Genomic DNA, 111,605 nt, shown 5'->3' with positions numbered 1-111,605 from the left:
CCGCCCGAACAGGGCCGGCCGCTCGCGTCTTTCGTTTGTCGTGTGGGGATAACCGGCCTCCACTACCCCTTGACAAACGCTAATCGTCGGCGGACCGCCCCCGACATGCGCCGCACTCGCCCTCGACTTCGAGGATCCGGCTCGTCGGCTTGAAGCCGACCTTGGCCAGGGTGCGCCCGAGCTGATCCTCGACCTCCGGCGACGTGGTCTCGTCGATGGTTCCGCAGTTGCGGCAGATCAGGAAGACGAGGCCAGCCCCGTCCGTGTGCGCGTGGCCGCAGGACACGAAGGCGTTCCGGCTGGCGATCCGGTGGACCAGTCCGTGCTCCGTCAGGAAGTCGAGGGCGCGATAGACCGAGACCGCCGCCACGCGCCGGCCGGGCTCGCTCAAGGCCTCGGCGATGTCGTAGGCTCCCATCGGCCGGGTCTGGCCTGCCACCGCCGCCAGCACGTCGCGACGCAGGCGCGTAAACTGGAGGTCGCGCTCGCGACACAGGCGCTCCGCCCGTGCGATCGCCTCCTGCGCGCCGCCGCAACCGTGGTCATGCGTCGCCGCATGGTCGTGCATGGTCTGCCCCGCGAACCCGGACCGTTGAACTGGCCGAGTGTTACAGTGTATCATCACCAACATAAGCCGACGCTTCCGTTCGTGCAAATGATCCCTCCGTGACCCGACCCCCGCGTCCTCCCGTGTCCCTTCGCTCTCCCGCGCCCCTGCGCCGCTCGCTGTTCCAGGCCGGGGCATCCCTGCGCTTCGCGGTGGCCTTCGCCCTGAGCCTGCTGCTCTGGGGCGCCATCCTGTGGGCTTCGCGATGAGGTGCCGATGAGCTGCGACGTTCCCGGCGCCATCGCGCTCCGCGGGTTGACCCTCGGCTACGACCGTCACCCCGCCGTCCACCACCTCGAGGGAATCATCCCGCCCGGCGCCCTCCTGGCGCTGGTCGGGCCGAACGGTGCCGGCAAGTCTACGCTCCTGAAGGGCATAGCCGGCGAGATCCCGTGCCTGGAGGGCCGGATCGAACGGCCAGGGCTGGATGAGGCCATCGCCTACCTGCCGCAGGCCGCCGAGATCGATCGCAGCTTTCCGCTCAGCGTCCTCGATCTCGTGGCGATGGGATTGTGGCGTCGTCTCGGACCCTGGCGCAGCGCGCGGCGCCACCAGTCGACCCTGCTGGAGGCGCTCGCCACCGTGGGCCTCGCGGGTTTCGAGAAGCGCCTGATCGGCACCCTGTCGGGTGGCCAGTTCCAGCGCGCCCTGTTCGCCCGCCTGATCGTGCAGGAGGCCCGCGTGCTCCTCCTCGACGAGCCCTTCACCGGCGTCGACGGGCGTACCACCGCCGACCTCCTCGGCCTCATCGGCATCTGGCACGGACAGGGCAGGACCATCGTGGCGGCCCTGCACGATCTCGGACAGGTGCGGAGCCACTTTCCGCACAGCCTGCTGCTCGCGCGCGAGGCTGTCGCCTGGGGACCGACCGAACGGGTGCTGACGGCCCCGAACCTCGCGCGCGCCCAGAGCCTGTCGGAGGCCTGGGACGAGGATGCGGCGGTGTGCGCCGGGCACGATGCGGGCGGGACCGAACCGGCCCATCGACACGACCATGCTCACGTACACGATCATTCCGCGCAGGATCATTCCGCGCAGGATCATTCCGCGCAGGATCATTCCGCGCACGATTCTGCCGCGCACGACTCTGCCGCGCACGATCATTCCGCGCACGACCACCACGGGCACGCCGCGTGATCGACCTGCTGTTCGGCCCCTTCCTCGAATTCGGCTTCATGCGCCGGGCGCTCGTCGGCTGCCTCGCGCTGTCGCTCTCGGCCCCGCCGGTCGGCGTCTTCCTGATGCTGCGGCGCATGAGCCTGATGAGCGACGCCATGAGCCATGCCATCCTGCCCGGGGCGGCCGTGGGCTTTCTCGTGGCCGGACTGTCCCTGCCGGCCATGACCCTGGGCGGCCTCGCGGCCGGCCTCGCGGTGGCGCTGATGGCCGGCTTCGTGACCCGCTCCACGGTGATCAAGGAGGATGCGAGCCTCGCGGCCTTCTACCTGATGTCGCTCGCGGGCGGCGTCCTCCTGGTGTCGTTGCGGGGATCGCAGATCGACCTCCTGCACATCCTGTTCGGCAGCGTCCTGGCCCTGGACGATCCGGCCCTGTGGCTGCTCGGGGGCATCGCGACCGTGACCCTGTTCGGCCTAGCGGCCCTCTACCGGCCGCTGGTGATGGAATGCGTCGACCCGCTGTTCCTGCGCACGGTCAGCCGGGCCGGCGGGCCGGTGCATTACGCCTTCCTCGGCCTCGTGGTGATGAACCTCGTCGGTGGATTCCAGGCCCTGGGGACCCTGCTGGCCGTGGGGCTGATGCTGCTCCCCGCCATCGCGGCCCGGTTCTGGGCGGCCGACCTGTCCGGGATGATCCCGGTGTCGGTGCTGATGGCGATCCTGTCGAGCGTGATCGGGCTCAACGTCTCCTACCAGGCCGACGTGCCCACCGGACCGGCGATCGTGCTGGCGGCCGGGGCGCTCTATCTGGGGTCGATGCTGGTGGGACGCCGCGGCGGCCTGGTCTGGCGGCTGTTCCGCGCCCGGCACCTCGAAGCCTGACGGCGCGAGGCGCCACGGAGGGCCCCCTGGTGTGGGAAGCTCCCCCGGCGGGGGCAGGCGCGGCTCAGAGGTTGAGCAGGCTCATGATGCCGGAGATGATGGCGTAGACGAAGCCGGCATTGAGGAGGACGCCGACCGCCCCGATGGCGAGGCCCCCCATCACCACGACGCCGTCGCGCTCGACGAGTCCGAGGCCAACAAGACAGATGGCGAGGCCGAGGGGAATCTGCCCGACGATCGGCGCGGCCACGATCAGCGCCAGCGACAGGGTGAGGAGCAGGAGGCCGACGCCCCGCATGCCGAGGCCGGTTTCGAACAGGCTCATGCGCGGACGCGACCAGTGCTCGAGCCGGCGCAGGAGCGGCACGGCGCGGCTCGCCGCGCGCTCGACGTCCCGGCGGGCGACAGACCGGCGCAGCAGCGCCCGCGGCAGCCAGGGCGAGGCCATGCCGGCCGTGATCTGGATCGCCACCAGCAGCAGCAGCAGCCCGCAGACCAGCGGGATCGGCGGCGGCATCGGCAGGCAGTTCGGCAGTCCGAGAATGACGATGAGGAGCGCGAAGGCACGATCCTTCAGGACGGCGACGATGTCACCGACGGTCAGCCGTTCACCCTCCTGCTCGGCGAGCACGGTGAGAACCTCGGAAGTTCTGGCAGCGGGTGACAAGAATGCTCGGCCATTGGCGACTGTCCTGGGCCGGGCTGTAGCCGAGTTGGGGGCCGAGGCCAAGCGGCGCATCCGCGCGCCGCGCGATGACCCTCGGGCGATTCGCCGAAACGTGATGCCGCGCCGCCAAGAGCAATACAATCTCAGATTGAATTACCGAAAATCCATTTCCGTGAGGTATGAAGATTGGGCAGAAAGCGACCGGGCCTGTTTCGAATCGTCACGATACTTTATTATAACCTGAAAATTCCGAGCCTGTTCTTGATTTCCATTAGATTGAGTCAAACACTACCGGCTTCGTATACCATGAAGCAGGCAGGCAGGCGGTGCGTGTGCGCGCGGGGCTTTTGGGCGGAGCCAACCGCTGGATGGGACCCGTCGCGGGCCTCGCCGGTCTGGTTGCATCCGCGCCGACCGCGCCGGTTCGCGGAGCGGAGTTCGCCGGTCCGTCCCCGGTATCGGTTCTTCTCTTCGGGAGCCTGGAGGCCGGGCCCTCCGTCTTCGTCACGACGGGCGCCAAGGCGGCGCTGGATCGGATCGACCGGGAGGGGTTCGTCGCCCTGGCCAGTGTGGGCGGTGGTCAGCGTCGGGAAACGGCAGGCATCCGCGCCACCACCATCGGAGCGGTCGTGTTCGGCTATCAATGGTTCGCCGATTGGGGCGTGGTCGCACTCTACGCGGGAGCGGAAGGCACGGCGGACGTGATCTATGGCTGCGGCTGCCTGCGGGCGCTGCCGCCCCGCTTCGGCCTGCGCCTGCACGGGGAGATCTGGGCGCGGCCCAGCGACGAAACCCTGTTCGTCGCCACCCTGATCCTCGGTAGTACGCGCGCCAGTGCCTGGGGCCGGGCCGCCTGGGGGTATCGGGCCTTGGGCGACTGGGTTTGGGGCGCCTATCTCGGACCGGAGGTGTCGTTCTACGGAGACGAGACCGGATACCAGAAATGGGGCGCGGGCCTTCACGCCACCGATGTAGATCTCGGCCGGGTTCACCTCAGGTTCTCGGCCGGGCTGCAATTCGCCAGCGAGCGGCAGGATATCGGCCCCTATGTCGGGCTCACCGTCTGGTCGCCCTGGTGACGGGCGCCTCGGCGCGCCGTCGGAGGTTCGGGGAACGCGGGACCGCGAGGTCGAGGGTGCCCTGCTCGGTGGATGTCGGGCCGACCGGGGCACCGTCACCGAGGCGATCGAGAAACCGGGACGCCTCCGCGACGATCGCCGCCCGCCGGGCCGCGTCCATGCGCTCGATCGCGCGGTAGGGCATCGCCAGGCGGGGGTTGTCGCCCAGGCGGTCCGCGTGCCGGATGAGGAAGGCCCAGTACAGATAGTTGAATGGACAGGCCTTCGGACCGGACTTCTGGGCGACGTCGTAGGCGCAGGATCGGCAGTAATCCGACATGCGGTTGATATAGGCACCGGAGGCCGCGTAGGGCTTCGAGCCCATCACGCCGCCATCGGCCCACAGCACCATGCCGTGGACGTTGGGCAACTCGACCCACTCGTAGGCATCCGCGTAGACCACGAGGTACCATTCCTCGATCTGGGCCGGCGCGATCCCGGCGAGGAGGGCGAAGTTGCCCGTCACCATCAGGCGCTGGATGTGGTGGGCATAGGCGTGGGTCCGGGTGGCGTCGATGCACTGCGACAGGCAGTTCATGTCGGTTTCGCCGGACCAGTAGAACCACGGCAGATCGCGGCTCGCCGCGAGGGCGTTCGAGGTCGCGTAATCCGGCATCCGCGCCCAGTAGAGCCCGCGCACGTATTCGCGCCAGCCGAGGATCTGCCGGATGAAGCCCTCGACGCAGTGAAGCGGCGCCGCACCCGTCCGATAGGCACGCTCCGCCGCCCGGCAGACTTCGCCCGGCGTGAGCAGGCCGGCATTGAGCGCCGCTCCGATCAGCGCGTGATACAGGAAGGGCGCGCCGCTGCGCATCGCATCCTGATAGTCGCCGAAGCTGGGAAGACAGACAGCGAGGAAGTGCTTGAAGGCCGTGAGGGCCTCGCCGCGCGTGACCGGCCAGGCGAAGGCGTCGGTTGTGCCGAAATGATCCGGGAATTCGGCCTCTACCAGGGCGATCACCTCCCGGGTCACGGCATCGGGCGGGAAGCCGAGGCGTTCCGGCAGGATGTGGTCCTTCGGCAGCCCCTTGCGGTTTTCCGGGTCGAAGTTCCAGCGCCCCCCGACAGGCTCGGCCCCATCCATGAGCAGGCCGGTACGCCGGCGCATGCCGCGGTAGAACGTCTCCATGCGCAGGCTGCGGCGATCGCCCGCCCAGGCGGCGAACTCCGCCCGGGGACACAGGAAACGGTTGTCGTCGCGGATCTCCACCGGCAGGCCGAGATCGTCGCGCCAGGCCTGCATCATCTCCCAGACCCGCCACTCCCCCGGTTCGGTCACGACGATCCGGTCCGGGGCGTGGCGTGCGATCGCCCGTTCCAGTTCCCCGGTGAAGCTGCCGGTGTTGCCGGGCGCATCGAGCCGGACGTAGTCGACGGCGATCCCCTCCCCGTCCAACTCCGCCGCGAAGTGGCGCATGGCCGAGAACAGGAAGGCGATCTTCTGCTTGTGGTGGCGCACATAGGTCGCCTCCGCGCGGACCTCGACCATCAGGACGATGTCGTGGTCCGGGTCGAGATCCGTCAGGGTGGCGATGCGACGGGTGAGCTGGTCGCCGAGCAGGAGCCTGAGAGTGCGGATGGCGATCAGCCCTCGCCGCGCGCGGCCGGGCGCACGGCGACCGGATTCGACATCCCGACCGGCGCCGTGTCACCCGTCGCGTCGGCGACCTGGTCCCGCCGCAGAGGCGCTTCCAGCCTGGCTACTCTCAACTTCGACGCTCCCAATTCGCCGCCGATCGGGTAGGTATGGCGAAAGCCGGTGACGGGGAGCCGTCGTCGCGCGTGATCGACCGATCCGTGACGTCGCAGGACCGCCGAGGGGCCCATGAAGTTCGCCTTTGCCGGCATCGATTTCCTCGGCGGCGTGTTCGAGGCCCTGATCGGGGCCGGCTGGACGCCGATCAAGCTGTTCACCCGCCCCTGCGACGGGCTCTACGACCACAACGAGGCGGTCGTGGCGAGCGCTCGCCGCCACCGCATTCCGATACAGCTCTCGCGGTTGAAGCCCGAAGATCTTGCCGCGCTGGCGGACGCGCAGGGGCGCGACTGGGCGCTGGTGGTCGCCGGCTATCCCTGGATGATCCGGGGCTGGCGGGGTTCTGCCGCCTACGGGCTCAACTTTCATCCGTCGCCGCTTCCGATGGGCCGGGGACCCTATCCGCTGTTCAAGGCGATCAGCGACGCCCAGCCCGAATGGGGCGTCACCGCCCACTTGCTCGCCGAGGAGGGTTTCGACACGGGCGACATCCTGGCCCAGGAACGCTTTCCCCTCGGCCCCCTGGAATCGCACGAGACCCTGCTGGCCAAGTGCCAGATGGCGGCGAGCCGCATCGCCGCCGGTCCCATCGCGCGCGATCTGCCGGCCCTCTGGAAGGCGCCCGTGCCCCAGGGCACCGGCTCGTACTGGCCGCGAGTGACGGATGCGGACCGGACCCTGGATTTTCGCACCGAGGTCGACGCGATCCTACGCCGGGTGCGGGCCTTCGGCACCATCGAGACGATCGCGCGGATCGGCGACAGCCGGGTCTACGTGGCGGCGGCGGAGGGCTGGCGCGAGGCGCACCGCCACCCGCCGGGAACCGTGGTGCAGCGCTATCGCCGCCACGTCGTCGTCGCCGCCCGCGACGGCTTCATCCAGCTCAATCGCTGGAGCCCCGTCACGGCGACGGAGGTCGGGCATCTCGGGAGATAGGCATGCGACACCGGCTCTTCAGAGCGCAAGGCCGCGCACGCTCCGCCCATGGACCAGTGCAAGGATCAGCACACCGTCTGGGATTTCCTCATAGAGGATGACATGGCTCTCGAACTCATGTCGCCGTACGCCTTCCGCGAGCCGATGGGCGGGACGTCCAAGGCCGGGATTGTCGGCGAGGAGGCGAAAGCAGCGATCAAGGCCTGTTCGATAGCGCTGGGCCTGAACGTCCCCGAAATTTTGAAGCCCGAAGACGAAGAGGTCGAGAAGATCGTCATCTGCCCTTTGCGTCAGGCGATACTCACCCACGCCTCGATCCGCGCGCCAGATCCTGTGCCTGCGCGAAGATCGCGTCGACGTCACGCGGACTGGAGCCGCTGGCCCGAGCCTCGGCGACGCTCTGGCGGAGATCATCCATCGTCATGGCCATTCCGCGCCGCTCCCGATCACGCCGGATCAGATCGGCAAGATAGGCGCTTGAACTGGCGTAGGCGCCGGTCCGGACCTGAGCGTCAACCCAATCCGTGATCGGATCGGGAAGGGAAACGGTCATGGTGGCCATCAAGCCCCCTTTTCGATCGATGCGCTGCACCCGACGATATCACGATGAAGCCGGTTGCGGCGCGAAGAATGGACCTGATCCTCATGGCGCGCATGCGCAAGAAAGCCGACCTGCCCACCAAGATCTGCGTCCAGTGCGGCAAGCCGTTCGCGTGGCGCAAGAAGTGGGAGCGCGTCTGGGACGAGGTCCGCTACTGCTCCGACCGGTGCCGGGCGGAGGCCAAGCGCGGCGCCCGCGCGGGGGAAGCCCAAAGCTGAATCCGAGAGTCATTCGTTTTCGTTTGTCGTGTCGGGATGACCGGCTTCCGCTTGTCCCTGACACACTTCTAGCGAAGCGCGTCGAGGCCGGCGGGGGTGTCGACGTCCTGGGTCACGCCGACATCCATCGCGATCTCCAGCACGTCGGTGCGTCCGGCCAGCAGGCGCCCGGCGCCCTGATCGCCCGTGAGGGTCGCGAGGGTAGGACCGAGCCGAGAGCGGTTGAGCAGGACCGGGTTGCCCCGCTGTCCGCCATGGACCGGCACCACGGCGGAGGGCGCCGGGTCCGCCTCGCGAAACGCCTCGGCGAGACGCGTCAGGTGTTGGGGCGTGACGCGCGGCATGTCCCCGAGAAGCACCAGGACCGCCGCGACCTCGGCCGGGAACGCGGCGAGGCCGGCCCGGAGCGAGGTCGAGAGACCCTGCGCGTAGTCCTGGTTCGTGACCCGGACGAGATCGAGCCCGTCGAGGGCGGCGCCGACCCGGTCGGCATGGGCACCGAGCACCGCAACCACCGGGCCGAGCCCCGAGCCGAGGGCAGCCTCGGCCACATGGCGCACGAGGGGCTGCCCCCCGAGGGCCTGCAGCAGCTTCGGCTCCGTCCCGAAGCGGGTCCCGCGCCCGGCGGCGAGGAGGATGAGGCCGAGGTCAGGCATCGTCCTCGGCCGGGCTGCCGCCGGAGCGGGGCTGGGGCCGGGACACGATCTCCATGAGGAGCCCGCCGACGCCGAGGCCGACGATATCCGCGCGGGTCACCGCGAGGCCGGCCAGCAGCCGGTGCAGCACCCAGTCGAAGCCGTTCTCCTTGGGCGAGCGGGCACAGCCCGGTGCGCCGATCACCGGCACCTCGGCCACCGCCCCGACCAACAGGAGGTTGCCCGGGTCGACCGGCATCCCGAGATGCTCGACCCGCCCGCCCGCCGCCTCGATCCCGGCGGGAATGACGTCGCGCCGGTCGGCGATGGCGGAGGCGCCGAACACCACGACGAGTTCGGCCCGATCCTCCGCCACCGCCGCCCGGATCGCGTCCGCCACCGCTTCGCGGCGATGCGGGACGCGGGCCTCGGCGACGAGATCCGCCCCCGTCGGGGCGAGCCGGTGGCGCAGATTGTCCAGCGTCTTGTCGATGGTCGTGGGCTTGAGCCCCGGCAGCAGCGTCGAGACCACGGCGACCCGGCGCAGGCGATAGGGCGTGACCCCTAGGGCACCTCCGGGCGCGGCCCGGCAGGCCCGCGCGAGAGCCTCGCCCGAGACCGCGTACGGAATGATCTTGACCGTGGCGACCATCTCGCCGGCCACCACCGGCTTGTGGGGAGCCAGGGTCGCCACCGTGATCGCCTCGTCGACCCCGTTCACGGCGTCGATGGCAGCCCGGTCGATGCGCAGCAATCCGGCGCTCGCCGCGTGCAGGTTGCAGCGCCCGGTGAAGGGCGGCGCGCGGTCGAGATGCGGGCCGGCGAGATGCGTCGCGAGGCGCTCGGCCGCCGCATCCTCGGCCACGTCGCCGGGTTCCAGGGTGACGGCGACGAGCTCCGACAACCCCGCCGCGTCGAGACGCGCCGCATCCTCCGCGGGAATCACCCGGCCCTTCCGGAGGGTGACGTCGTGCGCCCGCACCGTGTGGGCGGCGATCAGCCCGGCGGCCTCCCGGGTGGGAACGGCGCCGAACTTCACGGGGCGTCCCCGAGGCGCGGTGCCCGCAGCGCGGCAATGATCTGGGCCAGGATGGACACCGCGATTTCGGCCGGGCTGACGGCGCCGATGTTGAGCCCGATCGGCGCCGCGATCCGGCCGATCTCGGCTTCCGAGAACCCGGCCTCGGTCAGGCGGGTGACGCGGGCCGCGTGGGTTTTGCGCGAGCCGAGGGCGCCGACGTAGAAGCAATGCGCCCGCAGGGCCGCGACCAGCGCTGGATCGTCGATTTTCGGATCGTGGGTCAGGGCCGCCACCGCGCAGTAGCGATCGAGGGGTGGGACCGGCCCCGCGAAGGCATCGTCCGGCCATTGCGCCACGAGGTCGACGCTGGGAAAGCGCTCCGGGGTCGCGAAGGCGGTGCGCGGATCGATGACCGTCACCGCGAGGTCGAGGGCCTGGGCCATCGGGACCAGGGCCTGGCTGATATGCACCGCGCCGATCACCACCAGCCGCACCGGCGGGGCCTGCACGGTGAGGAAGACGCGGCGCCCCTCGGCCTCCGCGAGGCCGCTCTTGCCGGAGGCGAGATGCCGGGCGAGCAAGTCTGCGAGCGGGTCGCCGGCGATCTCGGCCTCCCGCACCACGCGCTGGACGCCGCCGTCGAGGTCGGTCACCAGGATGGCGGCGCGGCGGGCGGCCCGTTCGGCATTGAGAATCGCGAGGGTTTCGAGCTGCATGGCCGCGCCTCAGGCCACGGGCTCGACGAAGACGCGGATGCGCCCGCCGCAGGACAAGCCGACCCGCCAGGCGGTCTCGTCGGCAACGCCGAATTCGATCACCCGCGCCCGCCCGTCGGCAATCGCCTCAAGACCTTCGGTGATCACCGCCCCCTCGACGCAGCCGCCGGAAACCGATCCTAGGAAGTTGCCCTCGCCATCGACCACGAGATGGCTGCCCACCGGGCGCGGCGCCGACCCCCAGGTCTCGATGACGGTGGCGAGCGCCACGGCGCGGCCCTCGCGCCGCCAGGCTTCGGCGGCGCCCAGGATATCGTTGAGGAAGATATCGTTGAGGGCGATATCGTTGAGGCGGTCGGTCTCGGTGGAGAGCATGGTCCTGACGAACTCCGGCGCGCGATCGGACCCGGCAACGGGACCCCTGACCCACGAATTAAGCGCCCGCGCGGCGGGGACAATGCGGCCTTGCGAGCGATCGCGCCAGGGCGTGACTTCCCGCACCGACCCGCCGGCCCTATCCTGAGTGCCGGATTCTCACCGTCACGGACCTGCCCTCCCGATGCTCAGCCCGCGCGCCCAGGTCATTTCGCGAGCGTTCGCCTTCGGGCTCGCGGCCTGGTCTGTGACAATGGCCGGGCGCGCCGAGGCCCAGGTGCGGATCGGCGTGTCGGCTCCCCTGTCCGGCCCGGATGCGGCCTTCGGCCAGGGGGTGCGGCTCGGGGCCGAGCAGGCGGTTGCCGATCTCAACAAGGCGGGAGGCGTCAACGGCCAGCGCCTCGTCCTGGTGGTCGCGGACGATGCGGGCGAGGGCAAGCAAGCCCTGGCGGTGGCCCGGCGATTCGCGACCGACCGGGTCGGCCTCGTGGTGGGTCCTTTCGGTGCCGGAGCCGCCGGTCTCGCCATGCCGGCCTATGCGGAGGCGGGCATTGTCGCGGTGACGCCCGGGTCGACCGATCCAGGACTGACCGGCAAGGGTCTGTGGAACGTCTTCCGCACGGTGCCGAACGAGTCCGAGCAGGGCACCGTCGCCGGGGCCTATCTGGTCGGCCACCATTCCGGGCAGCGCATCGGCATCGTTCACGACAAGAGCCTGTTCGGACGCGGCCTCGCGGAGATCGTCAGCCGGGCCTTGAAGGCGGCCGGACAGCCGGAGGTGGCCTTCGAAACCCTGAACCGGGGCGAGCGCGACGTCTCCACCCTGGTCGCCCGCCTCAAGCGGGCGCGGGTGGAGGTGGTGTATTTCGGCGGGCTCGCGCCGGACGCGGCCGTGCTCCTGCGGGCTTTGCGCGACGCCGGGGTGAGCGCGCCCCTCGTCGGAAGTGACGGGCTCCTCGATCCGGCCTTTCCGCAGGGCGCCGGGCTGGCCGCCGAGGGCACGGTGATGACCCTGGCACCCGAGCCGCGCCGCCTGCCCGAGCCAAAGGGAGCCAAGGCACCGCGGACGGCCGAGGCGAATGCCGTTGCGGCCCAGGCCTACGCCTCCGTCGAGGTTCTGCGCCAGGGCGTCGAGGGCGCCGGCTCCGCGGACGGACAGGCGGTTGCCGCGTTCCTGCACCAGGGCCGCCCCATCCGCACGATCCTCGGCGACCTCGCCTACGATGCCAAGGGCGACCTCAAGGCCGATCCGCGCCGGCCGACCACCCTGCTGCAGGTCTGGAAGCGGACGCCCGACGGCCGGATCGACTACGCCGGAAACACCGTCACGCCGTGAGACGTCGCCTCCCTGGACCGGTGCCGGCGCGATCCGCCGTCAAGCCACCCTGAAGGATTCATCCGACCGGCCATCCGCCCCGCGTCCCCAGCCCAATTCTGAAGCGACATCTTCCGGTCGTACCGAACCTTCGACCACAGCATGCCGCTTTCGTCGGCCCTCGCCTCGGGAAAAGCTTGCTTCGGAGCGGTCCGGACATTATGTCGGGGCAACGCTCGCCGGTGTTGCGCATCCGATGGGATCGGACCCGCCGCCCGCCGCGTTTTGCCGAACGGCTTCGTTTTGTGTCCCGGGTCGCCCCTTTTCAGGCCGTCCGGCTGGAGAGTGTGGATGGCGAAAGAAGAGTTGATGCAGTTCGACGGTCTCGTGATCGAGATCCTGCCGGACGCGCGCTATCGCGTGCAGCTCGACCAGGGGCACGAGATCGTGGCCTACACGGCCGGCAAGATGAAGAAGAACCGCATCAAGACTCTGGCCGGCGACCGCGTCACCGTCGAGATGTCGCCCTACGACCTGGAAAAGGGCCGTCTCGTGTTCCGGCACAAGGACGAGCGCTCCTCCGGCCCCCGTCCGCCGATGCGCGGCCAGTTCCGCCGCCGCTGATCCGACGCATCCGCGATGCCTCTCCGTTTCGAGAGGCATCGATCGACGAACGCGTATGCGTCCAGGGGCTCCGAGGCGGTGTCGAGAGCGTGCGGCTCGCCCGCTTCACGCACCGATGAACTTGATGAAGGCGGTGCCCACCCCGAACAGGGCCGCACCGACCGCCATCCTGGACAGGGCAATCCGCCAGGGTGCGAGCATCCTGTCCCACTCGCGCGTCATGGCCTCGTCCATCAGCTTTTTCGGCTCGGCGACGAATTTTTCGCTTTCCTCGCGTGCGCGCCGGATGCGTCCGATCCGCTCCTCGAGGTCAGGCGTCAACGGTGTTGCACCGTCGCCCATCGGGATCGTCTTTCGTCGCGTGGAATCGCGTAGCTGATCTTGCCCTCCTCCCGTGAGGGATCCAGCGCGCGCGCGTGATGCGCGCGCTGGATGTTCTCCTACTTCCCGAACCGCTCGAACTTCGGGAAGCTCCGGGTCATCAGGGTGCCGGCATCGGAGCGGTGCCCCATCCATTTCTCCAGGATTCCCGCCTGGGCGAGCCGGGCCTCACCGCCGGTCTCGCGCCAGGGCAGGCCCTCCGCGAGGGTGAAGATGTGAGCGTCGGTCAGGGCGGTCTGGCGGCAGCGCTGCAGGCGTACGCCCTTGCCGCGCACCATCTCGGGCAGTTCGCTCAGCGGAAAGACGAGCATCAGGCGGTCGGCGCTGCACACCGCGATGTGGTCACCGGCAGCCGGCACCAGCACGGCGGCGGTGGCCGGCGCGTCGAGGCCCATGATGCCCTTGCCCTTGCGGGTGTTGGCCACGAGCGCATCGGCCGGGGCCAGGAAGCCGCGCCCGTCGGTCGCCGCCACCAGGACCTTCCCGCCCGGTTGGTAGGGGATGGCGGCGACGATCTCGGTGCCGTCGTCGAAATCCACCATCAGGCGGATCGGATCGCCGAAACCGCGCCCGCCCGGCAGCTTGGCCGCCTCCAGGGTGAACACCTTGCCGTTCGAGGCCAGCACCAGGATCTTGGCCGTGGTCTCGCTCGGAAAGGCCAGCTTCAGGCCGTCATCGCCCTTGAAGGCGACGCCCGAGAGATCGGCGACGTGGCCCTTGAGCGCCCGGATCCAGCCCTTGTTCGAGACGATGACGGTGATCGGTTCGCGCTCCACCATGGCGGCGGTGAAGTCGATGCCGGCGGTGTCCGGCGGGTTCTCCAGGGTGGTGCGCCGGGCGCCGATCTTGGTCTCGGGTCCGAAGGTCTTCTTCACCGCGCGGATCTGCTTGGTGATGTCGGCCCATTGCAGCTTGTCGGAGCCGAGCAGCCCCTCGATCCCCTCCTTCTCCAGGGTCAGAGCGTCGAGTTCGCGCTTCATCTCCATTTCTTCGAGCTTGCGCAGGGAGCGCAAGCGCGTGTCGAGGATGGCGTTGGCCTGGATCTCGGTCAGCGCGAAGCGTTTCATCAGGGCGGGCTTCGGCTCGTCCTCCTCGCGGATGATGCGGATCACCTCGTCGAGGTCGAGATAGACGATGAGCAGGCCGCCGAGGATTTCCAGGCGGCGGTCGATCTGACCGAGACGATGGCGCGAGCGGCGCTGGAGCACGACGCGGCGGTGGTCGAGCCACTCGCGCAGCGCCTCGGCCAGGCCGATGACGCGGGGGACGAGCCCGCCCACCAGCACGTTCATGTTGAGCGAGATGCGCGATTCGAGCTCGGTGAGCCGGAACAGCGATTCCATCAGGATCACCGGATCGACGTTGCGGGCGCGCGGCTCCAGCACGATGCGGACATCCTCGGCCGATTCGTCGCGCACGTCGGCCAGCAGCGGCAGCTTGCGCTCCTGCAGCAGCTCGGCGAGCTTCTCGATCAGGCGCGCCTTCTGCACGCCGTAGGGGATCTCCGTGACCACGATGGTCCAGGTTCCGCGTCCCAGATCCTCCTTGGCCCAGCGGGCGCGCACGCGAAAACCGCCGCGCCCGGTGCGGTAGGCCTCGGTGATCGATTCGGCGCTGTCGATCAGGATGCCGCCGGTGGGGAAGTCCGGTCCCTTCACGAAGGTGAGGAGTTGGGCCGAGGTCGCCTCGGGATGACCGATCAGGTAGAGCGCCGCGTCGCACAGCTCGGCGGCGTTGTGGGGCGGGATCGAGGTCGCCATGCCGACCGCGATGCCTTGGCTGCCATTGGCCAGCAGGTTCGGGAAGGCGGCGGGGAGCACCACCGGCTCCTCCTCCTGCCCGTCGTAGTTCGGGCGGAAATCCACCGAATCGTCGTCGAGGCCTTCGAGGAGGAGGCGCGCCACCTCCGTCATCCGGGCTTCGGTGTAGCGCTGGGCGGCGGCGTTATCGCCGTCGATGTTGCCGAAATTGCCCTGTCCGTCGACCAGCGGGTAGCGCTGTGCGAAGTCCTGCGCCATGCGCACCAGGGCGTCGTAGGCCGCCGTATCGCCGTGCGGATGGTATTTGCCGATGACGTCTCCGACGATGCGGGCGCATTTCTTGAAGGCCGAGGTCGGATCAAGCTTCAGGAGCCGCATGGCGAACAGGATGCGACGGTGGACGGGTTTGAGCCCGTCGCGGGCATCGGGCAGCGCCCGGTGCATGATCGTCGACAGCGCGTAGGCGAGGTAGCGATCCTCCAGCGCGGTCTTCAGCTCGACGCTCTCGATGCCATCGGGACTCGATGGCGGCTCGAAGGGCTGGCCCATCACGAACTCCCGGGCCTCAGACGACCCAAATCAGAACAAAACACGAACGGAATTTAGGCGTTCCGCGTGCCCAATGCAACGAAGCGCGCGCGCTCCTCCGGAGCTGGGATCGCGCGCGGCCCCCAGATGTGCTGGTCGAGGAAGTACCCCGTCAAGGTAAACCCCTCCGTAACGGCACGGGAATCGGGGGTCATCGGCGCCAGGCCCCCCGGATCGCGGGCGCGCAGGAAGTCGGGCAGCGCCAGGAGCTTGTCGCGATAGGGCTCGCCGGCCGAGGCGCTGACGGCCCGGCCGCTGCGGGGCGAGACGTAGATCAGGGCATCGTTGCCCCCCGTCGCCGCGCAGGCCGCGAGATCGAGGCCGAAGCCCAGTTCCGCCAGGAGCGCCAGTTCGAAGCGCACCATCAGGGGCGGGGCGATGTCGGGATCGTGCAGGTGGCCGATCAGGAGCCAGGCGGCCTCGAACAGTTCGGGATGCGGATCGCGCTCCGGCAGCAGCCGGAGCAGGCCGGCCAGGTGGCTGACGCCGTAGAGCGCCAGGGCCGAGCCCATCAGCCGGGCGGCGACCGACTGGACCGGCTCGATCGCGAAGGCTCCGAGGCTCCCGTCGAGGCGCGCCCGCCAGGTGGCGCGGACCCGGTTGCCGGGCTGCAGCACCGGCTGCATCCGGCGTGAGCGTCCGCCATGCACCAGCCCGAGATGGCGGCCGTGGTCGCGGGTCATCAGTTCGAGGATGACGCTGGTCTCGCCCTGTCGGCGCAGGCCGAGCACCAAGCCGTCGTCGGTCCATTGCATGGGCTGTCTTACGGCGGCGATCGCCCATTGCAAACGCGACGGGATGGCACCGATTGCAAGCCTGACATTGTTCGCGCTTTGCGGGAATGTCACTACGCTCGGCGACACCCGAATCGAGGCCCCCGCCATGCCATATCCCTGTCGACCGCCGAGCCTCGGGCCGACCCTGCTGGCGGTCCTCACCATCGTGGCTCTGGCGGGCTGCACCGCGCGCGGATCGATCCCGGTGCCCGCCGCCACCGCGCCGATACGCGAGCGCCTCGCCGCCCTGGCGCTGAGCCAGACGGAATTCGGCTCACTCTCGCTGATCCCGGTCCGGTTCATTCACAGCCGGGTCTCCGGCCCCTTCCTCGACGAGGGCCGCACCCTCTACTGCGTGTCGAGCCGGATGCGGGGCCGCAGCTTCGGCCGGTCAGAACGGCCCAAGATCGTCATCCAGGAGAAGGCAGGCGTGCTCACCGTCATCAACGAGGACAAGGAGGCCTGCGACTTCCAACGCACCGAGCCGTTACCCGAACTCGAGACGATGGCGGCCAACACGGGTTGAGCCAACATGGGGTGAGACGGCAACGGTTGAGCCGGCGCGTCTTGCCCTGCGGAGCGCCCGATGATTCGGTGGGGCCATGCCGGACCAGCCCCTCGCCCTGAGCCTCGACCTGATCGCCCGCGCCCACCCGCTGCCGGTGGCCGACGACGTCACCGCCCTGGCCCTGATGACCGACGCCGAGTTGGCGCCGGGCCTCGCCGCCGCCCTGGCGGCCCACCCCGCCCCGTCGGAGGGGCTCTGGGTGTTCGGCTACGGCTCCCTGATCTGGCAGCCGGAATTCGCCTATGCCGAGCGCCGCGTCGGCACCCTGCATGGCTATCACCGGCGGTTCTGCCTGTTGCAACGCCGGTTTCGCGGCAGCCCCGGCAATCCCGGCCTCGTCCTGGCCCTCGAGACCGGTGGCACATGCGAGGGCGTCGCCTTCCGACTCACCGGGGCGACGGCCGCCGAGACGCTGCTGCCGGTCTGGCGCCGGGAGATGCGGGGCAACGGCTATCTCGGATGCTGGGTGCCGGTCGCGACGGCGGCGGGGACGATCCAGGCCCTCACCTTCGTGGTCAACCGCGAGAGCGACCGCTACACCGGCCCGATCTCCGACGCGGCCATTGCCGAGCGGATCGCCGACGGAGCCGGACATCTCGGCCCCAGCGCCGAGTATCTGTTCCGCACCGTGGACGCCTGCGTGGCGGAGGGCATCCGGTGTCCGCACCTGCTGACCCTTCAGGCCCTGGTGGCCGAGCGCCTGCAGGCACGCTTGGCGTCGCACGGGCCGAACGTCTGAGGAGACGTCGAGGCACCACAACGCCTCATTGAAATTACAACCATAAGTATCAGTTCGCCCGCTGTCGTTCCTCTACGTGCGATGAGCTTTATTGGCTCAGCAAGACATCTGTATGGTGAAACGATTTGGATCAATACTTGCTGTTCAGACTTCTTTATTTGTTTCCGACTACGTCGATTGATCAGAGAAATTATTATTCTGGAATACGTCGTCATGCTCGGAATTCGTTCGCGCCTCTATGCCGGCTTCGGCAGCCTGATGATCATCACCGGCGGGCTCGGGCTCACCGCCCAGTATCAGCTCGCCTCGGTGGTCGACGATTACGGGCTGAGCGCGCGGCTGGAAGAGGGCGCGCGCAACGTCTTTTCGGTCAATGGCCAGGGTGAGCGCCTGTCCGGTCTGGCCATGGAGTTCCAGGCGAACCCGAGCCCCGAGCGGGTGATCGAGATGGAGCAGGCCCGCGACGCCATGGCGGGCCTGCTGAAGCGTCAGGTCGACATCGCCCTGTCGGCCGAGCGGAAGGCCCTGTACGCCGACATGTTCGACCAGACGTCGGCCCTCAAGGACGACATCCGGAACCTCGGGCGGGCGGGGGAGCCGGTGGCGCAGAGCAAGGCGACGCTGTTCAAGACCGGCGACGAACTCACCCGGGTCAGCGGCCTCCTCATGGCGGAGGTCCGCAAGACGGGCACCGCCGCACAGATCAGCCAGGTTGCGACCCTGGAGAGCGCCGTCCTGCTGATGCGGGTCAGCAACTGGCGCTTCCTGGCCACGCGCGACCCGAACGGCCCTGCGACCTTCGCCACCAACAGCCAGAAGGTCGATCTCGCGATGAAGGCCCTCCGGGCCCTCGATCCGGACGGCGTGTTCACCCGCTCGACGAAGGCGCTCGACGAGACCGTGTCGGCCTATGTGGGCGCCTTCAACGGCGCGGTCGCCGCGCTGGAGGCGACACGAGCCGCCTATGACGACGCCTTGAAGCCGCACCTGGCGGCTTTGGGCCGGTCCGGTCTGACCGTGCGCACCAAGATCGAGGCGGCGGTGGCCGAGATCCGGGCCGCCACGGAGGCGAGCGTGAGCCGGGCGCGCCTGATCCAAATCGCGCTGATCGCCCTCGCGCTCGCCCTCGGCGGCGCGCTGGCGTTCCTGATCGCCCGCAGCATCATCGGGCCGATCGTCGGGATGACGCGGGCGATGAGCCGCCTCGCCGCGGGCGAGACCGAGGTGGCGGTGCCCTCGCAGGAAGCCGTGGACGAGATGGGCCAGATGGCCAAGGCCGTGGACGTGTTCCGTCTGAACGCGATCGCCCGCATCGCCCTGGAAGAGCAGCAGGTCGCCGAGCAATCCGCCCGCCAGCGCCGGGCCGACCGGGTCGACGCGCTCGTACAGGGCTTCGAGCAGACCATCGCGGGGGCGATCGGCATCGTCACCTCGGCCGCGACCGAACTCGACGCGACGGCGCAGTCGATGACCCAGGTGGCCGAGAGCACCAGCGGCCAGGCCGCCGCCTCCAGCGCCGCCGCGGCGGAAACCTCCGCCAACGTGCAGACCGTGGCGGCGGCCGCCGAGGAGATGGTGGCCTCCCTGCACGAGATCGAGCGGCAGGTGCAACAATCCAGCGCCGCGGCCGGCGTCGCGGCCCGCGAGGCCGAGGCGACGGATGCCACCATGGGAACCCTGACGCAGGCCGCCGACCGGATCGGCGAGGCGGTGACGATGATCTCCAGCATCGCCGGCCAGACCAACCTGCTGGCGCTGAACGCCACCATCGAGGCGGCCCGCGCCGGTGAGGCGGGACGTGGTTTCGCCGTGGTCGCCGCGGAGGTGAAGGAACTCGCCGGCCAGACGGCTCGGGCCACGGATCAGATCAGCGGTCAGATCACCGCGATCCAGCACGCGACGGCTCAGGCCGTCGCGGCGATCCGGCAGATCGGGCAGACCATCGTGTCGGTCAACACCATCGCGGAGAACATCGCCATGACGGTGGTGGAGCAGACGGCGGCGACCGGCGAGATCTCGCGCAACGCGGCGGAGGCGGCGCGCGGCACCCACGACGTCTCGATGAACGTGTCCCGGGTCCTCGCCTCGTCCGGCGAAACCGGCACGGCCGCCCAGCAGGTCCTGATGGCGGCCGGCGAGCTCGCGACCCAATCGGTGAACGTGAAGCAGGAAGTCGAGGGATTCCTGTTGGCCATCCGGGCGGCGTGAGAAGCGCATTCGAATGATCCCCGCGCGTCCCCCTCCCCCTTGTGGGAAAAGGGTAGGCGTGGGGGCGGGTAGGTGACCCTCAAGCTACGGAGCCAGCGGAACCACCCCCACCTTCAACGCCTCCCCACAAGCTCGACGGATCGTGGGCTGGCCCGAGATCCGCTGGGGAGGAGGGCCGCGTCGCGCTGAGATGACGGAATACGGTCGCTGACAGAATCGGATTTACGACGTCACGGAACGGCTTCGCGCAACCGCATGCTTTTACGCAGACGATGGCTCGGCTCGAACCGAACCGGCCGCTGTTTGACGAAATGCCTCGTCAATTGACCTCGACCTGAACCACCCCCGGGACAGCCCGCAGGGCGCCGGCGATCTGCGGGGTGGCCTGGTAGCGGCCCGGCAGCTTGACCTCGACCTCGCGCTCGCCGTCGAGGAGGAGGATGAGAGAGACCTCGCCCTCCCCGCGGACCTGGAGGCGCTGCTGCACGGAGGCGATCGGGCGCTCGTCCTTGAGATAGACGCGCATGCCCTTCTGGTGGCGGGCGACCGCCGCGTCGAGGGGTTCGGCGGTCATGATGCGGGCGCGCACGTCCTCGCCCTCGAGGTTGGCCTGGAGCTGGAGCACCAGCGGACGGCCCGGCTCCAGGATCTCGCGGTACTGGCCGAGCCCTTCCGAGAAGATGATCGCCTCGAAATGCCCGGTCTGGTCGGACAGGATGACGATGCCGAGCTTGTTGCCGGTCTTGGTCCGGCGCTCCGAGCGATCGAGCACGGAGGCCGCCACGCGGCCCACGCTGGTGGTGCCGGCCCGGACGGCGCGGCAGAACTCGGCCCAGGTCTGGACCCTGAGCTTGCCCAGGAGGTCGCCGTACTCGTCGAGGGGATGGCCCGACAGGAAGAAGCCGACCGCCTCGTATTCCTTCTTCAGCTTGTCGGCCATCGGCCAGGGATCGTAGGGGGGCACCCGCAGGGTGACGTCGGCGGCGGTGATGCCGCCGAACATGTCCTCGATGCCGGTGCTGGCCGCTTCGGCCGCGCCCTGAGCGAGCTTCATCATGGGCTCGATGGCGGCGCAGGCCCGGGCCCGATCCGGCTCGATGGTGTCCATGGCGCCGGCCGCCACCAGGTTTTCCAGGGTGCGCTTGTTGAGCATGCGCGGGTTGAGCCGGCGGGCGAGGCAGGCGAGGTCGCGGAAGGGCTTGTCGCCCCGCGCCTCGATCAGGGCCTCGACCGCCCCGCGGCCCACGCCCTTGATCGCCGCGAGGGCGTAGTGGATGCGCCCCTCGCGCACCTCGAAGCCGACGCCGGAGGTGTTGATCGAGGGCGGCTCGACGGTGATCTTCAGGCGCTGGGCGTCCTGGCGAAATTCGGCGAGCTTGTCGGTGACGTCGATGTCGAGCTGCATCGCGGCGGCCAGGAACTCCACCGGATGGTTCGCCTTGAGATAGGCGGTCTGGTAGGTCAGCAGGGCGTAGGCGGCGGCGTGCGACTTGTTGAAGCCGTAATCGGCGAACTTGGCCAGCAGGTCGAAGATCTCGTCGGCCTTGGCCTTGGTGAGGTCGCGCTCCATGCAGCCCTTCACGAAGCGGTCGCGCTGGGCGTCCATCTCGGCCTTGATCTTCTTACCCATGGCGCGGCGGAGCATGTCGGCCTCGCCCAGCGAGTAGCCGGCCAGGACCTTGGCCACCTCCATCACCTGTTCCTGGTAGACGATGATGCCGAACGTCTCCTTCAGGATCGGCTCCAGCTTGGCGTGCGGGTACCAGCTCGCCTCGTTGCCGGCGTCGCGCCCGAGCTTGCGCTCGCAATAGACCGGGATGTTAGCCATCGGACCCGGGCGATACAAAGCCACCAGCGCGATGATGTCCTCGAAGCGGTCCGCCTGCATCTCGACCAGGGCCTTGCGCATGCCGGCCGATTCCACCTGGAACACGCCCACGGTCTCGCCGCGCTTCATCGGCTCGTAGGTGGCCTTGTTGTCGAGGGGCAGCGAGGCGAGGTCGACGATGATGCCGCGCTGGGCCAGGAAGTCGGTGCAGCAGCGCAGCAGCGTCAGGGTCTTCAGGCCGAGGAAGTCGAACTTCACCAGGCCGGCGGCCTCGACCCACTTCATGTTGAACTGGGTCACCCGCATCCCGGTCTTCGGATCGCGGTAGAGCGGCACCAGCTGTTCCAGCGGCCGGTCGCCGATGACCACGCCGGCGGCGTGGGTCGAGGCGTGACGGTGCAGGCCTTCGAGCTTCTTCGAAATTTCCATGAGGCGGGCCACGATCGGCTCCTCCTCGATCGCCTGCTGCAGCTTCGGCTCGCCCTCGATGGCCTGGACCAGGGTGACGGGGTTGGCCGGGTTCTGCGGCACGAGCTTGGTCAGCTTGTCGACCTGCCCGTAGGGCATTTCCAGCACGCGGCCGACGTCGCGCAGCACGCCGCGGGCGAGCAGGGTGCCGAAGGTGATGATCTGCGCCACCTGCCGCTCGCCGTAGCGCTGCTGCACGTACTGGATCACGCGCTCGCGGCCCTCGACGCAGAAGTCGATGTCGAAATCCGGCATCGAGACGCGCTCGGGGTTGAGGAAGCGCTCGAACAGGAGGCCGAAGCGGAGCGGGTCGAGATCGGTGATGAGGAGCGACCACGCCACCAGGGAGCCGGCGCCCGAACCGCGGCCCGGCCCCACCGGAATGTCGTGGTCCTTGGCCCACTTGATGAAGTCCGACACGATGAGGAAGTAGCCGGGAAACTTCATGCCCACGATGACGTCGAGCTCGAAGGCCAGGCGATCGCGGTAGACCTGCTCAGACATGCCCGGCGCGGTGCCGTGCTGAGCGAGGCGCAGTTCGAGGCCGGCTTCCGCCTGCCGGCGTAGCTCGGCCGGCTCGTCGAGGGGCGGGGCCGCCGCGATCTCGGAGGCGGCTGCGTCGGGTGCCGCGGCGGCGACCACGCCGAAATTCGGCAGGATGGGCTTGCGGGTGCGCACGCGGTAGGCGCAGCGCATGGCGATCTCGACGGTGGCGTTGAGCGCATCCGGCAGGTCGGAGAACAGCGCGCCCATCTCGGCGCGGGTCTTGAAGCCGTGGCGCGGCGTGAGCTTGCGGCGGCGGTCGTCCGAGACGAGGCGCCCGTCCGCGATGGCGAGCAGCGCGTCGTGGGCGTCGTAGTCGCCTTCCTTGGCGAAGAAGGGCTCGTTGGCCGCCACCACCGAGAGGCCGTGGCTGTCGGCGAGGCGCAGCAATTCCCGCTCGACCATGCGCTCGTCGGGCAGCCCGTGACGCAAGATCTCGACGTAGAGGCCGTCCTCGCCGAAGGCGGAGCGCAGCTGTGCGAGGCGCCCCGAGGCGAGTTCGGCCCGGCCCATCCGCAGGGCGCTGTCGAGGGGGCCGGTGGAGCCGCCCGTGAGCGCGATCAGGCCGGCGCTCGATTCGGCCAAAGCCGCCACGCTGACGCGGGGGGCATCGCCGAGGGCGCCGTCGAAATAGGCCCGGCTCGCCAGCCGCAGCAGGTTGCCGTAGCCGGTCTCGTCCTGGGCCAGCACCACGATGTTGGCGCAGCCCGATTGCGCCAGCCCCACCCGCGCCATCGGATCGGGCGCCTCGAACGCCACGGTGAGTTGCAGGCCCGGGATCGGCTGGATGCCGGCGCCGGACGCCTTCTCGGAAAATTCGAGCGCGCCGAACAGGTTGTTGGTGTCGGTGAGCGCCAGGGCCGGCTGCCGGTCGGCCAGCGCCGCCTTGACGATGTCGCCGACCTTCAGAGCCCCCTCGAGCAGGGAGAACGAAGAGTGGACGTGGAGGTGGACGTAAGCGGGGTCTTTCAGGATGCGCGCCATGAGACCACCAGCCCGAGTCGGGGTTTCCAATCCATGACAAACCGATGCCGCGGCCCGTTTCGCTGTGGACCGCTCAGCCTCTGTGCCCCGGGTGCAACGCTATCGCAACGGCGCCAGTGCGACAGCCCAGGCAGCGACCGACACCGCCAGCAGCCCGAAGGCCATGAACTCGACCGCACCCGTCAGGATCATCCGCTTGAACATCGGCATCGCCTCTCGTTGACGTCCTGAGTTTTGTTCTTGTTTTGTTCTTTGTAAAGCGGTTTCGGATATCCCTGTGCAGCAAGGTTAGCGGCTCGTTAATTAAGAGGCGAACCCTCGGAGCCCTCGCACGTGTCAGGCGTCGTAATGCCAGCGGCAGTGGAGGATTTCGAGGGTCTGATCCGGTCCCTGCCCGGCGACCCGATAGACAAGGCGGTGCTCCCCGGTCATCCGTCGCGACCACCAGCCCTTGAGATGGCCTTCAGGGGCTCGGGCTTGCCAACGCTCTGGAACGGATGCCGCCGGGCCTCACCGATCAACACGGTGATGCGCTGGAGGGTCGTTCGATCGGCCGCCTGCCGGTGACGGTAATCGTCCCAGGCATGGTCAGACCAGACCAGCTTCACGGCTGGATCAGGTCCCGCTCCGTCCCCCCGGCACCGTCGCGTTGCGCCATCGCTTCGGGCAGGCGCCGGGCATTCGCCGGTGTCCCGAGCAGGTGAAGGGTCTCACGCAGGCTCTCGAACTCGGCAAGCGGCAGGATGACGAGATCTTCGTGGTTCTGCCGCGTCACCACCAGTTCGGTGCGATCCGTCTCGACCCGGTCGAAATGGGTCGCCAGGTTCTTCCGCAACTCGGTGAAACCGACATGGGTCATGGCTCTGAGCCTCATGTACACACCCATGGACGTGTTCTGACGACTCTGCGGATGCAAGGCGGTGCCGCGATCAGGCCGCCCAGCCCGGTCACGCCACCTCTTCGATCAGCCCGTCCCGGATCGTCACCCGCCGGTCCATGCGGGCGGCCAGGTCCATGTTGTGGGTCGCGATGAGGGCGGCGAGGCCGGAGGCGCGCACCAGCGCCACCAGGATGCCGAAGACGTGGGCCGCGGTGTGCGGATCGAGATTGCCGGTCGGCTCGTCGGCGAGCAGCAGGCGCGGGCCGTTGGCGACGGCGCGCGCGATGGCGACGCGCTGCTGCTCCCCGCCGGACAGTTCGGCTGGCCGATGGACGAGCCGGTCCTTCAGCCCGAGGAAGCTCAGGAGCTCCGTCGCGCGCGCCTTGGCCTCGCGGTTCGACAATCCCCGGATGAGCTGGGGCATGACCACGTTCTCCAGGGCCGAGAACTCCGGCAGGAGATGGTGGAACTGGTAGACGAAGCCCATCTCCTCGCGGCGCAGGCGAGTGCGCTCGGCATCGGCCATCGCCGCCGTGGGCGTGCCCCCGAGGTAGATCTCGCCGCCATCCGGGCGCTCCAGCAGGCCGGCGAGATGCAGCAGCGTGCTCTTGCCGGCGCCCGAGGGCGCCACCAGGGCGACGAGCTCGCCGGGCCAGATCGCGAGGTCGGCCTGCCGCAGGATCTCGAGGGCACCGGTCCCCTGCGGGTAGCGCCGCTCCACCTTGGCGAGGAACAGGGCCGGGACCGGCTGCGCGCCGGGCGCCTCGGCTTTCGTGGTCATGGAGGTTCGGGCCTTCAGCCGTAGCGCAGGGCCTGCACCGGATCGAGCCGGGCGGCGCGCCACGAGGGGTACAGCGTCGCGATCAGCGACAGGGCGATGGAGGTGACCACCACGACGGTGATCTCGTTGGCGTTCATCTCGGCCGGGATCTCGGCGAGGAAGCGCACGGTCGGGTCCCAGGCGGAGGGGAACAGCACCCGCTGGATGCCCTTGATGTTGACCGTGATCAGGATGCCGAGCGCCAGCCCGCTCAAGGTCCCGACCACGCCGATCAGCGCGCCGTTGATCAGGAACACCCGCATGATGGTGCCGGGGGTCGCCCCCATGGTGCGCAGGATGGCGATGTCGCTCGACTTGTCGCGCACCAGCAGGATCAGCCCCGAGATGATGTTGAGGGTCGCCACCACGACGATCAGGCTGAGGATCAGGAACATCACGTTCCGCTCCACCTCCAGGGCGCCGAAGAAGGTTCGGTTGCGCTGGCGCCAGTCGGTCAGCAGCACAGGGCGCTCGGCCGCCATCTCCAGATCGGGTCGCATCGCCGCCACCGATTCGGCGTTGTCGAGATAGACCTCGATCAGGCTGACGTCGGAATCCCGGTTGAAGAAGGCCTGCGCCTCGGTGAGCGGCATGAACACGAAGGTCGAGTCGAACTCGGTCATGCCGATCTCGAAGATCGCCTTGATCGAATAGCCCTTGGTGCGGGGCGCCGTCCCGAACGGGGTCGAGGCCCCTTTCGGCGTCAACAGGTTGATCTGGTCGCCCGCCTGGACCCCGAGGGATTCGGCGAGCCGGCGTCCGATGGCGACGCCCGAGCCGTCGTCGAAGCCTTCGAGGCTGCCGCTTTTGACGTTGCTCGCGATGGCGCCGATCTTGTCGAGATCCTCGCCCCGGATGCCGCGTACCAGCACGCCGCTGCCGGCGCCGCCATAGGGCGAGGAGGCGAAGGCCTGCCCCTCCACCAGGGGAATCGCGGCCCGGACGCCGGCCACCTTAGACAGGCGTTCGGACAGGTCGGCATAGTCGGTGAAGAGCTTGTCGATCGGCGAGACGAAGACGTGCCCGTTGATGCCGATGATCTTCGACAGGAGTTCCGTGCGGAAGCCGTTCATCACCGAGAGCACGATGATCAGCGTGGCCACGCCGAGCGCGATGCCCAGCAACGAGAAGAAGGCCACCACCGAGACGCCGCCGCCCCGGCGCCGCGCCCGCAGGTAGCGCCCGGCGATGATCCACTCGAATCCGGCGAAGGGCGGCGTACTCCCGCGCTGGAACCGCGTACGAAGACCCGCGAGCCTGTCCGTCAGGGCCCCCGCCATGATGCGCCTCAGACCCGCTTCAGACGGGCGAGCAGATCGATCGGGGCGATGCTCTCGCGTTCGGCCCCGGCGCGCCGCTTCAGCTCGACCTTGCCCTCTGCGAGGCCGCGCGGGCCGACGATGACCTGCCAGGGCAGGCCGATGAGATCGGCGGTGGCGAACTTCGCGCCCGGGCGCTCGTCGCGGTCGTCGTACAGCACGCTGAGCCCGGCGGCCTCCAGGGTCGTCTGGATCTCCGCGCAGGCCGCGTCGGTGGCAGCGTCGCCGGTCTTCAGGTTGATCAGGGCGACGTCGAAGGGCGCGACGGAATCGGGCCAGATGATCCCGGCCTCGTCGTGCGACGCCTCGATGATCGCCGCCACGAGGCGGCTCGGGCCGATGCCGTAGGAGCCCATGTGGACCGGGCGATCGACCCCGTCGGGACCGGTGACCTTTGCGCCCATCGGCTCGGAATACTTGGTACCGAAATAGAAGATGTGCCCGACCTCGATGCCGCGCGCGGCCATCTGCTTGTCGCCCTGCACCTCGGCGAAGGCCGCCGGCTCGTGCATCTCGGAGGTCGCGGCGTAGAGCGAGGTCCAGCGGTCGACGGTGCCCTGGAGCGCGGCGACGTCCTCGAAATCGGTGGTCACCGGCGGGATCTCGAAGTCGAGATACTGGCTGTCGCAGTAGACCTCGCTCTCGCCGGTCTGGGCCAGGATGATGAATTCGTGGCTGAGATCGCCGCCGATCGGCCCGGTATCGGCCCGCATCGGGATCGCCTTGAGACCGAGCCCCGCGAAGGTGCGCAGATACGCCACGAACATCCGGTTGTAGGCATGGCGGGCGGCGGCCTGGTCGATGTCGAACGAGTAGGCATCCTTCATCAGGAACTCGCGCGAGCGCATGGTGCCGAAGCGTGGCCGCACTTCGTCGCGGAACTTCCACGAAATCTGATAGAGGTTCTTCGGCAGGTCCTTGTAGGAGCGCACGCTGCCGCGGAAGATCTCCGTGACGACCTCTTCGGCGGTGGGCCCGAACAGCATCTCGCGGTCGTGGCGATCGGAGATCCGAAGCATCTCCTTGCCATAGGCCTCGTAGCGGCCGGATTCGCGCCAGAGCTCGGCCGACTGGATCGCCGGCATCAGGATCTCGATGGCGCCCGCCCGGTCCTGCTCTTCGCGGATCACCGCGCAGACCTTGTTCAGCACGCGCAGGCCGAGCGGCAGCCAAGCATAGATGCCGGCGGCCTCCTGGCGTACGAGGCCGGCCCGCAGCATCAGGCGGTGGGAGACGATCTCGGCTTCCTTGGGCGTCTCGCGCAAGGTCGGCAGGAAATAGCGGGAGAGACGCATGGAAGGCCCTGGAAACAGCGTGCCAGTGGGTCAACGGCACGCCCCGGCACACAACACATTGCATCAGGAAAAGACAAGCGCGGCCAGGTGACACCGATCCGCTCAATCGCCGTTCCGGTGCGGTCACGCGGACAAATGCGCAGAACCGACACGCATTCCGGTAGAAAAGCGCAAGAATGTGTCACGAAGGACGTGACAATGAGAATTGTTGTTCCTATAAGCGCCCCGTGATGGTTGCACCGCCCAAGCAGCGGCGCCGCACGGTCCGAGTCTCGGGAGGAATTTCAGCCGCCACGCCGTCAGCAATGCGTGAGACAATCGAGGCTGAGCGCACTACCATCTTTACAAAGCAAGGCTTAGGCCTTGCTTTTTTTATGCCTAGACGCTTGCGCGGGGCTGGCATCGCCTCTTCGGCGTCTGCGTCGCTTGGGTGCCCTCGTCCAAAAGCGGTTCGATCGGAGATTCCATCCCCGGTGTCATTCCGGGGCGCCACAGGCGAGCTCGGACCCGAAGGGGCGCGCCGGCGGTGTGCAATTCAGAGCCGCTGACGGCGTAAGTTCCTGAACGACTTGCGTTTCTGGACTCCGGGCTCCGCTGCGCGGCCCCGGGATGACGGGGTGCTGCGTCTGGACTTCGCCCCCGATGCGAGCTTATGCGGTGACTCTGTCCCGGCGTCGACGGGGATGCGGCCCGACCGCTAAGAGACAGCTGCGTAAACCCGGTCGCGCCGTCGCCTCAGAGCCCCGCCAGCTCGAACACCTGGATCGTCACCAGGAAGACCACGCTCGCCAGGAGCGAGGTCAGGATCGCCTTCTCGCGCAGGCGCGGGCTGGCCGGCGCCCCCGGGTCCTGGCCGGGCACCATCCGTGCCGGGTCGCTCTCCACCTGGTTGCGCAGGGGCAGGATGACGAAGAGCAGCGTCCACCAGACCACGAAGTAGAGGGCGAGCGCACCGAACACCGAGAGCTTGAACAGGCTCACCGCGACGGCGACTGCCGTGGCAAGCACCACCACCATCACCCCGAGGGTGCGGAGGGTGGAGGCGGCCAGGGCCTGGAGGACTGCGCCCATTCGGCTCAAACCTGTTCCAGCTCGACGAGGGTGCCGAGGAAGTCCTTCGGATGCAGGAAGAGCACGGGCTTGCCGTGGGCGCCGATCTTCGGCTCGCCGGTGCCGAGAACGCGCGCGCCCTGGGCCTTCAGCTGGTCGCGCGCAGCCAGGATGTCGTCGACCTCGTAGCAAACGTGGTGCACGCCACCGTTGGGATTGCGCTCGACGAAGCTCTCGATCGGCGAGCCCTCGCCGAGCGGCGCCATCAGCTCGACCTTGCTGTTGGGCAGGTTCACGAACACCACCGTGACGCCATGCTCGGGCTGCGGCAGCGGCTCCGTGACGGTGGCGCCCAGGGTGTCGCGATAGATGGCGCAGGCGGCGTCGAGATCGCGCACCGCGATGGCGACATGGTTCAGGCGTCCGATCATGATGGGCTCCCCCCGTTATGCTTGCCCCGCGAAATGCCCCTCTCCCCTCTGCGGGAGAGGGTGGCCCGCGAAGCGGGACGGGAGAGGGGAGCACCCGTTCCGGAGAGGTCCACCCCTCTCCAACCTTGCTCCGCAGGCCCCCTCCCCCGCCGAGGGGGGAGGGTCGATGCCCTAGACCTCGACCACCTGCACGTGGCAGGCGGGCTTCTTGCCCCAGACCTCGTTCACGGCCGAACGGATACCCCGGTCGACCGCCTTCTCGACGGCCTCGGCGTCCTTGCGCTTCGGCTTGGACAGGCCCGACAGGGTCCGCGAGACGGACTCGACCACCACGTCCAGCATCGCCTGGCCGTTGCGGCCGCGATTGGGCAGGCCGATGATGTCGATGGCGGGCTCGCCCAGGATCTCGCCCTGGACGTCGATCGCGATGGCCACGGAGACCAGACCGGCCTGCGAGAGCTTGCGCCGCTCGGGGATGGCCCGGTCCTTGGCGTCGATCAGGACGTTGCCGTCCTTGAACAGGCGCCCGGCCTTGACGTGGTCGACGATCTCCGGCGTGCCGGGCGCGAGGCGCACGACGCTGCCGTTGCGGGCCTTGACGATGTTGGGAACGCCCTGGGCCCGGGCGAAACGCGCGTGCTCGTCCAGGTGCAGGGCCTCGCCATGGACCGGGATCGCGGTCTGCGGCCGGGTCCAGGCATACATCTCCGCCATCTCGTCGCGGCGGGGATGGCCGGAGACGTGGACCAGCTTGGTGCGGTCGGTGACCACCTCGATGCCGGCATTGATGAGGTCGTTGATGATCGCGCCGACCGCCCGCTCGTTGCCGGGAATGGCGCGTGAGGAGAAGATCACGCGGTCACCGGCGGCGAGCGTGATGTCCGGATGGTCGTCGCGCGAGACCCGGGCGAGCGCGGCCCGCTCCTCGCCCTGCGAACCGGTGAGCAGGGCCACGACCTTGTCGCGCGGCAGGTAGCCGTAGCTGTCCGACGACCGGAATTCCGGCAGGCCGTCGAGGAAGCCGCATTCGCGCGCGACCCCGATGACCCGGTCCATGGCGCGGCCGACCGCGATCACCTCGCGGCCGCAGGCCTGGGCGGCCTCGGCCACGGCCCGCATGCGGGCGACGTTGGAGGCGAAGGTGGTGACCGCCACGCGGTGCGGCGCCTCGGCGATCAGCTCGCGCAGGGTGGCGGCGACCTCGGCCTCGCTCGGGGACCGGCCCTCGCGCACGACGTTGGTCGAGTCACTGATCATCGCCAGGATGCCCTCGTCGCCGAGCGCCCGGAAGGCGGCCTCCGAGGTCACGTCGCCGAGGATCGGGGTCGGGTCGAGCTTCCAGTCGCCGGTGTGGAGCAGCAGGCCGTGCGGCGTGCGGATCGCGACCGCGTTGGATTCGGGGATCGAGTGCGAGACCGGCACGTACTCGATCTCGAAGGGACCGATCTGCACCCGGCGCCCGGCCTGGATCTCCTTCAGGATGACCTTGGGGGCACCCGGCTCGCTCAACCGGCGGGCTTCCAGCAGGTTCTTGGCGAACCGCGTCGCGTAGACCGGCGCCTTGAGCTTGGGCCACAGCTCACCGATGGCGCCGATATGGTCTTCGTGCGCGTGGGTGATGAAGATGGCGAGGAGGTCGTCCTTGCGCTCCTCAATGAAGCTCAGGTCGGGGAACATCAGGTCGATGCCGGGGAAACCCTCCTCGCCGGCGAAGCCCATGCCGCAATCGACCATGATCCATTTGCGCCGCTTCGGGGGGCCGAAGCCGTAGAGCGCCGCGTTCATGCCGATCTCGCCCACGCCGCCGAGCGGCACGAAGACGAGTTCGTCTTGCCCTGTCGTCATTGTCCGTCAAACCTCAAGCCGCCGTCGCGGCCGTTCCCAGATGCACCTCGCCCGCCGTCACGGTCCGTCGCGTTCCATCCTCCGAGCGGACGACGAGGCGTCCCGCTCCGTCGATCGTCTCGAAAATTCCGTGTACGAGGGTGTCGCCTGTCCGCACCGAAACCGGCGCGCCGATCCCGGCCGCGTCAGCGATCCAGCGCTCGCGGATTCTCTCGAACCCGCGGCCACGGTCCCATTGTCGCGCTGCGTCGATGACGGCGTCCGTCAGGTGGACGAACAGATCCTCGGCGCGCGTGTCGTACCGCATCTGCCTGAGGCAGGTTGCGGGATAAGGCAAGCCCTGTGGCGCCGCAGCGACGTTGACGCCGAAGCCCATCACGACCGCGCGACGCCCGCCGGGGCGGCTGTCGGCCTCCAGCAGGAGGCCCGCGAGCTTGGCGCCGGAGGCCAGAACGTCGTTCGGCCACTTCAGGCGGCACCCCTCGACGCCGGCGGCGGCGAGGGCGGCGGACAGGGCGACACCGGCGACGAAGCCGAGGGTCGGCACCTGGCCGGGCTCCACGTCGTCCACCGGCCACAGCAGGCTCGCGGTCAGGTTGCCGGGCTCGGAGGCCCAGGCATTGCCGCGCCGGCCCCGGCCCGCGTCCTGCCGATGGGCCACGATCCAGAGCGGACCGGTCTCGCCGGCCCGGAAACACGCCATCGCCTCGGTATTGGTGGAATCGAGGCGCTCGTGGACGTGGAGGCGATGTCCCGCGACCCGCGCCTGCGGGCCGAGGCCGTATCCGCTCAAGGGGCTAGAACAGCGACTTGGCGGCGGCACCCGCGGCGTCCACCAGCGGGGCCGGCACGATCCCGAACAGCACCACCACCAGACTCGCCAACGCGAGGACGATGCGGGTGCCGGGCGCCATCGGCTCGTAGGCGGCCACCGGCTCGTCGAAATACATCACCTTGACGAGGCGCAGATAATAGAACGCCCCGATCACGCTGGTGACCACGCCGATGATCGCCAGGGCCACGAGGTCGGCTTTGATGGCGGCGGCGAAGACGTAGTACTTGGCGAAGAACCCGGCCAGCGGCGGGATGCCCGCGAGGGAGAACATCATCGCGGCGAGGCAGAAGGCCAGGACCGGATGGGTCCGCGACAGGCCGGAGAGATCGTCGACGGTCTCGAACATCTGGCCGCCGCGCCGCAGCGACAGCAGCACCGCGAAGGCGCCCAGCGTCATCGCGAGGTAGATGATCATGTAGACGACGACGCCCCGGATGCCTTCCGGCGAACCGGCGGCGAGGCCGACCAGGGCGTAGCCGACATTGCCGATCGACGAATAGGCCATGAGCCGCTTGAGCGAGCGCTGGCCGATGGCGGCGAACGAGCCGAGCGCCATCGAGGCGATCGCCACGAACACGATGATCTGCTGCCACACCGCCGTCACGTCCGGGAAGGCGCCGATGAAGAGCCGCACCGTCATCGCCATGGCGGCCATCTTGGGCGCCGAGGCGAAAAACGCCGTCACCGGCGTCGGCGAGCCCTCGTAGACGTCGGGGGTCCACATGTGGAACGGCACGGCCGCGAGCTTGAAGGCGACGCCGGCGGCCACGAAGACGATGCCGAGCACGATGCCGAAGCCCGCCGTGCCGTCGAGCGCCGCGACGATGCCCGGAAAGGAGACGGTGCCGGTGAAGCCGTAGACCAGGGAGGCGCCGTAGAGCAGCATGCCCGAGGAGAGCGCGCCGAGGACGAAGTACTTCAGCCCGGCTTCCGTGGACTTCAGGTTGTCGCGATGGAACGCCGCGATGACGTAGGCTGCGAGCGACTGCAGCTCGAGTCCGAGATAGAGCGAGATCAGGTCGTTGGCCGAGGCCATCACCATCATGCCGACGGTGCACAGGATCAGCAGGATCGGGAACTCGAACCGGTCGATGCGCTCGCGCTGGAAGTAGTCGCGCGAGAGCAGGATCGTGGCGGCCGAGCCGAGCAGGATCAGCGCCTTCATCACCTTGGAGAAGTTGTCGATGATGAACGAGCCGTTCAACGTGGTGATCTTGGCGCCCGACTGGGACATGACCGCGAACAGCGCGAGCACCAGCAGGATCAGGGCGCCGACATTGACGCCCTCGGCGGAGCGCTCGCCCCGGAACGCCCCGTAGAGGATCAGCACCAGCACGCCGATGCTGAGGATCAGCTCCGGCAGGGCAGGCCCGAGCGCGGGCAGGACGATCTGAGCGGCGTTCATCGGATCAAGCCTTCAGCGCGACACGGACGGCAGGGTGGCCGCGGCGGTCTGCGTGTTCGAGAGCGCGGTCCGCATGCTCTGCATCAACGCTTCCGTCGAGGGCGCGAAGGTGTCGAGCACGGGGGCCGGGTGGACGCCGTAATAGATCGTCAGGGCGACGAGCGGCGCGATGATGATCTTTTCGCGGAGATCCAGGTCGAGGATGCCCTGCAGGTTGGGCTTCTCGAGCTTGCCGTAGATCACGCGGGCGTAGAGCCAGAGGGCGTAGCCGGCCGACAGGATGATGCCGAACACCGAGAAGAACGCCACCGTCGGGTTGGCCCGGAAAGCCCCCATCATGGCCAGGAACTCGCCGACGAAGCCCGACGTCCCGGGCAGGCCGACATTGGCCATCGTGAACACCATCATGGCCGCCGCGTAGAGCGGCATCCGCTTCACCAGCCCGCCATAGGCGGCGATCTCGCGGGTGTGCATCCGGTCGTAGACGACGCCGACGCAGAGGAAGAGCGCGCCCGACACGATGCCGTGCGAGATCATCAGGAACAGCGCGCCCTGGATGCCCTGCTCGTTCATGGTGAACAGGCCGAGCGTCACGAAACCCATATGCGCCACCGACGAGTAGGCGATGAGCTTCTTGATGTCGGTCTGCATCAGGGCGATCAGCGAGGTGAAGATGATGGCGATCACCGAGAGGGCGAACACCATCGGGGCGAAGGCTTGGCTCGCATCCGGGAACATCGGCAGCGAAATCCGGATGAAGCCGTAGCCGCCCATCTTCAGCAGGATGCCCGCCAGGATCACCGAGCCGGCGGTCGGCGCCTCCACGTGCGCGTCGGGCAGCCAGGTATGGACCGGCCACATCGGCATCTTCACCGCGAAGGAGGCGAAGAAGGCGAGCCACAGCCACGTCTGCATATGCACCGGGAAGCGGGTGTGCAGCAGGGTCGGGATGTCGGTGGTGCCGGCATGCCAATACATCGCCATGATGGCGAGCAGCATCAGCACCGAGCCGAGCAGGGTGTAGAGGAAGAACTTGAAGCTGGCGTAGATGCGCCGCTTGCCGCCCCAGATGCCGATGATGAGGAACATCGGGATCAGGCCAGCCTCGAAGAACAGGTAGAACAGCACCAGATCGAGGGCGCAGAACACACCGATCATCGTCGTCTCGAGGACGAGGAAGGCGACGAAGTATTCCTTCACCCGGGTGTTCACCGAGAGCCACGAGGCGCCGATGCAGAACGGCATCAGGAACGTGGTCAACAGGATCAGCGGCATCGAGAAGCCGTCGACGCCGATCTTGAACCGCGTGGTTTCGCTCAGCCAGGCATGGGTCTCGACCAGCTGGAAATTCGCGGTCGTCGCGTCGTAGCGGCCCCAGGCCACCAGCGAGAGCAGGAAGGTGGCGAGGGTCGTGATGAGCGCAGCCCAGCGGGCATTGCGCTTCGAAGCCTCGGTCTCCTCCCCGAGGGTGAGGATGAAGGCCGCGCCGCAGAGCGGCACGATGAGGAGGCCGGAGAGGATTCCGAGGCCTAACATGAGCGGGCGCTCCGATACGTGACGGCGGCCATCAATGGGCGACCTTGGGCAGGCCGGTCAGCATGTACCAGCTGATGAGTGCGGCGACGCCGACGAGCATGACGAAGGCGTAGTGGTAGACGTAGCCGGTCTGGAGACGGACGACGCCGCGGGTCACGTCGAGGACGCGGGTGGCGATCCCGTCCGGACCCATGCCGTCGATGACCCGGCCATCGGCCTCCTTCCAGAGGAACTTGCCGAAATCCTTGGCCGGTCGGACGAAGATCCGGTCGTAGAGTTCGTCGAAGTACCACTTGTTGAGCAGGAACCGGTACAGGCTCGGCTGCTGGGCAGCGAGCTGGCCCGGCAGTTCCGGCCGGCGGATATACATCCAATAGGCCAGCACGAAGCCGATCAGCATCATGATGAAGGGCGAGTAGGCCACCAGCGCCGGCACCGCGTGGATGTCGTGCATGATGTGGTTGTCCGGGCCGTGCCCCAGGGCGTGGCCCCAGAATGTCTCCATGCCCTCGCCGATGAAGCGGTTCTTGAAGATCAGCCCGGCGAAGAGCGCCCCGAAGGCCAGGATGCCGAGGGGGATCGTCATCACCAGTGGGCTCTCATGCGGCGTATGCGCATGATCGTGGTGCTCGATGGCGCTGTGCGAGGCCGGCTCGACGTCGTGGCCCTTGTCGTCGTGGGCGACGCCCTCATGGTGGCCCGGGGCGCCGTCGGCCTCAGCCGACGAACCCACATGCGCGGCCTGGGCGGAGGCGCCGGCCTGGACAGCCGCATGCCCGGCGGCATGGTGATCGTCGTGATGCGCGGCGCCATGGCCGGCCCAGCGCGCCGGTCCCTCGAAGGTCATGAAGAACAGGCGCCAGGAATAGAACGAGGTCATCAGCGCGGCGACGACGGTGCAGATGAAGGCCAGGGTGTGACCGGGCCGCGTCGACGCATAGGCCGCCTCAATGATGGCGTCCTTCGAGTAATAGCCGGCGGTGAAGGGGAAGCCGATCAACGCCAGGGTGCCGATGGTCATCATCGCCGAGGTGAAGGGAATGTAGCGGCGGAGATTGCCCATGTTCCGCATGTCCTGCTCGTGGTGCATCGCGTGGATGACGGAGCCGGCGCCGAGGAACAGCAGCGCCTTGAAGAAGGCGTGGGTGAAGAGGTGGAACACGGCGGCCGAATAGGCGCCCACGCCGAGCGCCACGAACATGTAGCCGAGCTGCGAGCAGGTCGAGTAGGCGATCACCCGCTTGATGTCGTTCTGCACGAGGCCGATCGTGGCGGCGAAGAACGCCGTGATGCCTCCGATCACCGTGACCACGATGAGGGCGTTGGGAGCGAGTTCGAACAGCGGCGACAGGCGCGCCACCATGAACACGCCGGCCGTCACCATGGTGGCGGCGTGGATCAGCGCCGAGACGGGGGTCGGCCCCTCCATCGCGTCGGGCAGCCAGGTGTGCAGCAGGAACTGGGCCGACTTGCCCATGGCACCCATGAACAGCAGCAGGCATGCGAGCGTCAGGGCGTTCCAGTCGTAGCCGAGGAAGTGGAAGGTCGCGTCCTTGATCTCGGGCGCGCGAGCGAAGATGCCATCGAAGGCGATCGATCCCGTCAGCACGAAGACCAGGAAGATGCCGAGCGAGAACCCGAAATCGCCGACGCGGTTGACGATGAAGGCCTTCATGGCGGCGGCGTTGGCCGAGGGCTTCTCGTACCAGAACCCGATCAGCAGGTAGGAGGCGAGGCCGACGCCCTCCCAGCCGAAGAACATCTGCACCAGGTTGTCAGCCGTCACCAGCATCAGCATGGCGAAGGTGAAGAGCGACAGGTAGGCGAAGAAGCGCGGACGGTGCGGATCCTCCTCCATGTAGCCGATGGAGTAGAGGTGCACGAGGGTCGAGACCGAGGTGACCACCACCAGCATGATCACCGTCAGGGTGTCGATGCGGAAGGCCCAGTCGACCACGAGGTCGCCGGCGGTGAACCAGGTCGCCACCTGCACGCGGGTGGCGTGCTCGGTGCCGGGCACCTCGAGGAAGGCGCCCCAGGACAGCAGCGCCGAGAAGGCGAGGAGGCCGGTGGTGATGCCCTCGCTGAGCTTCGGGCCGAGCTGGCGGCCGAACAGGCCGGCGAGCAGCGCACCGACGAGCGGGAGGAAGACGATCGCGTGATACATAACGTCAGTTCGTCCCCAGCAAGTTCACTCGCATCATCTTAAAACATCCGACCAATCGCGCGTTCGATGAAGTTAGAAGCGAGAGTGACCACAAAATAGGAAGGAAGAGACTACCTCACCGGATGGTAGAAGGTAGCAAATCCTGCATGGGCCACACGCAATCTGCCGGGATGCTTCAAGCATTTGCTCCGCTCGCCACCCTTGTGGAACGGACGACTCCAGGGCCAGGGCTTGGCCCACGCCAGCGACGCTGGCCCCGATCAACACAGCAGCCAAGCCGCGCGATAGGGGGATCGATGGCGCGGTCGGGGCCATGTTCACCCCTTCATCATGTTGACGTCCTCGACCGCGATCGAACCGCGGTTTCGGAAGAACACGACGAGGATGGCGAGGCCGATGGCCGCTTCCGCCGCCGCCACGGTCAGCACGAACAGGGCGAAGACCTGTCCGGTGATGTCGTTGAGGTGGGTCGAGAAGGCGACGAGGTTGATGTTGACCGCGAGCAGGATCAGCTCGACGGACATCAGGATGACGATGACGTTCTTGCGGTTCACGAAGATGCCGAGCACGCCCAGCGTGAACAGGATCGCGGCGACCGTCAGGTAGTGGCTCAGGCCGATCATCGGATGTGGCTCCCGGTCTCTGCCGTTCGAGGTCCGCAGGCCATCAGACTTCCACGCCCTGGCGCGAGGGTACCTTGCGGGTCTCCACCGCCATGGCCTGCGTGCGCGCGTTCTGGACGGAGATGTTCTGACGCTTGACACCCGGACGGTCGCGCAGGGTCAGCACGATGGCGCCGATCATCGCCACCAGCAGGATCAGGCCGGCGAGCTGAAAGAAGAAGACATAGTCGGTGTAGAGCACCCGGCCGAGGGCCTGGGTGTTGGTGATCGCCTCGGCGCTGGCGACCGGGCCGAGGGGCGCCTGGATCAATCCGGGATCGATGGTCCACGACCCGACCACCAGCAGCAGCTCGATCAGGAACACCGCGCCGATCAGGGCGCCGATGGGCAGGTATTGCTGGAAGCCCTGACGCAGCTGGGCGAAATCCACGTCCAGCATCATCACGACGAACAGGAACAGCACCGCGACGGCGCCGACATAGACGACGACCAGGATCATCGCCAGGAACTCGGCGCCCATCATCACGAACAGCCCGGCGGCGTTCACGAAGGCCAGGATGAGGAAGAGCACGGAGGCCACGGGATTGCGCGAGGCGATCACCATGAAGCCCGAGGCGATGGTCACACCTGCGAACAGGTAGAAGAAGGCAGCGGCTGCGCTCATGCGATTCTAGAGATCAGCCGTCCCGAGGACGGCCCCTTCTGCCGAAACTGTGCCACGGCCCACCGGCCGCCCGTCTATAGAACCCGCCCCTGCGGTGCACAACCGCCTCGGCGCGCCTGGGCCGGTTTCGCGGAGGCAGAACCGGCGCTCTGTTTCATCCGCCCGGAGTCGGGCCGCATTCCGGTCGTTCAGCGGTAGGGCGCGTCCACCGAAAGATTGCGGGCGATCTCGCGCTCCCAGCGGTCACCGTTCAGCAGGAGCTTCTCCTTGTCGTAGAGAAGCTCCTCGCGGGTCTCGACCGAGAACTCGAAGTTCGGCCCCTCGACGATCGCGTCGACCGGGCAGGCCTCCTGACACATGCCGCAATAGATGCATTTCACCATGTCGAGGTCGTAGCGCGTCGTGCGGCGGGTGCCGTCGTTGCGGCGGGGGCCGGCCTCGATGGTGATGGCCTGGGCGGGGCAGATCGCCTCGCACAGCTTGCAGGCGATGCAGCGTTCCTCGCCGTTGGGGTAGCGACGCAGGGCGTGCTCGCCCCGGAAGCGCGGGCCGCGATGGCCCATCTCGAAGGGGTAGTTGATCGTGGCCTTCGGCTTGAAGAAGTACTTCATCGCCAGGACGAACCCGGACGCGAACTCCTTCAGCAGCAGACCCTTAGCGACCTGATCGAGCTTCATGGCTCGGATCTCCGTGAGGGGTTGTCAGGCGCCCGGCGCGAGGCCGGTGAGCTTGAGGACAAAGGCGACGACGATGACCGAGACGAGCGAGAGCGGCAGGAACACCTTCCAGCCGAGGCGCATGAGCTGGTCATAGCGGTAGCGCGGCACCATGGCCTTCACCATGGCGATCATGAAGAACAGGAAGCTGGCCTTCAGGGCGAACCAGATCAGGCCCGGCACCCAGGTGAAGGGCGCGAACGGGATCGGCGAGAGCCAGCCGCCGAGGAACAGCACCGTACCCAGCGCGCACATGGTCATGATGGCCACGTACTCACCCAGCATGAACAGCAGGTACGGCGTCGAGGAATACTCGACCATGTAGCCAGCCACGAGTTCCGATTCCGCCTCCGGCAGATCGAAGGGCGGGCGGTTCGTCTCGGCCAGCGCCGAGATGAAGAACACCACGAACATCGGGAACAGCCAGAGCCAGTACCAGCCCAGTATGCCCAGCGAGGTGTCCTGCGCCATGACGATGCGCGACAGGTTGAGCGACCCGGCGCAGAGCAGGACGCAGATGATGACGAAGCCGAGGGAGACCTCGTAGGAAATCATCTGCGCCGCCGAGCGAAGCGCGCCCAGGAAGGCGTATTTCGAGTTCGACGCCCAACCGCCCATCAGCACGCCGTACACTCCGAGCGAAGAGATCGCGAAGATGTAGGTGATGCCGACGTTGAGGTCGGCGATGGCCCAGCCCTCGGCCAGCGGGATCACCGCCCAGGCGGCGAGCGCCAGGGTGGCGAAGACCAGGGGCGCCAGCAGGAACAGCGCCTTGTTGGCGCCAGCCGGGATGATCGGCTCCTTCAGGACGAATTTCAGCAGATCGGCGAAGGACTGGAACAAACCCCAGGGCCCGACCACGTTGGGTCCGCGCCGGAGCTGGACCGCCGCCCAGATCTTGCGATCGGCCAGCAGGGCGTAGGCGATGAAGACGAGGAGCAGCGCCAGCAGGACGAAGCTCTTGAGCACCAGGAGCAGGACGGTGCCGAGAATTTCCCAGGAGGTCATGGCAGGAAATCCTTATTCGGCCGCTTCGAGGCCGCGCACCCGGGCGAGGCTCGAACACTCGGCGAGCACCCGCGAGGCGCGGGCGATCGCGTTGCTGAGATAGAAGTCCGGGATCGCCGAGGCGAAGGCGGTGCGGCTCGGCTCGCCGCTCAAGGCCGACAACGTCTCGACCGTGGCCACGGCGTCGCTCGGGGCGATCGCATCGAGGGCGGCGAAGTGCGGATGCTCGGCATAGAGGGCACGCCGAAGCGCCGCCAGCGAATCGAACGGCAGGCGCCGGCCGAGCACGTCCGACAGGGCGCGCAGGATCGCCCAATCCTCTCGGGCATCGCCCGGCGGGAAGCCGGCCCGATTGGTGGTCTGCACCCGACCCTCGAGGTTGACGTAGGTGGCGCTTTTTTCGGTATACGCGGCACCCGGCAGGACGACGTCGGCGCGGGTGGCACCGCGATCGCCATGCGTACCCTGGTAGATCACGAAGGCGCCGGGTTCGATTGTGACCTCGTCGGCACCTAGGTTGTATACCACATCGAGCGAACCCGCTCCCGCGATCCCGGCGAAGTCCAGCCCGCCCTCCCCCGGCACGAAGCGGAGATCGAGGGCGCCGACCCGCGCAGCAGCCGTCTGGAGCACGCCGAAGCCGTTCCACTCGGGCGTCACCGCGCCGATATCCTTCGCAAGCTTCGCCGCGTCGGCCAGAATGGCGGCGCCGTCGGGTCGGGCGAGCGCCCCCGTGCCGACGATGATGAGCGGACGGCTGGCGGCCTTCAGGGCCTCGGCGAAGCTGTGCTGGCCGGAGGCGAGGTTCGCCAGCGTCTCGGGGCCGGCACCCAGATAGGTGTGCGGATAGGTGAGGTCGACGGGCTCGCCGATGAGGCCGACGGCCAAAGGTCCCATGCGCCAGCGCTTGCGGATGCGCACGTTGAGCAGCGAGGCTTCGAGACGGGGATTGGTTCCGACGAGCAGGATCGCGTCCGCGTCTTCGATCCCGGCAATGCCGGTGCCAAGGGTGTAGGCAGCCCGGCCCCAGGACGGATCGATCGCTTCGCCGGCCTGCCGGCAATCGAGATTCGTCACACCAAGCGACGTCATCAGTGCCTTCAGCGCGTAGATCTCCTCCACAGCGGCCAGATCGCCGACCACCGCGCCCATGCGCTTCGGGTCGGTGCTCTTCACCTTCGCGGCGATAGCGCCGAATGCCTCACCCCAGGACGCAGGACGCAGCCGGCCATTTTCGCGTAGATACGGCCGGTCCAGGCGCTGGGTCCGCAGGCCGTCCACAGCGTGGCGGGTCTTATCGGAGATCCATTCCTCGTTGATCCCCTCGTGAACCCGCGGCTCGATCTGCATGACCTCGCGACCGCGGGCATCGACCCGGATGGCGCAGCCAACCGCGTCCATCACATCGACGGATTCAGTTTTCGACAGCTCCCAAGGCCGAACCTCGTAGCTCTGCGGCTTGTGGACCAAGGCGCCGACGGGGCAGAGGTCGGCGACGTTGCCCTGAAGCTCGGAGCCCATCGCGGATTCGAGGTAGCTGGTGATCTCCATGTCCTCGCCGCGCCCGATGGCGCCGAGATCCGGCACGCCAGCGACTTCGGCCAGGAAGCGGACGCAACGGGTGCAGTGAATGCACCGATTCATGGCGGTCCGCACCAGCGGACCGATGTATTTCTCCTCGACCGCGCGCTTATTCTCGCCGTAGCGGGTCGAGTCGACGCCGTAGGCCATCGCCTGGTCTTGGAGATCGCAGTGGCCGCCCTGGTCGCAGATCGGGCAATCGAGCGGGTGGTTGATGAGGAGGAATTCCATCACCCCCTCGCGAGCCTTCTTCGTCTGGCCCGAGCGGGTCAGCACTTCCGGCGGTTCGCCGTTGGGACCTGGCCGGCAATCCTTCACCGCGTAGGCGCAGGAGGCCACCGGCTTCGGCGCGCCCTTCAGCTCGACAAGACACATCCGGCAATTGCCCGCGATGGACAGCCGTTCATGGAAGCAAAAACGCGGAATCTCCGCGCCCGCGATCTCGCACGCCTGGAGCAGCGTGTAATCCGCCGGAACATCGACCTCGGTGCCGTCAACGACGATCTTGGTCATCTCAGTACCCTTACTCGGACCGTCTTCATCGCCCGACTATACCTTCGCGACATATTGCGCGTAAAAAGCTTCGTCCGACTTCGTCAGGTAAACAATGGCCTCGACGAGACAGACGATTGCTAGAATTCCCGGAATTATGCCCAGAGTGACCCAGCCGACAGTTCCCATCAGCAGGTAGGCAATTCCCCAGCCCGTCTGGCCGAGATAAAACTTGTGCGCGCCGAGAAGGCCCAGAAAAAAGGCCAGCAAAGCAGCAACCAGCTTGTTTCGATCGCCTAAGCTATTCGACTTCAGCACAAAGATATTCAGCGCAGCACCGTTCTCAGAAACGAAGTCAACGTCTTGTCCAGGGAGCAAAATGCGCTGACTGCCCTGTAATGCGCCACGAACAAACTGGTATCGGAGGCCATCATCTCCGCTGATGATGCCCTGCCCGGCGGCATCATCGTATCCCAGAACTTTCCCACGCATCAGAGTCTCTTTTTCTCTCTATCAGCCAGACATTTGAATCATTTTTACTAAGTTCAAACTTGCTCGCAGCAGGATTAGTGAGCCGTGCCCACGGTTAAGCTCTAGGATCTAAAAATCGGATCGTCACTCGGCCGCCATCGGCACCGGGTCGGAATGCGGATTGGCGCTGTAGCGGTCGATGCGCTTCTCGATCTCGGGACGGAAGTGGCGGATCAGCCCCTGGATCGGCCAGGCCGCCGCGTCACCGAGTGCACAGATGGTGTGACCCTCGATCTGCTTCGTCACGTCGAGGAGCATGTCGATCTCGCGGCGCTGGGCCCGGCCCTCGGCCATGCGCAGCATCACGCGCCACATCCAGCCTGTGCCCTCGCGGCAGGGCGTGCACTGGCCGCAGGATTCGTGCTTGTAGAAGTAGGCGATGCGGGCGATGGCCGAGACGATGTCGGTGGAGCGGTCCAGCACGATGACCGCCGCAGTACCAAGGCCGGAGCCGAGGTTCTTCAGAGTATCGAAGTCCATCTTGGCGTCGATGATCTGCTCGGCCGGCACCAGGGGCACCGAGGAGCCGCCAGGAATGGAGCAGAGCAGGTTGTCCCAACCGCCGCGCATGCCGCCGCAATGCTTGTCGATGAGTTCGCGGAAGGTGATTCCGAGCTCCTCTTCGACATTGCAGGGCTTGTTGACGTGGCCCGAGACACAGAACAGCTTGGTGCCGGTGTTGTTCTTCCCGCCAAGGCCAGCGAACCAGGCACCACCGCGACGCAGGATGGTGCCTGCCACCGCGATCGACTCGACATTGTTGACCGTCGTCGGGCAGCCGTAGAGGCCCATATTGGCCGGGAACGGGGGCTTCAGGCGCGGCATGCCCTTCTTGCCCTCGAGGCTCTCCAGAAGTGCCGTTTCCTCGCCGCAGATATAGGCGCCGGCGCCGTGATGGACGTAGATGTCGAAGGGGTAGCCGTGGATGTTGTCCTTGCCGACGAGCCGCGCTTCGTAGGCCTCGTCCACGGCCCGCTGGAGGGCGTGCTTCTCGGCGACGTACTCGCCGCGGATATAGATGTAGCAGGCATGGGCGGCCATCGCGAACGAGGCCAGCAGGCAGCCCTCGATCAGGAGGTGCGGATCATGCCGCATGATCTCCCGGTCCTTGCAGGTGCCCGGCTCGGACTCGTCGGCGTTGACCACGAGATAATGGGGGCGCCCGTCGGACTTCTTGGGCATGAACGACCATTTAAGGCCGGTCGGAAATCCAGCGCCACCACGCCCGCGCAGGCCCGACTGCTTCATCTCGTCGATGATCCAGTCGCGTCCCATCTCGAGGAGGAACTTAGTACCGTCCCAGGCGCCGCGCTGCTTGGCCGCTTCCAGCCCCGGTGCGTGCAGGCCATAGAGGTTCGTGAAGATGCGATCCTGATCGGCGAGCATGTCAGTTCCCCTTCTTGGGGGCGGGAGACCGAGGGGTGGACGGCTTCGCGCTGGAGGCTTTCGCCGTCGACGGCTTCCTGTCGACCGGCGGAGCCTCCGCAATGTCCGCGCTGGCACCCGATGCGGCCGGCTGGGGCGGCGGCTCGTTGCGTGGCAGATCCGATTGTGTCCCGGCTTCCGCGCCGGCGGCTTCGGCCTTCGCGATCGTTTCAGGAGCAGGCATCGGTGCGGCCTGAGTTGGCGACGTCGCGGTCGACTCCTTGGGGTCGGCGGCGTCTGCCGTATCGCCGGCCTTCACAGGTATCTCCCCCGCTGCGGCACGCTGAGCCGGCGCGTCCGTCACCGGCTTCTCAACGGCACGGCCCGCATCGGGGCGAGCCGGCTTCGGCTCGGAAGCGGCACGCTGCTCAGACGAGGCGGCCTCGGCCTTGCCCTGCTCGCTGCCGTCCTCGGCTTCTTTGTCCTCGAAACGCTTGCGCCAAGCACCAACGCGCGATCCGTCGAACAGGGTTGCGTCGATAAGGGTGTCGGCACCACCGAGGGGCTCCGAGGAGGTTCGCCCGACCTGCGAGCCAACCTTCACCGGCCGCCCTGCAGCCAGATCGTCCATCAGCTTGCCGAGGAGGTCAGGTGTCAGGTCCTCGTAGTAATCCTGATTGATCTGCGCCATTGGCGCGTTGCAGCAGGCGCCCAGACACTCGACTTCGAGCCAGGAGAAGTTGCCGTCGGCGCTGACATGACCCGGAGCACCGAGACGGTGCTGCAGGTAGTCTTTCAACTCACGCGCGCCGCAGGAATCACATGGAACGGTCCCGCAAAGCTGGATCCAGAATCTACCCACTGGCTCCAGGGCGAACATCGTATAGAACGTCGCCACTTCGAGCACGCGGATATGCGGCATCCCGAGTTCGTCAGCCACCGCTTCGATGGCCTTCTGCGGCAACCAACCGCCATTCTGCTCCTGCGCCTTCCACAGGAGCGGAATCACCGCCGAGGCCTGGCGCCCCTCCGGATACTTCTCGATCTGGCCCTTCGCCCACTCGGCGTTCTCGGACGAAAACGCGAAGGCGGCGGGTTGCTCGGATGCGGGGGCGAGTCTGCGGTTGGCCATCAGTTCTGAACCTTGATCGTCACCGGTCCACCTCGCCGAACACGATGTCCAGGGTGCCGAGCACACAGGACACGTCGGCCAGCATGTGGCCACGGCACATCCAGTCCATCGCCTGGAGATGGGCGAAGCCTGGAGCGCGGATCTTGCAGCGATATGGCTTGTTGGTGCCGTCGGCGACGAGATAGACGCCGAACTCACCCTTCGGCGCTTCGACGGCGGCATAGACTTCGCCGGCCGGCACGTGGAAGCCCTCGGTGTAGAGCTTGAAATGGTGAATCAGCGCCTCCATCGAGCGCTTCATCTCGCGGCGCGGCGGCGGTGCGATCTTGCCGTCGGTGGCGGAAATCGGCCCCTGACCGGCTGGCTCGCGCAGCTTGATGCAGCACTGCTTCATGATCTTGGCTGATTCGCGCATCTCTTCCATGCGGATGACCTGGCGATCATAGGTGTCGCCGTTCTTCCCCACGGGGATGTCGAATTCCATTTCCTCGTAGGCTTCGTAGGGCTGCGATTTGCGCAGATCCCAGGGAATCCCTGAGCCGCGCACCATCACGCCAGAAAAGCCCCAGGCCATCGCCTCATCGACCGTGACGATGCCGATATCGACGTTGCGCTGCTTGAAGATACGGTTTCCCATGACAAGGTTGTCGAGGTCGTCGACCACCTGCAGGAAGGGATCAATGAACGCCTCGATGTCGTCGATGAGTGCGGGCGGCAGGTCCTGATGGACGCCACCGGGACGGAAGTAGTTGGCATGCAGGCGAGCGCCCGACGCGCGCTCGTAGAAGATCATCAGCTTCTCACGCTCCTCGAAGCCCCAGAGCGGCGGCGTCAGGGCACCGACGTCCATCGCCTGCGTGGTGACGTTAAGCAGATGGGAGAGGATGCGGCCGATCTCGCAGAACAGGGTGCGGATGAGTTGGGCGCGCCGAGGCACCTGCAACCCGAGCAACTTCTCGATGCCGAGGCAGAAGGCATGCTCCTGGTTCATCGGGGAGACGTAGTCGAGCCGATCGAAATAGGGCGTCGCCTGCAGGTAGGTCTTGTGCTCGATCAGCTTCTCGGTGCCGCGATGCAGCAGGCCGATATGCGGGTCGACCCGCTCGACGATCTCGCCGTCGAGTTCCAGCACCAAGCGCAGCACCCCGTGCGCGGCCGGATGCTGGGGCCCGAAATTGATCGCGAAATTGCGGATGTTGTGCTCGGTCATGGCCTCGCTCCGCCGCTCAAGCCGACGTCTTCTCGTCGCCCGGAAGCACGTATTCCGTGCCCTCCCACGGCGAGAGGAAGTCGAAGTTCCGAAATTCCTGGGTGAGCTTTACGGGCTCGTAGACCACGCGCGCCTCATCCTGGTCGTAGCGGACCTCGACGAAGCCCGTAAGGGGAAAGTCCTTCCGCAGCGGGTGCCCTTCGAAGCCGTAATCGGTGAGCAGACGCCGTAAATCCGGATGGCCCGAGAACAGAATGCCGTAGAGGTCGTAAGTCTCCCGCTCGAACCAATTCGCCGCCGGGAAAACCTCGATGACGGAGGGTACTGGCGTCTGGTCGTCGGTCTGAACCTTCACGCGGATGCGGGTGTTATGGCGCAACGAGAGCAGGTGATAGACCACATCGAACCGCTTCTCACGGGCCGGATAGTCCGCGCCGCAAATGTCAATGAAGCAGCGGAAGGCACAGGCTGGATCATCGCGCAGATAGGTCAGTGCATAGACGATATCGCTTGCCTGGACCACGAGGGTCAACTCGCCGAACGCGATGGCACGCGAGACGATCGCGGGGCCAAGGGCACCGGCGACGTGATCGCCGATTCGCTCAAGCGCCGTCATGCCCGAATCGGGACTCGTGTGAGCAAGGATGCTGATGCCGTTGGTCATGCCGGAGCGTCCTTATTCCTAGCGCTCGATCGTGCCAATGCGGCGGATCTTCTTCTGGAGCAGGAGTACGCCGTAAAGCAGCGCCTCGGCGGTCGGGGGGCAACCCGGAACATAGATATCGACCGGCACCACCCGGTCGCATCCGCGCACCACCGAGTAGGAATAGTGATAATAGCCGCCGCCATTGGCACACGAGCCCATGGAGATCACGTAGCGCGGTTCCGGCATCTGATCGTAGACTTTGCGGAGGGCGGGCGCCATCTTGTTGGTCAGGGTGCCGGCAACGATCATGACATCGGATTGCCGGGGCGATCCGCGTGGCGCGAAACCGAAGCGCTCGCAATCGTAGCGCGGCATCGACATCTGCATCATCTCGACGGCGCAGCAGGCGAGGCCGAAGGTCATCCACATGAGCGAGCCGGTCCGCGCCCAATTGATGAGGTCGTCCGTAGAGGTGACCAGGAAACCGCGATCAGCGAGTTCATTGTTGATCGACAGGAAGGTCGCATCGTTCGCGCCGATCGGCAGCCCCGTGTTGGGATCAATGATCCCTTTCGGAGCCGGCGCGATCGCCGGAGCGCGGGACAGGTCGGGGCTGAAGGCCATCGGTTTCTCGGGATCAGGCTTCGGGCAGGCTGAGTTCGGATAGACGGAGCTCGAACAGGCAGGCGTAGAGCGAGCTGTGATTCGTGAGCGCTAGTCCCACTCGAGCGCGCCCTTGCGCCACTCATAGACGAACCCCACGGTCAGAACCCCGAGAAACGCCATCATCGACCACATGCCGAACCAACCGAGCTCACCGAAGGTAATCGCCCACGGGAAAAGAAAGGCGACCTCGAGGTCGAAGATGATAAACAGGATTGCAACGAGATAGAAGCGAACGTCGAACTTCATCCGCGCGTCATCAAAGGCGTTGAAGCCACATTCGTAAGCTGAAAGCTTCTCGGGATCGGGGCTGTTATAAGCAACCAGGAAGGGGGCGACGAGCAGAGCTACGGCGATGAATCCCGAAACGCCGATAAAGACGATGAGCGGCAGATAGTCTGCCATCAGGCCGGTCATGCAGGACCCCTCGTGTTCGCGGGCGATTGCGACGCCCTGAGCGCCGTCGGCCACGTGGAATTGCTCCAATGCCAGACTGCGCAGGCGCGAGGCTTAGACGACCCCCTGGAGTGAAACAAGGGCATCGTGCGTCGCACAAAATCTCGCATGCATCCCAGGTAGTTCTTCACCCGATCCACACAACACGACGGATGCGCGCAGGGTGGCCTCAGGCGGCCTCCTGGTGGGCACGAGCGAAGACTGATTCACCATACCGGACGGTGACCAGCGCAAGGATATCGGGGACATCCTGGGCCATTTGTCAGGGAGATCTGGCGGCAGGCGCGGATGGGGAACCATAACCTTGGCCGTCCGTTTCGTTCATGTCCCACTCAGGCCGGATCGCGTTAGGTCGGCGCAACATTCGACCTCACAGGAGACGCTTCGTGCGCATTGCCCAGATTGCTCCGCTGTCGGAGGCCGTACCCCCGAAGTTCTATGGTGGGACCGAGCGCGTGGTCTCGTGGATCACGGAAGAGCTGGTTCGTCAGGGCCACGACGTAACCTTGTTCGCGAGCGGCGACTCCGAGACGTCCGCCAAGCTCGCGGCCTGCACGCCGGAAGGCCTGAGGTTGCTGGGCTATCGCGACCACACCGCAAGCCATCTCGCGATGCTTCACCATGTGCACAAACGGGCACATGAGTTCGATATCCTGCACTTTCATATCGACCTCTTGCAGTATCCGATGTTCGAGGACCTGAACCACAAGTGCCTCACCACGATGCACGGTCGCCTCGATGTGCCGGATTTCATGCCGGTCTATCGGACCTTCACGGGCATGCCCTTGGTGTCGATCTCAGACAACCAACGTGATCCGATGCCGGAGAACGTGAATTGGCTCTCGACGATTCATCACGGCCTGCCAGCACAGAACTGCCCGTTCTATCCGGAGGCCAAGGGCGGCTATCTCGCCTTCCTCGGCCGCATCTCGCCGGAAAAGCGGCCCGACCGGGCCATCGAGATGGCCATCCGCTCGGGCGTGCCGCTCAAAATCGCCGCCAAAGTCGACAAGGCTGACCAGGACTATTGGGACGAGGTCATCGAGCCGATGATTCATCATCCCCTCATCGAGTTCATCGGCGAGATCAACGAGGAGCAGAAGAAGGACTTCCTCGGAAACGCACTCGCCCTCGCCTTCCCGATCGACTGGCCGGAGCCCTTCGGCCTCGTCATGATTGAGGCGATGTCGGCTGGAACCCCCGTAATCGCATTCCGCAACGGCTCCGTGCCGGAGGTCATTGCCGACGGCATCTCGGGCGTCTTGTGCGATTCGATGGATGATGCGGTCGCGGCAGTCGATAAAGTCAAGTCTATGAGCCGAGCCGGTGTGCGCAAGCACTTTGAGGGAAATTTCACCGCTGAGTGCATGGTGCGCAAGTACGTGTCTGCCTACGAGCAATTGCTTGCTGGCACTAATTCGGTGATCAAGCTTCCGCATGCGGGATCTTTCACGTCCCACTACGGCGAGTTGAATGGCTCCGCGCTGCCGCAGATCTCGGTCGCCGCCATGCCGGCCTAATTCGGCCAAGCCACGGCCTCTGCGAATCCGATTCTGCTCGCTTCCGGAGCGGGCTGGCGCCGCAAGATTGCCGCACTACCTCTGCCACTGAGGGCCGCCGCGCCGCACTTTGCGACCGGCGGCTCTTTCGATTCGACCCCCCTTTTCGGAGATGCGCAGGCATGGCAGCGGATACACTGAAGGCGACCTCCGAGCCCGCAAGCGAGACGCGGATTTCTCAAGGCTTCCAGGATGCCGATGAAGTTCTGCCGCAGTACCATATCGAAGCGCAGACATCCCTGGTCGAACGCCCACTCCGATCGCTGAAATACGGCGAAGCCTTTGCGGTTCTCGACAGCTACGGCGACATTGGAGTGCTGCCGGGTCCGGAAGGACTCTACTTCCAGGACACGCGCTATCTCTCCCGCATGCACGTCACCATTGAGGACCAGCGCCCCCTACTGCTCTCCTCTGTGATGCAGGACGACAACGGCGCGCTCAGCGTCGACATGACGACGCCCGACATCCGCATCGACGCTCACGACGAGACCACGATCCCGCGTGAGTTGATCGCGATCGAGCGCACCAAGTTCCTTTTCAAGGGTGCGTGCTACGACCGGATCGGTCTACGCAATTACGATTCCCGCCATTGGCACCTCAAGGTCGCCGTCACCTTCGACGCGGATTTCCGCGACCTGTTCGAAGTTCGCGGCATGGATCGCCCGGTACGCGGCAAGCGAAGCGTGCAGGTGGCGAGCGATGCCGAGGTCCAGTTCCGTTACGCCGGCCTCGACGAGGTGGTACGGACCACAAGTCTCCACTTCGGTCCGAAGCCGAAGCATATCGAGCCGGGCCGGGCCGAGTTCGTCGTTTCCCTGCCGCCCGGGGGGCGCGCCTCGCTGTTCCTCCGCGTCGTCTTTGAATCGCACCGCGCCTTCACCAGCGCGCCTGCCGCGGAGCGCGTCGGTGAAGATGCTGCCGCCGGGCTATCCCATGCCGCCGGCAGCACGGCCTCCGCGCGCCATCCGAAGGGCCTTGCCGAGGGTGTGATCTTCGCGCGGGCATATCGCGACTCGCGCCGTGATCTGCGGCAGCTCACCGCCGGCATCACCACGATCATTTCGTCGAACGACCAGTTCAACGAGGCAGCCTGTCGCGCAACCGCCGATCTTTATATGCTGGCGAGCCGGACGCCGGAGGGCATCTATCCGTTTGCTGGGATCCCCTGGTACTCGACGGTGTTCGGGCGCGACGGCATCATCACCGCCATGATGGCGCTTTGGATCGATCCAAACTTCGGAAAGGGTGTTCTGCGTTACCTCGCGTCGACGCAGGCCAAGGCGATCGACCCGGCCGCGGATGCGCAGCCCGGCAAGGTGCTGCACGAGACCCGTCGCGGCGAGATGGCCATGCTCGGCGAGGTGCCCTTCCGCCACTACTACGGCACCATCGACGGTACGCCACTCTTCGTGATGCTGGCCTGGGAATACTACGCGGTCACGGGCGACCTGGAGACCATCTCGGCGATCTGGCCGGCGCTCGAATTGGCGCTCGAATGGATGAACAAGTACGGCGACCGCGACGGCGACGGCTTCGTCGAATACGCTCGGGACACGGACAAGGGCCTCGAAAATCAGGGCTGGAAGGACAGCCACGATTCGATCTTCCATACCGATGGGAACCTCGCCAAGGGCCCGATCGCCCTCTGTGAGGTCCAGGGTTACGTGTATGCGGCGAAGAATGGGGCGGCTAAGCTCGCCTCACTTCTCGGCCGGGACGACCTTGCCCAGCGTCTCGGCGAGGAAGCCAAGGCGCTCCGGCAGAATTTCGACAAGGCGTTCTGGTGCGAGGCGATCGGCACGTACGCCCTCGCGCTCGATGGCGAAAAGCGCCAATGCGCAGTCCGCTCCTCGAACGCCGGCCACGCGCTCTTCACCGGCATCGCTTTGCCGGAGCGTGCGGCCAGTGTCGCGGCCAACCTGCTGTCGAAGGACGGCTTCAACGGCTGGGGCGTGCGTACGATCGCCCGCGGCGAGGCTCGGTACAACCCGATGTCCTACCACAACGGTTCGATCTGGCCGCACGACAACGCCCTGATCGCCTTGGGGCTGGCGCGCTATGATCTCAAGCCCGAAGCCTCGCGCATCTTCCAGGGCATGTTCGATACGGCTTTGTACCAGGATCAGAAGCGGTTGCCGGAGCTGTTCTGCGGCTTCATGCGGCGCCACCAGCGAGGACCAGTTTCCTACCCGGTGGCCTGCTCACCGCAGGCCTGGGCTGCTGCGGCGCCCTTCGCCTTCCTGGCGGCTTGCCTGGGTCTGGAAATCGACCATGATCGCAACCGGGTCCGCTTCCGCAACCCGACCCTGCCGCCCTTCCTCGATGGTGTCTCGATCTTCAACCTGAAGATCGGCACCTCGCGGGTGGATCTGCGCCTGCAACGCTATGGCGAGGACGTCACCGTGAACGTTCTGCGCCGCACGGGGGATGCGCAGATCTCCTTGCTCAAGTGATTCGATCGGGCGGCGCCTGAAACGTCGGTCTCCGGCGTCGTCCCTTCGATTTCGCACCCGATGCCAGCGAATACCTTCCGGTCAGACATACGAATTTCGGCACGCGCTTACACAGAAGACTGTGGCACGCACCCGCGCTGAGGATCGGCCTACAGCAGCTTTGAAGCGGGAAAGGCTCAAGCCGAGACTGATATCGAGCATGCTTGTCGTGCTCTGTAGCCTCGTCCTGGCCGCTGCACGGGCCGACGCGAGGGCCGATGACATCCGCGAGGCGAGCAGATGGCACATCCCGCGGCTGCATCGGACAGCTGTTCCTATCTGCTGTTCGTACCTCACGGCTACCCAGCGATGCCGCGCAAGGAATGGCCACTCGTGATTTATCTCCACCGCGCGGGCAGCCTCGGCGACGATCTGGATCTCGTGAAGCTATGGGGATCGCCCAAAGCCCTCGCTTCGCACCCGGGCGCACCGTTCTTCGTTCTCTCGCCCGAGGCCAAGGGCAGCCTCCAGATCGGTGGACGGTGGAAAACGGAGCGGATCGAGCGGTTGCTCGCCGACCTGCGCGGCATCTACAGAATCGATGCGAGCCGCATTTCTCTGACAGGTTGGTCCATCGGCGGAAACGAGACTTGGCGCTGGGCAATCAAGCAGCCCCATCTCTTTGCGGCCGCAGTGCCGATCGGAGGACATGGTAACTTCAACCGGGATGCCAATTTGCTGACGGTCTGCGCGTTAAAGGATATGCCGCTCTCGGCCTTTGACGGGGATCACGATGAGATCACGCCGCCAGACAGAGCAACCAAAGTCGTCGAGGCTCTCTACCGATGTCGCGGGGGCACACAGTAGCCTCGCCTGACCATCCTGCCCGCGACCGGCCGTCACGCCGCCGATCCGGCCTAAGCAGTCCGGCCTTGTGGCTGCGGATGCTTGAACGGCGGCGGTCGACCGTGCCTCCGCTGGTCGCTCCTTCAGTCAACCAAAAAGGCGCCGTTCCGGAGGGAACGACGCCTTGAGCCATTCTTACCTCAGACGGCTGCTTTAGCGCGGTGCCAGGATCATGATCATCTGGCGTCCCTCGAGCATCGGCTCGCTCTCGACCTTGGCAATCTCCTGGGTTTCGTTCTTGACCCGCTCGAGCAGGCGCAACCCGATATCCTGGTGCGCCATCTCACGGCCGCGGAAGCGCAGGGTCACCTTGACCTTATCACCTTCCTCGAAGAATCGAATCACGGCCTTCATCTTGGTGTCGTAATCGTGCTTGTCGATGCCGGGACGGAGCTTGATCTCCTTGACCTCGACCGTCTTCTGCTTCTTGCGCGCTTCGTTCTGCTTCTTCTGCTCGTTGAAGCGGAAGCGGCCGTAATCGAGAAGCTTACAGACGGGAGGAACGGAGTTCGGAGCGATCTCGACGAGATCGAGGCCTGCCTCCTCGGCCAAGGCGATGGCGTCGAAGAAGGCGACGACGCCACGGTTCTGCCCGGTGTCGTCGATGAGCTGCACTTCGCGAACGCCACGGATATCCCGGTTGGCGCGCGGCCCGTCCTTCTGCGGGGCCGGCATAGCTCTCATAGGTCTACGAATGGCTTTGTTCTCCTAGTGAAACGACGAAACGGCAGCCCGCGAACCCAAGCCCCGTTTGGGGTCGATCCTGGCCACCCATCGCTCGCGAAATTCGTTGCGACACCTTGGCGAAAGTCTCGTGCAAGTCAACACGGTCGTCGCCGTTTGGTTCATCGGGTCCGACGCGGTCATCGGTGCGTGGCAAGCGCCTGCTTCGCAAGGAGGTCTGCGTAGACCGCGAGCGTATCGCCCACCATCCCCTCCAACGAAAAATGGGCTTCCACATGCATCCGTCCGCGGCGGGTCATGGCATCACGGGCACTCGCACCGAGCGAGAGCGCTTCGCAGAGGGCATCGGCCAAAGCCGCCGCATCACCGGGAGGAACCCGCCATCCCGTCCGCTGCGAAGTCGGCACCTCCGGCGGCGACAGCACCGTCTCCGGCACGGCACCGAGATCCGACACGATCACGGGCGTCCCGAGCGCCTGCGCCTCGACCGCGGAGCGCCCGAAAGCTTCCGGCTCCACCGATGGGACCGCAACGACGGAGGCTGCCCGGAACGCTGCGGGCATGTCGGCGCAATGCCCGACCCGATGCACGATGCCCCGCAGGCCGCGGGCGGCGACAAGGGCGTCGAGCTCGCGCTCGTAGGCGACGCGCCCCTGCGGATCGCCGGCCAGCACGATCGCGACGTCGGTGACGCCCCGGTCCCGCATCAGGGCTGCTGCCTCGATGAGGACGCGCTGTCCCTTCCACGCGGTCAAGCGCGCGGCCAACAACACGACGCGCTCGTGAGGGGCGACACCCCAGGCCCGTCGCAGAGCCTCGACCCGGGCCGGGAGGACCGCGGCAGGCGTAAACAGGGAGAGATCGGTTCCGCGATGGATGACCCGGATCCGGTCGCCTGCCTGCTCCGGATGCAGAGAGCGGATCAGGGCCGCGGTATAATGCGAGTTGGCGATGACGACATCGCCGCGCGCCATCACGGAGTTGTACAGGACCTTGACGCCCGTTCGGCCGGAATAACTCCCGTGATAAGTGGTGACGAAGGGAAGCTTCATGCGGCGAGCGGCACCGAGCGCCACCCAGGCCGGCGCCCGCGAACGAGCGTGGACAATCTGCACCCCCTCACGCCGGCAAAGCCGCGCGAGCCGCCCGACATTCAACGCCATGGCGAATGGGTTCTTCGAAGCCGCCGGGAAGGGAAGCCAGACCCCTCCTTTCGCCTGCAACTCGCCCACCAGGCGCCCGCCCTCGGTGGCCACCAGGGCTCGGGCACCGGCGGCTGCGAGAGCTGCGGCGACATCGACGGTCGTACGCTCGGCACCGCCTGCGTCCAGTTCGGGGATGATCTGCAGGATGGTGGCACCGGAGAGCGGCGCGCGCTCGCTCGGAAATCCGCCGCGGACCTCGCCGTTCATAATACGCGCGCCGAGACGGCCCGAAGTTCGAGAGACGATTTCGGGTAGTCTTCCCGAAAGTGGCAGCGTCCGTCCGGCGTATCGGTCATGGACGCAGCTTGAACGCTGCGCTTTACGGCTCGGTAAACGAAATGCGAAAGCGATGCATTCAGTTCGAGGCACCGTCGAGTCAAGGTTGAGAAATGACGTCTGCGCAGGGCGAAGCTCCGGAATTCATCGTCGTCGGCGAAGGGGGAAAGGCACGACGAATCGCGGTGCGATGCCGGGCCGGCGATGGCTCCCCGATCGTCTGGCTCGGAGGCTTCCGCTCCGATATGGGCGCGACGAAGGCGATGGCGCTCGATGCTTGGGCCGAACGGAATGGACGTGCATTCCTCCGATTCGATTATACTGGGCACGGTGAATCGGACGGTGTTTTTGCCGAGTCTACCCTTTCGACGTGGCTTGCGGACGCCCAAGCGGTAATCGCAACCTTCGCGCCGAAGCGCCCGCTGCTGGTCGGATCATCGATGGGTGGGTGGATCGCCTGCCTTGTCGCGCAGGCACTCACGCAACAGCAGAGGCCGCCATCGGGGCTCGTTCTCATAGCCCCGGCGCTGGATTTCACACAGGACCTGCTCTGGGAGCGTTTCAGCCCGGATATCCGCGCCACGATCGAACGAGACGGGGCTTGGTTCAGGCCCAGCGCCTATGATCCGTCCCCGGTGCCGATTACCAAAGCCCTCATCGCGGACGGACGAAGGCACCGCTTGCTTGGCAATGCCTTCGATCCAGGCTGTCCGGTTCACATCCTGCAGGGCATGGACGATCCCGATGTTCCCTATACGCACGCCTTGAAGGTGGTCCAATCCCTGCCGAAGGCCGGCACGCTGCTCACCCTCATCGCCGACGGAGACCACCGGCTGTCCCGACCGCAAGATCTCGCACGGCTGGTTAGGGCAGTGACCGACATGTCAGCCTAGTGAAGACTGACCGTGTACAGATCGTTGGCTGCGGCATTGGCCACGATCGCATCGCGCGAATCGGCCAACAGGATCGGCGCGCCGCTGGCGGACAGGAGAGCGAACAGGTCGAGACCAGGCGTGAGATCGGGAGCCTGCGGGAAGATGCGCTTCACCTCATCGGATCGGATAGCGCGCACATAGGCAATGTGCCCCTCACCCAAAGCCGCCAGATCGGCCGCGTTGAACTCGGCCGGGTCGAGATCGGCCTCGGTGATCGGATTGGTGTTGAACTCGGTCATGGACTGCCCTCCTTCTTGGCAGAGCGGTACACCGGGATCGCTTCCCGGTGGTCTATATGCGTTGAAGCCCCCGACATCACACCTCGTCGCGGGATGCGATGGCGATCTTGCGCACGATCCGGTCCGGCTCAGGCCGGGTCAGGTCGATGGAAAGCAGGCCGTTGGATAGATCGGCACCCATCACCTCCATGCCGTCGGCAAGCAGGAAGGCCCGCTGAAACTGTCGCGCTGCGATGCCGCGATGGAGGAACTGCCGGGTCTTGTCGTCCACCTGCCGACCCCGCACCACGAGTTGGCTCTCCTCGAGCATCACATCGAGTTGATCGCGGGTGAAGCCTGCGACTGCGAGGGTGATGCGAAGACGCTCTGGCTGTTGCTCGGTGCGTGGCAGCCGCTCGATGTTATAGGGCGGATAGCCGTCATTAGCCGCCTTCGACACGCGGTCGAGGGCCTGCTCGATTTCGTCGAAACCGAGAAGAAAGGGATGTCCGAACGGAGAGGGCCGAGTCGTCACAAACGCATGTCCTTCCAGCGAAGCCCGAAACATTGTTTCATGAGGCACTTCGGTGATCGGGGCCCGCCTGCGCAGCACCCCTCCCGGAGATCGCTCACCGGTCACAGCGATATGGAGGTGGCTGCTGGGTGCATCAAGGGTCTGATGCATCAAGGGCTTGATGCATCCCGGGTCTGGCCGGGATGCGTCATCTGCCTGACTTGGCAGAGGGTTGGGTATTCTCGGCATCTTGCTTCAGGATATTGTGGCACAGCGTAAGCTTGGACATTGGAAGGCCGACGAGTAACAGTTTGGAATTCCTCTGATATTCGGCCCTGACCTTGATCTACGGTCACGATCTCGGATATGCCGGCCTCGCACGACGAGCGCCCCGAACGCGGTCTTTCGACCTCGTTCTATGGCGCATGTCGAATCGAACCCGTGCCATTCCGGTCTGTCACGACTGATTGTCGAGCCGGAACCGCGTGCAGGCGTCGGGAGCGTCGCGGAGGGCGACGGGCCCCTTGAATGGAGTGCACGGCGTGATCGGAGAACGGCCTTTGCAAACTATCAAGACATGTGCAGCGCGGCACCTCGTGTCAGGCCTCGCCTCCCTGACGATGCTCGCCGGCTTCGGCGGCGCGGCGATGGCTCAGGACAAGGCCGCAGCACAGGACAGCAAGGGACCTGTTCTGAAGCTGGAATTGAACCGCCTGGAACCGGCGGGTGAGTCGTGCCGGACCTACCTCCTGGTCGATAACAGCCGAGGCCAGGCACTGAAATCCTTGAAGGTCGATCTCTTCGCGTTCGACAATGACGGGATCGCTCAAAAGCGCTTGGCCGTGGAACTCGGCCCCGTTCAGGACCGCAAGACGATGGTTCGCCTGTTCGACTTCCCTGCGATTGCCTGCCCGAAGATCAGCCGGGTCCTTCTCAACGATGTGCTCTCCTGTGAGGGCGGCGACGCCAGTCGCGAAACCTGCCTCGAGCGGATCGAGACCGAGAGCAAAACGGCAGCGACGTTCACGCGCTGAGCGGCGCCCTTCTTCCTATCGTCAGCAACCCGCACGCACCGAGAGAGCCCGCCATGGACCCGACAGCCGCGCCGGCCGGAGTCGCCCACGACTTATCCTTCTTCGGACTGTTCCTGCAGGCCGATCCGATCGTGAAGGGCGTCATGCTCCTGCTCGTGGTCGCCTCGATCGCGTGCTGGACCGTCGTGTTCGAGAAGATCGTACGGGTTGCGGCCGCCAAGCGTCAGGCTCGCGCCTTCGATGCCCTGGTGCGCTCCGGAGGCGCGCTGGAAGCCTCCGGTGGTGGCATCGACGCCCAGATCACGGGAGCTGCCGTCGAGGCTTGGCGCGATCAGGATGCCACCGAGACCCGTGCCGAGCGGCGCGATCGTATCGAGCGCGCGATGCGGGCCGCCCTGACTTCACGCATCAAGCACTTGCAGACCGGGCTACCGTTGCTGGCCACCGCCGGCTCGACGGCGCCGTTCATCGGTCTGTTCGGCACGGTGTGGGGCATCATGAATTCGTTCTCGTCGATCGCGAAGAGCCAGGATACCTCCCTCGCCGTCGTAGCCCCCGGCATCGCCGAGGCACTGTTCGCAACGGCCATCGGCCTCATCGTCGCCATCCCGGCGGTCATGGCCTACAACAAGCTCATCAACGATGTCGGCCGGGTTCAGTCGAGCTTCATTTCGACCATCGGAATTCTCGGCAACCGACTCGCCCGCGACCGGACTGTCCACGGACGCGCCGCCGCAGCGGAATGACGGTGCGGATTGCAGCGGTGATCTCTCGGGCCTGATCGGGTTCCAGGTCAATTCAGAGCCGTTTCGGTACCACGACAGCGCCGATTCAGACACAGCAATCTCTGCGATGGGCCGGCTTACGGTCGTCCACCCTGGCCCCGGAGGGCCGCTTCACGATGGCAATGGGTTCGATCCGCGCCGGCGGCGGCGATGACGAGGATGGCCTCGACGCGGCGCCGATGTCCGAGATCAACGTCACCCCGATGGTCGACGTCATGCTCGTGCTGCTCATCATCTTCATGGTAGCCGCGCCCCTGATGACGACGGGCGTGCCGGTACAGCTCCCGAAAACGACCGCTCAGAAGGTAGCGCAGGCCCAGAAACCGCTCGAGATCTCCATCGATAAAGATGGCAAGCCTTATCTCGCCAAGGAAGAACTGTTCCCGGATACGATCCTGCCACGTCTGCGGACATTGGCAGCGCAGGATCCCAACCAGGTCATGCTGGTGCGCGGGGATCGCGACGTCCCCTATGGTCGGGTCATGGAAGTGATGGGGCTCGTCGGACAGGCGGGATTCTCCAAGGTCTCGCTGATCGCGCAATCACCCGGCGGCGCGCTGCCCTCGGCACCGGCGGCCCCTGCCCCTGCCGCCGCCAGCGGAACGCCACGCTGATCTCATGAGTGTCCTTCAACCCCCGAGCGCCTTCGCAACGACACGCGTCCCGGAGCGGCAAGGCCCATCCGGCCTCGCCTATGCCTTCCTGGTCGCTCTCGCGCTGCACATCGCGGCTCTCGTCGGCATGATGGTGTTCGGCGCCGCGCCAACGGCACCTCCTGGCGAAAACATCGTCACGATCGATCTCGCCCCGCAGATGACGGAGGCAGATACACAGTCGCCAGCCGAGCAAGCCGCGTCGAGCCCGGCTCCGCCCGAAGCGAACCCCGTCGAAACACCGGAAGCCGAGCCGGTGGTGAAGCCGATGGAGACGACGGAGGTCGCCCCACCGGAAGCCACCACGCCGCCGCCACCGGACGCGACACCCGTCGCCCCGGAAGCCACCACGATGGCCGAGCCGACGGATGCGCCGGTGCAGCCACCGGTGGAGGCGGTGGCGGAGCCGCCGCCGGAGGATCAGGTCATCACCTCGTCGGCGCCGGAAGCGCCCGCGCTGGCTCCGCCGCCACCCACCGTCGCTGTCGCTCCCAAGCCAACGGAAATCGAGAAGCCTAAGCCCGACCAGGCCAAGATCCTCGAAGCCAAGCGGGAGGCGAAGCGCAAGGCCGACCGTGAGGCTCGCCTGAAGGCAGAGCAAGAGGAGCGGCGCGAAGCAATTGCCGACGCGCGGCGCGAAGCCGCCAAAGAGGCGAAGGCCAAGGCCGCAAAGGAAGCGGCCCGCCGTGCGGCCGCGACCGCTAGCCAGGGGCGTGCGCAGCAGAACTCCGCGTCCGCGTCCCGTCAGAGCAGTGCCGGCGCTGCCGCTGGTGGCAACGACCCGAACGCCCTACGCGCTTGGCAGGGTATGCTGAGCTCCGCCATTCGCGGCCGGATGAACGCCAATGCGGCGGCGGGGACCAGCGGTGGCGTCGCTGTGGTGCGATTCACCGTGTCCCGCTCCGGGCAGGTTCTGAGTGCGGGCCTCGCCAGCAGCAGCGGCATCGGTGCGATCGACAGCGCAGCCCTGGCGACCGTACGCGGCTCGCTTCCGCCCGCCCCCGCCGGCATCACTCTGAGCAGCTTGGCCGTGACCGTCCCGCTGCGCTTCAGCCCAGGGCGGTAATCAAGGTGTCCGGTAATAGGCGCTGATCATGCCGGTGTGGTTCACCAGCGACACACATTTCGGAGATTCGCGGGTCCTGCGGATCGACAAGCGTCCCTATCCGGACCTTGCGGCTCACGACGCAGCCTTGATCGCCGCCTGGAGTGCCGTGGTGAAGCCGGAGGATGAGGTCTGGCATCTCGGCGACTTCGCTCTCGGCCCTTCGGACACCCGCATCGCCGAGATCCTCGCATCCCTTCCCGGGACCAAGCACCTGATCGTTGGCAACAACGATGGGCCTGGCACGCTGCGCGCATCAGACTGGACGTCGGTTTCACACTACGCCGAACTCACCGTCGATGACCGTCGCCTCGTTCTCTGCCACTACGCCTTTCGCACTTGGAACGGGATCGGGCGGGGGGCCATCAATCTGCATGGGCACTCGCACAACCGCCTGAAGCCCATACCCCGACAGTATGATGTCGGAATTGACGCTCAGGGTCCTGCTCCGGTCAGTCTTGCAGCGATCCTGGCCTCCCGCCGCAAGCGGACGGCAGTGCACAAAAGCGTGGAACCTTAGCGACGGGTGCGCCGTTTCCGAAACCTGAACGCAGGACGAGCAGCGCAATGCCTATTTCGTTTTGGGCCAAGCCAACTCTCAACTTGCGGACACTCTCGAACGATCCGTGAATTCAATTCACCGGCCGCACGCCCCAGTGTCCACATCTCAGGTGTTTCCATGCGTCACCCGCTTCGACTTACGCTCGGCACGATGCTCCTTATCAGTCTCGCGGCTCCTGCCCTCGCAGCCCCTGCCTGTCTCGATGCGCAGCGCAAAGTCGATGAGGCCAACGCGCTCCGCTTCCAGTTCCGCCAAGAGGCTCGGCTCGGCAACCACGATCGCGCCTGTGACACGCTGGACGAGATTGGAGACCGCTATGCGGATGCCCGGGATGCATTCGAGGATTGCGGTGCCGGCGTCGTCGCTATCGACCTGCGCAGTGAAACTCGCGCTCTGCGGGCTGCCAAAGCTGCGCACCGCTGCTGACTGACAGGGTGCGGACCCGCACGCCCTTCCGGACCCGAACGATGCACCTTCCCATCCCACCCGGCCGATGATTCGCCGCCGCCAAGGTCAGCCCTGATGAACACCACCGCCGACGTAAACGCCCTTCACCGTAACCCGGCCATCGGCCCGTCCTTCGCGGCAGCCCTGTGCGGCTTCCTCAGCACCACCGTGGCGACCACGATGGTGATGTTCCTGATCAGCAGCATCTGACTACCCGGCCCCTCCCGCCTTCAGGGAGCGACAAACCAGAACCGACGCTTTGAGAACAGCATGTCGGGCTGTCCAACGGTCGCCAGCGGGCGACAGGCGGGATCAAGGCGGTTGGTGCCCGGAGATTTGGCTGCCGGCATCAGGAGCGCATTCGAGACGGGAAACAGTCCCAGCTTGGCCTGGACGCTCGGATGTCGGACGGCCGAGATCGTGACCAGCCCGACCAGGAGGCCGCCCGCCATCGTCCCCAGAATGAAGTTCATCATGATGGTGGAATCCGGCGCCCTTCGCGTGGTCTGCGCGGGCGCGACTCTTCCCTCGCCGCTCATCTCGGCATGATTACGGCATAGGTTGATATTACGATCCCTTAATCATCGGCTGCCTAAGGTCGCCTCCGCTGCCCCGAATCGGGCTTGCGCACCTTGAGGGAGGATCGAGCGATGTCGTACGGGGCCAGCGCCTATGCCCGGGTTTCACAAACGGCGTTGTCGCCGCGCGAAGCGGAAGCCGCCGTGCTGATCAAGGCTGCGACCCGACTTCAAGCCATCCAGTCGGATTGGTCCAATCAGGCACCGGGGCTCAGTGAGGCCCTGAACTTCAACCAGAAGGTCTGGACCATCATCGCTGGGGCCGCCACTGCTCCAGAGAGCCCGCTGCCTGCTGAGATCAAGAACAGCATTGCCGAACTCTCGACCTTCGTCTTCAAACGGATGATCGATACGTTGATCGACCCGACCGCCGAGAAGTTGTCCGCCCTCATCAGCATCAACCAGAATATCGCCGCCGGCCTCCGCATGTAGGCTGACGGCGGCGTGCTCATGCCGCACGAAAGAGCCCGCCGCTTCCCAGCGGTGGGCTCTTCCGATTCCTGCGGCAAGCTCCGAAATTCAGCGGTTCGTCGACGGATCGGGATTGGCTGGGGGCACCAACCGTTCCGCTAGCGACTGCTCATATTGGATCAGGTCCTTGCAGCGCTTCAGGGCTCGGTACAACTCGCCCTGCGCGATGAAATCGTGAATGTCGCGGAGATAGGGCGCCATGCTCGGCGCGGCCGCCATCAACGCATTGGCCTGGGTGATGAACAGGTCCTCCGCTTCGGGCGTGCTGTCCGCAAGATACAAGACCGTCAGTGTGACGTAGAGGCGCTTACAGGCCGTATCGGCCTCGCTCTCCAGGATGATGTCGCTCTCTCGCAGAAACTTGGTCACGGTCTCGATGACGAAGCTGGAGCGACGCGATCCATTGCGAATTGCCGTGCCGCCAATGAGCAGACGCTCGAACGGCTTGAGTTCGATCTTCAGGGGCATGGCGCTACTCGTTGCGGATCTGGGAGCATACTCGCCCAGTATGGTTAACAGAACCTAAAGAAGATGATGCGGGCGGATCGCCAAATAATTGATATATCTTGCTATTTTCAACATTCGCCACGTTTGACCGAGCTCATTAACAGTTCGTTCACGAGGCTCATTAAGTCGATTGCAAGGGATCGATGGTCATCTGCGGTCGCCTCCAAAAACGGAGGCGCACCGATCAGAATGGATCGACCATCATGTCTTCAGGCGTCACCCTCACCGCTGCCACACGCCAGAACCTGCTTTCGCTGCAGGGAACTGCGGACCTCCTATCCAGCACCCAGAACCGGCTCTCGACGGGCAAGAAGGTCAACTCGGCCCTCGATGACCCGACGAGCTTCTTCACCTCTCAGGCCCTGTCGGGCCGGTCGGGCGATCTTGGTTCGCTGCTCAACGGTATCTCGAACGGCGTCCAGACCATCCAGGCTGCCAACCAAGGCATCACCTCAATCCAGAAGCTGGTCGACTCGGCCAAGTCCACTGCCAACCAAGCGCTGGCCGACAAGAGCTCGGTCACGAACGGAACCCCGGCGACCGCCGCAATCCTGACCGCCGTCACCGGCTTTCAGGGCACCACGACGGCCGCCACCGACGGCACGCAGGACTTCTCCGGCACCCGGAATGCAGTTTTCACTGTCGGCGACGGTACCAATTCGACGACTATCACGCTCGACGCTTCAACGCTGGGCGGTGTCACAAACAATGTGTCCAAGGTCACGGCAGACGACGTCGTAAAAGCTATCAATAATCAGATCTCGAACGAAGCTGGGCCTGCTGCGGTCACCGCTTCCAAGACCACGGACGGCCGCATCGTATTCACTTCGAACGCGACAGGCTCGGCTTCTCAGGCCATCGTGACCAACACGACTGGCAACGAGGTCGACATCGGCTTTGGCACTGGAACTGCTGCTCAGACGGCCACGGGTGCAGCCGCGAAGAACAGTGCGACAGCCGCTGTCGTGTCCGGTGAGGCAATCGCTGCCGGGCCCTTCGATTTCTCCGGTGCTGCCCTCGCTCCCACCTTCGAGATTCAGCTCGGCTCAGGTCCCAAAAAGACCATCACCGTCGCCGACGGCGCGACGGCAAACGCGACCACACAGACTGAAATCGCGGCGTCGATCAACGCTCAGCTCAATGCCGATACCGGGTTTGCTGGAAAAGTCTCTGCCAGCTTCGTGTCCAATCGGCTTACCTTTACGACGACTGCAACCGGCTCATCCGAAAGCGTCAGCATCGGGAACGCAGCCGGCTTCAACCTCGGCTTCGGCACTGCTGGTTTGACAGCTGCGGCGAAAGTCGGCGTCGGTGAAGGCTCGGCCAGCGGCACCAACGCGACCCGGACCTCCCTCGCCAAGCAGTTCAACACCCTGCTCGACCAGATCACTCAGCAGGCCAAGGACTCGAGCTACAACGGCATCAACCTGTTGTACCGTTCGGGCACTGACGCGAAGGAAAACTCGCTGAAGGTGACTTTCAACGAGACCGGCTCTTCAAGTCTCAGCATTGAGGGTTCCAAGCTCGACTCGGATGGACTGGGCCTCACCTCGGTAACTGGCGGTTTCCAGTCGGATGATGAGATCAACAAGGCACTGACGGCAATCACCCAAGCCACCAGCCAGCTTCGTGCCCAGTCCTCGACCTTCGGCTCCAACCTCTCGGTGGTGCAGAACCGTCAGGACTTCTCGAAGAACCTGATCAACATCCTCGACACTGGCTCGGCCAACCTGACGAACGCGGACCTCAACGAGGAAGCCGCCAACTCGCAGGCCCTGTCGACCCGCCAGTCGATCGGCATCTCGGCCCTCTCGCTCGCCAACACGGCGCAGCAGGGTATCCTGCAGCTCCTTCGCTAAGGGATGAGCCCGTCGCCGGCCTTCGGGCCGGCGCTTTCTCCATCTATCCATCGAACCGTATAAAAAAGGCCGGGGCTCATCGCCCCGGCCTTTTTTTCGTTTGGGTCGGCGCTTCGGCTCAAGCCGTAAGGTCGAGCGGACGAGCAGATAGCTTGGCCCGGGCCTCGGCTGCCTCGGCATAGGCGCGGGCCTTGAGCACCACCGGGTCCGGCAGTTGTATCACCACGTCACCCGAGGCCGGATCGACTTCCTGATAGATCACTGTCTTGGTGTCCTGGTCGATCCGGATACGCGGCTCCATCGCGGCCTGAGCCGCTCGTGGGGTTCTGGCGTCCTCGTCCGGTTCAGGAGCCCGTGCCGTCCCGATCCGGGCATCGGAACTCTGGTCCTGACTGCGGATATCGACCTTGACCGCAGGCGCAAGGGGAGCTGGAGCCTGGACAGGCTGAACGGGAGAGATCGGGGCCGGCGTTGCGCCGATGACGTAGGATGCTGGCGTCGCGCCTAGGCTGGGGATCGACATCGCACGCTCCTGCGGTCGGCTGTTGCGGTCGTCGTCTAGACACGACGTGCGACGTGAATGGGATCTTAAGGAATCCGTTCGGGCGCGAGGATCTTGATCCGCAAGCTCAAGCCGACAATAAATTCAGCACTTGAATTTTAACGACCCATCAGATCTCGATCGCACCAACTCCGTGAGGGTCGAAGGCTACGCTCTTAATAATCGCGAAGACGGGTGTGCCGGGCGCGAGGCTAAGGTCCTGAACGGAGGCCCGCGTCAGGCGCGCGGAGAGTACGGCACCGCTGCAATCCACCTCCACCAGCACGGCACCCTCGGCCTGATCATGAAGGGCCGAGACGTGGCCGCTCAATCGATTGCGGGCGCTCAGGCCCCGCGGATCGTCAAGAGAGAGCAGAACGTCGCGGGCAGGCACGTGGATTCGTACGGTGGTTCCGACCGCCTGGCTCAGACGTGGCACCAGCAGGCGCCCTGCACGGCCGGAGAGACGTGTCAGCCCGGCATTCGGCACGTCCGCCTCCACCACCATGTCGAGGAGCGCGCCGGCCTGGGCGGCATGAAAGGCGCCGAGGTCACCCCGTCGCAGGATGGCCTCGGCGGGTCCGGCGGCGGCGATTCGGCCGCCCTCCAACACCACGATGGTGTTGGCGAGCCGGGCGACCTCGGAGACCGCATGGCTGACATACACGATGGGGAGGCCGGCAATGTCGCGCAGGCGTTCGATCAAGGGCAGGATCTCGGCCTTGCGCTCGGCATCGAGGGCGGCCAGCGGTTCATCCATGAGAAGAAGGCGGGGCCGCGACAGCAGCGCCCGACCGATCGCGACCCGTTGGCTTTCGCCACCGGAGAGACCCACGACCTGTCGGTCGAGGAGGTGGCCGATGCCCAGAAGATCGATCACCGCCCCCGGTTCGAGCCCGGCGGCATCGCGCAGCCCGCGCGCGAACCAGCGCCCATAGGCGAGGTTCCGCCGCACCGAGAGGTGGGGTATCAACCGCGCCTCCTGGAAAACCGTTCCGATCCGACGCCGATGCGTAGGCACATGGATGTTGCGGACCGTGTCGAGGAGGATTTGATCGTCCAGGGCAATCCGGCCCCGGTCCGGCCGTACCAGCCCGGCCATGCAGGCGATCACCGTGCTCTTCCCCGAGCCTGAGCGGCCGAACAGAACGGTCAGCCCAGGAGGCGCCGTGAAGGCCGCGTCGAGGTGGAAGGCGTCCCGCTTGAGGGCGAGATCCACCGTGATCGTCATGCCCCCCCGCCTCCTCTCGCCATCTGCTCATGACCTTGGCCCAGCCGACGCCCGAGCCTGCGGGCGAGAAGCTCCGAAATGAGCAAGGCCCCCATCGAGATGGCCACCGAGATCAGGGTGAGACGTAGGGCGCCCGCTTCGCCACCGGGCACCTGGGTCAGCGTATAGATCGCCGACGGCAGGGTCTGGGTCTCGCCGGGGATATTCGACACAAAGGTGATGGTCGCCCCGAACTCCCCCATCGCCTTGGCAAAGGCCAGGACCGTGCCGGCCAACACACCCGGTAGAGCGAGCGGCAGAGTTACGGTGAGAAAGACGGCGAAGGGGCTGGCGCCCAGGGTCGCGGCGGCTTGCTCCACTCGACGATCCACGGCCTCCAGGGACAGGCGCATGGCCCGAACCATCAGGGGGAAGCCCATCACGGCGCAGGCTAGTGCTGCTCCGGTCCATCGGAAGGAGAGCACGATGCCGAACTCGGCCAGCATGCTCCCGAAGGTACCCCGTCGCCCGAAGGCGAGAAGGAGGAGGTAACCCGTCACGACGGGCGGCAGGATCAGCGGCAGATGGACCAGACCATCGAGAAGCGCACGCCCCGGAAAGCGCTTCCGCGCCAGCACCCAGGCGATCGCAAGCCCTGGGACGAGGCTTGCCAAGGTGGCGACGGACGCGACGCGCAGGCTCAGCGCGATCGCGCTTCCCTCGTCCGGAGTCAGGCCGAACATGTCCAGGAGCGGATTGACCAAGGCTCAGTGGACCCGGATCGGACCGGTTAGGTCCGATTCTCCACGCCGATAACCGAGAACCCCTGGCGTTCGAAGAATACCCGTGCGGCCGGACTGCGCAGATAGGCGAGGAAATCCGCTGCGTCCGGGTTGGTTGAAGCCTTGGTGAGGGCGACCGGATAGATCACGGGCGGGTGGCTCGCGGCCGGAAACGCAGCGATGACCTTGACGCTCGTGTCCGAGATCGCATCCGTTGCATAGACGATGCCGAGGGGTGCCTCGCCGCGGGCGACGAGAAGGAGAGCGGCGCGGACATTCTCGGCCTGAGCAACCCGGTCCTTCACGCTGTCCCATGCCCCAAGCGTTTCGAGGGCGGCCTTTCCGTATTTTCCCGCCGGGACCGCTTCGACATTACCCATGGCGATGCGTCCCTCACCCAGAGCCTTCGTGAGGTCGAGACCCGGCTTGAGATCGACGGTGAGAGACGAGTCCTTCGGCGCGATCAGCACCAAGGCATTGCGCAGAAGGCTGGTGCGGGTCGAAGCCTGAATGCTGCCCTTGACCGCCCCGTAGTCCATCCAGGCAAGATCGGCGGAGAAGAACAGATCGGCAGGCGCGCCAGCCTCGATCTGCTTGGCCAGAGCGCTGGACGCTGCATAGGAAATCCTGACGGTCTTTCCCGTGGCCTTCGTCCAGGCCCCGCTAACATCATCCAGCGCGTTCTTCAGGCTGGCGGCCGCGAAGACCACCACCGGCGCCTCGGCACACGCAGGGGTTCCGCCGACTCCCAGGACCAGGCACAGGATCGCACCGAGCCACGCCCGCCGAATCTGCACCATCACCCTGTCTCCCGTTGCCAGCCAAGCCGATCCGGCAGGTCGGCCATAGCATGGTTCGGAACAACGCCGTCAGTTGCCGCGATCTTCGTCCTCCGAGGGCGAACGCTCCGAACGGTGCAGACGGCTCAGCAGAACCAGCATCGAACCGGGAAGTGGCCCCGTCAGAGTTTCGGCATCCGAAAAGATGCCCCGATCGCGAACGAGGCGACGGCGGGCCTTGGACTTTTCTGCGAGGACGACCGGCGTTCGACCGCCGGTTCTTCTGATTTTCATACGCACAACGCACGCTCCGAAACCGACGTGAGCCTGGAGAAGCCACAGCAAACGCAGATCTCACGCTTCCGTTCCGGCCAAGCTTCCGCGCCTGGTGGCGGCGGGACGTCGCGGGTGATAGAGCCCCGGGCATGCTCGAAGGCCTGCCCCCCCACCGCCCGACCCATGTGCTCCGCCTCCTCACCGATGAGGGCTCGGCGCGCGCGATGACCGATCTTCTCGGCGAGATGTTCGACCCGACTCAGACGGCGGTGGCCGCCTTCGAGGCGGAGGACGGACAGACGTGGAGGCTGGAGGCCTACTTCGCCGACGCCCCGGACGAGGACATGATCCGCGACTTGATCCGGCCCGTGGTGGGTGAACAGGCGGATGTCGCGAGCTTCGAGACCATCGATCAGCAGGATTGGGTTCGTGCATCCCTGGAAGGCCTGAAGCCCGTGCGGGCCGGACGCTTTCTCGTTCATGGCAGCCACGACCGCGACACGGTGCGGGCGAACGATCTTGCCATTGAGATCGAGGCGGCGCTGGCTTTCGGGACCGGCCATCACGGTACGACACTCGGCTGCCTCAAAGCCTTGGCGGAGATCCTCAAGCGCGGGCGCCCCGCCCACGTGCTCGATGTCGGCACCGGCACCGGCATCCTGGCCTTCGCGGCGGCCAAGGCGCTTCATACACCGGTCATCGCCGGAGACCTTGATCCCGAAGCGGTGACCACCGCGGTCGGCAACGCCCGCCTCAATGGCCTCGGGCCGGTGCTGCGGCTCTACCAGGGACCGGGTGTCCGCCATGCGCTCGCGAATCGACCGCGCCGGTTCGACGTGGTCTTCGCCAATATTCTGGCGCGTCCCCTGAAGGGCTTGGCACCCTCCCTCACGGCGGTCGTTGCCGATCAAGGTATCCTGATCCTGTCCGGCCTGATCGAGCGCGACGTCCCGGGCGTCCTCTCGACTTACCGCCACCGCGGGTTTCACCTCGCCCGTCATGGCCTGATCGAGGGCTGGGCCACCCTGGTGCTGAAACGTGGCGGCAGCGCCCCACGTCCGCGTCGAGGCTGGTTGCGGCACTCCTGAGCCCGGCGTAACCCTGGGCGCCATGACCCGCGCCCGTTTCCAGACCTTCGACGATCCGAGCCACAGCCAGGGCGCAAGCCGCATCCGGGCCCTCCGCGAGGCCCTGCGTGCAGCCGGGCTCGATGGGTTCGTGGTCCCCCGTGCCGACGAGCATCAGTCCGAATATGTCGCCCCGCAAGCCGAGCGCCTCGCTTGGCTGACCGGCTTCACTGGATCGGCTGGTACCGCCGTGATCCTGCACGATGAAGCCGCGCTCGTCGTCGACGGACGGTATACCCTGCAGGCGCCGGCTCAGGTCGATACCGCCGTCATCACTCCGGTACCGCTGGCCGAGACTCCCGTCTCGGCCTGGGTCGGCGCCCACCTCAAGCCGGGCGAAGTTCTTGCCTACGATCCCTGGCTTCACACGCCCGACAGCGTGGCGCGCCTGGGGCGAGCAGCGGGTAAAGCCGGAGCGACCCTCCGAGCCGTGGAAGCGAATCCTGTCGACAGCGTCTGGACCGACCGACCCGGCTCACCCGCGGGCAGCGTGGTGGTCCATCCCTTGGCGTTCGCTGGAGAGGCCGCAGCCGAAAAGCTCGGTCGCATCCGTGCTGCCCTGGCTGATGTCGATATTGCGGCTCTGGTGATCTCCGATCCGCATAACCTCGCCTGGGCCTTCAACCTGCGCGGCTCCGATGTAGCGCATACGCCTCTGGCGCTCGGCTATGCAGTGGTGCCGCGCGAAGGGCGCGCCGCCCTCTACCTGACGTCACCGAATCTCAGCCCGGAGTTGCGCACCGCACTGGAACCTCTCGCCGACCTTCATCCGCGCGCAGCCTTCGAGGATGGTCTCGCCGCGCAGGCGGCAAACGCCGCCCGTGTCAGGCTCGATGCCGGCACGGCGGCCTACGCCTTGAAGCTTCGTGTCGAGGCGGCCGGCGGGGTGGCTGATCTCGGCTCCGATCCGATCACCGCCATGAAGGCCGTCAAAAATCCATCGGAAATCGCCGGCACCCGGGCGGCGCATCACCGTGATGGCGTCGCGGTCACACGCTTCCTCGCTTGGCTCGATGGCCAGGGCGAGAGGCTGACCGAGATCGCCGCGGTCAAAGCGCTGGAGGATTTTCGTGCGGAGAGCGGCCTTCTCCGCGATGTCTCGTTTCCAACGATCTCAGGCAGCGGCGCCAACGGTGCCATCGTGCACTACCGGGTGAGCCGAGAAACCAACCGACACATCTTGCCCGGCGAGCTGTTCCTGGTGGATTCCGGAGCACAATACGCAGATGGGACCACCGACATCACCCGTACGGTGGCGATCGGCATGCCGTCGGAAGCGATGCAGGATCGTTTCACCCGCGTCTTGAAGGGACATCTGGGCATTGCCCGCGCGGTCTTCCCGCAGGGAACGACGGGTGCGCAGATCGATTCCTTCGCGCGCCTTCCACTCTGGGAAGCCGGGCTCGACTTCGACCACGGGACGGGCCACGGGGTGGGGGTCTTTCTGTCGGTCCATGAGGGGCCGCAGCGCATCGCCAAGACCGGAATGGTCGCCCTCGAACCGGGCATGATCCTTTCGAACGAGCCGGGCTACTACAAGCCGGGCGCCTACGGCATTCGGCTGGAAAACCTCGTCCTTGTCGAAACGCGGACGATATCCGGCGGCGAACGGCCGATGCTCGGTTTTGAGACCCTGACGTTGGCGCCCTTTGATCGGCATCTCATTCGCCTCGATCTGCTGACCCCCGAGGAGCGAGCCTGGATCGACAGCTACCATGCGCGGGTATGTGCCGAACTGAGCCCGGATCTGGACGTTGCAACCCGGAACTGGCTCGAGCAGGCCACGCGGCCATTGACCACTGTCGCTTGAGGCAGAGCCGCACCGGGCAGCAGACATGCACCGACTGTGCGACGATCCTGTCGACTCCGCCTGGCTGTTCCGGCTCGGAAAAATCGGAGACAGAGGGTCTCGCGGCTTCGGCATTTTGTGCCCGCGTGGAACGGACGTAATCTCGCCGCTTCCGGAACCGAATAGGCCCTTATGATCCGGCTTCTCGCCCTGGCGCTTACGCTGTTCGGTCTCCTCCTTCCTGTCGCGCATGCACAGGGGTTCAAGGTGCCGACCGACCTGGTGAAGGCGTCCCTTGTTGGGGAGCCTTCTGCGATCCGGCCTGGCGAGCCCTTCACGGTCGGCATCCGCTTGGTGATGCGTCCGCATTGGCACATCTACTGGCGCAATCCGGGGGATTCGGGCCTCGCCCCGGAGATTGCCTGGACCTTGCCCAAGGGATTTTCGGCTGGCCCGATCCAGTGGCCGGTGCCGAGCCGCATCCCGGTCGCGCATCTGATGAATTTTGGCTACGAGGGCGAGGCTGTTCTCCTGGCCGAGATGATGCCACCGGCCACGCTGGCGCCGGGCAAGGCCGTAACGCTGCAAGCCAAGCTGACCTATCTTGTCTGCGAGCGCGAATGCGTCCCCGGGTCGGCCGAGCTTCGCCTGACCCTGCCGGTCGCCGCGAGCGGCACCAGTTCTGGAACGGCACCGGGCGCGATGCTGCTGTTTGCGGAAGCTCGAGCAGCCCTGCCGGTTCCCGCGCCTTGGCCGGTGCGCTACGGCAGCGAGAACGGGCGTCTGCAGATCCACCTTGCCACGTCTTCCGACGTCAGGGCGTCTGCGGTTGCCTACTTCCCCTATGCGGAGACCGCGATCGAAAATGCGGCGTCCCAGGAGGCACGCAGCGATGCCAGCGGGCTGCATATCGATCTGGCACGCGGTGATGCGACGGAGGTCGCGCCGGCAAGCCTGCCGGGCGTTCTGGCCTTCGACGAGACGACGCCTGACGGCATGGTCCGTCGCGCCTACGCGGTCGGGGAGCCACCATCATCTACGGCTCTCGCCTCCATCGCAGCGTCGTCCGCTCCGGCCACGCCGATACCCACCCAGACATCAGAAGACGGGCTAACCCTTTGGAGCGCCGCCGGCTTCGCCTTTCTGGGCGGGCTCCTTCTCAACCTGATGCCCTGCGTCTTCCCGGTCCTGTCGATCAAGGTGTTGAGCCTTGTGCAGCATTCCGGCGAGCCGCTCCGGCGCATTCGGTTGCATGGCCTCGTCTACACCGCAGGTGTCCTGACAGCCTTCCTCACGCTTGCCGGACTGCTGATTGCGCTGAAGGGAGCGGGTGCCGGAATCGGGTGGGGCTTTCAGCTGCAATCGCCGTTGGTGGTCGCGGGCCTTGCCTACCTGTTGTTCGCTATGGGCCTCAGCTTGTCCGGCGTTGTGCATGTGGGTGCGGGGATCGTCGGGATCGGCGACGGACTGAGCCGACGGACCGGGCTGGAGGGATCATTCTTCACAGGCATCCTCGCCACCGTGGTTGCAACACCCTGCACCGCGCCCTTCATGGGATCGGCGGTCGGTTTCGCGCTGACGCAGGAGGCTGGTATCAGCCTGGCGGTATTCGCCAGCCTCGGCCTCGGCCTCGCGCTGCCCTTCCTTGTGCTGACGATCTGGCCAGCGGCATTGCAGCGTCTGCCTCGGCCGGGTGCCTGGATGGACACCCTGAAGGGTGCCCTGGCCTTTCCAATCTACGCCACGGTGGCCTGGCTGGTCTGGGTCCTGGCTCAGCAGGTTGGTGCGGCCGGCCTGCTCGCCGCCCTCATCGGCCTCGTCCTCGTGGGATTCGCGGCCTGGGTCTGGGAACGTGGCCAAGCGGCTGGGCGGGTGGGTGGCTGGATCGCACGCGGAACCGCCATCGCGGCGATGGTCGCGCTTGCCGCGCTCATCTTCGGACTCGACCGGGACAGATCCACGTCCACAACGGCGCAGGCGGAGCAGGACGCTTTCAGCCAAGCGCGTCTCGATGGACTTCTGGCAGAGGGCAAGCCGGTCTTCGTGAACATGACGGCAGCCTGGTGCATCACCTGCCAAGTCAACGAGCGCGTCGCCCTGCGATCCGATGCCGTTCAGGCTGGTTTGAAGGCGCGCGGAATTACTTATCTCAAAGGTGACTGGACCAACCAGAATCCCGAGATCACCCGCCTGCTTGAGCGCCACGGACGGAGCGGAGTTCCGCTATATCTCCTGTATGCAGGCTCTAAAGAGCCTACCGTCCTACCGCAGATCCTGACGCCCGGCCTCGTGTTGGAGGCCCTGAGTACGGTGTCTGTTTCAGCCGCCGACCGCAGCGCTGCTTTGAGCACTGGGCCATAGCTCGAACCGAGCGTAGGCCAGACTCTGATGCCAGCGGGTATTCCAACGGCCACGCGGGCGAGGCGCTCCCGCTCACGGCTCGCATCGTCGCCGATGCCTTCTGCACCAAGCGTCCCTACAAGGCGGCCATGCCGCATGAGGAGGCGCGGAATTGCATCGAGAAGGACTGGGGCCGTCACAACGACCCGGCCTGCGTCAACGCCTTTCTGACCCGTTGGGACAATGTCGTTCGGATCGACGAAACGCCAACGTCACTCAGTGAAACGTTCCCCGGCATGACCAAGCCTTGGCTCCGTATTCCGGAATTGCCGCGCGAGAGTCTCTGCCAAGCTGCCGAACCCCGCCGGGACGGCGCACCATCGGAATCTGTTCCGACATACCTTGACGGGCTGGGCGCCCTCCCCCAGCACCACGCGATGAGCCCTGCTTCCGCGCCGCGATGGACCGTCTTCCGCAATCGCGATTTTCGCCTCTTCGGCTCCGCCCGCTTTCTCACCGGTCTCGCCTTTCAGATGCAGGCGGTCGCCGTCGGCTGGTTCGTCTACGACATCACCCACTCCGCTCTTGCTCTCGGCCTCGTGGGACTGGCGAGTTTCCTGCCCGCGATGCTGTCAGCCTTGGTGGCGGGCCATGTCGCCGACACCTACGATCGACGCATCGTAGCCGCCGCCGCCTACGTGGCCCTGGCTTTAGCCGACCTCGGCCTTCTCCTAGCGGCGCATCTCGGCACCACGACCCTTTGGCCGATCTACGGCCTCGTCATCGTCATCGGCACCGGTCGTGCCTTCGCCAATCCTGCGTTGCAGGCCCTGCTGCCGACGCTGGTGCCACGCCCCCTGTTCGGTTCGGCCATCGCCTGGAACGCCTCTCTCTGGCAAAGCGCTTCGATCCTCGGGCCGGCGACGGGCGGCTTTCTCTATGCCCTCGGGCCGGCGGTCGTGTTTGGCGCAGCATCCGCCGGTTTCGCCCTGGCCAGCGGTCTTATCCTGGCGATCCGGTTCCGCCCTGCCCCGGTTGCAGAGCGCCCACCGGTAACCTGGGCGACGCTGTCGGCTGGTCTGACCTACATCCGCACGCACCCCGTGGTCCTTGGCGCCATCTCTCTCGACCTCGTGGCGGTCTTGCTCGGGGGGGCCACCGCCCTTCTCCCGATCTTCGCGGCCGAGGTGCTGCATGTCGGCCCTCTCGGCCTCGGCGTCTTACGCAGCATGCCGGCGGCCGGTGCGGTGCTCACCGCGGTCGCCCTCGCCTACTGGCCCTTGCAGCGGCGTGCCGGCCTGCGCATGCTTCAGGCGGTGGGGATCTTCGGCCTCGCGACGATGGGTTTCGGTCTCTCGACTTCTCTGCCGCTGTCCATGGCCTGCCTGTTCGTCACCGGCGCAGCCGACATGATCAGCGTCTTCGTGCGCCAGACCTTCGTTCAGGGTGAGACACCGGATGCGATGCGCGGCCGGGTCTCGGCAGTCAATTCCGTCTTCATCGGCGCCTCCAACGAACTTGGCGAATTCGAATCCGGCACCGCGGCGGCTCTGATCGGCGCCGTTCCCGCGGTCGTGGCCGGTGGACTGGCGACCCTGCTGGTCGCCGCTCTGTGGGGCCGAGTGTTCCCGGCGCTGCGGGCACGGGATCGGCTCCTGTCGGCGGAATGAGGAACGGGACGACCCCTTGCTCGGCATTGCTTCGAGCGAGTGAGGGATACATCGGCTCGCGACAAATTCTGCATCCCTGATGCCAAGCCGTATCCGGCACCAATCCGTCCCTCAAAGCCGAGTTTTTGTACATGACAGCCGAATGCACGCAGAGGTAGAGATACGAACCGGAGGATGCGATGGCCGACATCAAGGTGGTTGCTTGGAATTGCGGCAAAGGCAGGGGCACGTACCAGGCAGACGTTCTGACCAGCCCGGACGGCGTCGAGCGCTCGGTCGAAAGCATCTTCACCGATGAGGCCCACGGGAACGTCGCAGGCGCACGGAATTGAGGTGGACAGGTTCTCGACGGCCTGAAAGGAAGCCTCGCCCTTGCGTCGAACATCGACTTGAGCGGACCGGCGCTACTCGCCGCCACTGCATTGACATCAGTGTCGGCCGAAGAGTCTCAGCCTCAGACCTTGCTGGAAATAACATTTCAGGATGGAGACTTGCTAATCGCCTTGGCCGATCCACGACTTCCGGCTTTGATGAGTAACGATCGAGAGGTCCTGCGACGGGGCTTTGCGCGGGCCGCGCAGCGTGTAGCCCAACCGGTCGATGTCCTGACGAATGCCGAATCAACCCTGGTTGCGACGGCAAGCGATGCTGCGCAAGCCGCCGCAGGCGCCGTTCAGGCAGCGGCCGGAGCTGCCGGTGCCTCGCTGAGTTCCGCCTTCGGTTTCGTCCGTCGGACCGCAGGCTTCGAGCGCGGCTGAAGGTTCAACCAAACGCGAAGCGTTTACTTCCCCGACAGCAGCGGCGACCAAGTCGGGTCCGACGCGTAGGACGGCGTCGGTACCGGCTGCTCAACCTTGCCGGTGATATCCACCATGTAGAGCTTGCCCCCGCCCTGGCCGCCTGGATCACGGAAAAACAGCACGTATTGACCATTCGGCGCGAAGGTCGGACCCTCGTTGTGGAAGCCTTCGGTCAGCACGCGCTCGCCCGTCCCGTCGGGCTTCATCACGCAGATAGCGAAGCCTCCCTTGCGCTGGCGCGTGAAAGCGATGAGGTCGCCGCGTGGCGACCAGGCCGGCTGCGAGGCCGATCCTTCGCCGAAGGAAATGCGAGTCGGGTTCGAGCCCGAGGCACTCATGACGTAGATCTGCTGCGAACCTCCGCGATCCGACTCGAACACGATCTGGCTGCCATCGGGTGAGAAGGTCGGCGAGGTATCGATGGCGTTGCCGTTGGTGATCGGCGTCTGCGCCTTCGTGGCGAGGTCCATGATGACGATGTCGGCATTGCCGCCCTCCTGAACGCTCATCACGAGGCGGCGGCCGTCGGGCGAGAACCGCGGGCTGGTGCTCATCGAACCGGATTTGCCGAGCGCCTGCCGGCTCCCGGTCTCGAGGTTGATGACCTGAATACGCGGTTGCTGGCCGGTGGTCTGTGTCATGAAGGCGATGTCTTGAGTCGCCGGCGAATAGCGCGGCGCGACGACGGCGTTGTCGCCGTTGGTGAGCGCCCGCACATTGGCGCCGTCCTGGTCCATCACCATGAGTCGCTTGCGCCGGTTCTCCTTAGAGCCGGACTCGTCCACGAAGGCGATGCGACTGTCGAACCAGGGACCAAGGCCGGTGATCTTGGTATAGACTGCATCGGAGATGAGATGCCCGGTGCGGCGCGCGTTGGCTGGATCGGTGCCGTATTGCTGACCTGTCATCTGCTGGCCGGAGGTGACGTCCCAGAGACGAAACTCGACTTTGAGCTTGCCCGAGGCGTCGCGCGCGACGCGCCCGGTGATCAGAGCCTGAACACCCGCCGCCTTCCACTTATCGAAACCCGGGACCGCATCGAAACCCGGGGCCTCGGGGAACTTCCCCTTCTCCACGGGGGTGAAATAGCCGGAGCGACGCAGATTGTTCGTGACCACGCTGGAGACAAGAAGGCCGAGGCTCGGATCACCCGAGAAATCCGTGACTGCGATCGGCATCGGCTGGAACGATCCACCGCCGATGCGCAGGTTGAGTTGCGCCGTCGCCGGGTTGAGGCCGAATAGAACAAGGGCCAGGAGAGCGAGGAGCGACGTCAGGCCCCTGGGAAGACTGGGATGCATGTTCGATTCCGTGGTCGTGGGAATGCGAGGATCGGGGATGGGTTCGGAGCGGCGGGCATGCGTCGACCCGGGACAAGGGACCGAGGCATGACGAACCATGTCAGCGCCCGGCGTCCGGAAAGCTCTACGCCGTCACCACCTCACGCCGCTATCACACCCGCGAGAACTCGAACTCCGCGTTGATGGCTTTCCAGTCGTTGTAATACGGCGCGTACTGGGTCGGTATCTTGTAGGGGGCACATCGGCGCACGGCGCGCTGAGCGGCCTCCGCGATCGAACGATCGACCGCATTCGCGCCCCCCCGCATGATGCGAGGTTCGGTGGTCAACGTACCATCCGGATTGAGCCGGATATCGAGCATCGGCAGCACCACCCCTTGCGTAGCGCCTGGAGGCGCCACGTAACAACGCTCGATCTGCTGCTGGAGCATTCCCACGAGAGCGTCGCGCAGGGACGGTGACAGGCGCTGGGCGTTGCCGGAGGCAGCCCCGAGGGACGCGGTGCGCTGTACCTCTCGGCCTGTGGCGCCGGTGGATTGCGATGGTGCCTTCGCGGCGAGGAGCGAGCGGATATCGCCCGCGCTGAACTTATCCGCGAGTTCGGCCTGCTTCTTGGCCTTGGCTTCCCCATCCGCCTTCGCCTTGGCATCGGCCATCGCCTTGGCCTTCGCCTTGGCGGCGGCATCCGCCTTGGCTTTCGCGGCAGCCTCAGCTTCCGCCTCCGCTTTAGCTTCGGCAAGTTCCTTCTGGCGCTCGGCCTCGGCCTTGGCTTTCGCCTCCGCGACAGCCTTGGCCTTGGCCTCGGCTTCCTTCTCGGCCTTCGCCTCCGCGTCGGCCTTCGCCTTGGCTTCAGCCTTGGCTTTCCGGGCCGCCTCCGTCCTTGCCTCGGCCTTCGCAGCCTCGGCCTTGGCGGCGGCTTCGGCCTTCGCCTCTGCCTCGGCCTCCTGCTTCTCAATCAGTTCGGCAAGTTGCTCGCGCTTGATGGCTTCAGCCTTTGCCTTCGCAGCGGCGGCCTTCGCTTCGGCCGCTGCGGCTTTGGCCTCGGCAGCGGCCACGGCCTTCGCCTCGGCGGCAGCAGCGGCCTTGGCTTCAGCGGCGGCAGCGGCTTTCGCGGCTTCAGCCTTCGCGGTCTTTTCCGCCGCTTCCGCCTTAGCTGCTTCCGCCTTAGCTGCTTCGGCCTTCGCTTCCTGCGGATCGGGTTCGCTGGAGCGCAGCGGCATCTCCTCGGCGCTCGCCACCTTCATGTCGGCCGGTCGTTTCGGCGGGGCAGGAGCATCGACCTTGGCGTTCTCGGGCTCGCGCTCCTCGAACTTGTCGGCAACGCGGTCGGCCCGAGGCTTGGCGTTCGGCTGCGGCGCGTCGGCATTGCGTTCGCCCTTGGTGAGTTCCGAGTATTGCTGCTCGGTCATCACTTCAACGGGGACACCCTCTTGCGCATCGGGCAGCGCCGGGGCTGCCACCGACAGCAGGGCGACCGTCAGCAGGCCGACATGCGTCGCGGCCGAGACCCAGACACCCGGTTCACTGCGCTTGAAGGGAATCCGCACCGTCCCGCGCCCGCTACTTCTGATCTGGCTCAGTGACAAGGGCGACCTTCTTGAAGCCGCCCCCGGTTACGATCGCCATCACCTGCGCCACCCGGCCGTAATCCACCCGCTTGTCGCCGCGGACGAAGACCCGCTCGTCGAAGCCGGACTTCGACGTTTCGGTGAGCTTCGGCACGATGGTATCGTCGGAGAGTTCGTTCTCGCCCAGAAACACCTGACCGGACTGACGAATCGACAACGTCACCGGCTTGGTGTCGGAATTGAGTGGGCTCGCCTTTGATTGCGGGAGGTCGAGAGGCACCCCCACCGTCATCATCGGTGCCGCAACCATGAAGACGATGAGCAGCACCAGCACGACGTCGATGAACGGCGTCATGTTGATCTCGTTGATGGCAGCGTGTCGGCGTCCCCGCCGACGCCGTCCGCCCCCGCCCTGCGCTGCTCCGTGGGCCATGCCCATGTTCGTTCCTCGGCTGTCGGTGTGGGATCAGGCGACGAGCGAGAGGCGCTCGTCGATCTGCCGCGAGAGGATGGCGGAGAACTCGTCGGCGAAACCCTCGAGGCGCGACTGGTTCTTGGCTACCGTCGCCTGCAATTTGTTGTAGGCGAGCACGGCCGGAATGGCAGCAAAGAGGCCGATTGCCGTTGCGAACAGCGCCTCGGCAATGCCAGGCGCCACGACTGCCAGAGAGGTATTCTTCGAGGCCGCGATCGACGTGAAGGCCGTCATGATGCCCCAGACCGTCCCGAACAAACCGATATAGGGGCCTGCCGAACCGATCGAGGCGAGAAAGAGCAAGCGGGACTCAAGGCGCTCGACTTCGCGCTGGATCGTTACATCGAGGACCTTGTCGATCCGCTGAGACAAGCTCTGGATCTGACGTCCGGAACCCTCGAAGGAGCGTTTCCACTCCCGCATGGCGGCCACGAACAAAGCGCCTTGCCCGACGGCCGGACGATCGTTGAACGAGCGGTAGAGTTCCTCGAGCGACCGCCCGGACCAGAATGCCTCCTCGAAGGCGTCCATCTCCGCCTTGGTCCGACGAAACAGCAGCGTCTTGTCGACAATGATCGACCAGCACCAGATCGATGCGCCGATCAGCCCGAGCATCACGACCTTCACGACGAAATGCGCCTGAAGGAACAGGCCGAGCAACGTCATGTCTGGGGCCGGCATCGCCTGCATGGCATCGGCTGGGTTCATGACATGATCCTCGAAAAACCCCGCGCGCAGGCGTCACGGATTCGGCGGTCCGACTCACGCGCCTCAATCAGAACCTTGTGCGATTTCAAGGCTCAATGGCTCGCGAATCTGTCGAAAGTATGGGGCGGCCTTGTGCGTCGCACACGCCCGCTCTCGGATCAGTTAAGCATGCGTCAGGGTTAACATTCCCTTGCCGTCCCCAGAGGTGAAGGTCGCCCTCATCCCGGCGAAGTCCGCGAGATCAGACCATCGTTCAGCGGCTTGACTGCAGGTGATCACCGCTTTGGTCCGGCGCGAGTCTCAGGCGCAAACTGTCGGGCAGGCGGACTGCCCGACCGTCGCGAACGCAAGCGACGACGACCTCCGCCTTCACCAGCCCCTCGTCCCCGCGCCGAACCTCTTGGGCGAGGTGCATTGACGCGCCCTTCATCGCGGTCGTCCAAGTCCCGACCGTCAAGATGTCGTCCATCCGCGCGGGCTTGGCATAATCAATCACCATCCGTCGAACCACGAAATGCAGACCTTCCGCATCTCGATGCAGATCGGACTGATCACCGGCGAGACTACGCAGAAGTTCGGTGCGTCCCCGCTCCATGAAACGGAGGTAGCTCGCATGGTAGACGAACCCGGAAAAGTCCGTGTCTTCATAGTAGACGCGCACTTGTAGGGTGTGTTCGCCAGGATTCCCGAGGGTCAACGGTGAGGCTCCCGAATTCGTGATGGGGTACGGCGTGGATTGCGTCCTCGCCGTGTTTTGCGGCAGCAGTCGAAGGGATCGTCAACGCCGCTTTAGGGAGGCGGACCGTTTGGATCGCTTAGTGGCTGGCGGCTCTAGCAGATTCGCGATCTCAAGCAACGAAGATCCACTTCAATGTTCGGCTGATTAAAACCAGTGCGTGCAAACCATCCCAAGCACCGCCGCGCGCAGGCCGAGAGGTCTCATAGGAAAAATTAACCCGTTTCCTCACTGGTCGCAGGAGAAGCGCCTGTGCGCAGAGCTCTTGGCTCTTTTACGAAGCTGACTTGAGCGTTGCTGCATCAGTGAGCAAGCCATGATGATGGTGCTCAGGATGGTGTCATGCTTTTGGCTAAGGCTCGGATACGATTTTCTTACCTGATCAATGTGATAAAAAACCTTCTCTCCAAATCCTTTGTCTTACCGACACTGGCAGGTGCCTTGCTCGGACTCGCCATTGCGGCGAGCACAGTCTTGTTCGTTATGGACCTTCACGACCGTGCTGTCTCCGACACGGAGCAGAACCTCATCAGCTTGACGACTGTCCTGGCAGATCAGGCGGACCGCGCCCTCCAGGCGATCGAATTGGTGCAGGAGGCAGTCATCGACGAGGTCCGAGCGGCCGAAATCACAACGCCAGCGGCATTCGAACTCCATCTCACGACGCGCGCCATGCACGAATCCCTCCGGGCTCGAACGGCGGCCCTGCCCCAGGTCAATGCTGTGACAGTGGTCGACCATACCGGGAAGCTGCGCAACTTCACGCGGTTCTGGCCGATCCCCGACGTCAATATCGCCGACCGGGACTACTTCAAGGCGCTGGCATCAAATCCTGCGCTCCAGCGCTTCATCAGTGAACCGGTCCAGAATCGCGGCAACGGAACCTGGACGCTCTATATCGCCCTCAAGATCTCCGCCCCGAATGGCAACTTCCTAGGTCTCGTACTCGGGGCCGTAGAGTTGCAGTACTTCACCGGTCTTTACAGCCAGATCGCGCCACAACCCGACTATGTCATCTCCATGTTCCGGACAGACGGGGTTCTTCTGGTCCGCCATCCGCATTGGGAGGGTGCGATCGGGCGCGGCTATTCGACGACCGGTGCCGCCCTGATCGCCGCGCAGAATCCGGCCGGCGGTGTCACTCGCACCGTCAGCCCTATCGATGCACAGGACCGTTTCGTCGCGACCAGAACTCTGTCGAATTACCCTGCGATCCTGAGCGTCAGCCGGACTACAGCGGCGGCGCTCGCACCCTGGCACCGTCACGCTATGGTGCTCGGCCTGTCGGCAGGCCTGCTCGATCTCGGCCTCGTCGGCCTTCTGGTGCTTGGTTTCCGTCAGGCCCGCGGACAGGAGATGCTGCTGCGCGCTGAGGAGCAAGCCCGGAGCGAACGCGACCTCCGTCATCAGTATGCGCGCTTCGGGATCGCACTGGACAACATGGCGCAGGGCGTTTGCCTGTTCGACTCGCACGACAGGCTCGTTGTCATGAATGCGCGCTACATCGAACTTTACGCTGTGCCGTCGGACCTGCGCCAGCCCGGAACGACACTCGCCTTGATCCGGGCCTATCTTGTCGCGTGCAACGGCGATCAAGGCCCGCCCTGGCCGAACCGGGAGAGTGCTTGGGAAATGCCGGCAGCCTTCACCTGGGATCTCGCGGATGGGCGAGCCATCGCCATCAAGCACGTTTCCAACCGTGATGGTTGGCAATGCACGCATGAAGATATCACCGATCGGCGCCAGAGTGAGGCACAGATCCTTCGGATGGCGCGTCACGATACGCTCACCGGCCTTCCGAACCGTGCCTTCCTGCGTGAACATTTGGAGACCGTCCTCGATCAACGGATCTCCGGATCGCTCACGGCTGCCCTGTATCTGGACCTCGACGGCTTCAAGATGGTGAACGACACGCTGGGCCACCCGGCCGGCGATGCCCTCTTACGCCAAGCTGCACAGCGCCTGCAGGACTGCCTGCGGGCGACGGACTTCGTCGCCCGTCTGGGCGGCGACGAGTTCGCTATCGTCCAATCCGGGATCGCCGATCCCGCGGATGCGGCTGATCTCGCAGCGCGCATCGGCGCCATGCTCCAGATCCCGTTCACGCTTCAGGACCAGGAGATCGTGGTCGGCACAAGTATCGGCATTGCGGTCGTGGATGCGGAGGCCGACACCGACAGCGATACCATTCTGCGCCGTGCCGACGTGGCACTGTATCAAGCCAAAGCAGCGGGTCGCGGAACCTGGCGTTTCTTTGCAGACGATATGGATACGGCGATCCAGCGACGTCATCGTCTCGGAGCTGAGCTACGCCGCGCGTTGGCTGCTGGCCAGTTCGAGTTGCATTATCAACCCCTCGTCGCGGCGCGGGCTCGCACCCTCAACGGCTTCGAGGCCCTGCTGCGCTGGCGCCATCCGGAGCACGGTCTGATCAGCCCCGCGACGTTCATTCCGCTGGCGGAGGAGACCGGATTGATCCGGCCCATCGGGGCCTGGGTGCTGGCTCAGGCTTGCCACGATGCGGTCGATTGGCCGGATGCTCTTAAAGTCGCGGTCAATCTCTCGTCCGTGCAGTTCGTCCGGGGCGACCTCGTCAATGACGTAGCCCAAGCGCTGATGCGTTCCGGGCTTCCCGCAAGCCGCCTGGAGCTCGAGATTACGGAATCCGTGCTGCTCCAGGACAATGCCGAGACCCTGAGGACCCTGCATCGACTCCAAGCCCTCGGTCTGCGGATCGCCATGGACGATTTCGGCACCGGCTATTCCAGCGTCAGCTACCTGCGGCGCTTTCCCTTCGACAAGCTCAAAATCGATCAGAGCTTTGTCCGGACTCTGGGGCGGGAAGCAGGCAGCATCGCCATCGTCCGGGCGATGGTGGGTCTAGGTAAGGCCTGCAACATGGGTGTTGTGGCCGAAGGTGTCGAAACGCTGGAGCAGGCCGCCATTTTAGAAGCCGAGGGCTGCGATGAAGTGCAGGGCTTCCTGTTCAGTCGTCCCCTTCCGCTCGCAGACCTAACGAGCTTTCTCGCGAACCCGGCATCCGCAATATCGAGCTTTCACGAAGCCCGGGTCGACGCGAAGCCGCAACGCGACGCGGCCTGATGGGTCGGTTCAGGCGTCCGGATCGTCCGCATTGAACAGGCCGAACTGCCCGCCCGATTCGCGTCGGGGCTCGGGAAATCCCATATGCCGAAAGGCGTGGGGCGTGAGCATCCGCCCGCGCGGCGTCCGCTGAACGAAGCCCTTTTGGATCAGGAACGGCTCGATGATGTCCTCGATGGCATCGCGCGGTTCGGACAGCGCGGCAGCGATGGTCTCGATCCCCACGGGTCCACCGTTGAAAGATTTTGCGATCATCGTCAGGTACTTGCGGTCCATGACGTCGAGACCCGCCGGATCGACGTCGAGGAGTTGAAGCGCCCGGTCGGCGATAGCACGCGTCACCGTCGGGGCATCGGCCACGATGGCGAAGTCGCGCACTCGGCGCAGGAGCCGCCCAGCGATACGGGGCGTGCCTCGCGCACGCTTGGCGATCTCGTTGGCCCCCTCGGCCGACATGCCGAGGCCCAGCACCCGGGCGCCGCGGCTCACGATCAGTTCGAGTTCATCGACGTCGTAGAATTCCAGGCGGATTGGAATGCCGAAGCGGTCGCGCAAGGGCGTGGTCAGAAGGCCAGCACGGGTCGTTGCGCCGACCAGAGTGAACTTAGGCAGCTCGATTTTCACGGAGCGCGCAGCCGGTCCTTCGCCGATGATGAGGTCGAGCTGATAATCCTCCATCGCTGGATAGAGGATTTCTTCCACCGCCGGATTAAGACGGTGAATCTCATCGATGAAGAGTACGTCGCGCTCTTCGAGGTTGGTGAGCTGCGCCGCCAGATCACCCGCCTTGGCGATGACGGGACCGGAGGTCGATCGGAAGTTCACCCCGAGCTCACGCGCTACGATCTGCGCCAGCGTCGTCTTGCCGAGGCCGGGCGGGCCAACGAACAGGACGTGATCGAGCGCGGAACCAGTCTTCTTCGCCGACTCAATGAAGATGCTCATGTTGGCACGCGCCGCCCGCTGTCCGATGAACTCGGATAGGCTCAACGGGCGGATCGATTGCTCCAGGTCATCCTCGCGCCGCTCGGGCGTGAGCAGCGACTCGGGCAGCGGGTGCAGGGTCGGCGATTTTGGCGCCGACGCCTTCGAGGCGGGTCTCGGAGGTTTGCTCACACGGACTCTCGGTAGTGGGCAGTGGCGCCCGCGTCCATCATCTGTTCTCGTGGCCGATGTCGCATAAAGGCGCCGCGCGCGCTACATTGCGTCGTGGAACAGGACCTCCGCAACGCCTCGGAAAGGGCTCGGCCACCCGGAGCGGAGCGCGGCGCCGTGAGCAGTGCGTTGCACGCGTACGAAGGGGCGGCCCTCAATGAGTTCGAGGACCTTCCCGGCGACAAGCTCGGCAACGAGCGCAGGGAGTCGATCGGTGGGTATGAATGGCGCGTCGCGCCGAGAGCGACATGGGCGGATAGCCTCAGCGGCCTGTTCGAGGCTCTCTGACCCGGGATGGAGGCTCGGGACCATATCGACGCGTTGCAGGGTTAACCGCGATTGCCGTCCCTCAAGCACTAAGCACCGGCAACAGGGGACCAACCGTATGTCGAGATCGACGTCCGGTTAGAGGCGAGTTGGAGCCGCTTTCCTGTGCCTGAAGGCCCCGAAACCATTCTGGACCTCCCAGCGGCTCGGGTTACGCTTCGGCTGCGTGGAATCTGCCACGGCGTCTTCACCGGGTGAGCGCCGCGCTTGAAGCCCGGCGCCCGAGGCGTTCCGACGTTACTCGGCTTCCGGAGCGATCGGCTCCAGGCCGCCGATATGCTTCTGCGCGTAGAGCGGCAGGCCGATCTGCGAGATTAGCTCCAGCTGCGTCTCGAGGAAGTCGATATGGCCTTCCTCGTCCTCGGCCAAATCCTCGAACAGGCGCTTCGAGACGCGATCGTTGACCGAATCACAATATTTGGCGGCTTCAAGGTACAGGGCGCGTGCCTCATTTTCGGCAGCGAGGTCGCACTCGATGATCTCCTGGACGTTCTGGCCGATCCGCAGGGGATCAAGTTCCTGGAGATTCGGGAAGCCGTCGAGGAACAGAATGCGATCGACGAACCGATCCGCATGGTTCATTTCTTCGATAGATTCCTTGCGCCAGAACTTGGCGAGATCGATGTAGCCCCAATCATTGAGCATGCGGAAATGGAGCCAATACTGGCTAACCGCCGTTAGCTCGCTGCGCAGTCCTCGATTGAGGTACTCGACGACCTTCGCATCACCCTTCATCCGCCCAATCTCCCTCGAAGCACGTTAAGCTGGAGGGGAGCTTCAGCACCCGGAATGGGCGCTCAGGCGGCAATCCCCTCCTCCGCAGTTTGGACCTTGACCAAACTACAGGAGCTCGCGCAAGTCGCCGTACACGCATGCGCCGCCTCATCGAGAGCATTTTGTAGAATGCCGCGGATGGTCCGGGCGCAGCGCCCGCATTTCGGGCTGCACCCGAGACAGGCCTGAACCTGGGCCGGCGTACGCGGACAATCCGGGCCACGATGCAGGCAAGCGCGCACAGCGCGGTCGGACAGGACGTTGCAGGAACAGACGATCATTGGGACCGTAACTCGTGCGTGGCTCGTGCCGCTGGGTGAGGCCATCGGGTAGGATGACCCCGATTGCTCCGTCGAAGGATGAGCGACAGTGATGCTTGAGCGCGAAAACCGAACCCATGCATCGAATTCGCCGCCAGATTAGAATTATTGAAAACTGCTTTGTTATCAGAAGGTTAGGTCTTCGCACCCGATCTGGCAACGGATGATGGCGAAGTCAAGGACGCAATCGTCTCGCGCGAGATGATGTCCACCTCAGCGAGCGAGTTCGCGCAGGCCCAGCCGGATCAGCGTCTTCGCCTCTGCGCTCTCTCCGGCCTGCTTCAACGCCTCGGCAATGGCAGAGGACGCCTGAACAGGAGCGTAGCCGAGATTGACCAGGGCCGAGATGGCATCCGAGACGGGTTGTGGCGCAGTGCGATTCTCGACCGCACCCGACAGCGCGATCACCGCAGGATCGATCGCTGCGAAGGCGGGGGCCTTGTCCTTGAGTTCCGCCACGAGGCGGGCGGCCAGACGCGGACCGACACCGGGTGCACGCGCGACCGCCCCCTTGTCCCCCATGGCGATAGCCGAGGCCAGGGCCGACGGCTCGAGCACCGAGAGCAACCCGAGAGCGACCTTGCTCCCCACTCCCTGTACGGTCTGGAGTAGGCGGAACCACTCGCGCTCGGCATCCGAGCGGAAGCCGTAAAGCCGGATCATGTCCTCGCGGACGTGAGTCTCGATCGCCAGATCTGCCGCCTCGCCGATTCCAGGCAGGCGCTGGAGCGTCCGGGCGGAGCAGTGAACCACGTACCCCACCCCTTGGACGTCGAGGATCACAAAGTCCTCGCCGTAGGAATCAATCACCCCCTTCAGCTTGCCAATCATCGCCTCAACCATTCTCCTGCCGCCGGAATGCCTACAAGGCGGCACACCAGAGCGCCATGTGCCGCGTCGCGCCAACGACAAGCGACTGTTCCCTCCCCGGCCTCGTATGTCTTGAGGCCGGGCGAGGTTCGTGAAATCAAAGGCGCCTGACCCCAGACACACGGATGACCGACCCGATGCGCCAAACCGCGCTGTTTCTCGCCTTCGGATTCCTGCTCACCGCCGGCGCAGTCGCGGCCGTCGAGACACCGGCGACTGCCACTGTGCCTTCGGCAGCGCCCTCCAGCGATCCAACTCAGGTGCGTCGGGGCTCCTATGTCCTCGATCCCGCACACGGCAAGATCACCTGGTCGGTGAGCCACCTCGGATTCTCGACCTATTACGGGTCGATCACGGATGTGAGCGCTCGGGCGGTGCTCGACCCGAAGGAACCCGGAAAATCCAGTCTCACGGTCACCATCGGTACGGACAGCCTCAATGGCCTCAACGACCACCTCAATCAGAACCTGAAGTCCCCCGACTTCTTCGATACCGCGAAGTTTCCGAGGGCAACCTTTACGGCCACCAGCATCGAACCGACCAGCCCGACCACGGCGCGGATCAACGGCGACCTGACCCTGAAGGGCGTGACCAAGCCGTTCGGGTTCGACGCGACCTTCAACCAGGCCGGGACCAATCCGGTGAGTAAGGCCTATACCGTCGGCTTCGACGGACGGGCTGTCATCAAGCGCTCCGATTTCGGCATCAGCGCTTACCTGCCGATGATCGGCGACGAAGTTTCCCTGCGTCTCGAGGGTGAATTCAAGGCTGTAGAGTGACCCCACGCCCCAGCGCCCGCAGCTAGCGATAGATCTCGGCGAGCAGAGCCGTCACCAGCACCAGCATCGCCATTTCGATCAAGGCGGAAGCAAGAATCCGAATCGCCAAAACGAACGGGAAGAGATCTGCGCCAGCCCGCTCGGACCCGTGAAGCATGCGGTCGCTGAAGCCCAGGGGCAGAATGGCTGCGACGAGGATCAGGCCAATCCGTCCCGCCGACCCACGGGTCATCGCGATCACCGCGCGCAGGTTCGCATCGGGAGCGCCAGCTGCCAGCGCAGGCGCAAGCATGCTGGTCCAGATCTGCAGGATCAGGATGGCGATCCACGCCGAGAGGCCGGGGATCACCCGGGCTGATCCGAAAGTGTCGGTCGATAGCACCCGATCCAATACACCACTGACCAGAAGCCAGAACAGTTCGAGAGCCAGGAAGTCCTGGAAGGGGCCGGCTCGCCCAGTGACGATCGCCTGCACGGAGCCATCGACTCCGATGATCGTCCGGAACATCGCCATCCAGTAGGGGGCGAGTAGAATCGTACAGATCCCATCGACCAGGAAGATGTCTTCGTGGAAGCGGACGGGTGCGGCCGCATCAGCCATCAGCGTGTGCGCCGCTTCCTTGGCAAGAACGACGAGGAACGCGAAGGTTGTGGCGGGGCCGAGACTGCGCATGGACGGAGGCGCGACGATCAACGCATTCCGAAACGTGTCCGCCATCGGCAGCGTCGGACGCGTCATTCCAGGATCAGCCATTTCGCTCGATCTCCACCCAATCCGCTGGGATGCTCAGAAGGTGCGAACCGCCTAGCCGGGACTGGTGCATGGCCTCGACGTCCAAGTCGGGGCCATGCACCGCCTCAGTTGCGCGCCAGGGCGGCCGCGATCCGGGCCGCCGCGAGGCTGCTCGCCCCGGCGACGGGAGCGTGCTGGCGCTTCAGCGCATGCCCTCCCCGATGGCTGTTGTGGGTGATGGCGATGGCAAGTGCATCCGCTGCGTCGGCGACCTTGAACTGCGCCAGCGGCAGCAGGAACTTCACCATGGCCTGGATTTGCGCCTTCTCGGCATGCCCCGAGCCGGAGACCGTCTTCTTGATGAGATTGGCCGAGTATTCGAACACCGGCGTTCCGGCCAGAGCTGGCACCAGAAGGGCCATAGCCCGGGCATGGCCGAGCTTGAGCGTCGCCTGCGCGTCCTTGTTGACGAAGGTCTCCTCGACGGAGACCTCATCGGGCCGAAACGACTCCACGATGCGAGTGATGCCCTCGTAGAGTTCACGCAGGCGCAAGGCGAGCGGCAAATCTCCGTCAGAGGTGACGACACCGCAATCGACATAGGCGAGCTTCGTACCCGTGGCCGTCACGACGCCCCAACCGGTGCGCCGCAGGCCCGGGTCAATGCCAAGGATGCGGACGGAAAGCGTCATGCGAACACAATCATGAACGGGTCGGCTCCAGGCGCGGACTTCGCGCCGATCCGAGCGTTAGGGACATACCGTGAACGGAGCGTTATGCCAACGGCCACGGCGTTCGGATATGCGAACGCGTCAGCCCCACGTCAGGTCAGCGTCGAAACTCTCTTGCGAGAGATTGGCGTGATCGCCGCCAGAGTTCTTGCTTCGGCCTTTAAACGCGCACGCGAGGCCGGCATTCTCGATGACGAGATCAAACGTGACCGCGACATTCTGAAGGCCGGCTCAAGCAACCGGTTCCAGAGCATTCAGCCCTGCAGCTTCTCCATGAGCGCGTCCGAGAGCGCGAAATTGACAAAGACGTTTTGGACGTCGTCCTGGTCCTCGATCACCTCGACGAGGCGGATCAGCTTCTCGCCGGTCTCGTCATCGACCTCGATGGTGTTCTGGGCCTTCCACACCAGGGCAGTCCGGCGCGGCTCGCCGAAGCGCGCCTCCAGCGCCTTCGAGACTTCGCCATAGGCGTCCTGAGCGCAGATGATCTCATGACCGCTCTCGTCCGAGCGCACATCGTCCGCGCCGGCCTCGATGGCGGCTTCCAGCACGGTATCGGCATCCGCAACCTTGGCGTCGAATTCGACGACGCCGACATGATCGAACATGAAGGAGACGGCGCCCGTTTCGGCGAGGCTGCCACCGGACTTGGTGAAGGCCGAGCGTACGTCCGAAGCGGTGCGGTTGCGATTGTCGGTCTGCGCCTCAACGATGAGCGCGGCACCACCTGGACCGTAGCCCTCGTAGCGGATCTCGTCATAGCTCTCCGCATCGGCACCCTGCGCCTTCTTGATCGCGCGCTCGATGTTGTCCTTGGGCACGTTCTCGGCGCGGGCCGCGATGATGGCGGCACGGAGGCGGGCATTCATCGCCGGATCGGGCAGCCCGAGCTTGGCGGCCACCGTGATTTCGCGGGCGAGCTTGCCGAACAGCTTCGAGCGGACCGCGTCGACGCGGCCCTTGCGGTGCATGATGTTCTTGAACTGGGAATGGCCGGCCATGACGTGACCCTAGACTGGAAGAACGAGGGCGGATCGCGAAGGCCATCTGCCGGGGCGGCACGCCCGCGATGCCGGACGAACGGATTTGGCCGGCTTATAGGCCGCCCGCCGCACCGATGACAACGCTGCGGCGCACCGTGGGCAACCCTGGCATCGGCGCGGTGGCATTCCGCTTCGCGGACGCTATCCTGTTGGAATGACGCACGATGCCATCCATCGAGAACGCTCCGAGACGCTCCTTGCGGACGCGCGAACCCAGCCTGAGATGACGCCGCGCTGGCTTAAGCTGGGGATCGCGGGAATCCTCGGGGTGGTTGCCGGTGCGATCCTGTTCCCGAAGCGTGCCGAGGGCGAACCCATCGGACAGATCGGAACGCGCGGGCGCTCACGTGGAGGGCGCACGAAAGTCTGACGTTGCGCACACTCAGGAAGCGACGTGGGCGTGCCAGGCGCGCAGGGCGCTCAAACTGACGATGCCCCCCGGCCACACGTGTCCGAAGAGGTGTCGGTGCGGCGCGCCGGGCTCGCCGAGATCCGAGACCGCGGAGAACGCGCCGTCGAGGCGGTGGCTCTCGGTGTAGCGGCTGCGGGTGGCGATCACCGGCAGTCCTGCATCGAGGGCCGAGCGGATGCCGGCAGCGGAATCCTCGAAGGCCACGGCTTCCGAAGGAGTGACGTTCAGTCGCCGGAGGGCTAGGTCGAAGACGTCGGGGGCCGGTTTCTTGCGGGCCGCCTCGTCGCCGCAGGCGATCACGTCGAAGGGCACATCGCCCGCGGGGAAGTTGATCCGCAGCAGCGTGTCGACGTTGGGGCGACTCGTCGTACTCGCCACCGCGAGTTTGATGCCCGCGGCTCGCGCCTCGGCGATCAGTCGGCCGACGCCTGGGCGCAGCGCGAGGTTGCCACCCTTCACTAGGTCTCCGTAGCGACGGGTCTTGCGGTCATGGATCTCCCCCATGCGCGAGCGCAAGGCATCAACCTCATCGGCATGCTCGGTCTCGACGTAGTGGCGCAGGCGCTCCTTGCCTCCCATTACCGTGAGAAGATCGGCATAGCGGGCCGGTGACCACGACCACGGCAGGCCCATATCCGCGAAGGCGCCGTTGAAGGCCTGCCGATGCAGATCCTCTGTTTCCGCCAGCGTCCCGTCGACGTCGAAGATGAATGCCCTCAGCATGCGAGGGAGCCGACTCCCGCAGACGCGGCACCGGCACGGATCGCGGCAATGCGCTCCGCGTAGCCCGCCGCACCACCCTTGAACACGGCGTTGCCCGCCACGAAGGCGTTGGCGCCGGCACGCGCTGCAAGCGCCACCGTTTCGGGGCTGATGCCGCCATCGACTTCGATGTCGATATCCCGCCCGGCGGTCATCGCGCGAATTCGGCGGATGGTCTCCAGCGTCGAGGGAATAAAGCTCTGGCCACCAAATCCGGGATTCACCGTCATCACCAGGACGAGGTCGACGAGATCGAGAAGCGGCTCGATAGCAGAGGCCGGCGTACCCGGATTGAGGGCGATTCCGGCCCGCTTTCCGAGATCGCGGATCGCCTGGAGCGAGCGGTGACTGTGTGGGCCGGCCTCGACATGGATCGAGATCGTGTCGGCGCCGGCTTCCGCGAAAGCTGCGAGGTAGGGGTCGGCGGGGGCGATCATCAGGTGCACGTCGAAGTGCTTGGCCGAGTGCGGTCGTAGCGCCTTGATCACAGCCGGACCGAAGGTGATATTGGGCACGAAATGTCCGTCCATCACGTCGAGGTGGATCCAGTCGGCACCCGCCTCGGACACCGCGCGCACCTCCTCGCCGAGCTTGGCGAAATCCGAAGAGAGAATCGAGGGCGAGATGATCGGGCCGTTCATGAATGAGGTCCTCTGCTGCGCATCGCCGGAGCCTTATGCCATCCGGCGCTTGCGCTCGACGAGTTGCATGATGATCGGCGTCAGAATGAGCTGCATGGCAAGATCGAGCTTGCCGCCCGGGATGACGATCGAATTGGCGCGGCTCATGAACGAGCCCTGGATCATCGAGATCAGGTAGGAGAAGTCGATCCCCTTGGGGTCCTTGAAGCGGATCACCACCATCGATTCGTCGGCGGTGGGAATCCACCGCGCGATGAACGGATTCGAGGTATCCACCATGGGGACGCGCTGGAAGTTGATGTCAGTCCAGGTGAATTGCGGGCAGATGGTCTGCACGTAGTCCGGCATGCGACGCAGGATGACGTCGGTGACGGCCTCGGTGGAATACCCCCGGAACGAGCGGTCCCGGTGCAATTTCTGAATCCATTCGAGATTGATCACCGGCACGACGCCGATCTTGAGGTCCGCGTAGCGGGCCATGTCGACATTGTCGTCGACAACGCAGCCGTGCAGCCCCTCGTAAAACAGCAGGTCGGAGCCCGTGGGGAACTCCTCCCAGGCCGTGAAGGTCCCGATCTCGGTGCCGTACTGCGCCGCGTCCGCGCCGTCATGCGCATAGTGGCGCGTTCGCCCACGACCCGACTCGCTGTAGGTGCGGAACACCTCCTCAAGTTCGGGCAGCAGGTTGGCTCGCGGCGCGAAGTGGCTGAGGTTGGGCTCCTCGGCCATCATCCGTCGCATCGTGTCACGATCATAGGCGTGGAATGCGTCGCCCTCGATATAGACCGCGCTCACATCCTCGCGGCGAAAAATCTGCTCGAAAGTGTTGCGGACCGAGGTGGTCCCCGCCCCCGAGGAGCCGGTGACCGAGATGATGGGGTGACGCGCCGACATCGTTGTTCGTGCTGACCCGCGCCGGTGCGCTAGCTGCGCATCAGGCCGCGCTGCCCGAACAGGGGCGAGCGGCCGGCAGCGGCGTTGCGACCGTCGTAGTACTTCGCGACACACGCGACCTCGTCGAGCGAACCAAAGATCAGCGGCACGCGCTCGTGAATGCCGGTGGCGCTGATATCGAGGATGCGGCGCTCGCCATCAATCGCAGCGGCACCGGCTTGCTCCATCAGCATCGCAATGGGGGCGGCCTCGTAGAGGAGACGCAGGCGCCCCTGGGCGTAGCCCTTCCGGTTGTCGCCCGGATACAGGAAGACGCCACCGCGCAGGAGCACGCGCTGAGCATCGGCGACCAGCGAGCCAAGCCAGCGCATGTTGAAGTCCTTGTCCAGGGGACCGTCCGAACCGCGCAGGCAATCCTCGACATAGGCCTTCACAGGTCCGTCCCAGTGCCGGGCATTCGAGGCATTGATCGCGTATTCCTTCGCCGAAGTAACGACGTCCAGGCGCGGGTGCGTCAGGCGGAAGGTGCGTTCGGCGCGGTCGAGCGTGTAGATCTGCGTGCCGTGGCCGAGCGTGACGACCAGGGATGTCGCCGGCCCATAGGTCACGAACCCTGCGGCGATCTGCGCAGTGCCGGGGGTGGTGAAGGAGGAGATCGAATCCGCGTCTCCGGCCACAGCGGGACGGATGCCGAAGATCGACCCCACCGCCATATTCACGCCGATGTTGGATGAGCCGTCGAGCGGGTCGATCGCCACCGCGAGCGGTGCGCCGGGGGTGAGTTGCATCATGCCCTCGGCCTCTTCCGAAGCCACCACAGCGACCGGCGCACCGCGCAGAGCTTCGGTGAAGCGCTCGTGGGCCAGGACGTCGAGGGCTTTCTGGACGTCGCCGTCGCTGTTGTGCTCGCCGGTGGCGGCGAGATCGGCTCCGCCGAGCATGCCCCGGCCGATCACCTCGCTGACATCGACGGCGGCTTCGGCACAGGCGGCGACCACGGCCGCCGCATCGGCGAGTTGCGCATCGGCCGACACCATTGTCGCGAGGCAATCCGCGAGAGTGGATCCGAACTCCAGAGACACCGTCGACATGAACGTCCGTCCTTCTTCATTCCTGACAGGGAGGTCCCGGCCGACAGCTTCGAAGCGGAAGACTCCGCTTTCGCTCACCGACCGTTCACCGTCGCATCCTGCCCCTTGGCACGAGAGCGGCCAGCGACACCAGGGCTTCGAAAGCTTCGGCCCCCTCACGGCCCACATCGTATCACCGAAAGAATTCTGAAAAAACTTGCGAGCGATTCCAAAAAAACTAAAACCGCCTGATGCGCAACCTTTCCCTCAAACAGCTCCAGGCCGTCGCCGCGGTCGCCCGCCTCGGCACCATGACGCGTGCCGCGCAGGAGCTCAACGTGACCTCGGCCGCCCTCTACGCGCGCATCCGCCAGTTGGAGGAGGAAGCCGGCCTGATGCTGTTCGACCGGACACCCACAGGCTTGAAACCGACCGATGCCGGGCGCGAGATGCTGTGGGCGATCAACAGCATCAACACCGTGCTCGAAACCTGCGCCGACCGCCTGGAGACCCTGAAGGGGGGCAGCGGCGGACGTGTGGCCATGGGGGTGGTTTCCACGGCCAAGTACTTCGCTCCGGGGGTGATCGCCGGCTTCGTCGGCCTGCACCCGGCGGTGGAGATCAATCTCACGGTCGGCAACCGCGGCGCCATGGTCGAGGCTCTGCGCAACTACGAGATCGATTTTGCCATCATGGGCCGTCCGCCGCGCGATTTCGCCATTGAAGCGGAAATCTTCGGGCCACACCCGATCGTGATCATCGCAGGACCGCACCACCCCTTCGTCGGTCGCGCGGGCCTGACGCGGGCGGATCTCGCTCAGGAATCCTTTCTCGTCCGCGAGGAAGGTTCTGGCACCCGCACGGTGTTCGAGGAGTTCATGGCAGGCGTCATGATTAAGCGCGCCCGCCTGGGGATCGATTCCGGTTCGAACGAGACGATCAAGCAGGCTGTGATGGCAGGACTTGGCATCGCCCTCATCTCTGCCCACACGGTGGCAGCTGAACTGGACAGCGGGCGCCTCGCCGTCCTCAACGTGGAGGGCTTGCCGATCCGACGCGACTGGTACGCGGTACGCAGGGCCGACAAGGTTCTGGGCCCAGCTGCCGCGGCGTTCTGGGATTACGTCGCCAAGGACGGTGGCCGTTGGCTGCCCCAACTCCGGCTTTCGCAGAACCCGTCGTCGGTCACCGCGGAGTTCGAGGCATGAGCACGGCCGGTGTCGTCATCGTCGGCGCCGGTCAGGCCGGCTTCCAGGTCGCGGCCTCCCTGCGCGAGGCGGGCTTTGCCGATCCCATCACCCTGTTGGGCGACGAGGGCCTGCCCTATCAGCGCCCCCCCCTGTCGAAGGCTTATTTGGCTGGGAAGACCGATGCGGCCGGCCTCTGCCTGCGGCCGCCATCCTATTTCGTCGAACACAGGATCACCCATCGGTCGGGTGTGACCGCGACGGCAATCGACCGCCGGAAACGACGCGTGGCGCTCAGCGATGGAAGCGCGCTGGCCTACGACCATCTTGTGCTGGCCACTGGCGCCCGCAATCGATCGCTACCGGTCCCAGGGGCAAACCTGGCGGGCGTCCATCAACTGCGGACCCTCGCCGATGCAGACGCTCTCAGGGCGGCCCGTGACAGAGCAAACGCCATCGCGATCATCGGTGCGGGCTTCATCGGCCTGGAATTCGCCGGCATCTGTGCCGGCTCCGGCATTCCCGTGACCGTCATCGAGGCGGCGGACCGGCCGATGGCCCGGGCCGTCTCGCCCGAGACAGCTCGCTTCTTCACGAACGCGCACACCCGAGCCGGGATACGCTTCGCCTTCGGTGCAGGGGTTTCGGCGCTGGAGGGCAAGAATGGTCGCGTGGCCGAGGTTCAACTGGCCGATGGCTCCTCGATCGCAGCCGATCTTGTCCTGGTCGGCATCGGCGTCATTCCCAACGAGGATCTGGCCGAGGCCGCTGGTCTTGCCGTTGGCGACGGTATTCACACCGACGCAGTTCTGGCGACATCCGATCCGGGGATTTCGGCGGTGGGAGATTGTGCGTGCGTGCCAAGTCGGTTCGCGGCGGGGCAACCCGTCCGGATTGAATCGGTCCAGAACGCCGTGGATCAGGCTCGCTGTCTGGCGGCACGCCTGACCGGGCGCCCGACATCCTATGCCGCGGTACCGTGGTTCTGGAGCGATCAAGGACCGCATAAGCTCCAGATCGCAGGTCTGACACGGCCGGACGATGTCAGCGTGCTGCGTCCGTCGGCAACGGGATTGTCGATGTTCCGGTTCAGGGCGGGAGATCTCACCGGCGTCGAGACGGTGGACAGAGCCGCCGATCACATGGCGGCCCGGCGCATCCTCGGCCTTGGTCTCCGTTTGAGTCCCGAACAGGCGGCGGACGCGACGTGCGACCTGAAAGCTCTTGCCACCGCCCGATAGGATTTAACGGAGCAGTCTCTAGCGGTCGTTCTCGGTGTTGAGAGCATCCACCCGTGTGCCCTCGCCACGACCCTGCTCGCTGAGACGGACACCATCGGAGCCTCCGTCCTGGCTGAATAGGACCCCTTGGGTCATGAAGACGCTGCGCAGCGCTTCGATCTGACCGGATGGTGCCTCGCGCCTACCCGATTCGAAATCGCGCACGAAATCCTGACCGAGCCCGAGTTTGCCGGCAAGATCCGATTCCGACCAGTTGAGGAGCGCGCGTGCGGCGCGTGACTGAGCCGGCGTCATGGTATTCGGGCCGGAGGCCTCGGCCTGCAATCCGCTCGGGGCACCCTCGTCCGATCCCACCACCGCGCAAACTCCCACATCGTGACACTCCGCCGGACAACGGCAGCATGGGGCGATCGTTCAATGAGAAATGGCGAGCATGGAAAAATTGTCGGCGTGTTGGTTTGTGGGGGATCGAACCAAGATCGAGCCGAATCCAGCCTCACGTGGACTTGACCATATTTGTGCTGGAATCTTATCGGATTGGCCGCAGCGCACGTCCTGCTCGACGGTTGCGCGCGCGATGCCGCGGCGAGCCCCGGATCGGGACCGGCGCGGTTGCAACGTTCGACGCGACGCGACGCGCGCTTGAAAGGGAGCCAGACGATGAGAGCAATCCCAATCGCCGTGGTCGCCGGCGCCATCGTGGCCGGGATCATGTCCACGGCGGCGAACGCGCAGATGGGCAACAACGTCACGGGATTCGGCCGCGACGCTCGCGAGAAGCCGGAGAAGAAGCAGTACGTTCCGGCCGCCAAACCGCAGGAAAAGATTTTTCCGCTCGACGCGACTTGGACGGCGGTCAGCCTGAACGGAAAGCCCTTCGGCGGCAACGACCGTCCGAGCTTCATGATCGACAAGCAGTATCGAGCCCGCGGCTACGGCGGCTGCAACACCTTCGCGGCAACCGCGTTCCCGCTCAGGGAACAGCACCTTGCCGTCGGTCCGCTCGCACTGACCAAGAAGCCCTGCGACAAGGGTTTGAGTGCCAGCGAGCAGGATTTCTTCATTGCGCTCCGTACCGCAGGGCAATGGGATCTGGTGGGGTCGCAACTGGTGATCAAGAGCCAGAAGGGCGAGCTGCGTTTCGACCGGGCTCTCTGAAACGCGGGCTTTAAGGCTCCGTTGACGACGATCCGCGGTCGCGACCGCAGATTTACGCCGCGTTCAAGACGCCCTGCGCCTTCTCACCCCATCGCCGAGTCTCTTGGCGGATGGGGAGCATGTGATGAGCACGAGGCTGTCATGGACGACCGGCAGCAATGGCCTTCGGCCCGGCCTGCGGGAGGAAACCCGGTACGCCTGGCCCCAGAGCGTCCATGCGGGTGCCGCGATGATCGCGGGGGCGAGCCCCGCACTCGCCACGGTGATGATCGTTTGCGCGGCCCTGCTGATCCACTGATCCCCGGAGCCTCTCTGCAGCCTGCCTAGCCCGAACAACTAAGTTCTCCGGTTTAAGCTTGGAACAGTAGAGAAATCCTACCGTGCTCCAATAAGGTTGGCATTAGAGAAGGATTGTCTTTGTCCTCCGGACTTTGCCGATTGCTTCCACGGAAACGACACGATATCTCCCGGCTCTGAGGTCGTCCCATGCGAGATCCGGCGCGTCCTTGTGCCGGCCGCCTGCGCGCCACTCACATGCTGTTCAGGAGAGATCTATGGCCGCGTCCCAGAGCCCCGCTTCCACCCGCATGCCGGGCCACGGCCACATCTTCGGCTCGATCACCGAGACCATCGGCAACACGCCCCTGGTGCGCCTGAACCGCATCACCAAGGAGCACGGGGTTGACGCCGAGATCCTGCTCAAGCTCGAGTTCTTCAACCCCATCGCGAGCGTCAAGGATCGCATCGGCGTCAACATGATCGACGCCCTGGAAGCCTCTGGGAAGCTGAAGCCCGGTGGCACCCTGGTGGAGCCGACCTCGGGAAACACCGGCATCGCCCTGGCATTCGTGGCGGCCGCCCGCGGCTACCGTCTCATCCTGGTGATGCCCGAGACCATGTCTCTGGAGCGCCGCAAGATGCTGGCGTTCCTCGGAGCCGAACTCGCGCTGACCCCCGGCCCGCAGGGTATGAAGGGCGCCATCGCCAAGGCCGAGGAGCTCCTCAACGAGATCCCGGGCGCGATCATGCCCCAGCAGTTTTCCAACCCCGCCAACCCTGAGATCCACCGCAAAACCACGGCCGAAGAGATCTGGAACGACACCCAGGGCCATCTCGACGCCTTCGTGGCCGGTGTCGGCACTGGCGGCACCATCACGGGTGTCGGTTCGGTGCTGAAGCCGCGCTTGCCCGGCCTGAAGATTGTGGCCGTCGAGCCCACCGACTCGCCGGTCATCTCCGGCGGCCAGCCCGGCCCGCACAAGATCCAGGGCATCGGCGCCGGGTTCATCCCGGACAACCTCGACAAGTCGATCATCGACGAAGTCATCACGGTCTCGAACCAGGAAGCATTCGATACCTCGCGTCAGCTGTCACGTCTCGAAGGCATTCCCGGTGGCATCTCCACCGGCGGCAACGTGGCTGCGGCCCTGAAGCTTGCCGCCCGTCCCGACTTCCGCGGCAAGCGCATCGTCACCGTCGCCTGCTCCTTCGCGGAGCGTTACATCTCGTCGGCGCTGTTCGACGGTCTCTGATCAGCGATCGGGTCCGGCAGAACACGGCCGGACCCACCTCGTCCGTCTGTGCGGATGTGCGTCCGCCCACGAGGCAACCTCGTGGGCCGCGACGGGTTGAGCCTCCAAGATCAGGAGGACACCATGACCGACGAGCCGCGCGAGCGACCCTCGCTGAAGGATTTCGACGCCTACGCCGATCGCAATGGCCAGGACCTGGGACAGGACAACGCCCGCGATCTCGGCCTCCCCTCTCGGACCCAGGGTGACCTGAAGGGCAACCCGATGGGTGAAGCCGAGACTGCCCGCATCGCCTCCGGCACGCCCGGATCGGATGCTTCGGACCAGACGGCGGCCGAGACGCCCTCCGCCAACCTCAAGCAGATCGGCGACGCCGCGCAGAACGCAGGGTCCGCACCGTCCGGCGCCGCGAAGGAAGCGATCGATCGCGCAACCGCGCCCAACGGTAAGGATGCGGGAGAGTAGCGATGCCGAACGACCAAATTCCCATCGTCGGCACCCGCAAGCCGGACGCCGATGTCGGCAAACCCGGCGCACCTGCCGTGGCAGGGGGCCGTCAATCCGCTGCGCAGACCTCCATCACGCAACAGGGCTCCGGTGGCGAGACGGATACGCGCCGCAACGCCGCCTGGACCGGAACGCCGAAGGGTCGCAACCCTGCTCCGGTCGGTGGTTCGTCGGATGGTCAGTCGGATCGACGCCAGCCCGGCGGCACCGGTTCCGAAACGAGTTCTGGAGAGTGATGCGATGACGGCGCAGAACGAAACGGATCGGCCGAAGGACAATGCCCCGGCGAAGGGCAAGCCCGCCAACACCGCGCCCGACGCGGTGATGGATCCGAACGAAAAGACGGACGGCAAGCCGGGGCAAGGGCCGAAGGGCGGTAACCAGCCGGATGGCGAGACGGACCCCGGCAGCGGCTGACGGGGAACGCTCCCGCGCCACGGCTCCAGACGCTCTCCGATCCAGCAAGCACATCGGGGAGAATTCGGACGAAGGCGCCAGTCAACGCCGGCTTGAAATTTAGTGTAGCGACAGTGATTCCGCGATTTGCGTCGAGCATCTGCGTATCCTGCTGCCGGCCGAACCGGCAGAGCTCCGTGCGGTGCCCGTCCTGCGCGTTCGTAACCGGCACCCCAGCGAACGATCGACTTCCACCAAGCCCCCCTGTCTCCTTGTGAGATGGGAGCGACGCGATACTCTGCGGATCAGGGAGATCCGCCGATGAATGCCTCGACAACGGCCGACAGGGCCGCGCCATCGATCTATGACCGGGACCTCGACCGGAACCCGGCGAATTACCAGCCGCTGACCCCGCTGAGCTACCTCGACCGGGCGGCGCGCGTCTTTCCAAACCACATTGCCGTCATCCATGGTCCCCTGCGGCGCAATTATGCCGAGCTATACAGGCGCTGCCGCCGGTTCGGGTCGGCGCTTGCGGCGCGTGGCATCGGGCGCGGCGACACCGTCGCGGTGATTCTGGCCAATACGCCGGAGATGATCGAGGTCCATTACGGGGTGCCGATGACGGGCGCCGTCCTCAACACCCTGAACACCCGCCTCGATGCCGCCGGGCTCGCGTTCTGCCTCGACCACGGCGAGGCCAAGGTGCTGATCGCCGATCGGGAGTTCGCCAAGGTCGTGGCCGCAGCCCTGGCTCAGGCCCGGGTGAGGCCACTGGTGATCGATGTCGACGACCTGGTATACACCGAGGGTGACGAAACGGTCGGCAGCCTCGACTACGAAACGCTCCTGGAAGAGGGCGACCCGGCCTGGGACTGGGCGATGCCGGGTGACGAGTGGGACGCGATCTCGCTCAACTACACGTCGGGCACCACCGGAAATCCGAAGGGCGTGGTCTACCACCATCGCGGGGCCGCGCTTCTCAGCCTCGGCAATGTGATCACGGGCAATCTCGGCCAGCACCCGGTCTATCTCTGGACCCTGCCGATGTTCCACTGCAACGGCTGGTGCTTCCCCTGGACGCTGTCGGTGGTCGCCGGCACCCATGTGTGCCTGCGGCAGGTGCGGGCCGGCGCGCTCTATGCGGCATTGGCCGAGCATGGGGTGACGCATCTCTGCGGGGCGCCGATCGTGATGCAGCTCCTCCTCAACGCCTCCGAGGCCGAGCGCCGCCCCCTGCCCCGGCGGGTCGCCTTCCTGACGGCGGCCGCGCCCCCGCCCCAGGCGGTCCTCGGTGCCATGGGCGCGGCCGGCTTCGACGTCACCCACCTGTACGGCCTGACCGAGACCTACGGTCCGGCGGTGGTGAATGCCTGGCATCGGGATTGGGACGCCCTGGACGCCGAGGCGCGTGCGGAGAAGATGGCGCGCCAGGGCGTGCGCTACCCGGTGCTCGAGGGCTTCGATATCCGCGATCCCGAAACCTGCGAATCGGTGCCGGCCGACGGCGTGACGATGGGCGAGGCGATGTTTCGCGGTAACGTGGTGATGCGCGGCTACCTGAAGAACCCGAAAGCCACCGCGGCGGCCTTCGCGGGCGGCTGGTTCCGCTCCGGCGATCTCGGGGTCAAGCACCCGGACGGCTACATCCAGCTCAAGGACCGTTCGAAGGACATCATCATCTCGGGCGGCGAGAACATCTCGTCCATCGAGGTCGAGGACGCCCTGTTCCGCCACCCCGCCGTCTCCGCCGCCGCCGTGGTGGCCCGGCCGGACGCGAAATGGGGTGAGACCCCGATGGCGTTCGTCGAGCTGAAGCCCGACGCCACCGTGGAGGCCGACGCCCTCATCGCCTGGTGCCGCGACCGGCTGGCCGGCTACAAGCTCCCCCGCCACATCGTCTTCGGCGAGTTGCCGAAGACGTCGACCGGCAAGGTGCAGAAGTACCTGCTTCGGGAACGGGCGAAAGAGAGCTGAGCCGGCTTCATGGTGATCGATCGCAGGTCGGGACCCCGTCGATCAGGGGTGCCGGGACGCCCTGAGATCGTATTCCAAAGAAGAAAGGCCGGGCTTTCGCCCGGCCTTTCTTCGCACAAGTGGGTTGTGACTGGGGTCGCTTACGCGACGCCGCCCGAGCGCTCGAAGCGCTTGCGCTCGTTGGGGTCGAGGTAGGTCTTGCGCAGGCGGATCGACTTCGGCGTGACTTCCATCAGCTCGTCGTCCTGGATCCAGGCGAGCGAGCGCTCCAGGGTCATGCGGATCGGAGGGGTGAGGCGCACGGCCTCGTCCTTCGAGGTGGTGCGGATGTTGGTGAGCTTCTTGCCCTTGAGCACGTTCACCTCGAGGTCGTTCTCGCGGTTGTGCTCGCCGATGATCATGCCCTGATAGACCTTGGCGCCGGGCTCGATCATCATCGGGCCGCGATCTTCCAGGTTCCACATGGCGTAGGCCACGGCCTCGCCCTTGTCGTTCGAGATCAGCACGCCGTTGCGGCGGCCGGGCATCTCGCCCTTGTAGGGCTCGTAGGCCTTGAACAGGCGGTTCATGATCGCGGTGCCGCGGGTATCGGTCATGAGCTCACCCTGGTAGCCGATGAGGCCGCGGGTGGGCGCATGGAAGACGAGGCGCAGGCGCGAGCCGCCCGACGGCTTCATCTCGATCATCTCGGCCTTGCGCTCGGACATCTTCTGCACGACGACGCCGGAATACTCCTCGTCGACGTCGACCACGACCTCTTCGACGGGCTCGAGGACGTTGTCGTTCTCATCCTTCGAGAGCACCACGCGGGGACGCGAGACGGCGATCTCGAAGCCTTCGCGGCGCATGGTCTCGATCAGGATGGCGAGCTGGAGTTCGCCGCGGCCCGAGACGAAGAACGAATCCTTGTCGGCCGCCTCCTCGATCTTGAGCGTGACGTTGCCCTCGGCCTCCTTGAACAGGCGGTCGCGGATCATGCGGCTCGTGACCTTGTCGCCCTCGGTGCCGGCCAGCGGCGAATCGTTGACGATGAACGACATGGTGACGGTGGGCGGATCGATCGGCTGGGCCTGGATCGGGGTCTCGACCTGCGGGTCGCAGAAGGTGTCGGCCACGGTGCCCTTCACGAGGCCCGCGATGGAGACGATGTCGCCAGCCTCACCCACGTCGATGGGCGCGCGCTCCAGGCCGCGGAAGGCCAGGATCTTCGAGACGCGACCGGTCTCCACCAGCTTGCCGGTGCGGTCCATGACCTTGATGGCCTGGTTCGGCTTGACGGTGCCGGACGCGATGCGGCCGGTGATGATGCGGCCGAGGAACGGGTTGGCTTCCAGCAGGGTGCCGAGCATCCGGAACGGACCCTCCTCGACCTTGGCCTGGGGCACGTGCGCGAGCACGAGGTCGAACAGCGGGGCGAGTCCCTCGGTCTGGTCGCCGTCGGGCGCCGTCGCCATCCAGCCGGCGCGGCCGGACCCGTAGAGGATCGGGAAGTCGAGCTGATCGTCGGTGGCGTCGAGCGCCGCGAACAGGTCGAACACCTCGTTCACCACCTCGGTGATGCGGGCGTCCGGACGGTCGACCTTGTTGATCGCCACGATCGGCTTCAGGCCGATCTTGAGGGCCTTGCCGACCACGAACTTGGTCTGGGGCATCGGGCCTTCGGCGGCGTCGACGAGCACGATCACGCCGTCCACCATCGAGAGGATGCGCTCCACCTCGCCGCCGAAATCGGCGTGGCCGGGGGTGTCGACGACGTTGACGCGGGTGTCCTTCCAGACGACCGAGGTCGCCTTGGCCAGGATGGTGATGCCACGCTCCTTCTCGAGATCGTTCGAGTCCATGGCGCGTTCCTCGACGCGCTGGTTCTCGCGGAACGATCCGGATTGCGACAGCAGCTTGTCGACGAGCGTCGTCTTGCCGTGGTCGACGTGGGCGATGATGGCGATATTACGAAGCTTCATGGGGTATCCGAAGCGAGAAGAGCCCGTCACGCAACGGGCCGCAGGAGGCGGCCGGCTACGCCGGGTCACGGGATCGAGCTATCGCGTCGCAATATAAGGTGTGGGCCTCCGGGGCAAGGGGGCCGTCCTGCATGCCTCCCGGCCCTGTGCAGCGGACACGCGCGATGAGGCAGCGTGACATCCTCCGGTTGCGGACGTTCAATGACCGAGCTCGGAGAACGCGATGATCGATCAGACCTTCCATATTTCCAGGCCCTTGGTCTCCATCGTGGCGATCGGCGATTCCGGGGAGGCGCTGCTCCTCCGCGCATTGCTGGAGAGCCTGTGCGCCTCGGTGCTGCTCCACCTTCCTGGCACCCCTGCGGATGTCCTTCTCGTTCTCGGAGCTGGCGGGTCACCTGCGGACCATCTCGTGCTCAGCGGCCACGGCGATGACGAAGGCTTCATCCTCGGAGAGCACGGGCCGGAGATCGACACCCGCTGCCTTACGCGGGGCCGTCTTTCTCCGGTGACCCTGGCGGAGCATATCACCCTGCCCGGCAAAGTCGTCGTGAGCACCGCCTGCGAGACGGGCACGGCCGCGTTCGGTTCCGCCTTCCTCAAAGGCGGCGTCGCGGCCTACATCGCTCCGAACGGCTCCCCGGAGGGAGCCGATGCCGTGCTCTTCGTGCATCGGCTGTTTCATCAGTTCCTCGCCCGACGCCGCCCCCTCGCCCTGGCCTTCGCCCATGCGGCGGGAGACGATGCGGCGGGCCGGATGTTCGTGGGCTACGGCATCGCCGCTCCGAGGTCGGATGGCGCCGTGCCGGCGGTTCGCCCCCGGTAGCGGCCGAGCGCCGTGACGCACACGAACGAGATCGCCGCGAGGGTGGTGCCGAAGGCGGCGATGGGCCACCAATGGCCCTGGAAGCGTTCGGCCAGGAGGGTGCCGACGATCGGCGTGAGCCCGCCCGCAAGGGCGCCGCACACCTGATAGGCCACGGAGATCGCGGTGTAGCGCACCCGCGTGGGGAAGGCGCCGGCCACGTAGCCGGCAATGACCGCGTAGAAGGTGGCGCTGCCGAGCACGTTGAGGGCGAGGCCGAGGGTCAGGGCCGGCACAGAGCCCATGTCGACCAGGAGGAAGAGCGGATAGGGCGCCAGCATCGCCCAGATCAGGGTGCCCTGGAGGAACAGGCGCTCGTTGCGAATCAGCTCCGCGATCCGCGCGCCCACCGGCGTCATCACGAACTGGACGCAGGCCGCCACCAGCAGCGCGTCGAGGATCGTGGCCCGGGGCAGGCCCAGATACTGGGTCGTGTAGGTGATCATGAAGGTGTTGAAGAGGTAGACCGAGCCGATCGCGAAGGTGTTGGCGCCGGCCGCCAGGGCCAGCGGCGTCAGGCTGGTGGCCAGAACCTCGCGAATCGGCGCCGGCGCCGGGGCGGCCCGGCTGCGATCCGCCTCGAAATCCGGTGATTCGCCGACGCCCAGGCGGATGAACAGGCCGACGAGGAGCAGGACCACGCTGACCAGGAACGGCAGGCGCCAGCCCCAGGCCAGGAAGCGCTCCGAATCCATGAGACCGGCCAGGCGGAAGGCCAGCAGCGACAGGATCTGCCCGGCCGAGCTGCCGAGTTGGGCGAACGACGCGAAGAAGGTCGCGCGCCCCTTCGGCGCGTGCTCGGCGGCCAGCAGCACCGCCCCGCCCCACTCGCCGCCGACCGCGATCCCCTGGAGGATGCGCAGGCCCACGAGGGCGATGGGCGCCCAGATCCCGATGCTGGCATAGGTCGGCAGCAGGCCGATGCCGGTGGTGGCCAGCCCCATCATCACCAGGGTGACCACCAGGGCCTTCTTGCGCCCGAGCCGGTCGCCGACATGCCCGAAGATCAGTCCGCCGAGGGGCCGGGCGAAGAAGCCGACCGCGAAGGTGCCGAAGGCCGCCAGGGTCGCCACGAAAGGCGTCGCCTCGGCGAAGAACAGCGGCCCGAACACCAGGGCGGCGGCGGTGCCGTAGATGAAGAAGTCGTACCACTCGATGGTGGTGCCGACGAAGGCCGCGATGGCGGCCCGGGCCGGTTGGCGCGGCGCGGGATCGGGTCTCGGGGTCGCGGACATGGGGTGGTCTCCCGGGCGAAGGAGCGGGGCGGCCGGACGGACCAGCAAGCCCCGGACCGCGCCGCGCGGTCAGGGCCTCGGCCCATCCTGAAGCCCCGCTCGACCGGATGCGCCCGGGTCCCTAAGCCGCTACTTCGCCGCCACGGGCCGCACCGACCACGTCGCCCAGTAGACCGGGCGGCCGAAGACGCTGGAACCGTTCGCGCCGCCCGGCCCCGGCGCCACCCGGTCGAGCCACGTCAGGAACCCGGCCTTGGCCTGATAACTCGTCGGGGTCGCGAGATTGCCGTAGCGGTCGGTCATCCAGAAATGCTGGCTGCGGCCGAACCGGCCCGAGCCGTCGCCGCCCGAGCGCAGGCCGAGATAGGCGGTGGAGCGCATGATCGCCTGCGGTTCCGAGAACCAGGTCAGTCCGGCCAGGGACCCCGGGGCGAGGTCGGCGCTGTACTGCACGCAGATATCGGCGACGGGGCCGTCCATGGTGTTGGCGGGACGGTTGCAGCGGTAGGCCACCACCCAGCGGTCCATGTCCCGGGCCTTGGCCACCCGCATCAGGCTCTGGGCCGGCAGCGGCTCCGCGATGGTGCGGGGCGCCGACCACACGCGGTCGGCGGTGAGATCGCGGCTGGTGCGCAGGTAGAGGCCCATCCGCCGGCTGGCCATCGGCGCCCCGCAATCGGAGGGCAGCACGTCGGTGTAGTAGTAGTGATAGGCCTGATCGACCACGCTGATGGCGCCGACGAGGTCGGTGCGGTCGAGGCCCTGGCCGGCGCAGTTGCCGAGGACGGGGGCGCCGGTCTCGTCGAGGACGGCGCTGGGGCCCGGCGCATCGGCAGCAGCCTGCGCGCGACTGCGGCGGCCACGCCGTGACCGGCCCTCTGCTCGCTCCTGCGCTCGCCCTTCCGCCCGCCCCTCGCCGAACGGCATCCAGGCGATGCCGTCCAGGCTGCGGCTGCGGATGTCGAAGCGGGTGAAGTCCAGGGTGCGGGCCTGGAGCAGCGCGTGCCGCTGGCCGGATTCGGTGGGCACGGCCGCGAGGAAGAACACGTAGGTGTAGGCGTCCCCGCCCCAGGCGCGTCCGGCCACGGTCATCGGATGGCGGGCGGCGATGCCCTCCTCCGTCGGCACCGGCGCGGGGGGCGCTTCCGCCCGGCCCCGGCCGCCGCGGCGACGCCGCTCCTGGCTGCGCGCGACCGTGCGGGCCATCTCCCACAGGCGGGCCTGCGTCGGCGGCATCGCGGTGGCGAGCTGCTCCGGCATGGCGCCGGAGCGGATCGAGCCGCCGTCCAGGGCCTCGGTGGCGCGCCGCGGCGCGCAGGACTCGGCCTCGCCGCGCCTGGATTTCGGGGCGGCCAACGGCGTCTCGGCCTGGTAGACGGCCTGGAGCGGCCCGGTGGCGGGCGTCGTCCGGACGAGCTGGACGCTGCCGGCCGATTCACAGGCGCGGGGGGTGAAGAATACGCCCTCGGCCTCGCCGCCCCGGCAGATCTCCAGGGTGCCGCCGCCGGTGACGTAGCAGCTGGTATCGGTGGTCTGCGCCGCCGCCCCGGAGATGCCCAGCGCCGCCATCAGGCCGGCCAACAGAGGCGCCGACGCGCGGCGATGGGCGCCGGACGGCGCGGCGGGTGGGGAAAAACGCTGATATGTCACGGGCCTTAGGGGTAGCGCGCCGGGGCCTTTCGGCAAGGCGGCGACCGGGTGCCATCCACATCGCGTTGCGTCACGTTTTCGCGGATGCGGCTCGGGTCAGGGCGCGGACCGGCGCTCCGTCCCGCACCATTCGGCGATGAACAGCGCCATCGCGGTGGTGATCCGCTGGACCGAGGCGAGGCTCACGCGCTCGTCGAAGCCGTGGATGTTCTGACTGATCGGGCCGTAGCAGAGTGCGGGCACCCGGTCGTAGAGCGCGTAGACGCGGGTATCGAGATAGCTCGGCGACATGAAGCTCTCGAGGTCCCGGCCGGTTGCGGCCCGGTGCGCCCGCCCCAGCACCGCCTCCGCCTCGGAGCCCTCCGCCAGGGCGTAGCCCTCGGCGAAGAAGCCGTTGAAGGCGATCCGGGGCGGGGTGTTCGACAGGAAGGCGTCGTCGCGGGCGAAATCGGCCACCGCCTGCTCCACCGCGCGGGCGGCCTCCGCCGCCGAGAGCCCGGGATACAGGGCGATGCGGCAGTCGATCCGGCACCAGGCCGGCACCGACGAGGCCCAGTCGCCGCCCTCGATCCGGCCGACATTGAGGTTGATGGCGTCGGGCTGGTCGGCGAAGTGGGGATGGGCCGCCTTCTCGGCGTTCCAGCGCGCCTCCAGGGCCCGCAGGGCGCCGATCACCCGATAGGTGGCGTCGATGGCGTTGGCCCCGGCCCCCATCTCGCGGACATGGACCGGGCGGCCGCGCACCTCGACGGTGAACCACAGCACGCCGACATTGGCGCGCACGAGCTTCTCGTCCTCGGGCTCCGGGATCAGGACCGCATCGGCGCGGTAGCCGCGCAGATGGGTCATCAGGGCGCCGTTGCCGGTGGATTCCTCCTCCACCACGGATTGCAGGGTCACGGTGGCGGCCGGCTGCAGCCCGAGCCGCGCCAGAGCGTCGAGGGCGAACAGGTTGGCGGCATGGCCCGCCTTCATGTCGGCGGCGCCGCGCCCGTACATCCAGTCGCCATCGATGACCGGCTCGAAGGGCGGGTGGGTCCACAGATCGGCCGGCCCCGGCGGCACCACGTCGACATGGGCCTGGAGGATCAGCGAGCGCCCGGTCTCGGCCCGCGGCCGATGGATGCCGACCACCAGGGGCGCCCGGGAATGCGTCTCCGACAGCGCGCCCCCGCCCGGATGGGCGGCGAGCGCCGCCGCGTCCATGGCGAAGCGATCGATGGCGTAGCCGCGGTCGCGGAAGGCGCGGAACACGAAATCCTGGATCGCGTGCTCGGCCCCGCGCGTCGATCCGAACCGCACCAGGGCCTGGGTGTGGGCGACCTGCTCGGGAAACCCGGCGGCGACGGCCTCGGCGATGCGGGCGGCCAAATCTGGGTCGAGCGCGGGGCTGAGAGCGGGATCGGGGGGCATCGGCTCTCCTGCGCGGCGACGGATCGCGTCAGGATAGCGGGGCCGGGGCGATCAGGCGAGGAGCACCGCCGCCAGGGCCAGCGGCAGGGCGAGCAGGGCGGCCGGGCGAATCCAGGCGGGCCGGTAGGACACCAGCGCGACCACCAGAAGGGCCGCGCCGGTGAGGGAGCCGATCCACTGCACGGGTCCGAAATTCCAGTCGGAGGTCAGGATGGCGGCCGCGAAGGACACCGCGATCACCGCCCATCCGGCGAGGCGCAGGCCCCGCGCGCGCGTCCGGCTCTGGCCCCGACCGGCAATGGCCCGATGGTGCCGGTCCATCGACAGGCACAGCGCAGCGAGGCCGGCGAAGCTCAGGGCGAGGTTCAGGGCGATGGAGAGCGGAGTCATGCTTTGACGAGACCTTTGGGCGCCAGACCGCCGGCGGGGCGGGCCGCTCGGGCGGCCGCGCGACGACCTTCGTAGAGGGAGACCGCCCGGGCCCCGAGCGCCAGGACGAGGCCGAGCCCCAGCATCGCGGCATCGAAGGCCAGGAAGTCGAAGCCACGATCCGTGGTCAGGGCACCGACGATGGGCACGGCGCCGAAGAGGAGCCCGGCGGACAGGCCCATCTCGACCCAGGCCCGTCGGTGCGGCCGGGCCAGGGGCACCAGGGCGGCGAGCGCCCAGGCGCCGAAGAACACGCCGCCCTCCCAGGTCGCCCGGTGGGCGAGGTCGACGGACAGCAGCCGGTTGGCGAGGAAGAACGCCGCCATCCCGATGGGCAGGCCCAGGATCGTGCCGATGTTGAGGCCGCGCACGAGGCGCAGGCCGAACCGGGGCGCCTCGCCGGCCTTCGGCATGCGGGCGACACTCCACAGGACGAGACCGGTGGCGATGGTGGCCGCGCCCATCAGGCCGCAGAGGAAGAACAGCGCCCGCAGGACGGGGCTGGCGAAATGCGCCTCGTGCAGGCCCATGAAGCTGGTGAAGACATGCGCGGCCGGCTTCATCGTGCCCACCCGCTCGACCACGGCGCCGGAAACGGCATCGAAGGCGATCTGCGGATGCTGGTGGGCCAGCCCGTGCGGCTCCTCGAACACCGCGACCACCGTGGCGCCGGCGTCGCCCGGGTTGTTGACGATGACCATCTCGAGGGGCTCGGACACCTCGCCCTGGGCGCGGGCCAGCAGCGGCGCCAACGGCAGGGCCTCGGCCGGACGGCCGGCGGCCGGGCGCCAGGTCGTGCTCTGGGCGGATTCCACGAAGAAGCGCAGGTCGTCGCCCTTGTAGGCGGCCGTCACCCCCCAGGGCATGTACATCAAGCCCAGCGTGACGATGCCCGTATAGGTGATCATCAGGTGGAACGGCAGGGCGAGCACGCCGGTGACGTTGTGGGCGTCGAGCCAGCCGCGCTGGGCCGACTTGTCCCGTCGGAAGGTGAAGAAGTCGGCGAAAATGCGCCGATGCGTGACGATGCCGGAGATCAGCGCGACGAGCAGGATCATGGCCGCCCCGCCGACGATCCAGCGGCCGAGCGTCGGCATCATCTGGAGTTCGTAGTGGAAGCGGTAGAAGAAGTCGCCGCCCTGGGTGTCCCGCGCCCGGGTGGGGGTTCCCGTCTCCCGATCGAGCAGGGCCTGGCCAAGGGGCGCCTCCAGGCTGTCCATCCAGTAGACGCCGATCACCGGACGGTCGGGCTGCGGCACCGAGACATACCAAGCCATGGCCTTCGGGGCATGCGTCTTCAGGTAGGCGATCCCGCGTTCGGCGGCGGGGATGGGGTCGGAGGGTCCGGCGCGCAGTTCCGGCCGCATCCACAGCGAGATGTCGGCACGGTAATAGGTGGCGGTGCCGGTCACGAAGACCGCGAACATCACCCATCCGGTGACGAGGCCGGCCCAGGTGTGGAGCCAGGCCATGGATTGGCGGAACCCCGGCCTCATGCGGGCGGCCCC

The 111,605-nt window shown here is 66.3% G+C and carries 114 protein-coding genes and 1 pseudogene (1 of these 115 running past the window's edge); 43 read left to right on the top strand and 72 right to left on the bottom strand.

The genetic code is table 11. The annotated features are described in order from the left end of the window. Positions 1-79: 79 nt before the first annotated feature. Positions 80-568, bottom strand: a complete 489-nt coding sequence (locus ACV7NL_RS07360; RefSeq protein WP_056179031.1) for a Fur family transcriptional regulator — start codon at positions 566-568, stop codon at positions 80-82. A gap of 122 nt (positions 569-690) precedes the next feature. Here ACV7NL_RS07360 and ACV7NL_RS07355 point away from each other — a divergent pair, with 122 nt between their 5' ends. The 3 genes from ACV7NL_RS07355 to ACV7NL_RS07345 are packed head-to-tail and all read left to right on the top strand — an operon-like array spanning position 691 to position 2,607. Continuing rightward, complete coding sequence (locus ACV7NL_RS07355) at positions 691-816, top strand: hypothetical protein (RefSeq protein ID WP_274533536.1); 126 nt, start codon at positions 691-693, stop codon at positions 814-816. Positions 817-823: 7 nt separating this feature from the next. Continuing rightward, complete coding sequence (locus ACV7NL_RS07350; RefSeq protein WP_463355297.1) at positions 824-1,744, top strand: metal ABC transporter ATP-binding protein; 921 nt, start codon at positions 824-826, stop codon at positions 1,742-1,744. 38 nt (positions 1,745-1,782) lie between these two features. Continuing rightward, positions 1,783-2,607: a metal ABC transporter permease gene (locus ACV7NL_RS07345; protein WP_156376132.1), complete on the top strand. Its 825-nt coding sequence runs from the start codon at positions 1,783-1,785 to the stop codon at positions 2,605-2,607. A gap of 64 nt (positions 2,608-2,671) precedes the next feature. Here the strand turns inward: ACV7NL_RS07345 and ACV7NL_RS07340 are convergent, their stop codons facing one another. After that, positions 2,672-3,274, bottom strand: a complete 603-nt coding sequence (locus ACV7NL_RS07340) for an exopolysaccharide biosynthesis protein (protein WP_274533535.1) — start codon at positions 3,272-3,274, stop codon at positions 2,672-2,674. 368 nt (positions 3,275-3,642) lie between these two features. On the opposite strand from ACV7NL_RS07340, the gene bcsS reads away from it, so the two are divergent. Next, a complete protein-coding gene (gene bcsS / locus ACV7NL_RS07335) occupies positions 3,643-4,353 on the top strand; it encodes a cellulose biosynthesis protein BcsS (RefSeq protein WP_082507671.1) in 711 nt (236 codons plus the stop codon). Here bcsS and ACV7NL_RS07330 read toward each other — a convergent pair. Both ACV7NL_RS07330 and ACV7NL_RS07325 read right to left on the bottom strand, forming a co-directional pair. Continuing rightward, positions 4,331-5,971: a cryptochrome/photolyase family protein gene (locus ACV7NL_RS07330; RefSeq protein WP_463357072.1), complete on the bottom strand. Its 1,641-nt coding sequence runs from the start codon at positions 5,969-5,971 to the stop codon at positions 4,331-4,333. The two genes, bcsS and ACV7NL_RS07330, sit on opposite strands and share 23 nt — an antisense overlap. 5 nt (positions 5,972-5,976) lie before the next feature. Further along, positions 5,977-6,240, bottom strand: coding sequence for a hypothetical protein (locus tag ACV7NL_RS07325; protein ID WP_463355296.1), 264 nt, complete (start codon positions 6,238-6,240; stop codon positions 5,977-5,979). Between ACV7NL_RS07325 and ACV7NL_RS07320 the strand changes: the two genes are divergently transcribed. After that, positions 6,218-7,084, top strand: a complete 867-nt coding sequence (locus ACV7NL_RS07320) for a methionyl-tRNA formyltransferase (RefSeq protein ID WP_463355295.1) — start codon at positions 6,218-6,220, stop codon at positions 7,082-7,084. The genes ACV7NL_RS07325 and ACV7NL_RS07320 overlap by 23 nt on opposite strands. Before the next feature lie 18 nt (positions 7,085-7,102). Here the strand turns inward: ACV7NL_RS07320 and ACV7NL_RS07315 are convergent, their stop codons facing one another. Next, complete coding sequence (locus ACV7NL_RS07315) at positions 7,103-7,393, bottom strand: type II toxin-antitoxin system RelE/ParE family toxin (RefSeq protein WP_247635050.1); 291 nt, start codon at positions 7,391-7,393, stop codon at positions 7,103-7,105. Then, complete coding sequence (locus tag ACV7NL_RS07310) at positions 7,386-7,676, bottom strand: ribbon-helix-helix domain-containing protein (RefSeq protein ID WP_463355294.1); 291 nt, start codon at positions 7,674-7,676, stop codon at positions 7,386-7,388. Before ACV7NL_RS07310 ends, ACV7NL_RS07315 begins: the two co-directional genes overlap by 8 nt. 53 nt (positions 7,677-7,729) lie before the next feature. Between ACV7NL_RS07310 and ACV7NL_RS07305 the strand changes: the two genes are divergently transcribed. Continuing rightward, positions 7,730-7,903 (top strand): DUF2256 domain-containing protein, encoded by a 174-nt coding sequence (locus ACV7NL_RS07305; protein WP_082503960.1) that lies wholly within the window; start codon positions 7,730-7,732, stop codon positions 7,901-7,903. A gap of 68 nt (positions 7,904-7,971) precedes the next feature. Here ACV7NL_RS07305 and ACV7NL_RS07300 read toward each other — a convergent pair whose 3' ends face one another. Genes ACV7NL_RS07300 through ACV7NL_RS07285 form a run of 4 tightly spaced genes read right to left on the bottom strand, consistent with a single transcriptional unit; the run spans position 7,972 to position 10,650 of the window. Beyond that, the gene (locus tag ACV7NL_RS07300) at positions 7,972-8,559 is read right to left on the bottom strand and encodes a nucleotidyltransferase family protein (RefSeq protein ID WP_463355293.1); all 588 of its coding nucleotides are present in this window, start codon (positions 8,557-8,559) and stop codon (positions 7,972-7,974) included. Beyond that, entirely contained in the window at positions 8,552-9,577 is a 1,026-nt protein-coding gene (locus ACV7NL_RS07295; RefSeq protein ID WP_463355292.1) for a molybdopterin-binding protein, read from the bottom strand. The genes ACV7NL_RS07300 and ACV7NL_RS07295 overlap by 8 nt, the downstream gene beginning before the upstream one ends. After that, positions 9,574-10,275: an XdhC family protein gene (locus ACV7NL_RS07290; RefSeq protein ID WP_463355291.1), complete on the bottom strand. Its 702-nt coding sequence runs from the start codon at positions 10,273-10,275 to the stop codon at positions 9,574-9,576. The genes ACV7NL_RS07295 and ACV7NL_RS07290 overlap by 4 nt, the downstream gene beginning before the upstream one ends. Before the next feature lie 9 nt (positions 10,276-10,284). Beyond that, positions 10,285-10,650 (bottom strand): XdhC family protein, encoded by a 366-nt coding sequence (locus ACV7NL_RS07285; RefSeq protein ID WP_056483807.1) that lies wholly within the window; start codon positions 10,648-10,650, stop codon positions 10,285-10,287. Positions 10,651-10,834: 184 nt separating this feature from the next. Between ACV7NL_RS07285 and ACV7NL_RS07280 the strand changes: the two genes are divergently transcribed. Together ACV7NL_RS07280 and infA are read left to right on the top strand one after the other, a co-directional pair. Beyond that, positions 10,835-11,986 (top strand): branched-chain amino acid ABC transporter substrate-binding protein, encoded by a 1,152-nt coding sequence (locus tag ACV7NL_RS07280; RefSeq protein ID WP_247635054.1) that lies wholly within the window; start codon positions 10,835-10,837, stop codon positions 11,984-11,986. A 330-nt stretch (positions 11,987-12,316) separates the two neighbouring features. Beyond that, positions 12,317-12,589 (top strand): translation initiation factor IF-1, encoded by a 273-nt coding sequence (infA, locus tag ACV7NL_RS07275; protein ID WP_056178999.1) that lies wholly within the window; start codon positions 12,317-12,319, stop codon positions 12,587-12,589. A gap of 105 nt (positions 12,590-12,694) precedes the next feature. On the opposite strand, the gene ACV7NL_RS07270 is transcribed toward infA, so the two are convergent. From ACV7NL_RS07270 to recO, 3 genes are all read right to left on the bottom strand, one after another. After that, positions 12,695-12,931 carry a hypothetical protein gene (locus tag ACV7NL_RS07270; RefSeq protein WP_463355290.1) on the bottom strand — a complete coding sequence of 79 codons (237 nt, stop codon included), beginning with the start codon at positions 12,929-12,931 and terminating at the stop codon, positions 12,695-12,697. Positions 12,932-13,029: 98 nt separating this feature from the next. Then, the gene (parC, locus tag ACV7NL_RS07265; protein ID WP_463355289.1) at positions 13,030-15,279 is read right to left on the bottom strand and encodes a DNA topoisomerase IV subunit A; all 2,250 of its coding nucleotides are present in this window, start codon (positions 15,277-15,279) and stop codon (positions 13,030-13,032) included. A 53-nt stretch (positions 15,280-15,332) separates the two neighbouring features. Further along, entirely contained in the window at positions 15,333-16,073 is a 741-nt protein-coding gene (recO, locus tag ACV7NL_RS07260) for a DNA repair protein RecO (RefSeq protein ID WP_056483798.1), read from the bottom strand. 127 nt (positions 16,074-16,200) lie between these two features. Between recO and ACV7NL_RS07255 the strand changes: the two genes are divergently transcribed. The 3 genes from ACV7NL_RS07255 (at position 16,201) to ACV7NL_RS07245 (ending at position 19,609) form a co-directional block, all read left to right on the top strand. After that, positions 16,201-16,620 (top strand): hypothetical protein, encoded by a 420-nt coding sequence (locus ACV7NL_RS07255; RefSeq protein ID WP_463355288.1) that lies wholly within the window; start codon positions 16,201-16,203, stop codon positions 16,618-16,620. 76 nt (positions 16,621-16,696) lie between these two features. Beyond that, positions 16,697-17,401, top strand: coding sequence for a gamma-glutamylcyclotransferase (locus ACV7NL_RS07250; protein ID WP_463355287.1), 705 nt, complete (start codon positions 16,697-16,699; stop codon positions 17,399-17,401). A 213-nt stretch (positions 17,402-17,614) separates the two neighbouring features. Continuing rightward, positions 17,615-19,609, top strand: coding sequence for a methyl-accepting chemotaxis protein (locus tag ACV7NL_RS07245; RefSeq protein ID WP_463355286.1), 1,995 nt, complete (start codon positions 17,615-17,617; stop codon positions 19,607-19,609). A 319-nt stretch (positions 19,610-19,928) separates the two neighbouring features. Here the strand turns inward: ACV7NL_RS07245 and dnaE are convergent, their stop codons facing one another. From dnaE to ACV7NL_RS07120, 25 genes and pseudogenes are all read right to left on the bottom strand, one after another. Next, positions 19,929-23,432 (bottom strand): DNA polymerase III subunit alpha, encoded by a 3,504-nt coding sequence (gene dnaE / locus ACV7NL_RS07240; protein WP_056178978.1) that lies wholly within the window; start codon positions 23,430-23,432, stop codon positions 19,929-19,931. Between the two features lie 336 nt (positions 23,433-23,768). Further along, positions 23,769-24,040: pseudogene (locus ACV7NL_RS07235) on the bottom strand (Txe/YoeB family addiction module toxin). Further along, complete coding sequence (locus ACV7NL_RS07230; RefSeq protein ID WP_463355285.1) at positions 24,037-24,306, bottom strand: type II toxin-antitoxin system Phd/YefM family antitoxin; 270 nt, start codon at positions 24,304-24,306, stop codon at positions 24,037-24,039. Before ACV7NL_RS07230 ends, ACV7NL_RS07235 begins: the two are co-directional and overlap by 4 nt. A gap of 73 nt (positions 24,307-24,379) precedes the next feature. Continuing rightward, positions 24,380-25,093 carry an ABC transporter ATP-binding protein gene (locus tag ACV7NL_RS07225; protein WP_056178969.1) on the bottom strand — a complete coding sequence of 238 codons (714 nt, stop codon included), beginning with the start codon at positions 25,091-25,093 and terminating at the stop codon, positions 24,380-24,382. Positions 25,094-25,107: 14 nt separating this feature from the next. Then, entirely contained in the window at positions 25,108-26,412 is a 1,305-nt protein-coding gene (locus ACV7NL_RS07220) for a lipoprotein-releasing ABC transporter permease subunit (protein ID WP_056178967.1), read from the bottom strand. Positions 26,413-26,420: 8 nt separating this feature from the next. Further along, complete coding sequence (gene proS / locus ACV7NL_RS07215) at positions 26,421-27,746, bottom strand: proline--tRNA ligase (protein WP_247635062.1); 1,326 nt, start codon at positions 27,744-27,746, stop codon at positions 26,421-26,423. A 735-nt stretch (positions 27,747-28,481) separates the two neighbouring features. Beyond that, positions 28,482-28,817 carry a DUF1467 family protein gene (locus tag ACV7NL_RS07210; protein ID WP_200935860.1) on the bottom strand — a complete coding sequence of 112 codons (336 nt, stop codon included), beginning with the start codon at positions 28,815-28,817 and terminating at the stop codon, positions 28,482-28,484. A gap of 5 nt (positions 28,818-28,822) precedes the next feature. Next, positions 28,823-29,227 carry a methylmalonyl-CoA epimerase gene (gene mce / locus ACV7NL_RS07205; RefSeq protein WP_056178961.1) on the bottom strand — a complete coding sequence of 135 codons (405 nt, stop codon included), beginning with the start codon at positions 29,225-29,227 and terminating at the stop codon, positions 28,823-28,825. Positions 29,228-29,398: 171 nt separating this feature from the next. Next, complete coding sequence (locus ACV7NL_RS07200; protein ID WP_056178958.1) at positions 29,399-31,072, bottom strand: ribonuclease J; 1,674 nt, start codon at positions 31,070-31,072, stop codon at positions 29,399-29,401. 13 nt (positions 31,073-31,085) lie between these two features. Beyond that, positions 31,086-31,865 carry a biotin--[acetyl-CoA-carboxylase] ligase gene (locus ACV7NL_RS07195; protein ID WP_463355284.1) on the bottom strand — a complete coding sequence of 260 codons (780 nt, stop codon included), beginning with the start codon at positions 31,863-31,865 and terminating at the stop codon, positions 31,086-31,088. A gap of 4 nt (positions 31,866-31,869) precedes the next feature. Next, complete coding sequence (nuoN, locus tag ACV7NL_RS07190) at positions 31,870-33,312, bottom strand: NADH-quinone oxidoreductase subunit NuoN (protein ID WP_056178951.1); 1,443 nt, start codon at positions 33,310-33,312, stop codon at positions 31,870-31,872. A 12-nt stretch (positions 33,313-33,324) separates the two neighbouring features. Continuing rightward, complete coding sequence (locus ACV7NL_RS07185; RefSeq protein ID WP_463355283.1) at positions 33,325-34,848, bottom strand: NADH-quinone oxidoreductase subunit M; 1,524 nt, start codon at positions 34,846-34,848, stop codon at positions 33,325-33,327. Positions 34,849-34,879: 31 nt separating this feature from the next. Continuing rightward, the gene (gene nuoL, locus ACV7NL_RS07180; protein ID WP_463355282.1) at positions 34,880-37,015 is read right to left on the bottom strand and encodes an NADH-quinone oxidoreductase subunit L; all 2,136 of its coding nucleotides are present in this window, start codon (positions 37,013-37,015) and stop codon (positions 34,880-34,882) included. 317 nt (positions 37,016-37,332) lie between these two features. After that, on the bottom strand, positions 37,333-37,638 hold the full coding sequence (gene nuoK / locus ACV7NL_RS07175) for an NADH-quinone oxidoreductase subunit NuoK (RefSeq protein ID WP_055947368.1): 306 nt from the start codon (positions 37,636-37,638) through the stop codon (positions 37,333-37,335). 43 nt (positions 37,639-37,681) lie between these two features. Then, positions 37,682-38,302: an NADH-quinone oxidoreductase subunit J gene (locus tag ACV7NL_RS07170; RefSeq protein ID WP_463355281.1), complete on the bottom strand. Its 621-nt coding sequence runs from the start codon at positions 38,300-38,302 to the stop codon at positions 37,682-37,684. Positions 38,303-38,490: 188 nt separating this feature from the next. After that, entirely contained in the window at positions 38,491-38,979 is a 489-nt protein-coding gene (gene nuoI, locus ACV7NL_RS07165) for an NADH-quinone oxidoreductase subunit NuoI (protein ID WP_056178940.1), read from the bottom strand. Positions 38,980-39,003: 24 nt separating this feature from the next. Continuing rightward, entirely contained in the window at positions 39,004-40,026 is a 1,023-nt protein-coding gene (nuoH, locus tag ACV7NL_RS07160; protein ID WP_056483763.1) for an NADH-quinone oxidoreductase subunit NuoH, read from the bottom strand. A gap of 12 nt (positions 40,027-40,038) precedes the next feature. Then, positions 40,039-42,120, bottom strand: a complete 2,082-nt coding sequence (gene nuoG / locus ACV7NL_RS07155) for an NADH-quinone oxidoreductase subunit NuoG (RefSeq protein WP_463355280.1) — start codon at positions 42,118-42,120, stop codon at positions 40,039-40,041. A gap of 36 nt (positions 42,121-42,156) precedes the next feature. Beyond that, positions 42,157-42,591 (bottom strand): TM2 domain-containing protein, encoded by a 435-nt coding sequence (locus ACV7NL_RS07150; protein ID WP_463355279.1) that lies wholly within the window; start codon positions 42,589-42,591, stop codon positions 42,157-42,159. 123 nt (positions 42,592-42,714) lie between these two features. Beyond that, positions 42,715-44,016, bottom strand: a complete 1,302-nt coding sequence (gene nuoF, locus ACV7NL_RS07145) for an NADH-quinone oxidoreductase subunit NuoF (protein WP_056178930.1) — start codon at positions 44,014-44,016, stop codon at positions 42,715-42,717. A 1-nt stretch (position 44,017) separates the two neighbouring features. Further along, the gene (gene nuoE, locus ACV7NL_RS07140; protein WP_463357071.1) at positions 44,018-45,127 is read right to left on the bottom strand and encodes an NADH-quinone oxidoreductase subunit NuoE; all 1,110 of its coding nucleotides are present in this window, start codon (positions 45,125-45,127) and stop codon (positions 44,018-44,020) included. 19 nt (positions 45,128-45,146) lie between these two features. Beyond that, positions 45,147-46,337: an NADH-quinone oxidoreductase subunit D gene (locus ACV7NL_RS07135; protein ID WP_056178923.1), complete on the bottom strand. Its 1,191-nt coding sequence runs from the start codon at positions 46,335-46,337 to the stop codon at positions 45,147-45,149. Positions 46,338-46,353: 16 nt separating this feature from the next. Continuing rightward, positions 46,354-47,001: an NADH-quinone oxidoreductase subunit C gene (locus ACV7NL_RS07130; protein ID WP_463355278.1), complete on the bottom strand. Its 648-nt coding sequence runs from the start codon at positions 46,999-47,001 to the stop codon at positions 46,354-46,356. Positions 47,002-47,019: 18 nt separating this feature from the next. Continuing rightward, the gene (locus ACV7NL_RS07125; protein WP_463355277.1) at positions 47,020-47,607 is read right to left on the bottom strand and encodes a NuoB/complex I 20 kDa subunit family protein; all 588 of its coding nucleotides are present in this window, start codon (positions 47,605-47,607) and stop codon (positions 47,020-47,022) included. Positions 47,608-47,697: 90 nt separating this feature from the next. Beyond that, the gene (locus ACV7NL_RS07120) at positions 47,698-48,063 is read right to left on the bottom strand and encodes an NADH-quinone oxidoreductase subunit A (protein ID WP_056179973.1); all 366 of its coding nucleotides are present in this window, start codon (positions 48,061-48,063) and stop codon (positions 47,698-47,700) included. Between the two features lie 425 nt (positions 48,064-48,488). Between ACV7NL_RS07120 and ACV7NL_RS07115 the strand changes: the two genes are divergently transcribed. From ACV7NL_RS07115 to ACV7NL_RS07105, 3 genes are all read left to right on the top strand, one after another. Beyond that, entirely contained in the window at positions 48,489-49,622 is a 1,134-nt protein-coding gene (locus ACV7NL_RS07115; protein ID WP_463355276.1) for a glycosyltransferase family 4 protein, read from the top strand. A gap of 161 nt (positions 49,623-49,783) precedes the next feature. Continuing rightward, positions 49,784-52,114, top strand: coding sequence for an amylo-alpha-1,6-glucosidase (locus ACV7NL_RS07110; RefSeq protein WP_463355275.1), 2,331 nt, complete (start codon positions 49,784-49,786; stop codon positions 52,112-52,114). Positions 52,115-52,393: 279 nt separating this feature from the next. Continuing rightward, positions 52,394-52,960, top strand: a complete 567-nt coding sequence (locus ACV7NL_RS07105; RefSeq protein ID WP_463355274.1) for a carboxylesterase family protein — start codon at positions 52,394-52,396, stop codon at positions 52,958-52,960. A gap of 192 nt (positions 52,961-53,152) precedes the next feature. On the opposite strand, the gene infC is transcribed toward ACV7NL_RS07105, so the two are convergent. Together infC and ACV7NL_RS07095 are read right to left on the bottom strand one after the other, a co-directional pair. After that, positions 53,153-53,674, bottom strand: a complete 522-nt coding sequence (gene infC / locus ACV7NL_RS07100; protein ID WP_244476923.1) for a translation initiation factor IF-3 — start codon at positions 53,672-53,674, stop codon at positions 53,153-53,155. A gap of 188 nt (positions 53,675-53,862) precedes the next feature. Beyond that, positions 53,863-55,095 carry a glycosyltransferase family 4 protein gene (locus tag ACV7NL_RS07095; protein ID WP_463355273.1) on the bottom strand — a complete coding sequence of 411 codons (1,233 nt, stop codon included), beginning with the start codon at positions 55,093-55,095 and terminating at the stop codon, positions 53,863-53,865. A gap of 182 nt (positions 55,096-55,277) precedes the next feature. On the opposite strand from ACV7NL_RS07095, the gene ACV7NL_RS07090 reads away from it, so the two are divergent. After that, the gene (locus tag ACV7NL_RS07090; RefSeq protein WP_463355272.1) at positions 55,278-56,057 is read left to right on the top strand and encodes an alpha/beta hydrolase; all 780 of its coding nucleotides are present in this window, start codon (positions 55,278-55,280) and stop codon (positions 56,055-56,057) included. On the opposite strand, the gene ACV7NL_RS07085 is transcribed toward ACV7NL_RS07090, so the two are convergent. Both ACV7NL_RS07085 and ACV7NL_RS07080 read right to left on the bottom strand, forming a co-directional pair. Continuing rightward, positions 56,054-56,338, bottom strand: coding sequence for a BQ00720 family protein (locus ACV7NL_RS07085; RefSeq protein ID WP_056483723.1), 285 nt, complete (start codon positions 56,336-56,338; stop codon positions 56,054-56,056). The two genes, ACV7NL_RS07090 and ACV7NL_RS07085, sit on opposite strands and share 4 nt — an antisense overlap. A gap of 76 nt (positions 56,339-56,414) precedes the next feature. Continuing rightward, the gene (locus ACV7NL_RS07080; RefSeq protein WP_056483720.1) at positions 56,415-56,885 is read right to left on the bottom strand and encodes an Hsp20 family protein; all 471 of its coding nucleotides are present in this window, start codon (positions 56,883-56,885) and stop codon (positions 56,415-56,417) included. 566 nt (positions 56,886-57,451) lie between these two features. Here ACV7NL_RS07080 and ACV7NL_RS07075 point away from each other — a divergent pair. From ACV7NL_RS07075 to ACV7NL_RS07045, 7 genes are all read left to right on the top strand, one after another. Further along, complete coding sequence (locus ACV7NL_RS07075) at positions 57,452-57,865, top strand: Tat pathway signal protein (RefSeq protein WP_463357070.1); 414 nt, start codon at positions 57,452-57,454, stop codon at positions 57,863-57,865. Positions 57,866-57,918: 53 nt separating this feature from the next. Then, positions 57,919-58,611, top strand: coding sequence for a MotA/TolQ/ExbB proton channel family protein (locus ACV7NL_RS07070; RefSeq protein WP_463355271.1), 693 nt, complete (start codon positions 57,919-57,921; stop codon positions 58,609-58,611). Between the two features lie 155 nt (positions 58,612-58,766). Continuing rightward, positions 58,767-59,264 (top strand): protein TolR, encoded by a 498-nt coding sequence (gene tolR, locus ACV7NL_RS07065; RefSeq protein WP_056178885.1) that lies wholly within the window; start codon positions 58,767-58,769, stop codon positions 59,262-59,264. 4 nt (positions 59,265-59,268) lie between these two features. Next, complete coding sequence (tolA, locus tag ACV7NL_RS07060) at positions 59,269-60,369, top strand: cell envelope integrity protein TolA (RefSeq protein WP_463355270.1); 1,101 nt, start codon at positions 59,269-59,271, stop codon at positions 60,367-60,369. A 28-nt stretch (positions 60,370-60,397) separates the two neighbouring features. Continuing rightward, positions 60,398-60,928 carry a metallophosphoesterase family protein gene (locus ACV7NL_RS07055; RefSeq protein WP_463355269.1) on the top strand — a complete coding sequence of 177 codons (531 nt, stop codon included), beginning with the start codon at positions 60,398-60,400 and terminating at the stop codon, positions 60,926-60,928. A 159-nt stretch (positions 60,929-61,087) separates the two neighbouring features. Then, on the top strand, positions 61,088-61,396 hold the full coding sequence (locus ACV7NL_RS07050; RefSeq protein ID WP_463355268.1) for a hypothetical protein: 309 nt from the start codon (positions 61,088-61,090) through the stop codon (positions 61,394-61,396). A 96-nt stretch (positions 61,397-61,492) separates the two neighbouring features. Then, complete coding sequence (locus ACV7NL_RS07045; protein WP_274533532.1) at positions 61,493-61,627, top strand: hypothetical protein; 135 nt, start codon at positions 61,493-61,495, stop codon at positions 61,625-61,627. Between the two features lie 20 nt (positions 61,628-61,647). On the opposite strand, the gene ACV7NL_RS07040 is transcribed toward ACV7NL_RS07045, so the two are convergent. Beyond that, complete coding sequence (locus tag ACV7NL_RS07040; protein ID WP_463355267.1) at positions 61,648-61,893, bottom strand: hypothetical protein; 246 nt, start codon at positions 61,891-61,893, stop codon at positions 61,648-61,650. 174 nt (positions 61,894-62,067) lie between these two features. Between ACV7NL_RS07040 and flaF the strand changes: the two genes are divergently transcribed. Beyond that, positions 62,068-62,427, top strand: coding sequence for a flagellar biosynthesis regulator FlaF (gene flaF / locus ACV7NL_RS07035; protein WP_056483698.1), 360 nt, complete (start codon positions 62,068-62,070; stop codon positions 62,425-62,427). An 87-nt stretch (positions 62,428-62,514) separates the two neighbouring features. Here the strand turns inward: flaF and ACV7NL_RS07030 are convergent, their stop codons facing one another. Further along, on the bottom strand, positions 62,515-62,934 hold the full coding sequence (locus ACV7NL_RS07030; protein ID WP_056178867.1) for a flagellar biosynthesis repressor FlbT: 420 nt from the start codon (positions 62,932-62,934) through the stop codon (positions 62,515-62,517). A 242-nt stretch (positions 62,935-63,176) separates the two neighbouring features. On the opposite strand from ACV7NL_RS07030, the gene ACV7NL_RS07025 reads away from it, so the two are divergent. Next, entirely contained in the window at positions 63,177-64,832 is a 1,656-nt protein-coding gene (locus ACV7NL_RS07025; protein WP_463355266.1) for a flagellin N-terminal helical domain-containing protein, read from the top strand. Positions 64,833-64,950: 118 nt separating this feature from the next. Here ACV7NL_RS07025 and ACV7NL_RS07020 read toward each other — a convergent pair whose 3' ends face one another. The 4 genes from ACV7NL_RS07020 to modA all read right to left on the bottom strand — a co-directional run bounded on the left by ACV7NL_RS07020 (position 64,951) and on the right by modA (position 68,165). Beyond that, positions 64,951-65,355, bottom strand: coding sequence for a hypothetical protein (locus tag ACV7NL_RS07020; RefSeq protein ID WP_463355265.1), 405 nt, complete (start codon positions 65,353-65,355; stop codon positions 64,951-64,953). 148 nt (positions 65,356-65,503) lie between these two features. Then, a complete protein-coding gene (gene modC, locus ACV7NL_RS07015; protein WP_463355264.1) occupies positions 65,504-66,604 on the bottom strand; it encodes a molybdenum ABC transporter ATP-binding protein in 1,101 nt (366 codons plus the stop codon). Continuing rightward, positions 66,601-67,326: a molybdate ABC transporter permease subunit gene (gene modB / locus ACV7NL_RS07010; RefSeq protein ID WP_056179963.1), complete on the bottom strand. Its 726-nt coding sequence runs from the start codon at positions 67,324-67,326 to the stop codon at positions 66,601-66,603. Before modB ends, modC begins: the two co-directional genes overlap by 4 nt. 47 nt (positions 67,327-67,373) lie before the next feature. Next, positions 67,374-68,165, bottom strand: a complete 792-nt coding sequence (modA, locus tag ACV7NL_RS07005; protein ID WP_463355263.1) for a molybdate ABC transporter substrate-binding protein — start codon at positions 68,163-68,165, stop codon at positions 67,374-67,376. A 404-nt stretch (positions 68,166-68,569) separates the two neighbouring features. Between modA and ACV7NL_RS07000 the strand changes: the two genes are divergently transcribed. The 6 genes from ACV7NL_RS07000 to ACV7NL_RS06975 all read left to right on the top strand — a co-directional run bounded on the left by ACV7NL_RS07000 (position 68,570) and on the right by ACV7NL_RS06975 (position 76,104). Beyond that, positions 68,570-69,508 carry a 50S ribosomal protein L11 methyltransferase gene (locus tag ACV7NL_RS07000; RefSeq protein ID WP_056178856.1) on the top strand — a complete coding sequence of 313 codons (939 nt, stop codon included), beginning with the start codon at positions 68,570-68,572 and terminating at the stop codon, positions 69,506-69,508. Between the two features lie 22 nt (positions 69,509-69,530). After that, entirely contained in the window at positions 69,531-71,357 is a 1,827-nt protein-coding gene (locus tag ACV7NL_RS06995) for an aminopeptidase P family protein (protein WP_463357069.1), read from the top strand. 171 nt (positions 71,358-71,528) lie between these two features. Continuing rightward, complete coding sequence (locus ACV7NL_RS06990; RefSeq protein WP_463355262.1) at positions 71,529-73,697, top strand: protein-disulfide reductase DsbD family protein; 2,169 nt, start codon at positions 71,529-71,531, stop codon at positions 73,695-73,697. Between the two features lie 416 nt (positions 73,698-74,113). After that, on the top strand, positions 74,114-75,346 hold the full coding sequence (locus tag ACV7NL_RS06985; RefSeq protein ID WP_463355261.1) for an MFS transporter: 1,233 nt from the start codon (positions 74,114-74,116) through the stop codon (positions 75,344-75,346). Between the two features lie 179 nt (positions 75,347-75,525). Then, the gene (locus ACV7NL_RS06980) at positions 75,526-75,678 is read left to right on the top strand and encodes a hypothetical protein (RefSeq protein WP_156376113.1); all 153 of its coding nucleotides are present in this window, start codon (positions 75,526-75,528) and stop codon (positions 75,676-75,678) included. A 57-nt stretch (positions 75,679-75,735) separates the two neighbouring features. Continuing rightward, the gene (locus tag ACV7NL_RS06975; protein ID WP_156376112.1) at positions 75,736-76,104 is read left to right on the top strand and encodes a hypothetical protein; all 369 of its coding nucleotides are present in this window, start codon (positions 75,736-75,738) and stop codon (positions 76,102-76,104) included. 23 nt (positions 76,105-76,127) lie between these two features. On the opposite strand, the gene tolB is transcribed toward ACV7NL_RS06975, so the two are convergent. The 5 genes from tolB to ybgC form a co-directional block, all read right to left on the bottom strand. After that, positions 76,128-77,447, bottom strand: a complete 1,320-nt coding sequence (gene tolB, locus ACV7NL_RS06970) for a Tol-Pal system beta propeller repeat protein TolB (RefSeq protein ID WP_056178844.1) — start codon at positions 77,445-77,447, stop codon at positions 76,128-76,130. 151 nt (positions 77,448-77,598) lie between these two features. Then, positions 77,599-78,993 carry a cell envelope integrity protein TolA gene (gene tolA, locus ACV7NL_RS06965; RefSeq protein ID WP_463355260.1) on the bottom strand — a complete coding sequence of 465 codons (1,395 nt, stop codon included), beginning with the start codon at positions 78,991-78,993 and terminating at the stop codon, positions 77,599-77,601. 13 nt (positions 78,994-79,006) lie between these two features. Beyond that, positions 79,007-79,453 carry an ExbD/TolR family protein gene (locus ACV7NL_RS06960; RefSeq protein ID WP_056178837.1) on the bottom strand — a complete coding sequence of 149 codons (447 nt, stop codon included), beginning with the start codon at positions 79,451-79,453 and terminating at the stop codon, positions 79,007-79,009. Between the two features lie 27 nt (positions 79,454-79,480). Then, a complete protein-coding gene (gene tolQ / locus ACV7NL_RS06955) occupies positions 79,481-80,197 on the bottom strand; it encodes a protein TolQ (RefSeq protein WP_056178834.1) in 717 nt (238 codons plus the stop codon). A 253-nt stretch (positions 80,198-80,450) separates the two neighbouring features. Further along, positions 80,451-80,894 carry a tol-pal system-associated acyl-CoA thioesterase gene (gene ybgC, locus ACV7NL_RS06950; RefSeq protein ID WP_463355259.1) on the bottom strand — a complete coding sequence of 148 codons (444 nt, stop codon included), beginning with the start codon at positions 80,892-80,894 and terminating at the stop codon, positions 80,451-80,453. 381 nt (positions 80,895-81,275) lie between these two features. Between ybgC and ACV7NL_RS06945 the strand changes: the two genes are divergently transcribed. After that, a complete protein-coding gene (locus ACV7NL_RS06945) occupies positions 81,276-84,035 on the top strand; it encodes a bifunctional diguanylate cyclase/phosphodiesterase (protein ID WP_463355258.1) in 2,760 nt (919 codons plus the stop codon). Between the two features lie 9 nt (positions 84,036-84,044). Here the strand turns inward: ACV7NL_RS06945 and ruvB are convergent, their stop codons facing one another. Beyond that, positions 84,045-85,097 carry a Holliday junction branch migration DNA helicase RuvB gene (ruvB, locus tag ACV7NL_RS06940; protein WP_056484467.1) on the bottom strand — a complete coding sequence of 351 codons (1,053 nt, stop codon included), beginning with the start codon at positions 85,095-85,097 and terminating at the stop codon, positions 84,045-84,047. 210 nt (positions 85,098-85,307) lie between these two features. Between ruvB and ACV7NL_RS06935 the strand changes: the two genes are divergently transcribed. Continuing rightward, entirely contained in the window at positions 85,308-85,478 is a 171-nt protein-coding gene (locus tag ACV7NL_RS06935) for a hypothetical protein (protein WP_463355257.1), read from the top strand. 276 nt (positions 85,479-85,754) lie between these two features. On the opposite strand, the gene bfr is transcribed toward ACV7NL_RS06935, so the two are convergent. From bfr to ruvA, 3 genes are all read right to left on the bottom strand, one after another. Then, positions 85,755-86,252 (bottom strand): bacterioferritin, encoded by a 498-nt coding sequence (gene bfr, locus ACV7NL_RS06930; RefSeq protein WP_463355256.1) that lies wholly within the window; start codon positions 86,250-86,252, stop codon positions 85,755-85,757. A gap of 62 nt (positions 86,253-86,314) precedes the next feature. Continuing rightward, positions 86,315-86,572 (bottom strand): (2Fe-2S)-binding protein, encoded by a 258-nt coding sequence (locus ACV7NL_RS06925; protein ID WP_082507666.1) that lies wholly within the window; start codon positions 86,570-86,572, stop codon positions 86,315-86,317. 252 nt (positions 86,573-86,824) lie between these two features. After that, positions 86,825-87,442 (bottom strand): Holliday junction branch migration protein RuvA, encoded by a 618-nt coding sequence (gene ruvA / locus ACV7NL_RS06920; RefSeq protein WP_056484465.1) that lies wholly within the window; start codon positions 87,440-87,442, stop codon positions 86,825-86,827. Positions 87,443-87,618: 176 nt separating this feature from the next. Between ruvA and ACV7NL_RS06915 the strand changes: the two genes are divergently transcribed. Then, entirely contained in the window at positions 87,619-88,260 is a 642-nt protein-coding gene (locus ACV7NL_RS06915; RefSeq protein WP_463355255.1) for a YceI family protein, read from the top strand. Between the two features lie 22 nt (positions 88,261-88,282). On the opposite strand, the gene ACV7NL_RS06910 is transcribed toward ACV7NL_RS06915, so the two are convergent. From ACV7NL_RS06910 to ACV7NL_RS06880, 7 genes are all read right to left on the bottom strand, one after another. Continuing rightward, complete coding sequence (locus ACV7NL_RS06910; protein ID WP_463355254.1) at positions 88,283-88,999, bottom strand: hypothetical protein; 717 nt, start codon at positions 88,997-88,999, stop codon at positions 88,283-88,285. A gap of 119 nt (positions 89,000-89,118) precedes the next feature. After that, positions 89,119-89,685 carry a crossover junction endodeoxyribonuclease RuvC gene (gene ruvC, locus ACV7NL_RS06905; RefSeq protein ID WP_463355253.1) on the bottom strand — a complete coding sequence of 189 codons (567 nt, stop codon included), beginning with the start codon at positions 89,683-89,685 and terminating at the stop codon, positions 89,119-89,121. Between the two features lie 293 nt (positions 89,686-89,978). Beyond that, positions 89,979-90,725: a YebC/PmpR family DNA-binding transcriptional regulator gene (locus tag ACV7NL_RS06900; RefSeq protein WP_247636556.1), complete on the bottom strand. Its 747-nt coding sequence runs from the start codon at positions 90,723-90,725 to the stop codon at positions 89,979-89,981. Between the two features lie 424 nt (positions 90,726-91,149). Continuing rightward, a complete protein-coding gene (locus tag ACV7NL_RS06895) occupies positions 91,150-91,902 on the bottom strand; it encodes an HAD-IA family hydrolase (protein WP_463355252.1) in 753 nt (250 codons plus the stop codon). After that, positions 91,896-92,582 (bottom strand): ribulose-phosphate 3-epimerase, encoded by a 687-nt coding sequence (rpe, locus tag ACV7NL_RS06890; RefSeq protein ID WP_463355251.1) that lies wholly within the window; start codon positions 92,580-92,582, stop codon positions 91,896-91,898. The genes ACV7NL_RS06895 and rpe overlap by 7 nt, the downstream gene beginning before the upstream one ends. Positions 92,583-92,615: 33 nt before the next feature. Then, on the bottom strand, positions 92,616-93,476 hold the full coding sequence (locus ACV7NL_RS06885) for a phosphoribulokinase (RefSeq protein WP_056178804.1): 861 nt from the start codon (positions 93,474-93,476) through the stop codon (positions 92,616-92,618). A gap of 29 nt (positions 93,477-93,505) precedes the next feature. After that, on the bottom strand, positions 93,506-94,567 hold the full coding sequence (locus tag ACV7NL_RS06880; protein WP_463355250.1) for a class 1 fructose-bisphosphatase: 1,062 nt from the start codon (positions 94,565-94,567) through the stop codon (positions 93,506-93,508). 230 nt (positions 94,568-94,797) lie between these two features. On the opposite strand from ACV7NL_RS06880, the gene ACV7NL_RS06875 reads away from it, so the two are divergent. Further along, on the top strand, positions 94,798-95,754 hold the full coding sequence (locus tag ACV7NL_RS06875) for a LysR family transcriptional regulator (RefSeq protein WP_056178801.1): 957 nt from the start codon (positions 94,798-94,800) through the stop codon (positions 95,752-95,754). Then, the gene (locus ACV7NL_RS06870; protein ID WP_463355249.1) at positions 95,751-96,974 is read left to right on the top strand and encodes an NAD(P)/FAD-dependent oxidoreductase; all 1,224 of its coding nucleotides are present in this window, start codon (positions 95,751-95,753) and stop codon (positions 96,972-96,974) included. The genes ACV7NL_RS06875 and ACV7NL_RS06870 overlap by 4 nt, the downstream gene beginning before the upstream one ends. Before the next feature lie 18 nt (positions 96,975-96,992). Here ACV7NL_RS06870 and ACV7NL_RS06865 read toward each other — a convergent pair whose 3' ends face one another. Continuing rightward, positions 96,993-97,331: a helix-turn-helix domain-containing protein gene (locus ACV7NL_RS06865; protein ID WP_463355248.1), complete on the bottom strand. Its 339-nt coding sequence runs from the start codon at positions 97,329-97,331 to the stop codon at positions 96,993-96,995. 303 nt (positions 97,332-97,634) lie between these two features. Here ACV7NL_RS06865 and ACV7NL_RS06860 point away from each other — a divergent pair, with 303 nt between their 5' ends. The 7 genes from ACV7NL_RS06860 to ACV7NL_RS06830 all read left to right on the top strand — a co-directional run bounded on the left by ACV7NL_RS06860 (position 97,635) and on the right by ACV7NL_RS06830 (position 102,544). Beyond that, entirely contained in the window at positions 97,635-98,132 is a 498-nt protein-coding gene (locus ACV7NL_RS06860) for an META domain-containing protein (RefSeq protein WP_463357068.1), read from the top strand. 124 nt (positions 98,133-98,256) lie between these two features. Further along, positions 98,257-98,430, top strand: coding sequence for a hypothetical protein (locus tag ACV7NL_RS06855; protein ID WP_247636551.1), 174 nt, complete (start codon positions 98,257-98,259; stop codon positions 98,428-98,430). Between the two features lie 256 nt (positions 98,431-98,686). Then, a complete protein-coding gene (cysK, locus tag ACV7NL_RS06850; RefSeq protein WP_056178788.1) occupies positions 98,687-99,664 on the top strand; it encodes a cysteine synthase A in 978 nt (325 codons plus the stop codon). Between the two features lie 123 nt (positions 99,665-99,787). After that, on the top strand, positions 99,788-100,129 hold the full coding sequence (locus tag ACV7NL_RS06845) for a hypothetical protein (RefSeq protein WP_463355247.1): 342 nt from the start codon (positions 99,788-99,790) through the stop codon (positions 100,127-100,129). Positions 100,130-100,131: 2 nt separating this feature from the next. Next, positions 100,132-100,407: a hypothetical protein gene (locus ACV7NL_RS06840; RefSeq protein ID WP_463355246.1), complete on the top strand. Its 276-nt coding sequence runs from the start codon at positions 100,132-100,134 to the stop codon at positions 100,405-100,407. A gap of 4 nt (positions 100,408-100,411) precedes the next feature. Next, positions 100,412-100,588 (top strand): hypothetical protein, encoded by a 177-nt coding sequence (locus tag ACV7NL_RS06835; protein WP_200940874.1) that lies wholly within the window; start codon positions 100,412-100,414, stop codon positions 100,586-100,588. Between the two features lie 300 nt (positions 100,589-100,888). Then, entirely contained in the window at positions 100,889-102,544 is a 1,656-nt protein-coding gene (locus tag ACV7NL_RS06830; RefSeq protein WP_463355245.1) for an acyl-CoA synthetase, read from the top strand. A gap of 140 nt (positions 102,545-102,684) precedes the next feature. On the opposite strand, the gene typA is transcribed toward ACV7NL_RS06830, so the two are convergent. Continuing rightward, on the bottom strand, positions 102,685-104,505 hold the full coding sequence (typA, locus tag ACV7NL_RS06825; RefSeq protein WP_056178778.1) for a translational GTPase TypA: 1,821 nt from the start codon (positions 104,503-104,505) through the stop codon (positions 102,685-102,687). A gap of 223 nt (positions 104,506-104,728) precedes the next feature. Here typA and ACV7NL_RS06820 point away from each other — a divergent pair, with 223 nt between their 5' ends. Continuing rightward, on the top strand, positions 104,729-105,331 hold the full coding sequence (locus tag ACV7NL_RS06820) for a hypothetical protein (RefSeq protein ID WP_463355244.1): 603 nt from the start codon (positions 104,729-104,731) through the stop codon (positions 105,329-105,331). Here ACV7NL_RS06820 and ACV7NL_RS06815 read toward each other — a convergent pair. From ACV7NL_RS06815 to ACV7NL_RS06790, 6 genes are all read right to left on the bottom strand, one after another. Then, positions 105,274-106,605, bottom strand: a complete 1,332-nt coding sequence (locus ACV7NL_RS06815) for an MFS transporter (protein WP_463355243.1) — start codon at positions 106,603-106,605, stop codon at positions 105,274-105,276. The two genes, ACV7NL_RS06820 and ACV7NL_RS06815, sit on opposite strands and share 58 nt — an antisense overlap. A 129-nt stretch (positions 106,606-106,734) precedes the next feature. Continuing rightward, entirely contained in the window at positions 106,735-108,186 is a 1,452-nt protein-coding gene (locus ACV7NL_RS06810; protein WP_463355242.1) for a hypothetical protein, read from the bottom strand. 165 nt (positions 108,187-108,351) lie between these two features. Then, a complete protein-coding gene (locus ACV7NL_RS06805; RefSeq protein WP_463355241.1) occupies positions 108,352-109,668 on the bottom strand; it encodes an ArgE/DapE family deacylase in 1,317 nt (438 codons plus the stop codon). 51 nt (positions 109,669-109,719) lie between these two features. Next, the gene (locus ACV7NL_RS06800) at positions 109,720-110,058 is read right to left on the bottom strand and encodes a DUF3325 domain-containing protein (RefSeq protein ID WP_056178768.1); all 339 of its coding nucleotides are present in this window, start codon (positions 110,056-110,058) and stop codon (positions 109,720-109,722) included. Then, positions 110,055-111,593 (bottom strand): PepSY-associated TM helix domain-containing protein, encoded by a 1,539-nt coding sequence (locus ACV7NL_RS06795; RefSeq protein WP_463355240.1) that lies wholly within the window; start codon positions 111,591-111,593, stop codon positions 110,055-110,057. Before ACV7NL_RS06795 ends, ACV7NL_RS06800 begins: the two co-directional genes overlap by 4 nt. Continuing rightward, positions 111,590-111,605: the 3' end of an iron transporter gene (locus ACV7NL_RS06790; protein ID WP_244476921.1), read on the bottom strand. The gene runs 323 nt beyond the window's last position; the window shows 16 of its 339 coding nt (coding positions 324-339); its start codon lies beyond the right edge, outside the window — the gene reads right to left on this strand; the stop codon is at positions 111,590-111,592. The genes ACV7NL_RS06795 and ACV7NL_RS06790 overlap by 4 nt, the downstream gene beginning before the upstream one ends.

The sequence above is a fragment of the Methylobacterium sp. Ger2507 genome (assembly GCF_055231875.1).
The sequence above is the reverse complement of the archived record's forward strand: the minus strand, read 5'-3'. Positions and strand labels throughout refer to the sequence as shown.

Coding starts and splice junctions, on each gene's coding strand:
- nuoF (WP_056178930.1), bottom strand. CDS start 44,016: ATGCTCGCCGATCAGGATCGCATCTTCACGAACCTCTATGGCCTGCAC.
- nuoG (WP_463355280.1), bottom strand. CDS start 42,120: ATGACCAAGATCGTCGTTGACGGCACCGAGGTCGATGTTCCGGCGGAT.
- ACV7NL_RS07080 (WP_056483720.1), bottom strand. CDS start 56,885: ATGTTTCGGGCTTCGCTGGAAGGACATGCGTTTGTGACGACTCGGCCC.
- ACV7NL_RS07125 (WP_463355277.1), bottom strand. CDS start 47,607: ATGGCCTTCAGCCCCGACCTGTCCCGCGCTCCGGCGATCGCGCCGGCT.
- ACV7NL_RS07345 (WP_156376132.1), top strand. CDS start 1,783: ATGCGCCGGGCGCTCGTCGGCTGCCTCGCGCTGTCGCTCTCGGCCCCG.
- ACV7NL_RS07170 (WP_463355281.1), bottom strand. CDS start 38,302: ATGAGCGCAGCCGCTGCCTTCTTCTACCTGTTCGCAGGTGTGACCATC.
- ACV7NL_RS07225 (WP_056178969.1), bottom strand. CDS start 25,093: ATGACCACGAAAGCCGAGGCGCCCGGCGCGCAGCCGGTCCCGGCCCTG.
- modB (WP_056179963.1), bottom strand. CDS start 67,326: ATGTTCGGCCTGACTCCGGACGAGGGAAGCGCGATCGCGCTGAGCCTG.
- ACV7NL_RS06980 (WP_156376113.1), top strand. CDS start 75,526: ATGGCCGACATCAAGGTGGTTGCTTGGAATTGCGGCAAAGGCAGGGGC.
- nuoE (WP_463357071.1), bottom strand. CDS start 45,127: ATGGCCAACCGCAGACTCGCCCCCGCATCCGAGCAACCCGCCGCCTTC.
- tolQ (WP_056178834.1), bottom strand. CDS start 80,197: ATGAACCCAGCCGATGCCATGCAGGCGATGCCGGCCCCAGACATGACG.
- ACV7NL_RS06800 (WP_056178768.1), bottom strand. CDS start 110,058: ATGACTCCGCTCTCCATCGCCCTGAACCTCGCCCTGAGCTTCGCCGGC.
- nuoL (WP_463355282.1), bottom strand. CDS start 37,015: ATGTATCACGCGATCGTCTTCCTCCCGCTCGTCGGTGCGCTGCTCGCC.
- ACV7NL_RS07095 (WP_463355273.1), bottom strand. CDS start 55,095: ATGAACGGCGAGGTCCGCGGCGGATTTCCGAGCGAGCGCGCGCCGCTC.
- infC (WP_244476923.1), bottom strand. CDS start 53,674: ATGCCGGCCCCGCAGAAGGACGGGCCGCGCGCCAACCGGGATATCCGT.
- ACV7NL_RS06845 (WP_463355247.1), top strand. CDS start 99,788: ATGACCGACGAGCCGCGCGAGCGACCCTCGCTGAAGGATTTCGACGCC.
- tolB (WP_056178844.1), bottom strand. CDS start 77,447: ATGCATCCCAGTCTTCCCAGGGGCCTGACGTCGCTCCTCGCTCTCCTG.
- modC (WP_463355264.1), bottom strand. CDS start 66,604: ATGACGATCACGGTGGATCTCGCCCTCAAGCGGGACGCCTTCCACCTC.
- bcsS (WP_082507671.1), top strand. CDS start 3,643: ATGGGACCCGTCGCGGGCCTCGCCGGTCTGGTTGCATCCGCGCCGACC.
- ACV7NL_RS06895 (WP_463355252.1), bottom strand. CDS start 91,902: ATGCTGAGGGCATTCATCTTCGACGTCGACGGGACGCTGGCGGAAACA.
- ACV7NL_RS07280 (WP_247635054.1), top strand. CDS start 10,835: ATGCTCAGCCCGCGCGCCCAGGTCATTTCGCGAGCGTTCGCCTTCGGG.
- ACV7NL_RS06805 (WP_463355241.1), bottom strand. CDS start 109,668: ATGCCCCCCGATCCCGCTCTCAGCCCCGCGCTCGACCCAGATTTGGCC.
- ACV7NL_RS07120 (WP_056179973.1), bottom strand. CDS start 48,063: ATGACCGGCCTGATGGCAGACTATCTGCCGCTCATCGTCTTTATCGGC.
- nuoH (WP_056483763.1), bottom strand. CDS start 40,026: ATGACCTCCTGGGAAATTCTCGGCACCGTCCTGCTCCTGGTGCTCAAG.
- ACV7NL_RS07200 (WP_056178958.1), bottom strand. CDS start 31,072: ATGACGACAGGGCAAGACGAACTCGTCTTCGTGCCGCTCGGCGGCGTG.
- ACV7NL_RS07350 (WP_463355297.1), top strand. CDS start 824: ATGAGCTGCGACGTTCCCGGCGCCATCGCGCTCCGCGGGTTGACCCTC.
- ACV7NL_RS06875 (WP_056178801.1), top strand. CDS start 94,798: ATGCGCAACCTTTCCCTCAAACAGCTCCAGGCCGTCGCCGCGGTCGCC.
- ACV7NL_RS07360 (WP_056179031.1), bottom strand. CDS start 568: ATGCACGACCATGCGGCGACGCATGACCACGGTTGCGGCGGCGCGCAG.
- ACV7NL_RS07320 (WP_463355295.1), top strand. CDS start 6,218: ATGAAGTTCGCCTTTGCCGGCATCGATTTCCTCGGCGGCGTGTTCGAG.
- cysK (WP_056178788.1), top strand. CDS start 98,687: ATGGCCGCGTCCCAGAGCCCCGCTTCCACCCGCATGCCGGGCCACGGC.
- tolA (WP_463355270.1), top strand. CDS start 59,269: ATGAGTGTCCTTCAACCCCCGAGCGCCTTCGCAACGACACGCGTCCCG.
- ACV7NL_RS06960 (WP_056178837.1), bottom strand. CDS start 79,453: ATGGGCATGGCCCACGGAGCAGCGCAGGGCGGGGGCGGACGGCGTCGG.
- rpe (WP_463355251.1), bottom strand. CDS start 92,582: ATGAACGGCCCGATCATCTCGCCCTCGATTCTCTCTTCGGATTTCGCC.
- ACV7NL_RS06815 (WP_463355243.1), bottom strand. CDS start 106,605: ATGTCCGCGACCCCGAGACCCGATCCCGCGCCGCGCCAACCGGCCCGG.
- flaF (WP_056483698.1), top strand. CDS start 62,068: ATGTCGTACGGGGCCAGCGCCTATGCCCGGGTTTCACAAACGGCGTTG.
- ruvA (WP_056484465.1), bottom strand. CDS start 87,442: ATGATTGGCAAGCTGAAGGGGGTGATTGATTCCTACGGCGAGGACTTT.
- ACV7NL_RS07245 (WP_463355286.1), top strand. CDS start 17,615: ATGCTCGGAATTCGTTCGCGCCTCTATGCCGGCTTCGGCAGCCTGATG.
- ACV7NL_RS07255 (WP_463355288.1), top strand. CDS start 16,201: ATGCCATATCCCTGTCGACCGCCGAGCCTCGGGCCGACCCTGCTGGCG.
- nuoI (WP_056178940.1), bottom strand. CDS start 38,979: ATGAAGCTCGATCAGGTCGCTAAGGGTCTGCTGCTGAAGGAGTTCGCG.
- ACV7NL_RS07025 (WP_463355266.1), top strand. CDS start 63,177: ATGTCTTCAGGCGTCACCCTCACCGCTGCCACACGCCAGAACCTGCTT.
- ruvC (WP_463355253.1), bottom strand. CDS start 89,685: ATGACGCTTTCCGTCCGCATCCTTGGCATTGACCCGGGCCTGCGGCGC.
- ACV7NL_RS07305 (WP_082503960.1), top strand. CDS start 7,730: ATGGCGCGCATGCGCAAGAAAGCCGACCTGCCCACCAAGATCTGCGTC.
- ACV7NL_RS06820 (WP_463355244.1), top strand. CDS start 104,729: ATGATCGATCAGACCTTCCATATTTCCAGGCCCTTGGTCTCCATCGTG.
- ACV7NL_RS07105 (WP_463355274.1), top strand. CDS start 52,394: ATGGCACATCCCGCGGCTGCATCGGACAGCTGTTCCTATCTGCTGTTC.
- ACV7NL_RS07075 (WP_463357070.1), top strand. CDS start 57,452: ATGCTCGCCGGCTTCGGCGGCGCGGCGATGGCTCAGGACAAGGCCGCA.
- ACV7NL_RS06855 (WP_247636551.1), top strand. CDS start 98,257: ATGAGCACGAGGCTGTCATGGACGACCGGCAGCAATGGCCTTCGGCCC.
- ACV7NL_RS07085 (WP_056483723.1), bottom strand. CDS start 56,338: ATGACCGAGTTCAACACCAATCCGATCACCGAGGCCGATCTCGACCCG.
- ACV7NL_RS07220 (WP_056178967.1), bottom strand. CDS start 26,412: ATGGCGGGGGCCCTGACGGACAGGCTCGCGGGTCTTCGTACGCGGTTC.
- ACV7NL_RS06795 (WP_463355240.1), bottom strand. CDS start 111,593: ATGAGGCCGGGGTTCCGCCAATCCATGGCCTGGCTCCACACCTGGGCC.
- ACV7NL_RS06995 (WP_463357069.1), top strand. CDS start 69,531: ATGACCCGCGCCCGTTTCCAGACCTTCGACGATCCGAGCCACAGCCAG.
- ACV7NL_RS07290 (WP_463355291.1), bottom strand. CDS start 10,275: ATGCAGCTCGAAACCCTCGCGATTCTCAATGCCGAACGGGCCGCCCGC.
- ACV7NL_RS06880 (WP_463355250.1), bottom strand. CDS start 94,567: ATGTCGACGGTGTCTCTGGAGTTCGGATCCACTCTCGCGGATTGCCTC.
- ACV7NL_RS06925 (WP_082507666.1), bottom strand. CDS start 86,572: ATGATCGTCTGTTCCTGCAACGTCCTGTCCGACCGCGCTGTGCGCGCT.
- ACV7NL_RS07050 (WP_463355268.1), top strand. CDS start 61,088: ATGCGTCACCCGCTTCGACTTACGCTCGGCACGATGCTCCTTATCAGT.
- ACV7NL_RS06885 (WP_056178804.1), bottom strand. CDS start 93,476: ATGTCGGCGCGTCACCCCATCATCTCGGTCACCGGCTCCTCGGGGGCG.
- ACV7NL_RS07090 (WP_463355272.1), top strand. CDS start 55,278: ATGACGTCTGCGCAGGGCGAAGCTCCGGAATTCATCGTCGTCGGCGAA.
- ACV7NL_RS07045 (WP_274533532.1), top strand. CDS start 61,493: ATGAACACCACCGCCGACGTAAACGCCCTTCACCGTAACCCGGCCATC.
- nuoN (WP_056178951.1), bottom strand. CDS start 33,312: ATGAACGCCGCTCAGATCGTCCTGCCCGCGCTCGGGCCTGCCCTGCCG.
- bfr (WP_463355256.1), bottom strand. CDS start 86,252: ATGAAGGGTGATGCGAAGGTCGTCGAGTACCTCAATCGAGGACTGCGC.
- typA (WP_056178778.1), bottom strand. CDS start 104,505: ATGAAGCTTCGTAATATCGCCATCATCGCCCACGTCGACCACGGCAAG.
- ACV7NL_RS07030 (WP_056178867.1), bottom strand. CDS start 62,934: ATGCCCCTGAAGATCGAACTCAAGCCGTTCGAGCGTCTGCTCATTGGC.
- ACV7NL_RS06945 (WP_463355258.1), top strand. CDS start 81,276: ATGCTTTTGGCTAAGGCTCGGATACGATTTTCTTACCTGATCAATGTG.
- proS (WP_247635062.1), bottom strand. CDS start 27,746: ATGCGTCTCTCCCGCTATTTCCTGCCGACCTTGCGCGAGACGCCCAAG.
- ACV7NL_RS07210 (WP_200935860.1), bottom strand. CDS start 28,817: ATGGGCGCAGTCCTCCAGGCCCTGGCCGCCTCCACCCTCCGCACCCTC.
- ACV7NL_RS07110 (WP_463355275.1), top strand. CDS start 49,784: ATGGCAGCGGATACACTGAAGGCGACCTCCGAGCCCGCAAGCGAGACG.
- dnaE (WP_056178978.1), bottom strand. CDS start 23,432: ATGGCGCGCATCCTGAAAGACCCCGCTTACGTCCACCTCCACGTCCAC.
- ACV7NL_RS07130 (WP_463355278.1), bottom strand. CDS start 47,001: ATGACCAACGGCATCAGCATCCTTGCTCACACGAGTCCCGATTCGGGC.
- mce (WP_056178961.1), bottom strand. CDS start 29,227: ATGATCGGACGCCTGAACCATGTCGCCATCGCGGTGCGCGATCTCGAC.
- ACV7NL_RS06860 (WP_463357068.1), top strand. CDS start 97,635: ATGAGAGCAATCCCAATCGCCGTGGTCGCCGGCGCCATCGTGGCCGGG.
- ACV7NL_RS06915 (WP_463355255.1), top strand. CDS start 87,619: ATGCGCCAAACCGCGCTGTTTCTCGCCTTCGGATTCCTGCTCACCGCC.
- modA (WP_463355263.1), bottom strand. CDS start 68,165: ATGGTGCAGATTCGGCGGGCGTGGCTCGGTGCGATCCTGTGCCTGGTC.
- ACV7NL_RS07055 (WP_463355269.1), top strand. CDS start 60,398: ATGCCGGTGTGGTTCACCAGCGACACACATTTCGGAGATTCGCGGGTC.
- ACV7NL_RS07325 (WP_463355296.1), bottom strand. CDS start 6,240: ATGCCGGCAAAGGCGAACTTCATGGGCCCCTCGGCGGTCCTGCGACGT.
- ACV7NL_RS06990 (WP_463355262.1), top strand. CDS start 71,529: ATGATCCGGCTTCTCGCCCTGGCGCTTACGCTGTTCGGTCTCCTCCTT.
- ACV7NL_RS07285 (WP_056483807.1), bottom strand. CDS start 10,650: ATGCTCTCCACCGAGACCGACCGCCTCAACGATATCGCCCTCAACGAT.
- recO (WP_056483798.1), bottom strand. CDS start 16,073: ATGCAATGGACCGACGACGGCTTGGTGCTCGGCCTGCGCCGACAGGGC.
- ACV7NL_RS06835 (WP_200940874.1), top strand. CDS start 100,412: ATGACGGCGCAGAACGAAACGGATCGGCCGAAGGACAATGCCCCGGCG.
- ACV7NL_RS06985 (WP_463355261.1), top strand. CDS start 74,114: ATGAGCCCTGCTTCCGCGCCGCGATGGACCGTCTTCCGCAATCGCGAT.
- ACV7NL_RS07270 (WP_463355290.1), bottom strand. CDS start 12,931: ATGGGCGACGGTGCAACACCGTTGACGCCTGACCTCGAGGAGCGGATC.
- ACV7NL_RS07020 (WP_463355265.1), bottom strand. CDS start 65,355: ATGTCGATCCCCAGCCTAGGCGCGACGCCAGCATCCTACGTCATCGGC.
- ACV7NL_RS07135 (WP_056178923.1), bottom strand. CDS start 46,337: ATGACCGAGCACAACATCCGCAATTTCGCGATCAATTTCGGGCCCCAG.
- ACV7NL_RS07185 (WP_463355283.1), bottom strand. CDS start 34,848: ATGTTAGGCCTCGGAATCCTCTCCGGCCTCCTCATCGTGCCGCTCTGC.
- ACV7NL_RS07300 (WP_463355293.1), bottom strand. CDS start 8,559: ATGCCTGACCTCGGCCTCATCCTCCTCGCCGCCGGGCGCGGGACCCGC.
- ACV7NL_RS06840 (WP_463355246.1), top strand. CDS start 100,132: ATGCCGAACGACCAAATTCCCATCGTCGGCACCCGCAAGCCGGACGCC.
- nuoK (WP_055947368.1), bottom strand. CDS start 37,638: ATGATCGGCCTGAGCCACTACCTGACGGTCGCCGCGATCCTGTTCACG.
- ACV7NL_RS06900 (WP_247636556.1), bottom strand. CDS start 90,725: ATGGCCGGCCATTCCCAGTTCAAGAACATCATGCACCGCAAGGGCCGC.
- ACV7NL_RS07250 (WP_463355287.1), top strand. CDS start 16,697: ATGCCGGACCAGCCCCTCGCCCTGAGCCTCGACCTGATCGCCCGCGCC.
- ACV7NL_RS07150 (WP_463355279.1), bottom strand. CDS start 42,591: ATGCGTGGGAAAGTTCTGGGATACGATGATGCCGCCGGGCAGGGCATC.
- ACV7NL_RS07000 (WP_056178856.1), top strand. CDS start 68,570: ATGCTCGAAGGCCTGCCCCCCCACCGCCCGACCCATGTGCTCCGCCTC.
- ACV7NL_RS07070 (WP_463355271.1), top strand. CDS start 57,919: ATGGACCCGACAGCCGCGCCGGCCGGAGTCGCCCACGACTTATCCTTC.
- infA (WP_056178999.1), top strand. CDS start 12,317: ATGGCGAAAGAAGAGTTGATGCAGTTCGACGGTCTCGTGATCGAGATC.
- ACV7NL_RS06910 (WP_463355254.1), bottom strand. CDS start 88,999: ATGACGCGTCCGACGCTGCCGATGGCGGACACGTTTCGGAATGCGTTG.
- ACV7NL_RS06870 (WP_463355249.1), top strand. CDS start 95,751: ATGAGCACGGCCGGTGTCGTCATCGTCGGCGCCGGTCAGGCCGGCTTC.
- ACV7NL_RS06830 (WP_463355245.1), top strand. CDS start 100,889: ATGAATGCCTCGACAACGGCCGACAGGGCCGCGCCATCGATCTATGAC.
- ACV7NL_RS07040 (WP_463355267.1), bottom strand. CDS start 61,893: ATGATGAACTTCATTCTGGGGACGATGGCGGGCGGCCTCCTGGTCGGG.
- parC (WP_463355289.1), bottom strand. CDS start 15,279: ATGGGCCAGCCCTTCGAGCCGCCATCGAGTCCCGATGGCATCGAGAGC.
- ACV7NL_RS07230 (WP_463355285.1), bottom strand. CDS start 24,306: ATGAGGCTCAGAGCCATGACCCATGTCGGTTTCACCGAGTTGCGGAAG.
- tolR (WP_056178885.1), top strand. CDS start 58,767: ATGGCAATGGGTTCGATCCGCGCCGGCGGCGGCGATGACGAGGATGGC.